We start from the raw sequence: 115,343 nt of genomic DNA, 5'->3' as shown, positions 1-115,343 counted from the left end.
GGCACCAGCCCTACACGCCGGACGAGGTCCGCGAGGCGCTCCAGATCGGCCCCGACGCGCCGATCATCACGACCGACGCCCGCCACCGCAACGAGGCGAAGAGCGCCCTGATCACCCTGGTCGAGCACGCCCTGATGGCGCGCCTGCGGTGAGGCCCCGGCCGCACCGACGCCGGCCCCATCGACGCAGAAAGGTCCCCGCGCTCCTGGTGGAGTGTGCGGGGACCTTCTGCGTTGCGGAGAGCCTCCGCGTTGCGGGGACCTTCTGCGTTGCCGGGGCCGCATGAGGCGGTGCGGGGCGGCGGCATGAGGCCATGCGAGAAGGGCCCGGGGCGATGCCCCGGGCCCTTCTCGCTATGCCGGTTCTCAGCCCTGCCAGCTGTGCGGCGCCCGGAAGCCCGGCGAGCGCTCCAGGCGGCGCCAGGCGGCCGTGGTGCGGCGGGGGCGGGGCGGTGCCGCGTCGTTGCCGGCGGCGGCACGGGCGAGGAGGACGGCGGTGACGGCCGCGACCTCTTCGGCGTCGGCCGTGCCCTTCTCCACGCGGACGAGCGTGTCGGTCATGCGTTTCTCCCTTACTGGGGCGGGTTGCCGTGCTTGCGGGAGGGCAGGTCGGCGTGCTTCGAGGCGAGCATCGCCAGGGCGCGGATCAGCACCTGACGGGTCTCGACCGGGTCGATCACGTCGTCGATCAGCCCGCGCTCCGCGGCGTAGTACGGGTGCATCAGCTCGGCCTTGTACTCCTTGACCATCCGCGCCCGCATGGCCTCGGGGTCGTCGGCCTCGGCGATCTGCTTGCGGAAGATCACGTTGGCCGCGCCCTCGGCGCCCATCACGGCAATCTCGTTCGTCGGCCACGCGTAGGTCAGGTCCGCGCCGATCGACTGGGAGTCCATGACGATGTACGCGCCGCCGTAGGCCTTGCGCAGGATCACCGAGATGCGCGGCACCGTCGCGTTGCAGTACGCGTACAGCAGCTTCGCGCCGTGGCGGATGATCCCGCCGTGCTCCTGGTCGACGCCGGGAAGGAAGCCCGGGACGTCCAGAAGAGTGATGATCGGAATATTGAAAGCGTCGCACATCTGGATGAAGCGCGCAGCCTTTTCGCTCGCCTCGATGTCGAGCACGCCGGCCAGCGACTGCGGCTGGTTGGCGACGATGCCGACGACCTGGCCGTCCAGGCGGCCCAGGGAGCAGATGATGTTGGTGGCCCAGCGCTCGTGGACCTCGAGGTGCTCGCCGTCGTCGACGATCTCCTCGATGACCTTGCGCATGTCGTACGGGCGGTTGCCGTCGGCGGGCACCAGGTCGAGCAGGGCCTCGCCCAGCCGGTCCGCCGGGTCCTCGCTCGCGACGCGCGGCGGGTTCTCCCGGTTGTTCTGCGGCAGGAGCGAGAGGAGGTAGCGCACCTCCTCCAGGCACGTCTCCTCGTCGTCGTAGGCGAAGTGCGCGACGCCCGAGGTCTCCGCGTGCACGTCGGCGCCGCCGAGGCCGTTCTGGGTGATCTCCTCGCCGGTGACGGCGCGGACGACGTCGGGGCCGGTGATGAACATCTGCGAGGTCTCGCGGACCATGAACACGAAGTCCGTCAGCGCCGGCGAGTAGGCCGCGCCGCCCGCGCACGGGCCGAGCATCACGGAGATCTGCGGGATGACACCCGAGGCCTTGGTGTTGCGCTGGAAGATGCCGCCGTAACCGGCCAGCGCCGAGACGCCCTCCTGGATACGGGCACCCGCGCCGTCGTTCAGCGACACCAGCGGCGCACCCGCCGCGATCGCCATGTCCATGATCTTGTGGATCTTCGTGGCGTGGGCCTCGCCCAGCGCACCACCGAAGATACGGAAGTCATGCGCGTACACGAACACCGTCCGCCCGTGCACGGTGCCCCAGCCCGTGATCACACCATCGGTGTACGGCTTCTTGCTCTCCAGGCCGAAGCCGGAGGCGCGGTGCCGGCGGAGCGGCTCCACCTCCGAGAAGGACCCCTCGTCCAGCAGGAGGTCGATTCGCTCGCGGGCCGTCAGCTTCCCCTTGGCCTTCTGGGCCTGGGTCGCCCGCTCGCTCGGACCTCGCCGAACCTGCTCGCGAATGGCGTGCAGCTCGGCGACGCGCCCACGGACGTCACTCGCCTCTACGGGCGCACCTTCGAGATTGCTCATGCATAGACGGTACGTGGCGGGACCGTCCGAAACTCATGTCGTTTCCATACAACGTCATGTGCGTTTTGGTGGGCAGGCGTCACAGAGGGGTGCAGCGGCCCGGAGCGGGGGTCCCCCCGATCGAGGGGTGCTTATGTGGAGGTCCCACAAAACTCTTGCCCTCGGCCCGTAGGCAAGTGAACTTGACGCGCGTCAGGCCCCGAACGGCCTCACGCCCGGTCATGCCAGGGCTACGGAGCAGCGGTGCGGGGCGCAGGCGGTGCCGGGGGCGACGCGGAGCCGGAGGCTGTCGCCTGTCGACAGGATGCGGACGGTGGGGTCGTGGGCGGTGACGCGGCGCACGGGGCGGTTCCAGGTGATCTCGAAGGGGGCACCGGTGCGGGGCGGTTCGGCCATATGGAGGGTAGCGGTGCGGCCGTGGTCGCGGACGAGCACGGCGGCGGGGGCCGTCGAGGTGAGGGGGCCGGCGGTGCCGGGGGTCCAGAAGGCGGCGGCGGTGAGGCCGAGGGAGGGCAGGTGGGCGGCCTGGCAGCGGGCGGTGTTGGCGAGGAGGCGGAGCCAGGTGGCGTCGTCGGCGCGGGCGGCCAGGGCGCGGGGCCCCGCGCCGGGCATGAGGAGGTAGGCGTAGGCGGCGTCCTCGGGGTCGGTGCCGTGGGGGTGCCAGAGGGTGAGGTAGCGCCGCGTGAGGCGGTCGGGGGCGCCGCCGGTGTTGATGTCGCGCCAGGAGCCGGTGCGGGCCTCGCGCAGGGCGTGGAGCGGGGAGGTGCCGCCGGGGACGCCGGGGAGGCATGCGGGAAAGACGTAGCCCCCGTGGCCTTCGAGGTGGATCCAGCGGGCGGCTTCGTAGCGGGCGCTCCAGCCGTCGGTGAGGGGCTGCGGGGCGCCGTCGACGAGGAGGGCGGGGGCCCCGTGCGGGCCGAGGTTGCGGTGGTCGACGGTGGTCACGACGGGGTGTCCGTCGCGCGCGGTGATGCCGGCGCCGAGGCAGACGACGGCGTCCGCGGTGCAGATCCAGGCCTTGCGGGCCTCCAGGGTGGAGGAGAGCCCTTTGAGGTGCTGGCCGACGAGGGCGTACTCGCCGTCGGTCACGCCGCCGGCCCAGCGCGCGGCGGGCCGGGGCTCGCCCCATGCGCCGCCCTCGTTGGCGGCGAGCGGCTTGGCGGAGGCGGTGGTGCCGGGCAGCCGGTAGGGGTCGGCGGTGGGCCAGAAGGCGTCGGTGTAGGGGGCGCCGGCGCCCGCGCGCCACCAGTAGAGCATTCCGGCGCCGGTGTGCCAGCCGCGCGGGTTCTCGCCGTTGCCGTTCTCGTAGTGGGCGATGCGGTCGGAGGCCATGGCGATGTTGGCCGTCCACCCGGGGCGGCGGTGCACGGCGCGGTCCATGGCGGGGAAGAGGCGGTGCCCCACGGGGGCGGGCGCGGGGGCCTCGTGCGCGGCGCAGGCGGCGGCGAGCCGGGCGAGGTCGGCGATGGGGAGGGAGGGGTCGGTGAGCAGCGGGAGGGTGGTGTCGCGGGCGGCCCAGCCCTTGATCATGGCGTGCCAGCGGGTGCGTTCGGCGGGGGTCGCGCTGGTGGCGAGGAGGGCGATGGCGGCGATGAGGGCGTGGCCGCGCTGGTGGTCGCTCTGCGGCGGCGTGCCGGGGTCCGCGGCCTGGAGGCCGCGGCTGACGGCGCGGCCGGAGACGCTGTCCATGACGAGCCCGTCGTGGACGAGCGGCGCGTACGCGTTCTCGACGCTGTCGTAGGCGGTCCGCCGGGCGGGGTCGGTGATCTCCCAGGGGGAGCCGTGGAGCAGGGCGAGGAGCCGGCCGAGCCCGTCGAGCAGCACCTGTCCGTAGGTGCCGGAGTAGGCGACGTGGGTGTGCTGGACGAAGGAGCCGTCGGTGTAGAGGCCGTCGCCGCGGGTGACGTAGGGGAAGACGGGCGAGAGGGCGTCGCGGGCGAGGGCGGTCTTGGCGGCGGAGGCGCCGAGGACGCCGCGGAGGGCGACGACGCGGCACAGGTCGACGCGGTTGGCGCCGGTGCTGGTGCCGGTGTAGTCGCCGAGCGCCGTGTCGGGGACGAAGTGGTCGACGGCGGCGAGGTACGCGGTGCGCCGTGCGGCGCCGGCTTCGCCGTGGAGGAGCACGAGGCTGTCGAGGAGGAGCCTGGGGCTGCCGATCTGCCATTCCCACCAGTTGCCGTAGGGGGTGGTGGCGGGGTGGTAGGCGCGGGCGTGCACGTGGTCGAGGCCGGCGAGGGTGTCGGCGGCGAGGGCGGGGTCGCCGGTGAGCCCCGTGCCGGGCCGGGCCCAGGCCTGGGCCATGGTGTGCAGGCGGGCGTAGCTGCGGGTGATGCCGGAGGGCGGGTCGAAGGGGGCGTCCGGCCAGAGCGAGCCGGGGCCCGGGGCGAGGGCGGCGCGGTAGGCGCGGGCGAGGTCTCCGGTGCGGCGCAGGGCGGTCGCGTACGGCTCGGCGGCGGGGTCGAAGCCGGTGCCGAGCATGAGGCCGCGCCAGCGGTCGCGGAGGGCGGCGAACGCGTCGTCCTCGCCGCTTCCGTCGCCGCTGCCGGGTGGGGCCGTGGTGAAGCCGAGGCTGCCGGCGACGGAGGCGGCGAGGAACCCTCTGCGGGTCCAGGCGGGCGGGCGGGGAGCAGCGGGACCGGACGGCACGGCGGGGCCTCCCCGGGGGCGCGGTGCGGACGGTGCCGGAGGCACACGGTGGCACGGGGCGGGAAGGCGGGGCAATGACACGGGGCGGTGCCGGCCCGGAGTCGGCCGGAAATTCACCCCCGCTAGATGTTGAATGTTTAACGAGTGCGCGCTACGGTACTTCTCAGCATCAAGTTGAATATTCAACGATCTTCAACTCGACACCCCACCCAGCCACAGGGAGCACACCATGGGCCTCTTCAGCCGCAAGCAGAGCACCACCCCGGCCGCCGTCCCCGCCCCGCGCGCCGTCGACCCCGCGCTCGCCGCCCTCACCGGCGACTACACCATCGACCCCGCCCACAGCAGCATCGGCTTCACCGTCCGCCACGCCATGGTGACCAACGTCAAGGGCGCCTTCCTCGAGCACGAGGGCACCCTGCGCCTGGACGGCACCGACCCGTCCCGCTCCACCGCCGCCATCGACGTCCGCATCCCGAGCGTGGACACCGGCATGAAGGACCGCGACGCCCACCTGCGCGGCGAGGACTTCTTCGACGCCGAGCGCTTCCCGCTGATGACCTTCCGCTCCACCGCCGCCGAGCAGCTCGGCGGGGACCGCTACCGCATCACCGGCGACCTCACCATCAAGGACGTCACCCGCCCGCTCGCCATCGACCTGGAGTTCAACGGCTCGGCCACCGACGCCTACGGCATGGAGCGCGTCGGCTTCGAGGGCGGCGCCGAGATCCTGCGCTCCGACTGGGGCCTGACCTGGAACGCCGCCCTGGAGGCCGGCGGGGTCATGGTCAGCGACAAGGTGAAGCTGACCTTCGACATCTCCGCGGTCAAGGCCGCGCCCCAGGCCTGAGCCCCGTGCGGTGTCAGCGGCCGAGGCGCAGGAGACGGTCTGCGATCTCCGCGCCCCGGTCCGCACCCGCGCTCAGCGCGATGTGATTGTCGGGCCGTACGAGCACCAGGGCGTCCTCGCCCTCCCCGATCCCGTAAGCGCGCCGGGCGTGCCCCGTGGGGTCGTCGACGAGGCACGTGCGCAGGCGGTCCGCGCACTTCTCGCCCGCCTCCGCCAGAGCCTGCGCGCTCCCCCGGCCGAAACCCAGCAGCGTGAAGTGCGGCCCGGCGAAGACGTCGAAGAGCCGGCCGTCGCCGCAGGGGCCGTCGGGGGCCCGTTCGCCCGCCTTCGCCCCACCCCATGCGAGCGAGCTCCAGCTGTAGCCCACGCCCAGCGTGGTGACGTCGTCCGTGACCACCGCCTCCGTGCCGACGCCCGCCTGCTTCACGCCCTCGGTCACCGCGCGCAGCCGCTCCTCGGTGAGGCCGAGCGTCCAGGCGGCGACGGGCAGCCGCTCCTCCTCGTAGGTGTCCAGCAGGCCGGGAGAAGCCAGGCCGCGCACCACGTACGCGAGTTTCCAGCCGAGATTGAAGGCGTCCTGGATGCCGGTGTTCATGCCCAGCCCGCCCGCGATGGAGTGGACGTGCGCCGCGTCCCCGGCGAGGAGGACCCGCCCCGTGCGGAAGCGGTCGGCCATCCGGACGTTGATGCGGTAGACGGAGAACCAGGTGGGGTCGGACAGCCTGATGTCCGTCCGCCGGGAGCAGCGGTCGACGAGCCGCTGGAAGGACTCCAGGGACGGCGGCAGGGCGCGCCCGTCCGCGTCACGCTCGGGCATGCCCTGGAGCTGCCAGTGGGTGCTGCCGCGGAACGGGCAGAGCATGACCGCGGCGTCCTCGTCGAACCACTGGTGCCAGTAGGCGGGGTCGAGCCCGTCGACGCGGACGTCGCCGATCACCATGCACTCCTCGGTGTCGGTGCGGCCCTCGAAGGTCACGTCGAGCGCCTTGCGCACGGGGCTGCGGCCGCCGTCGCAGCCCACCAGGTACGCGGCCTTGATGCGCCGCCCGTCGGCGAGCGTCGCGACGACGCCGTCCGCGCCCTGGGTGAACCCGGTGAGTTCGCGGCCGAACTCCGGCTCCACGCCGTACCGGGCGAGCGTGCGGCGCAGGACCTCCTCCGTGCGCCACTGGGGGATGAGCAGCCCGCTGGCGTACGGGGTGTCGGGCGTGGGGGTGCGGTCGCCGAAGGCGACGGTGTCGGCGATGGCGACGCCGTCGCGGTACTTGCGCAGGGTGACGCGCTCAGTGCCCCATGCCGCGGCCTCCGCGCCCGCGCCGAGGTCGTCGAAGAGCTCGCGGCTGCGCTGGTTGAGGCCCTTACCGCGGGAGGCGCGGTGGGGCTCCGGGGACTTGTCGATGATCCGTACGGCCGCTCCGGCGCGGGCGAGGGTGCAGGCGAGCGTGAGTCCGGTGGGGCCGGCGCCCACGATCAGGACGTCGGTGGCGGTCGTCGCTTCGGCAGTGGCGGTGGTCGTCGTCATGGGCTCATGAAAGACCGCCTCGACGTAAAATGCAACCGAGTAACAAAAGTTTCTGAGTAACGCTCATTCTTGCTAGGGTGGCCTTGTGACCGAGGAGACGACCGGGCTGCGGGAGCTCAAGAAGCAGCGCACGCGGCAGACGCTGTCCGAGACCGCCATCGCGCTCTTCCTGGAGCGCGGCTTCGACCAGGTGTCGGTGGCCGAGGTGGCCGCGGCCGCGGAGGTGTCGAAGCCGACGCTGTTCCGCTACTTCCCCGCCAAGGAGGACCTGGTCCTCGATCGCATCGCCGACCACCAGGGGGAGGCGGCGCGCGTCGTGCGCGGGCGGGCCCCGGGCGAGTCGCCCCTGGCCGCGCTCCGCGCCCACTTCCACGCCCGGCTCGACGCCCGCGACCCCGTCACCGGCCTGTGCGATGTGCCCGCCGTGCTGGCCTTCCGGGACATGGTCTACTCGACGCCGAGCCTGCAAGGCCGCCTCATGCGCTACGCCGCCGAGGACGAACGGGCCCTGGCCGAGGCCCTGGCGGAGACGGGCGCGGACGAGGCGGCGGCGCGGCTGGCGGCGGCACAGATCATCGCCGTCCACCACGTCCTCGCGCGGGACAACTGGCAGCGCCTGGCGTCCGGTCCCGTCACCGCCGCCGTCCTGGACGCGGCCCACGCCGGCGCCGAGCTGGCGTACGAGCTGCTCGGCGCCGGACTGGCGGCCCGGGGACTCTGAACCCCGCTCAGACCGCCTCAGGCGCCGCCTCGTGCGAGGGGCCGCGCCCCGGCCCGCGGCTCACTCCCGCGGCTCCACGCCCGCGCGCCGCAGCCCGTACGCGTAGGCGTCGTCGAGCGCCTGCCACGAGGCCGCGATGACGTTCTCGGCGACGCCGACCGTCGACCACTCGCCGCTCTCGTCGCTCGTGGAGACCAGGACCCGCGTGATCGACCCCGTGCCCCTGCTCCCCTCCAGGATGCGCACCTTGTAGTCGGTCAGCTTGAGCGCGGCCAGCTGCGGGTAGATGCGCTCCAGCGCCACGCGCAGCGCCCGGTCGAGCGCGTCGACGGGGCCGTTGCCCTCGGCGGTGGCGACGATGCGCTCCCCCTTGGCCCACAGCTTCACGGTGGCCTCGTTGGCGTGCGTGCCGTCCGGCCGGTCCTCGGCGATCGCCCGCCAGGACTCGATCCGGTAGTAGCGCCGGGCGCGCCCCTCGGCCTCCTCGCGCAGCAGCAGCTCGAAGGAGGCGTCGGCGGCCTCGTAGGTGTAGCCCGCGAGCTCGCGCTCCTTGACGCGCCCGACGACCCGGCCGATCAGCTCGCGGTCGCCGCCGAGGTCGACCCCGAGCTCCTTGCCCTTGAGCTCGATGGAGGCACGGCCGGCCATGTCGGAGACGAGCATGCGCATGGTGTTGCCGACCCGCTCCGGGTCGATGTGCTGGTACAGGTCCGGGTCGACCTTGATCGCGGAGGCGTGCAGCCCGGCCTTGTGCGCGAACGCCGAGACGCCCACGTAGGGCTGGTGCGTGGAGGGCGTGAGGTTGACGACCTCGGCGATGGCGTGCGAGATGCGCGTCATCTCGGCCAGGGCCCCGTGCGGCAGCACACGGCGGTCGTACTTGATCTCCAGGGCCGCCACGACAGGGAACAGGTTGGCGTTGCCGACGCGCTCGCCGTAGCCGTTGGCGGTGCACTGCACGTGCGTCGCGCCGGCGTCCACGGCGGCGAGGGTGTTGGCCACGGCGCAGCCGGTGTCGTCCTGCGCGTGGATGCCCAGGCGGGCGCCGGTCGCCTCGATGACCTCCCGCACCGTCGCGCCGACCTGCGCGGGCAGCATGCCGCCGTTGGTGTCGCACAGGACGACGACGTCGGCGCCCGCCTCGTACGCGGTGCGGACGACCTCGAGGGCGTAGTCCGGGTTGGCCCGGTGGCCGTCGAAGAAGTGCTCGCAGTCGACGAAGACGCGCCGGCCGTGCCCGCACAGGTACGCCACGGTGTCGCGCACCATGGCGAGGTTCTCGTCGAGGGTGGTGCGCAGGGCGAGCTCGACGTGCCGGTCGTGGGACTTGGCGACCAGGGTGATCACCGGGGCGCCGGAGTCGAGCAGGGCGGCGACCTGCGGGTCGTCCTCGGCCCGCACGCCGGCCTTGCGCGTGGCGCCGAAGGCCACGAGCTGCGCGTGGCGGAAGCCGATCTCCTCGCGGGCGCGCTGGAAGAACTCGGTGTCCCGGGGATTGGCGCCCGGCCAGCCGCCCTCGATGAAGCCGACGCCGAAGTCGTCCAGGTGCCGGGCGATGGTCAGCTTGTCCGCGACGGTGAGGCTGATGCCCTCGCGCTGCGCGCCGTCGCGCAGCGTGGTGTCGAAGACGTGGAAGCGGTCGTCGACGTGGGTGCGTTCGTCGGGGCCGTCGGTTGCGTCCGTCATGCTGCTCTGACTCCTGTGAGGATGTCGGTCTACCGGAATTACCCGTTCCACCGTCCCCATGCTTCCCTCGCCCTGCGTCTCCCGGCGCGGGTGGGCCGGAAAACACAAAAACCTCTCGCGGGTGCGAGAGGTCTGCGCGCGGGTCTGGGACGACGGTGTCCGCTCCGTACGGGTGGTACGGGAGCGGTCACTGCGGACCGGCGCGCCTGCTGCCAATAATCATGGCGAACGGGAGCATAGGTGCATCCTGGCACACGCCGGTTCCGCCGTGCGGGCGGGTCTCAGGATGCGGGCACCTTGCCCGCCTCCGCCGGGGCGCCCTCCGACGCGCCGCCGACGCGCTTGAGGTCGATGTCCCGCGTCTCCCGCATCGTCAGGTAGACGACCAGGGACACCGCGGCGCAGCCGGCCACGTACCAGTAGAAGCCCGACTCGATGCCGCCGTTCTTGAACCACAGGGCCACGTACTCGGCCGTGCCGCCGAAGAGCGCGTTGGCGATGGCGTACGGCAGGGCGACGCCCAGCGACCGGATGCCTGTCGGGAAGAGCTCGGCCTTCACGCACGCGTTGATGGAGGTGTAGCCGGTGACGACGACCAGGGCGAGCAGGGACAGGCCGAGCGCCGGCCAGAACGAGCCCGCGTGCCGGAGCAGGGTCATGATCGGCACGGTGAGGAAGGTGGAGCCCACCGCGAAGGTGATCAGCAGGGGGCGGCGGCCGATGCGGTCCGAGAGGGCGCCCGCGAGGGGCTGCAGGCAGGCGAAGACCAGCAGGGCGCAGAAGCTGACCAGGGTCGCGGTCTGCTTGGGCAGGCCCGCGCTGTTGGACAGGTACTTCGTCAGGTAGGTGGTGTACGTGTAGTACGCGAGGGTGCCGCCCATGGTGAGGGCGACGACGAGGAAGGCCTCGCGCTTGTGCCGCATGAGGGCCCGGATGGTGCCGCGCTCGTCGGCCTGCGCGGCGGCCTGCCCGGCGCTCTCCCCGGTGGGCTCCCCCGTGGCCTCCGTGTACGCCTCCGTCTCCAGCATGTTGCGGCGGAGGTAGAAGATGACGGCTGCGCCGAGCGCGCCCACGACGAACGGGATGCGCCAGCCCCAGCTGTGCAGCTCGCCGCTGGAGAGGGTGTGCTGGAGCACGATCTGGAGCCCCAGGCCGAGGATCTGGCCCGCCGTCATCGACACGTACTGGAAGCTGGAGGCGAAGCCGCGGCGGCCCGGCGCGGACGCCTCCGTGAGGTACGTGGCGCTGGCCGCGTACTCGCCGCCGACCGACAGGCCCTGGAGCAGGCGGGCGACGAGGAGGACGGCGACGCCGCCGTAGCCGGAGACCGCGTAGGTGGGCGCTACGGCGATGAGGACGGCCGAGGCGGACATCAGGGAGACGGTCAGCGTGAGGGCCGCCTTGCGGCCCTTGCGGTCACCGACCCGGCCGAGCAGCCAGCCGCCCACGGGGCGCATGAAGAAGCCGACGGCGAAGATGCCGGCGGTGTTCATCAGCTTCGCGGTGTCATTGCCTTCGGGGAAGAAGGAGCCGGCGAAGTACGTCGCGAACGACGCGTAGACGAACCAGTCGAACCACTCGACCATGTTGCCGGCCGAGCCGACCCAGATCTTCTTCCAGTGCTGTCCCATGGTGGATCACGGTGGCGGAACGGCAGGGGACGGACAAGGGTCCGGCCGGCAACGATCATGCGTACTTGCGTGCGTTGCGTTCACGGAAGCACTCATACATACGTATGCCCGCATCCATGGACGCGGGCATACGGACGTACGTCAGTCAGCGCGGGCTTCAGCTGCCCAGGGGGTGCATCCAGCCGTGGGTGTCCTCGGCGACGCCGGTCTGGATGTCGAGGAGCGCCTTGCGGAGCTTCATGGTGACCTCGCCCGGCTGCCCGTCGGCGACGGTCCAGCCGGCGCGCGCGGACTTCACGGAGCCGACCGGGGTGATGACGGCGGCGGTGCCGCAGGCGAAGACCTCGGTGAGGGTGCCGTCGGCGCAGCCGTTCTTCCAGTCGTCCACGGAGATGCGGCCCTCGGCGACCTCGTAGCCGAGGTCGGCGGCGATCGTCATCAGCGAGGCGCGGGTGATGCCCGGGAGGAGCGAGCCGGTCAGCTCGGGGGTGACGATCTTGTCTCCGTACACGAAGTACAGGTTCATGCCGCCCATTTCCTCGATCCAGCGGCGCTCGATGGCGTCCAGCCAGACGACCTGGTCGCAGCCGTGCTCCATGGCCTGGGCCTGGGCGACGAGGGAGGCGGCGTAGTTGCCGCCGGCCTTGGCGGCGCCGGTGCCGCCGGGGCACGCGCGCACGTACTCCTCGCTCAGCCACACCGAGACCGGCTTCACGCCGCCGGGGAAGTAGGCGCCGGCGGGCGAGGCGATGACCACGAACATGTACTCGTTGGCCGGGCGGACGCCGAGGCCGACCTCGGTGGCGAACATGAAGGGGCGCAGGTAGAGGGAGGCCTCGCCGGAGCCGGGCACCCACGCCTTGTCCTGCTTCACCAGCGCGTCGCACGCCTCGATGAAGGTCTCGACGGGCAGTTCGGGCATGGCGAGCCGGCGCGCGGACGCCTGGAGGCGCTTGGCGTTCTCCTCGGGCCGGAAGATCGCGACGGAGCCGTCGGGCTGGCGGTACGCCTTGGCGCCCTCGAAGATCGTCTGCGCGTAGTGCAGCGTCATGTTCGCCGGGTCGATCGACAGCGGCGCGTACGGAACGAGCTGGCCGTCGTGCCAGCCCCGGCCTTCCGTCCACTTGATCGTCACCATGTGGTCGGTGAAGTGGCGGCCGAAGCCGGGGCTGGCCAGGATCTGCTCCCGCTCCGCGTCCGACAGGGGGTGCGAAGAGGGCTTGAGCTCGATCGTGGGCGTCGTCATGAGTGCGTGTCCTTCACCGTTGTGTGTGTCGGACCGCGAGCTCGCCCCGTCCCTGACGGTGTCAGAGCATCCGAGCTTCCCCTCATGCCGCGGCCCCACGTTCGATTATCGCTCGTGGGGCCGTGGACGGAAAACGTGCGCGCGGCCCTGGATCGATGGTCGCATCCGGCCGCGCGCTGAGTCAGCGGCCGGGCGCTAGCCGGTTACCCGTAGGGCGAGGGCGTCGCCGGTCTCGTCCGTGGTGCGGGGCGCGGCCCCGTCCCGGGCGGCCAGGTCCTCGGCGACGGCCGCCTCGATGCGGGCGGCCTCGGCCTCGTAGCCGAGGTGGCGCAGCAGCAGGGCCACGGAGAGCACCGTGGCGGTGGGGTCGGCCTTGCCGGTGCCCGCGATGTCGGGCGCGGAGCCGTGGACCGGCTCGAACATGGAGGGGAACGCGCCGTCGGGGTTGATGTTGCCCGAGGCGGCGAGCCCGATGCCGCCGGTGACGGCCGCGGCGAGGTCCGTGAGGATGTCGCCGAAGAGGTTGTCGGTGACGATCACGTCGAACTGCCCGGGCCGGGTGACCATGAAGATGGTCGCCGCGTCCACGTGCAGGTAGTCGGTGGTGACCTCGGGGTACTCCCGGCCCACCCGGTCGAAGGTGCTCTTCCACAGCTGTCCGGCGTAGACGAGGACGTTGTTCTTGTGGACGAGCGTCAGCTTCTTGCGGGGGCGCGCCTGGGCCCGCTCGTAGGCGTCGCGCACCACGCGCTCCACGCCGAGGGCGGTGTTGACGCTGACCTCGGTGGCGACCTCGGCGGGGGTGCCGGTGCGCAGGGAGCCGCCGTTGCCGGTGTAGGGGCCTTCGGTGCCCTCGCGGACGACGACGAAGTCGATGTCCGGGCGCCCGGCGAGCGGGGTGGCCGTGTTCGGGAAGAGCTTCGAGGGCCGCAGGTTCACGTAGTGGTCGAAGGCGAACCGCAGCTTGAGCAGCAGGCCGCGCTCCAGCACGCCGGCGGGCACGGAGGGGTCGCCGATCGCCCCGAGCAGGATCGCGTCGTGGTTCTTGAGGGACGCGAGCTCGGCGTCGGGCAGGATCTCGCCGGTCGCGTGGTACCGCCGGGCGCCGAGGTCGTACTCCTCGGTCTCCAGCTTCACGTCCGACGGGAGGACCGCCGAGAGCACCTTGAGGCCCTGGGCCACGACTTCCCGGCCGATGCCGTCACCGGGGATCACTGCGAGGCGAATGCTGCGAGACATACCGGGACCGTACTCCCCCGTCCCGTTGGATGACACACCTTGTCCACGATACGGACACATGGTGAACCTGCCAGGTCACGTTCACCCAAAGTCCGCAACGAGGTTGCCGGTTCCTGGCACGTTGGTCGCCATGGACACACCACGCGTAGGCATCCCCGAACACCTCGCCGGCCGCATGACCATGGCGGAGCAGCACGCATACCTGCGGGCCCGGCTCGGCCGGCCGCTCACCCGGCGCGGGATGCTGCGCGCCGGGGCCGCGACGGCCGGGGCCGCCGCCGGCACGGGCCTGCTGGGCGGCCCCGTGCGCGCGTACGCCGACCCGGCGCCCTCCCCCGGGCCCTCGCCGGCGTCGTCCCCGGAGCTCCTCGTCTCCTCCGCCGCCTCTGCGGTCGACGGCAAGCACGTGGCGCCGTTCGGGCGGCACCTGGCCTTCGGCGCCGACCCGCGGACGCAGATGCGGATCTCCTGGCAGGTGCCGTTCGCGGTGAGACGGCCGTACGTCCGGGTGGGCCTCGCGCCGTGGGACCTCGGCCTCAAGCTGGAGGCAGAGGTGCGGACGCTGCACACGCCGCCGCTGTCGAAGAAGCTCCCCGCCGTCGACCAGGTGTACCTGCACGCCGCGCTCGACAACCTGCGCCCCGGGCAGACGTACTACTACGGCGTGGGGCACGACGGGTACGACCCCGCCGACCCGCGCCACTTCTCCGGCACCGGCACCTTCCGCACCGCGCCCGAGCGCCCGGAGAAGGGCGGCAAGGCCGAGAAGTTCACCTTCACCGCCTTCGGCGACCAGGGCGTCAGCTACCAGGCCCTCGCCAACGACCAGCTGATCCTCGGCCAGAACCCGGTGTTCCACCTGCACGCGGGCGACATCTGCTACGCCGACGACAGCGGCGCGGGGAAGCCCACGGACGTCTACGACGCCCGGGTGTGGGACCAGTTCCTCGCCCAGACCGAGTCCGTGGCGGCGTCCGTGCCGTGGATGGTCACCACCGGCAACCACGACATGGAGGCCTGGTACTCCCCCAACGGCTACGGCGGCCAGAGCGCCCGCTGGGCCCTCCCCCGCAACGGCTTCGACCCCGCGCACTCCCCGGGCGTCTACTCGTTCGTCTACGGCAACGTCGGCGTCGTCGCCCTGGACGCCAACGACCTCTCGTACGAGATCACCGCCAACACCGGCTACAGCGGGGGCGCGCAGACCGCGTGGCTCGACCGGCGGCTCGGCGAGCTGCGCCGCACGCGCGGGCTCGACTTCATCGTCGTCTTCTTCCACCACTGCGCGTTCTCCACGACGAAGGCGCACGCGTCGGACGGCGCGGTGCGGGAGACGTGGCTGCCGCTCTTCGAGAAGCACAAGGTCGACCTGGTCATCAACGGCCACAACCACATCTACGAGCGCACCGACGCGCTCCGCGGCACGCAGATAGGCCGGAAGGTCCCGATCGGCGGCACCGCCGACTCCACGCGCGACGGCATCGTCTACGTGACGGCCGGGGGCGCGGGGAAGTCGCTGTACGACTTCCCCGCGCCGGACAGCTACGAGGGCCATGTGAAGGACCTGGAGAGCGTGGAGAGCTACTTCTGGGAGAAGGGGCGCGTGAAGCACCCGGAGCAGGTGGAGTGGTCGCGGGTGCGCTACACCGGCTTCTCGTTCCTCGCGGTGGAGTCCGAGCCCGCCGCACGGGGCGGACGCCCGCGGCTGCGGGTGACCGCTCTCGCGGAGAACGGCGCGCGCATCGACCACTTCGACGTCGTCCGCCCCGCGCGGCGGGACTGAGGGCGGGTCCTGCCGGTCGCTCAGTGACCGTCTCAGTGGCCGGTGCCGCCGCCGTTGTCGCGGCGGTCCAGGGCCCGCTGGAGTGCGGCGGCGGCGTTCATCCGGTCGGTCTGGCGGTCGGTGCGGTCGGCCGTACGGGGCGTGCGGCGGGTCCTGCGGACGGCGGTGTCGGCCATGGGACGTCACTTCTCCTCTGCTGCCTGCGGGAGGGTGTGAAAGGAAGACACAAGGAAGGGTGGGAAGAGCGCCGGGGGAAGGGCGGGGGCCGCGGTGCCGCAGGGGTCGCCTGCGCTCGCGCACGGGGCCGCAACCGCTTGACGCTCGATGGAGCGCGCGTCCGGCTTCTTCCACGCTAAGACAGCTGTACCGCGCTGTCTGCACAAATACTCGGGCTTCCTACTATCTGAGACGGCGCGGCGACGCAGCAGGGCCGGAGCAGGAATGAGCGACAGAGCGGACCAGGAGAAGGCCCGGAGTGAGCCCGGAGCTGGGCTAGAGGGACCCCGCCGGTCCGCGGGCCCGCCCCGTGCGGCGAGAGTGTGCCCCATGAACGACCTGTACACGAGCGATGTCCTGCCGCGCGTCGTCCCGGTGGTCGCCGGCGTCCTCGGCGCGGCGGGCCTGGCGGTGGCCTGCCTCCCCGCGCGCATAGCGATGCGCCGGGAGCTGCGGCGCCGCTGGCTGACGTGGGCCGTGGCGGCCACTGTCTTCGTCGGCGCGCTGGCCCTGCGGGAGCTGGGCGCGACGGTGCTGGCGTGGCTGCTGGGGCTGATCGCGGTCGCCGAGTACGCCAGGCTGGTCCGCCTGGGGCGGGGCGAGCGGGCGGTGCTGGTCCTGGGGGCGCTCCTCCTGCCGCCGCCGGCCCTGCTGAAGGCGGTGGACCTGGCGGACCCGTTCGGCCTGCGGGCCCTCGCGCTGCTCACCGTCGCCTGCGTGCTGCCCGCGCTGCTGTCCGGGGACACCGCACGGGGCGGCGAGCGCGCGGCCCGTACGGCCTTCGGGATGCTGTGGATTCCCGTCGCGCTGACCGGACTTGTGGTACTGGAGGGCATTGCCCTCGCGGTCGTCGTGGCGACGGCCTTCGCCGGCGCGGGCGCGTGGTGCGGCGGCCTGCTCCTGAGCCGCCTCGGCGGCACCCTCGCCCGGCCGCTGTCGCCCCTGTCCCCCGGTAGGACGTGGGGAGGCGTCCTGGGCGCCGGCATGGGCGTGGCGGCGGGCCTGGAGGCGGCGGGCGCCTTCACGGTGACGCTGTGGGCCGCGGTCCTGGCCGGCTGCGTCCTCGGCGACCTCCTCACCGCCATGATCAAGCGGGAGGCGGGCGTCAAGAGCGCCGGCACGTGGCTGCCGGGCTTCGGCGGCCTCCTCGACCTCATCGGCCCCCTGCTCCTCGCCCTGCTGACGGCGATGGCGGTCAGCCTGTGACGACGGCGCCCCCGCCCGGCTGAGGCCGGGCGGGGGCGGAGTCACTGCTACGGGGCCGGGGTCAGCCCATGTGCGGGTAGCGGTAGTCGGTCGGCGGGACCAGGGTCTCCTTGATGGAGCGGGTCGAGACCCACCGCATCAGGTTGGAGGCCGCACCGGCCTTGTCGTTCGTGCCGGAGGCGCGGCCGCCGCCGAACGGCTGCTGGCCGACCACGGCGCCGGTCGACTTGTCGTTGATGTAGAAGTTGCCGGCGGCGAAGCGCAGCTTCTCCATCGCGTCGGCGACGGCGAAGCGGTCCTGGCCGATGACCGAGCCGGTCAGGGCGTACGCCGAGACGGACTCCATCTGGGCCAGCATCGCGTCGAAGTCGGCGTCCTCGTAGACGTGGACGGCGAGGATCGGGCCGAAGTACTCGGTCGTGAAGACCTCGTTCTCCGGGTCGGTGCACTCGATGACGGTCGGGCGGACGAAGTAGCCCACCGAGTCGTCGTACGTGCCGCCGGCGACGATGGTGCAGCTCGGGTCGGCCTTGGCGCGGTCGATGGCCGCCTTGTTCTTGGCGAACGAGCGGTCGTCGATGACGGCGCCGATGAAGTGCGACAGGTCGGTGACGTCACCCATGGTGATGCCGTCGACCTCGGCCGCGAACTCCTCCTTGAAGCCGTCCTCCCAGATGGAGCGGGGGACGTAGGCGCGGGAGGAGGCGGAGCACTTCTGGCCCTGGAACTCGAAGGAGCCGCGGGTCAGGGCGGTCTTCAGGATGGCGCGGTCGGCGCTCGGGTGGGCGACGACGAAGTCCTTGCCGCCGGTCTCGCCGACCAGGCGCGGGTAGGACTTGTACTTCTCGATGTTGTTGCCGACCGTCTTCCACAGGTACTGGAAGGTCTTGGTCGAGCCGGTGAAGTGGATGCCCGCCAGCTCGGGGTGGTTCAGGGCCACCTCGGAGACGGCGATGCCGTCACCGGTCACCAGGTTGATGACGCCCTTGGGCAGACCGGCCTCCTCCAGGAGCTGCATGAGCAGCACGGCGGCGTGGGTCTGGGTGGGGGACGGCTTCCAGACGACCACGTTGCCCATGAGGGCGGGGGCGGTCGGCAGGTTGCCGGCGATGGCGGTGAAGTTGAAGGGCGTGATCGCGTAGACGAAGCCCTCGAGCGGGCGGTGGTCGCTGCGGTTCCACACGCCGGCGGAGTTGGCGACCGGCTGCTCGGCGAGGATCTGGCGCGCGAAGTGCACGTTGAAGCGCCAGAAGTCGACGAGCTCGCAGGGGGTGTCGATCTCGGCCTGCTGGGCGGTCTTGGACTGGCCCAGCATGGTGGAGGCGGCCAGCGTCTCGCGCCAGGGGCCGGCGAGCAGCTCGGCGGCGCGCAGGATGATCGCGGCGCGGTCGTCGAAGGACATGGCGCGCCAGGCCGGGGCGGCGGCGAGCGCGGCGTCGACGGCGTCCTGGGCGTCCTGCGTCGTGGCGTTGTTGAAGGTGCCGAGGACGGCGGCGTGGTTGTGCGGCTGGACGACCTTGAACGGCTCGCCGCCGCCCATGCGCTTCTCGCCGCCGATGGTCATCGGCAGGTCGATCGGGTTCGCCGCCAGCTCCTTGAGCTTGGCCTCCAGGCGGGCGCGCTCGGCGCTGCCGGGGGCGTAGCCGTGGACCGGCTCGTTGACCGGGGCGGGGACCTGGGTCACTGCGTCCATGGGTTCCGTGTCTCCTTGGGGGCTCTGCGGGGGGTGTGGGGGGGGCGGCTCAGCCCTTGGTGAGGATGGAGCGGGCGAAGAAGAGCAGGTTGGCGGGCTTCTCGGCCAGGCGCCGCATGAAGTAGCCGTACCAGTCGGTTCCGTACGCGGTGTACACGCGCATCCGGTGGCCTTCGGCGGCCAGGCGGACGTGCTCCTCGCTGCGGATGCCGTACAGCATCTGGAACTCGTACTCGTCCAGCTTGCGGCCGGCCTGCCGGGCAAGCTCCTGTGTGATGGCGATCAGACGCGGGTCGTGCGAGCCGATCATCGGGTAGCCCTCACCCGCCATGAGGATCTTGACGATGCGGACGAACGCCTTGTCGATCTCTGCCTTGTCCTGATGTGCGACGGAGGCGGGCTCCTTGTACGCACCCTTCACGATACGCACACGGCTTCCGGCCGCGGCCAGGCGGCGGGCGTCGTCCTCGGTGCGGAAGAGGTACGCCTGGATGACGCAGCCGGTCTGCGGGAAGTCCTTCCGCAGCTCCTCGTGGATGGCGAACATCGAGTCGAGGGTCGTGTGGTCCTCCGCGTCCAGCGTAACCGTGGTGCCGATGGCGGCGGCGGCCTCGACGACGGGGCGGACGTTGGCGAGGGCGAGCTCGTGGCCGCCCTCCAGCGCCTGGCCGAACATGGAGAGCTTGACGGACATCTCGGCGCGCTCGCCCAGGCCGAGCTCCTTGAGGCGGCCGACGAGCTCCAGGTAGGCGTCGCGGGCGGCGTGGGACTGCTCGACGGTGGTGATGTCCTCGCCCACCACGTCGAGGGTGACCTCGAGGCCCTTGGCCGCGGCGTCCTTCACGATCGGAATGACCTGGTCGACGGTCTCCCCCGCGATGAAGCGGTCGACGACCTGCTTGGTGCCCGGGGCGGCCGACACGAAACGGCGCATTTTGTCGCTGCGCGAAGCAGCGAGGATCACGGGACCCAGCACGGGGCACCTCCACGATGACGGTCGTCCCCACAGGGGGAAACGGCATAAGTAACTCATCGTGAAAACTAGAGATCACCTCGATCGTGAGCCATCGACAGCTGTCACGCATCCGTGGCCCGGATCTCAGACACATGTATGACAATGGTGACCTGCACATAGAACCTTGGGTCGATTTCGGGACAATTTGCGAACCCAAAGTGTCCGAAGGCCGCGTCCGGCGTGGACCGGGCGGGCCCGCACGGAGCGGGGAAGGAGCGTGGCGGGGCCATGCGCGGTGACTATCAGCACCTCGTCGACGAGATATCGGCGGCGCTCGGCGCCCCGGCGACGCTGGAGGACCGGGACTTCGTCCTGATCGCGTTCGGCGCGCACGGCGGCGACGACGACCTCGACGCGATGATGGACCCGGTGCGGACCCGCTCGATCCTCCAGCGCCGCTCGACGGCGGCCGTCCGGGCGTGGTTCGAGGCGTTCGGCATCGCGCGGGCGCAGTCGCCGCTGCGGATCCCGCCGGACCCGGCGGCGGGGGTGTTCAAGGGCCGCATCTGCCTGCCCGTGCGCCACCGCGGCGTGGTGCACGGCTACGTGTGGCTGCTGGACGACGAGCAGCTGGCGGGCCTGGACCTGGCCGTCCCGTACGCGGATCCGCGGCTGGCCCAGGCCATGGAGACGGCGGCCCGGATCGGCGAGCTGCTGGCCGCCGAGGCGCGGGCCGGCGCGGAGCTGGGCGAGCTGCTGCGGGAGGTCCTGGCGGGGCGGCCCGCGGGGCGCGACGCCGCGGCCGCCGCGCTGCGGGAGGCGATGGGCCAGGCGGCGGACGGACCCCTGGGGCTGGTCGCGGTGGCGCCGTGGGCGCTGGGCGACGGCGAGCACGGGGAGGGCGATCCGGGCGCGCCCGACGGGGTCGGCTCCGCGCTGGCGGGGCAGTCGGGGGTGGCCGCGCTGTGCGCCGTCCCGGACCTTCACCCGGAGGGGCCGGCGGCGCTGGCCGCGCTGGTCCGGCTGCGGACGGCGACGGCGGTCGCCCCGGCCCGTGCGGCGGCGGAGCGGCTGCTGCGCTCCCCGCGCGCGGGGGCGGGCGCGCGGCGCGGCACGGCCGGGCTGGCCGCCCCGCGCCGCGGCCTGGCGGAGCTGCCCGAGGCCTGGCGCGAGGCGCTGGCGGCGGCCCGCGCCGCGGCTGCGGAGCCGCGCCTGGGGCCGGTGGCGGAGTGGGGTGACATCGGCCCGTACCGCGTGCTGGCCGCCCTGCCGGCCGGGGCCGCGGCGGACACCTCCGTGCGCCCCCTGCTGGCCCCGGCCCACGCGGAACTGGCCCGCACGGCGGAGGTGTTCCTCGACTGCGCGGGCCAGGCGGGCCGCACGGCCGCCGCCCTGGGCATCCACCGGCAGACGCTGTACTACCGCCTGGCGCGCGTGGAGCAGCTCACCGGCCTGGACCTGGACGAGGGCGAGGGCCGGCTGCTCCTGCACATGGCCCTGAAGGCGTCCCGCCTGTAGCGGCCCGCCCCGCGCCGCCGCCCTCCTCGACTGCTAGGCCTCCTCCACGGTGATGGCCTGTACGGGGCAGGCCCGGGCGGCCTCCTTGAGCAGCGGGTCGCCCGCGCCGTCCTCGCGGCCGGAGCGCACGACGCCGAAGCCGTCGTCGTCCTGGTCGAAGACGGACGGCGCGGTGAGGGCGCACTGCCCGGAGCCGATGCAGACGTCGGAGTCGATGGAGACGCGGAGGGCACTCATAGCGGGTTCCGTTCTGTCGTCGTCGCCGGTCACCAGGCGACGGGCAGGGCGAAGACGCCTTGCAGGGTGTCACCGGGCTTCACGGGCACCTCGTCGGGAGCAACGGCGAGGTGCAGGTCCGGGATACGGGTGAAGAGCGTGCCGAGGGCGATCTCCATCTCCGCGCGGGCCAGGTTCTGCCCCAGGCACTGGTGGACGCCGTAGCCGAAGGCGACGTGGTGGCGGGCCGAGCGGCTGACGTCGAGGCCGTCGGGTCCGGGGTAGACGGCGGCATCGCGGTTGACGAGCGAAGTGCTGATCATGATGCCGTCGCCCGCGCGCACGGTGTGCCCGGCGATCTCGATGTCCTCCGTGGCGACCCGCACGAGGCCGTCGGCGATGGACAGGAAGCGCATCAGCTCCTCCACGGCGGTGGGCATGAGGGAGGGGTCGGCGCGCAGGGCCGCGAGCTGCTCGGGGTGTTCGAGGAGCGTGTACACGCCGAGCGCGATCATGTTGGACGTGGTCTCGTGGCCGGCGACGAGCAACAGCAGCGCTGTCATGACCAGTTCGTCGCGGTCGATCTGACCGTCGCCGAGGCGCTCCGCGACGAGCTCGTCCAGCAGCCCCTCGCCGGGCTCGGCCTCCTTGCGGGCCACGAGGCGGTGGAGGTACTCGCGCAGTTCGTCGCGCGCGGCGACGGCCTCCGCGGAGGTCGGTGCGCTCACCAGCCGCCGGGAGCACCCCTCGAAGTAGTCGTGGTCGGCGTAGGGGACGCCCAGCAGGTTACAGATCACCATGGACGGTACGGGCAGGGAGTACGCGGAGACGAGTTCGGCGCTGTTGCCCTTGGCGAGCATGGTGTCGATGAGGCCGTCGACGACGAGCTGGATGCGGGGCCGCAGGGCGTTGGCGTGCTTGACGGTGAAACGCGGGATCAGCATGCGGCGCTGGCGGGCGTGTTCGGGGTCGTCCACGCCGAGCAGCGGGAGCACCACGGACGCCTGGTCCTCGGCGCGCGGGGCGATGACGGGGAAGGCCGGATTCCGGCGGTCGGACGAGACGCTGGGGGTCGCGAGCAGAGCGCGGGCCTCGGCGTGGCCGGTCACCAGCCACACCACGTGGCCGTCGTACAGGGTGACGTGCGTCAGCGGGCCGCGGGCGGCCAGGTCCTGGTAGCCCGCGGGCGGCTGGTAGGGGCAGGAGCGGTTGCTGGGGAAGGAGGGGGCCGAAGTGCTGGTGGACTGGGTCCCGGTGTCGGTCATGTGCTTCCTTCCAGGCGTTCGGACTGTTGTCCTCTACATCCGGTTCACCCAGTCCAAGCCCGTTTCACGCTGCGGGCTACGAGCATTCCGGCCATATTCCGCCACAACGCCCGACACCTATCGCACCTTGTACACGGCCGCACCTTGGCCGCGACTTCCCCCGGTCCCCCGGCTCACCCGGCCGGCTCACCCCTCGCGGAACACGTCCAGCAGGCGAGTGAAGCTGTCGCCCCCGTGTCCGCGCTCCACGCCGCGCCGGAAGACCTCCAGGACGGCGGCGGGCAGGACGGTGCCGACCCCCGAGCCCTCGGCCGTGTGGAGGACGTGCTCGACGCTCGCGACGCCCATGGCGAGCTTGTCGACGTCGCCCTCGTGGTTGCCGGCGTCGATGCGCGGGGCGTAGAACGCGAGGAAGCCCGGGAGCGAGGCCATCGTGGACTGCGCGTACGGCAGGAACTCCTGCGCCGTGATGCCGTTCGCGCCGGCGACCGCGGTGGCGTGCACGTAGCTGAGCATCGCGGTCCAGAACATGTCCATCTGGATCTGGTAGTACAGCGCGGCCAGGCCGGGGTCGGTGCCGCGGTAGTCGGCGCCGGTGAGCACCTTCAGCGCGGCCTCGTGCGCCTCGAAGACCTCCTTGGGGCCGCTGTAGAAGGTGGACGACTCCGGCTTGCCGATGCCGGACGGCGGCACCTGCACGCCGCCCGTGAGGTGTTCGGCCCCGTGCCCGGCGGCCCAGGCGGCGGCCTCGCGGGCCCGCTCCGGGGTGTCCGAGCTCAGGTTCACCAGGACCCGGCCGCGCAGAGCGCCCGCGGCGGGCTCCAGGATCGCGTACACCGCGTCGTAGTCGGTCAGGCTGAGGATCACCAGCTCGTTCGCGGCCAGCGCCTCCTCGGCGGACTCCGCGCGGCGCGCGCCCCGTGCGACGAGGGCGGCGGCCTTGGCCGCGGTGCGGTTCCAGACCGTCACCTCGTAGCCGGCGTCGAGGTACGCCCCCGCCATGGCCTGCCCCATGGGGCCGAGGCCGATGACGGTCACCGCCTCCTTGTGCGCCGCCTCGTTCACTGCCTTGTTGTTCGCTGCCTTGTTCGCGGGAACCACGAGATCCACACCCCTCTAGAACGAACGCTCTATCTAGTGACGGGATCAACGTAGCACGCTTCTAGAACGAACGCTCTACCTATATTCTCGGGAAGATGAAGACCACCCCGGAGCAGTCGGAGCAGCGCGACGGAACAGCCACAGGCCCCGGCGCCGGCCTCGGCACGCGCGAGCGGATCGTCCGCGCGACCGCACGGCTGATGCAGCGTCAGGGCTACGAGGGCACGGGGATCAAGCAGATCTCCCGGGAGGCGGAGGCGACGCTCGGGTCGGTCTACCACTTCTTCCCGGGCGGCAAGCAGGAGCTGGCCACCGAGGCGATCCGGCACGGCGACCGGGAGTTCGCCGAGATGCTCCGCAGGGCGCTGGAGAGCCGGCCCGACCCGGCCGAGGCGGTGCTCGCCGTCGCGAAGGACGTCGCCGCCGAACTCCGCGCCTCCGACTGGCTGGACGGCTGTCCCGTCACGGCCACGTCCCTGGGGACCGCCGCGCACGCCCCGGACATCCGGCTGGCGGCGTCCGAGGCGTTCGAGCGCTGGCGGGGCCTCGTGCGCGACAAGCTGCTCGCGTGCGGCTTCGGCGCGCAGGACGCCCTGGAGCTCGCGCACACGGTGATCAACACGCTGGAGGGCGCCGAGTTCACGGCCCAGGTCGCCCGGGACGAGGAGCCCCTGCTGATCGCGGGGCGCCATCTGGCGCGCCTGATCGACTCCTACCGCTGAGCCCGGCGCGGGGCGGGCTCAGCGGGGGCCGCCGTCAGCGGCCCGTCCCCTCCTGCTCGTTCAGCACCGTGCCCGCGAGCGCCCGCCGGGCACCCTCGACGATTTCCTTGCCGGTCGGCGCCGCCGCGGGGTCGATGAGCCACTGCATCCACAGCCCGACGAACAGGGCGTGATAGAAGGCACCCGCCGTGCGGGTCGCCTCGGGGCCGACCTCACTGTCGTCGACGCCCTCGAAGAGCGCCACCATGCCCTCGCGCCCGTGGGACTGCACCGCGGCGAACTTCTCCCTGAGCTCGGCGTTCTTCACCAGCTGGCCGATCACCTCCATCTGCACCGACCAGTACGCGCGGTCGTTCGCGAAGCTCGCGGACACGCGGTCGAGCGTGGCGGCGAGGCGCTCCTCGCGCGGCGCGTCCGGATCCGCGGCGGAGGCGATGACGGGCGCCGCGCCGTCGGCCCACTCCACGGTCAGCTGGAGGAACGCCTCCATCATGAGCGCGTCCTTCGAACCGTAGTGGTAGCCGATGGAGGCGAGGTTGGCCCCCGAGGCCGCCACGATGTCGCGCGCCGTGGTGCGGGTCCAGCCCTTGTCGAGCAGGCAGCGCTTGGCGCCTTCGAGCAGATCTTCGCGATGTCCCATGGTGGCAGCGTAGCCCGTAGCCATACGTATGTCCCAGACGCTCGTCTCATACGCACGTACGTACATGACGCTCGTTTTATACAAGCGTCATAGACAACCGTTTAAGACGCGCGTACAGTCCTGCCCATGACGACCACTCCGGCGACTCCGCCCACCACCCGCGTCCTCGCGGGACGCAAGGAATGGACGGCCTTCGTCGTCCTCCTGCTGCCCCTCCTCCTGGTCTCGATGGACGTCTCCGTCCTCTTCTTCGCCATGCCGGCCATCAGCCGGGACCTGGAGCCGACCGGCACCCAGCAGCTGTGGATCTTCGACAGCTACGCCTTCGCCCTCGCCGGTCTCCTGATCACGATGGGGTCGCTGGGCGACCGGATCGGCCGCCGCAAGCTGCTGCTGGGCGGGGCGCTCGCCTTCGGCGCCGCGTCGGTCGCCGCCGCGTACGCGCAGAGCGCGGAGATGCTGATAGCCGCGCGCGCCGTGCTGGGTCTGGGCGGGGCCACCCTGATGCCCTCGACCATGGCGCTCGTGCGCAACCTGTTCCACGACGAGCAGCAGCGCAGCAAGGCCATCGGCATCTGGTCCGGGGCGATGGCGGGCGGCATCGCGCTCGGCTCGGTCCTCGGCGGGCTGCTGCTGGACCACTTCTGGTGGGGCTCGGCGTTCCTCGTCAACGTGCCCGCGATGGTGCTGCTGCTGGTGCTGGTGCCGCTGCTCGTCCCGGAGTTCAAGGACCCCGCCCCGGGCCGCTTCGACTTCCTGAGCGTGCCGCTGTCCATGGGTTCCGTCGTCCCCGTCATCTACGGGATCAAGGAGATCGCGGCCGACGGGTTCGCACTCGCTCCCGCCGCGTGCGTGGCCGTGGGCCTGCTCCTCGGCGTCGCGTTCGTCCGGCGCCAGCGCACGCGCCGGGACGCGATGATCAGCCGTGAGCTGTTCCGGCACCGTGTGTTCGGGGCGGGCGTCGGCATCAACACCCTCGCCACGTTCGGCATGATGGGCTCCGCGTACTTCAGCACGCAGTACCTCCAGTCGGTGCTCGGCAAGGGCCCGCTCGAGGCGGCGCTGTGGGGCGCGGTCCCCTCGGTCGCGGTCGGCTTCGCGGCGCCGCTCGCCGCCATGGCCGGGCAGAAGTTCCCCAAGGCGTACGTCATGGCCGCCGGTTTCGTCGTCGCCGCCGCCGGCTACGGGCTCCTCACCTGCGCCGGCACGGACTCCCTCGCCCTGACGCTGACGGGGGCGGCGGTCATCGCCTGCGGCATCGTCGCGGTCATGGCCCTGGTCTCCGACATGGCGCTCAGCGCCACCCCGCCCGAGAAGGCCGGCAGCGCGGCCTCCGTGCTGGAGACCGGCCAGGAGCTCGGCGGCGCGCTGGGCATGGCGCTGTTCGGCAGCGTGGGCGTCGCCGTCTACCGCCGCGACATGACCGACGAGCTCCCCGCGAACCTGCCGCACGGGGCGCTGGACGCGGCCCGCGAGACGCTCGGCGGCGCGGCGGAGGTCGCGGCCCGGCTGCCGGGCCGGGCGGGCGAGTACGTCCTCACCGCCTCCCGCGAGGCCTTCACGCACGGCATGAACATCGCCGCGGTGGGCGGCGCGACGGCGCTCCTCCTGTCCGCGGTGATCACGGTGGCGGCGCTACGCCGCCGGTGACGAGCGGACGCGACGCGGCGAAGACCGGCGGTGCCGAACAGCCTCGGGGAGGCTGGGCACCGCCGGTCACCGACGTTGTGGCATCTCGCCGTTGCGGCGGGAAGAGGGGCCGGGGCCCCAGGCCCCACGCAGGCGCCAGCGACGTTTCTCCCGCCCCGGCGGCGGTGCCCAACGGCCTCAGCGAAGCTCGGCACCGCCGGTCACCGACGTTGTGGTGTTTCGCCGTTGCGGCGGGAAGAGGGGGCCAGGACTTCAACGGAGGCGCCGTGACACTTCTTCCGCCGCGACGGCGAGCAACCCGAACGGCGAAGACCGGCGGTGCCCAACAGCCTCAGGGAGGCTCGGCGCCGCCGGTCACCGGCGTTGTGGCGTTTCAGTGGGGACCCGGGCCCCATGCAAGCGCCGGCCGCACCACCGTTACGGTTCCGCGGGGCGCTGTTCTATGTACGTGTGTACGCCGTCCAGCAGGCGGGCCAGGCCGAAGGTGAAGAAGGGGTCGAGGTCGGGGGTGGCGGGGCCGTCGGTCAGGCTTACGGCTACGCCGCGCACGTAGCTCGCGACCGTCGCCGCGATGCGGGGCACCGCTCCCGGCTCCAGGCCCTGCCGGAGGGCCGGGGACACGGCCCATTCCATGAGGCCGGCGGCGGCCGCGGGGAGCACGGTCCTGGCCAGCCAGGGGTGGCGCCGGTAGAGGGACCACTGGTGCCGGGCGACCGCCTCCAGGCGGCCGCGCCAGCCGGCCGGGGCACTGCCGGAGAGGCCGGCCTCGGCGAAGACCGCGTCCGCCATCAGGGCGACGAGGTCGTCCTTGCCCGGCACGTGCCGGTACAACGCCATGGTGGGGACGCGGAGTTCGGCGGCGAGGGCGCGCATGGACAAGGCGGCGCCGCCGCGGGCGTCCGCCAGCGCGACGGCGGTCCGCACGATGCGGTCCCGGGTGAGCGGGCGCGTCCCGTTCACCCGGCCGGGCGGCGGCCCCGTGCGGGCCCCGGGCGCACCACCCGGGGCGGCCGCCACGACGGTGCCGACGCCCGGTACGGCCCGCACGAGGCCCTCCGCGCGGAGCACCGACAGCACCTTCCCGGCCGTGGACGCCGTGATCCCCCACTCCTGTGCGATCTGCCGGACGGAGGGGACCTTCTCGCCCGTACGGATCTCGCCGGAGGCGATACGGGCGCGGAGCTCGGCGGCGATCCGGCGGTACGGGGCGGGCGCCGCGGCCGCGGGCTGTTCCAGTACACCCATAGCCGGAAGGTTAAGAGAGCCACGGGGCACCGCGAAAGCGCATGAGGCCCCGCATGAGGCCCGGCATGAGGCCCGCACGGGGCCCGACCGCATGAGGCCCGGCCACCCCCCGCACGGGGGGCAGCCGGGCCTCATCCGCATCCGCGCGCACCCAACCGGTGCGCACACGCGTCAGTCCGTCAGGTTCACCGCGCGCGCCGACGCCGCGCCGATCTCCTCGGCGATCTCCGCCAGCACGGTCGGCGGGACCGACTCGTCGACCGTGAGGGCGACGAGCGCCTCGCCGCCCTCCGTGGCGCGGGAGACCTGCATGCCGGCGATGTTGATGCCGGCCTCGCCGAGGATGCGGCCGAGCGTGCCGACGACGCCGGGGCGGTCGCCGTAGCGGAAGAACGCCATGTGGTCGGCGAGCGCGAGGTCCACGTCGTGGTCGCCCACGGCGACGATCTTCTGCTGGTTCTTCGGGCCGGCCAGCGTGCCCGAGATGGAGACCTCGTCGCCCCCGGCGAGCGTGCCCCGCACGGTCACCACATTGCGGTGCTCGGTCGACTCGGAGCTCGTGGTCAGCCGCACCTCGACGCCGCGCTCCTGCGCGAACAGCGGGGCGTTGACGTAGGAGACCGTCTCGTCGACGACGTCCTCGAAGACGCCCTTGAGGGCGGACAGCTCCAGGACCTTGACGTCGTACTGGGTGAGCTCGCCGTAGACCTCGACGTCGAGCCGGACGGCGACCTCGCCGGCCAGGGCCGTGAAGATCCGGCCGAGCTTCTCGGCCAGCGGCAGGGCCGGCTTGACGTCCTCGGCGATGACGCCGCCCTGGACGTTGACCGCGTCCGGCACGAGCTCGCCGGCGAGGGCGAGCCGCACGGAGCGGGCGACGGCGATGCCGGCCTTCTCCTGGGCCTCGCCCGTGGAGGCGCCGAGGTGCGGGGTGGCCACCACGTTGTCGAACTCGAAGAGCGGGGAGTCGGTGCACGGCTCCGAGGCGTAGACGTCGAGGCCGGCGCCCGCGACGCGGCCCTCCTTGAGGGCGGAGGCGAGCGCCGCCTCGTCCACGATGCCGCCGCGCGCGGCGTTGACGATGCGGACGCTCGGCTTGACCTTGTGGAGGGCCTCGTCGCCGATGAGGCCGAGCGTCTCGGGCGTCTTGGGCAGGTGGACGGTGATGAAGTCCGCGACCTCCAGCAGCTCGTCGAGCGTGAGGAGCTTGACGCCCATCTGGGCGGCGCGCGCGGGCTGGACGTACGGGTCGTAGGCGACGACCTTCATGCCGAAGGCGGACATCCGCTGGGCGACGAGCACGCCGATCCGGCCGAGGCCGACGACGCCGAGGGTCTTCTCGGAGAGCTCGACGCCGGTGTACTTGGAGCGCTTCCACTCGCCGTTCTTCAGCGCGGAGTTGGCCTGCGGGATGTTGCGCGCGGTGGCGATGAGCAGGCCGCAGGCGAGCTCGGCGGCGGTGACGATGTTGGAGGTCGGGGCGTTGACGACCATCACGCCGGCCTTGGTGGCGGCGGAGACGTCCACGTTGTCCAGGCCGACGCCGGCGCGGGCGACGACGCGCAGCTTGCCGGCGGCGGCGATGGCCTCGGCGTCGACCTTGGTGGCGCTGCGGACCAGGATGGCGTCGACGTCGGCGACGGCGGGCAGGAGCTCCGCCCGGTCGGCGCCGTTGCAGTGGCGGATCTCGAAGTCGGGGCCGAGGGCGTCGACGGTGGCCGGGGAGAGCTCCTCGGCGATCAGGACGACGGGTTTACGGGGCGAAGCAGTGCTCACGGGTTCCTCACTGGTCCTTGGCGGACGGCCGTCCCGACGGCCGAAGGCGGTGAAGGGGGCAGGCAGCCGCGTGGAAGACGCACGACGCTGTGAGCCTGGTACGCGCTTGTTGGTGTGCAGTGTATCGGCGCTCGTCGCGGGCTCGCGCGAGCTTCGCCCGCAATCACCGGGCGGGGCCGGGCGGAACGGGGCGAGGGGGCGCGCGGGCGCCGGGCGGGCCTGGTGACGGCCCGCCCGGCGCCCGGGGACGAAGGAGCCGGCCGTCCTGCCGGCCACTCCTTGGAGGAGGCGGTTACGCCTTGTCGTCCATCCAGCTCATCAGCTTGCGCAGCTTCTTGCCCGTGGTCTCCAGCAGGTGGTCCTCGTCGGCCTTCTTGTACTCGTTGTACTTGGGCAGGCCGGCCTGGTACTCCTTCATCCAGTTGTTGGCGAAGGTGCCGTCCTGGATCTCGCCGAGGACCTTCTTCATCTCGGCCTTGGTGCCGTCGTTGACGATGCGCGGGCCGGTGACGTAGTCGCCCCACTCGGCGGTCTCGGAGATCGACCAGCGCATCTTCTCCAGGCCGCCCTCGTACATGAGGTCCACGATGAGCTTGAGCTCGTGGAGGCACTCGAAGTACGCGATCTCCGGCTGGTAGCCGGCCTCGACCAGCGTCTCGAAGCCGGCCTTCACCAGCGCCGAGGCACCGCCGCACAGGACGGCCTGCTCGCCGAAGAGGTCGGTCTCGGTCTCCTCGGTGAAGGTGGTCTTGATGACGCCGGCGCGGGTGCCGCCGATGGCCTTGGCGTAGGAGAGGGCGAGCTGGAAGGCGCTGCCGGAGGCGTCCTGCTCGACGGCCGCGATGCACGGGACGCCGCGGCCCTCCTCGTACTGGCGGCGCACGAGGTGGCCCGGGCCCTTGGGGGCGACCATGCAGACGTCGACGCCGGCCGGGGGCTTGATGAAGCCGAAGCGGATGTTGAAGCCGTGGCCGAAGAACAGCGCGTCGCCGTCCTTGAGGTGCTCCTTGACGGACTCCTCGTAGACCTTGGCCTGGATCGGGTCCGGGACGAGGATCATGATGAGGTCGGCCTCGGCCGCGGCCTCGGCGGGGGTGACGACGCGCAGCCCCTGCTCCTCGGCCTTCTGCTTGGACTTGGAGCCCTCGTGCAGGCCCACGCGGACGTCGACGCCCGAGTCGCGCAGGGACAGCGCGTGGGCGTGGCCCTGGCTGCCGTAGCCGAGGACCGCGACCTTGCGGCCCTGGATGATGGACAGGTCGGCGTCGTTGTCGTAGAAGAGCTCGGCAGCCACGTTGGGGTATCTCCTTGTTTCCGGTTGTCCGGTGGTGCGTCCCACCGTATGACGGGCGGGCGGGGAAAAGATTTCAGGTCTCGGTATACGGATGAACTGATTCCGGCCGGATCCGGCCGATCGGGACGGAAGGGCCGTCAGGCGGCCGGTCAGGCCGAGCGGTCCAGCGCGCGCAGGCTGCGGTCCGTGATGGACCGCGCGCCGCGCCCTATGGCGATCGTCCCGGACTGCACGAGCTCCTTGATGCCGAACGGCTCCAGCATCTTGAGCATGGCGCCGAGCTTGTCGCTGCCGCCGGTGGCCTCGATGGTGACGGCCTCCGGGGAGACGTCGACGGTCTTGGCGCGGAACAGCTGGACGATCTCGACGATCTGCGAGCGGGTCTCGTTGTCGGCGCGGACCTTCACCAGGACGAGCTCGCGGTGGATCGCCTGGCTGTCCTCCAGCTCGACGATCTTCAGCACGTTGACGAGCTTGTTGAGCTGCTTGGTGACCTGCTCCAGCGGCAGCGACTCGACGTTGACGACGATGGTGATGCGGGAGATGTCCGGGTGCTCGGTCACGCCGACGGCGAGGGAGTCGATGTTGAAGCCGCGGCGGGCGAACAGGGCGGCGATCCGGGTGAGGATGCCGGGGGTGTTCTCCACCAGGACGGAGAGCGTGTGCTTGGTCATCTGCTCGTTCTCTCTCTTCTCGCTTCTCGCGGTCCCTCAGTCGTCCACGCTGTCGCCGAAGTCCGGGCGGACTCCGCGCGCGGCGAGGATCTCGTCGTTGGAGGTGCCGGCGGCGACCATCGGCCAGACCATGGCGTCCTGGTGGACGATGAAGTCGACGACGACCGGCCGGTCGTTGATGGCGTTGGCCTGCTGGATGACGGCGTCCAGGTCCTCCGGGCGCTCGCAGCGCAGGCCCACGCAGCCCATGGCCTCCGACAGCTTGACGAAGTCCGGGACGCGGGTGCCGGCGCAGGCCTCGGTGCCGTCCGCCTCCGGGCCCGAGTGGAGCACGGTGTTGGAGTAGCGCTGGTTGTAGAACAGGGTCTGCCACTGGCGGACCATGCCCAGGGCACCGTTGTTGATGATGGCGATCTTGACGGGGATGTTGTTGAGGGCGCAGGTGACCAGTTCCTGATTGGTCATCTGGAAGCAGCCGTCGCCGTCGATGGCCCAGACGGTGCGGTCGGGCAGGCCGGCCTTGGCGCCCATCGCGGCGGGCACCGCGTAGCCCATCGTCCCGGCGCCGCCGGAGTTGAGCCAGGTGGCGGGCTGCTCGTAGCCGATGAAGTGCGCGGCCCACATCTGGTGCTGGCCGACGCCGGCGGCGTAGATGGTGTCCTTCGGGGCGAGCTGCCCGATGCGCTGGATGACCTGCTGGGGGGCGAGGCTGCCGTCGGCGGGCTGGTCGTAGCCGAGCGGGTAGGTGTCGCGCCAGCGGTCGAGGTCCTGCCACCAGGCGGCGTAGCGCTCGCGGGCGGCCTCGCCGCTGCGGCCCTCGGCGAGCTCGGCCTGGAGGGCGACGATCAGGTCGGCGATGACCTCGCGGGCGTCGCCGACGATCGGCACGTCGGCGGCGCGGTTCTTGCCGATCTCGGCGGGGTCGATGTCGGCGTGGACGACCTTGGCGTACGGGGCGAAGGAGTCCAGCTTGCCGGTGACGCGGTCGTCGAAGCGGGCGCCGAGGGCGACGATCAGGTCGGACTTCTGGAGCGCGGTGACGGCGGCGACCGAGCCGTGCATGCCGGGCATGCCCAGGTGCTGGGGGTGGCTGTCGGGGAAGGCGCCCAGGGCCATCAGGGTGGTGGTGACGGGGGCGCCGGTCAGCTCGGCGAGGACCTTCAGCTCGGCGGTGGCGCGGGCCTTGAGGACGCCGCCGCCGACGTAGAGCACGGGGCGGGCGGCCTGGCTGATCAGCTTGGCGGCCTCGCGGATCTGCTTGGAGTGCGGCTTGGTCACCGGGCGGTAGCCGGGCAGGTCGGTGTGCGGCGGCCAGGTGAAGGTGGTCTGCGCCTGGAGGGCGTCCTTGGCGATGTCCACGAGGACGGGGCCGGGGCGGCCGGTGGAGGCGACGTGAAAGGCCTCGGCGATGGTGCGGGGGATCTCGGCGGGGTCGGTGACCAGCCAGTTGTGCTTGGTGATCGGCATGGTGATGCCGCAGATGTCCGCCTCCTGGAAGGCGTCCGTGCCGATCGACTTGGAGGCGACCTGGCCGGTGATGGCGACGAGCGGGACGGAGTCCATGTGGGCGTCGGCGATGGGCGTGACGAGGTTGGTGGCGCCGGGGCCGGAGGTGGCCATGCAGACCCCGACCTTGCCGGTGGCCTGGGCGTATCCAGTGGCGGCGTGGCCCGCGCCCTGCTCGTGGCGGACGAGGACGTGGCGCACCTTCGAGGAGTCCATCATCGGGTCGTAGGCGGGGAGGATCGCTCCGCCCGGGATCCCGAACACGATCTCCGCCCCGACCTCCTCCAGCGAGCGGATGAGGGACTGCGCGCCCGTGACGTGCTCGACGGTGGCGGGCTGCTGCGCCGCGCTACGGGCCCGCGGCTGCGGATGGTGGGCTCCGGTGGCCTGCTCGGTCATCGACATTCTCTTCTCGAAGGATTCGACGGTGGTTCGCGGAGGTCGGTTTGGGTGGGTCTGTCACGTTCTAGTGCAACAAAAAACCCCTCGTGCCGTGAGGCAAGCGAGGGGAGCGCGCCGGTGTGGTCAGCAGGGCTTGTGGAGGGCCTGCTTCATCCGACGCGCTGTCCAAGTACGAGAATTCGGGTGCGCATGGGACCGACCCTCCACCCGCCACCAGCGGAGTGTCAAGTGGGTGGGACGGGCGTCTCATTATTTGAGCGCAATGGAGCATGGGCCAGCGATCCGGCGCCCCCCGCGGACCCCGATCGCGTACCGGACGGTACTGCCCCTGCGGGCAGAGCGCCGCCACAGGCCCATGCATTTGCGCCATCCACGGACGGGCTCGGCACGGGATACGCCCCGAGGCCCAGCGCGTGCCGCAGCCGGTGCTCGTCGAGCGGGCCGGAGAAGGCGGCGCCCACCGCGTGGGTGCAGCCCATGGCGCGCAGGGCGAGCGCCTGCTCGGGGACGTCGACGCCGTCCGCCACGGACTGCATGCCCAGGTCGGTGGCGATCCTCAGCAGCCCGGCGGTGATCTTGTGCAGCCGGGCGGACTCCACGACGCCGTCGACCAGCCCCCGGTCGAGCTTGAGGGTGTCGATGGGCAGCCGGCGCAGGGCGCTGATCGCGGCATAGCCGCTGCCGAAGCCGTCGAGGGCGATGCGCACGCCCATCCGGCGGAGGGCGGCGAGCCGCCGCTCCAGCTCGTCGAGCGGCACCCGGGGGTCGCTTCCGGACAGCTCCAGGACGAGCGCCCCGGAGGGCAGCCCGTGCCGGATCAGCAGCCCCTCCAGGTTCTTGGCGGGCAGCGACCTGTCCATCAGCCGGGCGGCGGACAGCCGGACGTACACCGGGACGGCGTGGCCCGCGCGGCAGCGCTGGGCGGCCTGCTCGACGGCCTTCTCCACCGTCCAGCGGCCGAGCTCGGCGATGCGGGCGGCCTCGTCCCCCCGGTCGTTCTCGGCCACGCGGAGATACTCCGCAGGGGTGAACAGTATTCCCTGGGCGGAGCGCCAGCGGGGCTGTGCGGCGACCGCGGTGACCATGCCCGTGCCCAGGTCCACGACGGGCTGGTGGAGCAGGGCGAACTCGCCTTCGTGCAAGGCGGTGCGCAGCCGGGTGGCGAGCTCGGCGCGGCGGACCACGTCGGCCTGCATCTGCGGTGCGTAGAGCTCGACGCGGCCCTTGCCGGCCTGCTTGGCGCGGTACATCGCGAGGTCGGCGTTGCGCATCAGCTCGCCCGGGGTGATGCCGGGCTCGGCGAAGGCCACGCCGATGCTGGCGGCGACGCGGACCTCGGTGCCTCCTTCCACGCGGTAGGGCTGGGAGAGGGTGACCCGCAGCCGGTCGGCGATCTCGTGGATGCGGTACTCGCGGGCGGCCGGGTCGCGGGTGCCGTCGCCGATGATGAGCGCCGCGAACTCGTCGCCTCCGAAGCGGGCCGTGGAGTCCCCCGCGCGGACGGAGTCCTGGAGGCGACGGGCCGCCTGGACGAGCAGCTCGTCGCCCGCTTGGTGGCCGACGCTGTCGTTCACCGCCTTGAAGCCGTCGAGATCGATGAAGAGCACGGCGGTGCCCGCGTCGGTCGCTCTGCGGCCGGTGAGGGCCTGCTGGACGCGCTTGGTGAACAGGGCGCGGTTGGGCAGGTCGGTGAGCGGGTCGTGCTCGGCGGTGTGCTGGAGCTGGGCTTGCAGGCGGACGCGCTCGGTGACGTCGCGGCTGTTGAAGATCAGGCCGCCGTGGTGGCGGTTGACGGTGGACTCCACGTTGAGCCACTCGCCGCCGCCCGAGCGGAAGCGGCATTCGATGCGGGTGGTGGGCTCCTCGGCGGGCGGCGCGGCGAGGAAGCGGCGCACCTCGTGGACGACTCTGCCGAGGTCCTCCGGGTGGATCAGCGAGGCCAGTTCGGAGCCGACGAGGTCCTCGGCCTCGCGGCCGTAGACCCCGGCGGCGGCCGGGCTGACGTAGCGCAGTATGCCCGTGGGCGCGGCGATCATGATGACGTCGCTGGAGCCCTGGACGAGGGAGCGGAAGTGGTTCTCCTTCTGGGCCAGTTCCTGGGTGAGGGAGATGTTGTCCAGCAGCATGATGCCCTGGCGGATGACCAGGGCCAGGACGACCGTGCAGCCGGTGAACAGGACGACTTTGTCGACCTGGTGGCCGTCCAGGACGTTGTAGAGGATGCCCAGGGTGCACACCGCGGCGGCCAGGTACGGCGTGAGGGCCGCGAGGGAGCCGGCGATGGGGCGGCTGGGGTGGTGCGGGTGCCGGGCCGGGGCCTCGTCACCCTCCTCGCGGGCGACCCAGGGGGCGTACGCCATGAGCATGTAGCCCGCGAACCAGCCTGCGTCGAGGATCTGGCCCGAGCGGTAGTGCGAGCGCAGGAGCGGTGAGGTGAACAGGGCGTCGCACAGGACCGTCAGGGCGAGGGCCGCGATGGCGGTGTTGATGGCCGAGCGGTTGGCCGTGGAGCGCCGGAAGTGCAGCGCCAGCACCATGGACACCAGGGCGATGTCCAGCAGCGGATAGGCCAGGGAGAGCGCGGCGTGGGCGACGCTCTCGCCCTCGAAGTGGGCGGTGTGCGCGAGCGCCAGGCTCCAGGAGAGCGTGAGCAGCGAGCCGCCGGTGAGCCAGGCGTCGAGGGCCAGGCACACCCAGCCGGCCCGGGTGACGGGGCGGCGGGCGAGGACCAGCAGGCCGATGATGGCCGGCGGCGCGAAGAGCAGGAAGCAGAAGTCGGCGACGGAGGGCGTCGGGACGCGGGCGTCGAGGACGACCTCGTACCAGCCCCAGACAACGTTGCCCAGGCCTGCCATGGCGGAGGACGCCGCGAAGAGGAACCACGCGAGGCGGAACCGCGTGCGGTGCGTGCGCCCGTACCAGAAGCAGGAGACGGCGGCGAGCACGGCGGCCCCGCCGAGGCCGAAGTCGCCCATGGCGGAGGCGAGCTCGCTCGATCCCCAGCCGAAGGCCGCGCCGGTGGCATAGCCGCCGCAGACGACGGCCAGGAGGAGCTGGGAGACCGGGCCCGAGCCGCCGGACGGGCGGGTCAGGGCCGCTCCTGGGGCGCTCACCGCGCCGCCGTCCGCAGCAGCGGGAGCCGTGGACGCCGCAGGAGCAGAGCCGCCGCGCGGTGCGGGCGAGATGCGCGGTGCCGGGCACCGCGCGGTCGTGGTCGGTGCGTGAGCCGCGTCGGGTTGATCGTCCATTGGCCGTGCATCGCCCGTCGCCCCCCTCGAGTTCCGGTCCTCGCTGCGGCAGTTCCCGTGCACGCCGCAGCCCCCGTCCGGACGATACACCAGACTCGTCACTCAGGGACATAGCTCATATACATAGCGTAATCAGCCACGGGGTTATGGACACTGAGTGCAGTCGAACGGTACCTCTACGTGGTAACTAGCGGGCGGCGACTACGACATTTTGCAGTGGGGCGTCCAGAGCGAATCTGGTCAGCTGATCGCGGAGCAGCCGCTCGGCGCGCGGTAGGAAGGCCGAAGAGGGGCCACCCACATGGGGGGTGATGAGCACCCCCGGAGCGCTCCACAGCGGGTGGCCCGGCGGCAGCGGTTCGGGGTCCGTGACGTCCAGGGCGGCACGCAGCCGACCTGCGTCCAGTTCGGCCAGAAGGGCCTTGGTGTCCACGATGGGACCGCGCGCGACGTTCACCAGCAGCGCGCCGTCCTTCATCCTCGCCAGGAAACCGGCGTTGACGAGCCCGCGGGTCTCCTCGGTCAGCGGTGCGGCGAGCACCACCACGTCGGCGTCGGGGAGCAAGCCGGGCAGGGCGGCGATCGGGTGCACGGGACCGCGCGCGGCCTCCCGCGCGGAGCGCGCGACGCGTGTGACCCGCGCGCACTCGAAGGGCGCGAGCCGGTCCTCGATGGCGCTGCCGATCGAACCGTAACCCACAATGAGCACCGACTTGTCGGCCAGCGCCGGCCGGAAGCCCTGCCGCCACTCCCCCGCGTCCTGCGCGCGCACGAAGCCGGGGATGTCGCGCAGCGAGGCCAGCGTGAGGGCCAGGGCCAGCTCGGCGGTGCTCGCGTCGTGCAGCCCGCGGGCGTTGCACAGCACGGCGCCCTTCGGCAGGTGTTCCACGGCGGGCAGCAGGTGGTCCACGCCCGCGGTGAGCGCCTGCACGACCCGTACGCGCGTCATGGCGGCCAGCGGCCGGGTGCACGGCTCGGGGTCGGTGACGTAGGGGACGGCGTAGAAGTCGCAGCGCGCCGGGTCGGTGGGGTAGTCCGGACCGCCGTCCCAGAAGGCGTAGTCGAGGGTGTCCGGCAGCCCCTCGATCCGCTCGGCGGGGAAGGGCAGCCAGACCAGGGGGCGGGCGGAACCGCTGTCATCTGCACTCATGCCTGGAGGCTATGCGATCGGGCCGGGGCGGCAGAGGTTAGCTTTGGGGGCGAGGAACGGGAGGGGTACGGCCGGTGGAGCGCAGGAATATCGGTGCGACGGCGCTCGAAGCGGGCGCGATCGGCCTGGGGTGCATGCCCATGCACTGGGGATACACCGCCTCCCAGCAGAGCGGGGAGACCGCGCTGCGCACGGTGCACGCGGCGCTCGATGCAGGAACGTCCCTGCTGGACACCGCCGACATGTACGGGCCGTTCACCAACGAGTTGCTGGTGGGCCGGGTGCTGCGGGAGAGGCGGTCCGAAGCGTTCGTGTCGACCAAGTGCGGGCTGCTGGTGGGCGACAGCCACGTCGTCGCCAACGGCCGCCCGGGGTACGTCAAGCGCGCGTGCGACGCCTCCCTGCGCCGGCTCCAGACCGACGTCATCGACGTCTACCAGCTGCACCGGCCGGACCCCGAAGTGCCGGTCGAGGAGACCTGGGGGGCGATGGCGGAGCTGGTCTCCGCGGGCAAGGTGCGGGCGCTCGGCTGGTGCGCGATCGGCGCCCGTACGCGCCGCAGGTCGCGCGCCGGGCTGTACGACGCGACGATAGGGCAGCTCGAACGGGTGCAGCAGGTGTTCCCGGTGAGCTGTGTGCAGGCGGAGTTGTCGGTGTGGTCCAGGGACGCGCTCGATGCGCTGGTGCCGTGGTGCGCCTCCCGCGGGGTCGGCCTGCTGGCCGCCATGCCCCTGGGGAACGGTTTCCTCAGCGGCACGCTGACGCCCGGGCAGGGCTTCGAACCGGAGGACCTGCGGGCCCGCCACCCGCGCTTCACCGCGGAGATGATGGCCGCCAACCAGCCGATCGTGGCGGGGCTGCGGCGGGTCGCGCTGCGCCACGACGCGACGGCCGCGCAGGTCGCCCTGGCGTGGGTGCTGGCCCAGGGCCGGCACGTCATACCCGTGCCGGGCACGAAGAAGCCGGTGTGGGCGGTGCAGAACGCCGCAGCCTCGCGGCTGCGGCTCACACCGGAGGACTTCGCGGAAATCGCGGGGCTGCCGCGGGCGCTGGGGTCGTGGTACTGAGGTCCTTCCGGCGGTTCCCTGCGGGCGTACGGGTTGCGCACGGTGCGCGCCGCCGGCCCGGCCGGCCCTTGCGGGCGTACGGGTTGCGCGCGGCGCGCATTCCGCCGGGCTCTCGCCGCGGTGGTTTCCCGCCGTGGCGGCGGCATGAAGTTGCGCGGCCACGGTCTTGGGGCCGCCGCCGCGGCACCCGTATGGCACAGTGCCGATAGCCAAGGCCGCGCCCCGCGAGAGGAACCGCACCGTGCGACGACGTACTGCCCGTACCGGCGCCGCCGCGCTGGTCGCCGCCACGCTCCTGGCGCTCGCCGGCTGTTCCAGCGAGGACGGCTTCCCCGGGGAGGGCCCACGGCAAGGGTCGTCGGCCAAGTCGCCCGGCGCCGGGGCCTCTTCGGGCGCGCCGCAGGCCTCCCCCGCGCCGGCCACGGGTTCGGTCAAGGTCGTCCGGACGCTCACCACGAAACTCGGCACGCCGTGGGGCGTCGCCGCGCTGCCCGGCGGTGATCTGCTGGTCGGCTCCCGCGACACGGGGAAGATCGTCCGGGTGGCCGCCAAGGACGGCGCGCAGGCCGAGGTCGGCGAGGTGCCCGGCGTCGTCAAGGGCGGCGAGGGCGGCCTTCTGGGCCTCGCGGTCTCGCCCGACTTCGCCACGGACCGGCTGGTGTACGCGTACTTCACCACCGACTCGGACAACCGCATCGCGCGCCTGCGCTACGACGAGGGCAAGCCGGCGGGGCAGCGGCTGGGCGCGCCCGACACGGTGCTCCGGGGCATCCCCAAGGGCACGATCCACAACGGCGGGCGCCTCGCCTTCGGCCCGGACCGGATGCTCTACGCCGGCACGGGCGAGGCCGGGCAGCGCGACCCCGCCCAGGACCGGAAGTCGCTCGGGGGGAAGATCCTGCGCATGACGCCGGACGGGCGCCCCGCGTACGGCAACCCCGAGGCGGACTCGGTGGTCTACTCCTCCGGCCACCGCAACGTGCAGGGCCTGGCGTGGGACGCGGGCGGGCGCCTGTGGGCCTCGGAGTTCGGCCAGGACACCTGGGACGAGCTCAACCTGATCCGGCCGGGCGGCAACTACGGCTGGCCCGTCGTCGAGGGCAAGGCGGGCCGGTCCGGCTACACGGACCCCGTCGAGCAGTGGAAGACCTCCGACGCCTCCCCCAGCGGCCTCGCGTACGCCAAGGGCTCGCTGTGGATGGCGGGGCTGCGCGGCGAGCGCCTGTGGCGGATCCCGCTGGACGGCACGAGGCCGGTGGCCGCCCCGCAGGCGTTCCTCAAGGGCGAGTACGGGCGGCTGCGCACGGTGCTCGCCACGGACGACGGCGGGCTGTGGCTGACGACGAGCAACACCGACGGGCGTGGGAAGCCGGGCGCGGAGGACGACCGCATCCTGCGCCTGGAGGTGAGCTGAGGCACCGGGGGCGATCCGGCCGGATTTCCGTGGACCGTACATCCGCCCGCCTATGCTGGACGGACAGCGCGGCGACGGGAGTTGAGATGTTCAACGTGTTCGAGGAAGTGTTCGCACCGGGCCGGAAGCACGCTCACGACGAGGAGAAGCGCCTCGCGCTCACCCGTGAGGACATCGGGGACGCCGACCCCGCCCGCGGCCCGGTCGACCTCGACTCGGGCCGCGTGCTCATACGCCCGCCCCGGCAAGGCTCCGCTGAGGACTGACCGCGACGGGCTCCGGCAGCGGCTCCGGCTCCGCGTCCAGCGGCTCCGGCGGCTCGATGCTGATCCGCGGCAGGCGGCGCTCCAGCCACGCGGGCAGCCACCAGTTGGCGCCGCCCAGCATGTGCATGAGGGCCGGCACCAGCAGCGTGCGCAGCACGAAGGCGTCGAGGGCGACGGCCGCGGCGAGCCCGATGCCGAACATCGCGATGACGCGGTCGCCGCTGAGCACGAAGGCCAGGAAGACCGAGATCATGATCACCGCCGCGGAGTTGATGACGCGGCTGGTCTCGGCGAGGCCGACGCGCACGGCCCGGGTGTTGTCGCGCGTGGCCAGCCACTCCTCGTACATCCGGCTGACCAGGAAGACCTGGTAGTCCATGGACAGCCCGAAGAGCACGGAGACCATGACGACGGGCAGGAAGGGCTCTATCGGCCCGGCGCCGCCGAGGCCGAGGAACCCGGCGCCCCAGCCCCACTGGAACATCGCGACGACCACACCGAAGGACGAGGCGACGGCGGCGATGTTCATGACCGCGGCCTTGAGGGGGATGCCGATGCTGCGGAAGGCCAGGAGGAGCAGCACGCAGCCCAGGCCGACGACGGTGCCGACGAAGAGCGGCAGCTTGCCGAGGATGATCGCGGCGAAGTCGTCGTAGCTCGCGGTCATGCCGCCCACGTGGACGTCCACGCCGGTGCCGGCGGTCGCCTTGGGCAGCACGGTGCCGCGCAGCCGGTCCACGAGGTCGCTGGTGGCGCGCGACTGCGGGGACGTGGTGGGGACGACGCTGATGACGCCCGTGTCGCCGCTGGTGTTCACCTCGGCGGGCGAGGCGGCGGCGACGCCCTCGGTGTGCCGCAGGGCCTCCGGGAGCTTGGTGAAGGCGAGCCGGTCGGCGGCGCTGTCCAGGCCGGCCACGAGCGTCAGGGGCCCGTTGACGCCGGGGCCGAAGCCGCGGCCGAGCATGTCGTACGCCTGCCGGGTCGTGGCCGTGGCCGGGCCGGTGCCCTGGTCGGAGGTGCCCAGGTGCAGGGAGAACGTGGGCAGCGCGAGGACGATCATGACGGCGGCCGCCACGCCGCCCAGCAGCTTCGGGTGGCGCTCGACGAACGCCGACCAGCGGGCGGCCGGCCCGGTGGGCTGCTCGGGGCGGGGACCGCCGGCCGCGAGGCGGCGGCGCTCGCGGCGGCCGAGGGCGCGGTCGCCGATGACGCCGAGGAGCGCGGGCAGCAGGGTGACGGACGCGGCGACGGTGAGGACGACGGTGAGCGAGGCGGCGATGGCGACGCCGTTGAGGAAGCTCAGCCGCAGGATGAGCATGCCGAGCAGCGCGACGCACACGGTGCCGCCCGCGAAGACGACGGCGCGGCCGGTGGTGGCCACGGCCCGTTCGGCCGCGACGGCCACGGGCAGGCCGGCCCGCAGGCCCTTGCGGTGCCGGGTGACGATGAACAGGGCGTAGTCGATGCCCACGCCGAGGCCGATGAGGGTGCCGAGCATGGGCGCGAAGTCGGCGACGTTCATGACGTGGCCGAGCAGCTGGGTGCCCAGGGCGGCGGTGCCGACGCTCACGAGGGCCGTGGCGATCGGCAGCAGGCTCGCGGCCAGCGAGCCGAAGACGACGAAGAGCACGACGGCGGCCACGGCGATGCCGATGAGCTCGCTGAGGTGCCCGCCCTTGCTCTCCGCGCCGGCGATGCCGGTGCCGCCGAGGGCGACCTGGAGGTTGCCGTCCGCCGCGGAGCGCGCCGTGTCGACGACCTTGCGGGCGAGCTCCTTGCCGGGGTCGCCGGCGAAGGTGAGGGAGGCGTACGCGGTGTGCCCGTCGGGGCTGATCCGGGTGGCGCCGTCGGGGCCGCTGTACGGGCCGCTGACCGCCTCGACGCCGGGGAGCGCGGCGACCTCGTGCAGGACTCCGGTCATGCGCTGCTCGACGGCGGCCGCGCGCACGGTGCCGCTGCCGGTGTGCCAGACGATGGTGTCGTCGCCGCCCTGGCCGGGGAAACCGGCGTCGAGGAGGGCGCTCGCGCGGGCCGCCTCGGTGCCGGGCACGGCGTAGTCGTTGGAGTAGGCCGGGCCGCTGAGCAGGGCGGCGGCCGCGGTGCCCGCGAGGGCGACGAGCCACAGCACGATGACGGCGGAGCGGCGGCGCAGGCACCACCGGGCGAGTGAGGTCATACGGGCTGCTTCCCGGGTATCGCGTCGATCCCGCCGGGATGCTGACCCGTGCTGTTCCGAGCGCTGGGGCTATGGGGCTCGGGGCCCCGGGCTGCACCGGGTGCAGACGGTGCGGAGGGGCCCCTTGCCGACCCACTGTGACAGCCGGAAAAGATCGATTGTCCGCTTTGTGGCCCACCCCACACGGGGGTGCGGGCGGCCGCCCGGCCCGGGGCTACCAGCTGTGGGCGACGTCCACGACGATGCGGTTGCGCTCCTGGAAGACGCGGAAGGGCAGCCGCGCGCGGACGCCGACGCCGACGAGGGTCTCGCCCTCGAAGCTGCTGGCGAAGCGGGTGTCCTGGAAGGTCCTGAAGCCGGTGAGGTCCACGCCCGTCAGCGGCTGCCCGGCGTGGCCGGGGTAGCGCGGCTCGGCCGTGTTCGGGTCGTAGCTCGGGGCGGACACGCGGATGGCCAGCACCGCTCCGCCGGCGACCGGGATCGGGTCGCCCGAGCCGTCCTGGCGCAGCTGGTCCACGTACTCCACGCGGTAGCCGATGCGGTGGTCGCCGATGCCCTGGACGTCGAAGACGAGGCGGTCGAAGCACTCGTGCTCGCCGGCCCTGATGTCCAGGAGCGGCTTGTAGGCCGAGGTCGTCGCCGTCTTGAGCAGGCTCCCCCAGCCCGCCTCGCACTTCGCCGCGGCCGCCGGCCCGGGGTGCTCCGTCGCCGCGCCGGCCGGGACCGTCGTCGCCAGCAGGCCGGCGCCCGCCAGGGTGACCGCCGCCAGCGCTCTGCTCAGCCGTCTCATGTGCCAACCCCCATACTCCGGTGGCGGGCACACGGTGGGCCCGCCCGCATGCGGGATCATGCCGGACGGGGGCCACGAAGGCCATAGATCAATGGAAACCAGCCAATGCCGGACTATTCCCGGACAATTACCGGACATTTCCAGGACAGACAATGGCCGCCCCTTCGAAAAGGGACGGCCATGAAGCGTCAGAGAACGCTGTCTGTCCGGGAAAGGTGATCAGCCCTCGACGCCGAGGCGCTCCAGGATGAGCTCCCGGACCCGGGCCGCGTCGGCCTGGCCGCGCGTGGCCTTCATGACCGCGCCGACCAGTGCGCCCGCAGCGGCGACCTTGCCGGCACGGATCTTGTCCGCGATGCCCGCGTTGGCCGCGATGGCCTCGTCCACGGCAGCACCCAGGGCGCTGTCGTCGGAGACGACCTTCAGGCCGCGCTTGTCGACGACCTCGTCCGGGCCGCCCTCGCCCGCGAGCACGCCCTCGATGACCTGGCGGGCCAGCTTGTCGTTGAGCGAGCCCTCGGCGACGAGCGCCGCCACCCGGGCGACCTGCGCCGGGGTGATCGGCAGCGCCGCGAGGTCCGTGCCGGACTCGTTGGCGCTGCGGGCCAGCTCGCCCATCCACCACTTGCGGGCGGCGGCGGAGTCGGCACCGGCCTCGACGGTGGCGGTGATCAGGTCGACCGCGCCCGCGTTGAGGATCGACTGCATGTCGTGCTCGGTGACGCCCCACTCCTCGCGCAGCCGGTTGCGGCGCACGCGCGGCAGCTCGGGCAGGGTCCCCCGCAGCTCCTCGACCCACTCGCGGGAGGGGGCCACCGGCACCAGGTCCGGCTCGGGGAAGTAGCGGTAGTCCTCGGCCTCTTCCTTGATGCGGCCGGACGTGGTCGACCCGTCCTCCTCGTGGAAGTGGCGGGTCTCCTGCACGATCGTGCCGCCGGCCGAGAGGACGGAGGCGTGCCGCTGGACCTCGAAGCGCACCGCGCGCTCGACGGAGCGCAGCGAGTTGACGTTCTTGGTCTCGGAGCGGGTGCCGAACTTCTCCCGGCCGTGCGGGCGCAGCGACAGGTTCACGTCGCAGCGCATCTGGCCCATCTCCATCCGGGCCTCGGAGACGCCCAGCGCCTTGATGAGCTCGCGGAGCTCGGCGACGTACGCCTTGGCGACCTCGGGGGCCCGCTCGCCCGCGCCCTCGATCGGCTTGGTGACGATCTCGATGAGCGGGATGCCGGCGCGGTTGTAGTCCAGCAGGGAGTGCTGGGCGCCGTGGATGCGGCCGGTGGCACCGCCCACGTGCGTGGACTTGCCGGTGTCCTCCTCCATGTGGGCGCGCTCGATCTGCACGCGGAAGACCTCGCCGTCCTCCAGCTGCACGTCGAGGTAGCCGTTGAAGGCGATCGGCTCGTCGTACTGGGAGGTCTGGAAGTTCTTCGGCATGTCCGGATAGAAGTAGTTCTTCCGGGCGAAGCGGCACCACTCGGCGATCTCGCAGTTCAGCGCGAGGCCGATCTTGATGGCGGACTCGACGCCGATGGCGTTGACCACGGGCAGGGCGCCGGGCATGCCGAGGCAGACCGGGCAGGTCTGGGTGTTGGGGTCCGCGCCCAGCTCCGTGGAGCAGCCGCAGAACATCTTCGTCTTGGTGCCGAGCTCGACATGGACCTCCAGGCCCATGACGGGGTCGTAGGAAGCCAGCGCGTCCTCGTACGACACCAGTTCAGTGACGGTCACGGAAAACTAACCTCTCAGGTCCTGGCTCAGTCCGCGAGGACGTCGTCGCTGTTCATCCGGCGCAGTTCGCGCACGAGCAGCGCGACGCCGGTGGCGATGGCTGCGGCGGAGACGATGGCGTCGACCAGCTGGAGCGTGTCCTGCTCGCCGCGCGCCTTCTTCGCCTGCTTGATCACGCTCACGGCGCCGAAGAGCGTCGTGCCGATCGACAGGTACGTGCCGGGCCTGGACTTCTTGAAGCCCTTGGCCTTCTTCAGCGCGCTCGCCTTGCTCACTTCGGTGCTCACTGTGTCTCCTCGTTCGCTTCTCCGCCCACGCGGCGCAGAGGTGCGGCTTTCGCAGTCAGCTGCGGCCCGGCGGCCGCGTGTGCGTCGCTCACAGTGCCGGCGCCTCCTCAAGCAGGTGGTGGCCCCAGCGAGCGGTGAACGCGGCCTCGACCGCGGCACCGACCTTGTAGAGCCGGTCGTCCTTCAGGGCGGGAGCGATGATCTGGAGACCGACCGGCAGGTTGTCCTCGGGCGCGAGGCCGCACGGCAGCGACATGGCGGCGTTGCCCGCCAGGTTGGTCGGGATGGTGCACAGGTCCGCGAGGTACATCGCCATCGGGTCGTCGGCGCGCTCGCCGATCGCGAAGGCGGTGGTCGGGGTGGTCGGCGAGACGATCACGTCGACCTGCTCGAAGGCCTTCTCGAAGTCGCGCGTGATGAGCGTGCGGACCTTCTGCGCCGAGCCGTAGTAGGCGTCGTAGTAGCCCGAGCTGAGCGCGTACGTGCCGAGCATGACGCGGCGCTTGACCTCGGGGCCGAAGCCGGCCTCGCGGGTGAGGGCGGTGACGTCCTCGGCCGAGCGGGTGCCGTCGTCGCCGGCCCGCAGGCCGTAGCGCAGGCCGTCGAAGCGGGCCAGGTTCGAGGAGCACTCGGACGGCGCGATCAGGTAGTACGCGGCCAGGGCCAGGTCGAAGGACGGGCAGTCCAGCTCGACGACCTCGGCGCCCAGCTCCTTCAGCAGCTCGACGGACTCGTCGAAGCGCTGGAGGACGCCGGCCTGGTAGCCCTCGCCGCGGAACTGCTTGACGACGCCGACGCGCATGCCGGCGACGGAGCCGTTGCGGGCCGCCTCGACGACCGGCGGGACCGGGGCGTCGATGGACGTGGAGTCCATCGGGTCGTGGCCGGCGATGACCTCGTGCAGCAGGGCCGCGTCGAGGACCGTACGGGCGCAGGGGCCGCCCTGGTCGAGGGAGGAGGAGAAGGCGACCATGCCGTAGCGGGAGACCGCGCCGTAGGTGGGCTTGACGCCGACCGTGCCGGTGACGGCGGCGGGCTGGCGGATCGAGCCGCCGGTGTCCGTGCCGATGGCGAGCGGGGCCTCGTACGCGGCGAGGGCCGCGCTGGAGCCGCCGCCGGAGCCGCCGGGGATCTTGGTGAGGTCCCAGGGGTTGCCGGTCGGGCCGTAGGCGCTGTTCTCCGTGGAGGAGCCCATCGCGAACTCGTCCATGTTGGTCTTGCCGAGGATGACGACGTCCGCGTCCTTCAGGCGCTTGGTGAGCGTCGCGTCGTACGGCGGGATCCAGCCCTCGAGGATCTTCGAGCCGACGGTGGTCGGGATCCCCTTGGTGGTGAAGATGTCCTTCAGCGCGAGCGGGACGCCGGCCAGCGGGCCGAGCTTCTCGCCGCGGGCGCGCTTGGCGTCGACCTCGCGGGCCTGGGCGAGGGCGCCCTCGCGGTCCACGTGGAGGAAGGCGTGCACCTTCTCGTCCACGGCCTCGATGCGGGCCAGGTGGGCCTCGGTGACCTGCACGGCGGTGAGCTCGCCCGAGGCGATCTTCTCCGCGATCTGGGAGGCCGTGAGCTTGATGATGTTGATGTCCGTCATGACGGTTTAGTCCTCCCCCAGGATCTGCGGCACCTTGAAACGCTGCTGCTCCTGGGCGGGGGCGCCCGACAGCGCCTCCTGCGGGGTCAGCGACGGACGGACCTCGTCCGGGCGCATGACGTTGGTCAGCGGCAGCGGGTGGGACGTCGGCGGTACGTCCTGCTCGGCGACCTCGGAGACGCGGGCGACCGCGCCGATGATGTCGTCGAGCTGGCCGGCGAAGTGCTCGAGCTCTTCGTCCTTGAGCTCCAGACGTGCCAGCCGGGCGAGGTGGGCTACCTCCTCGCGCGTGATGCCAGGCATGCGGCGATCCTCAGGGTTCGTGACGGATTCTGGGCGGGTTGTGCGCCCAATCCTATGGCTCCGGGAGCCGTGCCTGCTAAACGCTTTCCCCGTGGCTGCGGCCCGGGGCGCTCCGGCGCCGCCGGCCTGCCCTGCGGGCAGGGCCCGGTCCTCACCTGCGCGACCGGCGGTACTGGGCCGGCCGCCGTCCCTACGTGACCGCGTCCTCCTCCGCGGGAGCGGACGCCGTGGCGGCGACGCGGTCCGCCTCGCGGTGCCAGCCGGACTCGTTGCGCAGGCGGAGCCAGGCCGTCGTCTCATCCGGCGGCATGGCCGCGGCGACGAGCCAGCCCTGGACCGCGTCGCAGCCCAGGTCCCGCAGGCGCTCCCAGGTCTCGTCGTCCTCGACGCCCTCGGCGACGACGAGCAGGCCCAGCGAATGCGCGAGGTCGAGCGTGCAGCGGACGATCTCCGCGTCCTCGTTGTCGATGGCGAGCCGGGCCACGAACGACCGGTCGATCTTCAGTTCGCTGACCGGGAGCCGGCGCAGGTGGACCAGCGACGAATAGCCCGTGCCGAAGTCGTCCAGGGACATCTTCACGCCGTGCCCCGTGAGCCCGGCGAGCGTGTCCGCGGCCCGCTGCGGGTCCTCCAGCAGGACGTGCTCGGTTATCTCCAGCTGGAGCGCCCCCGCGGGGACCCCGTGCCGGGCGAGCCGTGCCGCGACGGAGCCCGCGAACCCGGGGGTGTGGACGTCGCGCGGCGAGACGTTGACGGCGACCGGCACCTCCAGGCCCATGGCCCGCCACTTCGCCACCTGCGCGAGGGCGGTCTCCAGCACGTACTCGGTCAGCCTGGGCATCAGGCCCGAGGACTCGGCGATGGCGATGAACTCGTCCGGCGAGACCCGGCCCCGCTCGGGGTGGACCCAGCGCACCAGCGCCTCCAGCCCCTCGACGTGCCCGTCGAAGCCGACCTTGGGCTGGTAGTGCAGCTCGACGTCGCCCGCGTCGAGCGCGCGCCGCAGGTCGCCGAGGAGCCCGAGCCGGTCGGGGGTGTTGCCGTCGCGCCGGGCCTCGTAGACCTCGACGCCGCTGCGGTCGCGCTTGGCCTGGTACATGGCGACGTCGGCCCGGCGCAGCAGCCCTTCGGCGTCGAGGGCGTGGTCGGGGTAGACGGCGACGCCGGCGCTGGCCTCCAGGACGAGGGTGAGCCCGTCGAGGTCGAGGGGGGAGCCGAGCGCGGCCACCAGCGAACGGGCCACGCGCTGGGCGCCGGTGAGGGAGTCCGCGGTGGGCAGCAGGACCGCGAACTCGTCGCCGCCGAGGCGCGCCGCCTCCGCGTCCCGCGGCAGGGCGAGGCGCAGCCGCTCGGCTATCTGCAACAGCAGCCGGTCCCCGGCGAGGTGGCCGAGGGTGTCGTTGACGGAGCGGAAGCGGTCGAGGTCGATGAGGACGAGAGCGGAGCGGGTGCCGGCGCGCTCGGCCTCGTCGAGGGCGCTCCAGGTGCGCTCCAGGAGCCACTGGCGGTTGGGCAGGCCGGTGAGCGGGTCGCGCAGCTGCTCCTCGGCGCGGGCGCGGGCGATCCACAGGGTGGAGTCGAGGGCGATGAGGGGGACGGCGAACAGCGGCAGCAGCAGCGGGGCGTGGTCGGCGACGACGGCGATCAGCGGGGCGATGCCGAGGAGGGCGCCGCCGACGAGGGCCTGCCGGACGAGGGCGGTGCGGGCGATGGTGCTGAGGCCTGCGCGGGGCGCCATGGAGTACCAGAGCAGGGCGCGGGTGACGGCGAGGTAGAGGAAGGCGGCGAGGGCCACTTGGGGGATGGCGGTGAGCGGCCACTCGTCGGGCATCCAGGGGTTCTCGACGGTGGAGACGACGCCGCAGACGGCGAGGGCGAGGCCGGCGGCGCCGATGCCGAGGATGTCGACGGCACCGTGGAGTAAGGCCTGGCGCCAGCGGTGGCGGCGGGCGGTGGCGACGAGCAGGACGACGGCGATGCTGATGAGGACGGCGGGCAGCCAGCCGTAGAGCAGCAGGACGGCGAGGGTGAGGGCGGCTCCGGAGCCCGTGCCGCCCCACCAGCGGTCGCGCCCGAGGGCGACGAGGTGGGCGACGATGAGGCCGGTGAGGACGGCCAGGGACCAGCCGACGGCGCGGCCGGGGAACACGGCGTGGCCCGCGCCGATCACCCGGCAGACCCCGGCGGCGAGCGAGACCGCCGCCACGGTGACACAGACCGTCGGCAGCGCGGGCGGAGGGACCCGGCGCAGCCGGGATGCCGGTTCGGCGCTGTCGGTGGGTTTCATGCCCGTCCCTCTCACAGCCGGCGGTGCCCGCGCCACGGCAGGCGCACATCTCAACAGTAGGCCGCAGAAGGCTACGGCGGGCAGCGATCGGCAGCGGTTGCCCGATTGGGATCCGGCCTCTTGTAGCCATCTGGTATGCGCTGTAGGGGTAATGCCCACTGACTATGCGGGCATTACTCCGCTGGGGTGGCGACCGGTGTGCGGACCTGCCTTCCGGTGGCGGTGCCGCTCCGCGTGGGGCGGGTGGCGGCGGAGGTGACGAAGGGGGTACGGAGGGGGTGCGAAGGGGCTACCCGCACCCCCCGTCCGCTACGCCTCGCTATCGGCGCTCTTCTCCTCGCCCGCGCCCCCGGCCGCTTCCGCGCCCTCTTGCGGAACGGCCGCTTCGCGTGCGGCGTCGGGCCCTTCGGCGAGGAGCACGGCGAAGCCGTCCTCTTCCAGGACGGGCACCTTCAGCTGCATGGCCTTGTCGAACTTGGAGCCGGGGTTGTCGCCGACGACGACGAAGTCCGTCTTCTTCGACACCGAGCCGGTGACCTTGGCGCCGCGGCTCTGGAGGGCCTCCTTGGCGCCGTCGCGGGTGTACGCGGAGAGGGTGCCGGTGACGACGACGGTGAGGCCGGCCAGCGGGCGCGGGCCCTCGTCCTCGGCGGCCTCCTCCTCCATGCGGACGCCGGCGGCCCGCCACTTCTCGATGATCTCGCGGTGCCAGTCCTCGGCGAACCATTCCTTGACGGCCGCGGCGACGATCGGGCCGACGCCCTCGACGGCGGCCAGCTCCTCCTCGCTCGCCTCGGCGATGCGGTCGACGGAGCGGAACTCGCGGGCGAGGACGGCGGCCGAGACCGGGCCCACGTGACGGATGGACAGGCCGTTGATGATGCGGGCGAGGGGACGCTGCCTGGCCGCCCGGATGTTCTCCAGCATGGCCAGGGCGTTCTTCTTCGGCTCGCCCTTCTGGTTGGCGAAGAAGGTGACGACCTTCTCCTCCCCCGTCTTCGGGTCGCGCTTGGGCAGGCCGGAGTCCGGGTCCACGACGTAGGACTTGATGGGCAGCAGCTGTTCGATGGTCATGCCGAACAGGTCGCCCTCGTCCCGCAGGGGGGGCTCGGCGGGCTCCAGCGGCTGGGTGAGCGCCGTGGAGGCCACGTATCCGAGGTTCTCGATGTCGAGGCACTGGCGGCCGGCGAGATAGAAGAGGCGCTCGCGGATCTGGGCGGGGCAGGAGCGGGCGTTGGGGCAGCGGAGGTCGATGTCGCCCTCCTTCATGGGCCGCAGCCCCGTGCCGCACTCGGGGCACTCGGCGGGCATGACGAACTCCCGCTCCGTGCCGTCCCGCAGGTCGGCCACCGGGCCGAGGATCTCGGGGATGACGTCGCCCGCCTTGCGCAGCACGACGGTGTCGCCGATGAGGACGCCCTTGGCCTTGACGACGTCCTGGTTGTGCAGGGTGGCGAACTCGACCTCGGAGCCCGCGACGGTGATGGGCTCGACCACGGCGTACGGCGTGACGCGGCCCGTGCGGCCGACGCCCACGCGGATGTCGACCAGCTTGGTGTTGACCTCCTCGGGGGCGTACTTCCAGGCGATGGCCCAGCGGGGGGCGCGGGAGGTGGAGCCGAGGCGGCCCTGGAGGGGGATCTCGTCGAGCTTGACGACGACGCCGTCGATCTCGTGCTCCATGGAGTGGCGCACGTCGGGGTCGCCGTAGTGGGCGATGAACTTCCGCACGGCCGCCAGGTCGTCCACGACCGAGGCGTGCGCGGCCGTCGGCAGCCCCCACTCGCGCAGCAGTTCGTACGCCTGGGACTGGCGGTCGATCTCGAAGCCCTCGCGCGCGCCGATGCCGTGGACGACCATGTGCAGCGGCCGGGTGGCGGTGACGCGCGGGTCCTTCTGGCGCAGCGAGCCGGCGGCGGCGTTGCGCGGGTTGGCGAAGGGGGGCTTGCCGGCCTCCACCAGGCCCGCGTTGAGCTCCTCGAACTTCTCCATGGGGAAGTAGACCTCGCCGCGGACCTCGACGAGGGCCGGGACGCGGTCGCCTTCGAGGCGGTCGGGGATCTCGGCGATCGTGCGGACGTTGGGCGTGATGTCCTCGCCGGTGCGGCCGTCGCCGCGGGTGGCGGCGCGGGTCAGGCGGCCGTGCTCGTAGGTGAGGTTGACGGCGAGGCCGTCGACCTTGAGCTCGCACAGGAAGTGGTACGGGGTGCCGCCGCCGATGTCCTTGGCGATGCGCTCGGCCCAGGCGGTGAGCTCTTCGTCGTCGAAGGCGTTGTCGAGGGAGAGCATGCGCTCGCGGTGCTCGACGGCCGTGAACTCCGTTTCGTACGCCCCGGCGACCTTCTGCGTGGGCGAGTCGGGAGTGCGGAGCTCCGGATGCTCCTCCTCCAGGGCCTCCAGCGAGCGCAGCAGCTTGTCGAACTCGGCGTCGCTGATGACGGGGGCGTCCTTGACGTAATACCGGAAGCGGTGCTCCTCGATCTGCTCGGCGAGCAGCGCGTGCTTCTCCCGTGCCGGGGCGGGCACGGAGGAGCCCGCCGTGAGCTCTTCGCCCTGCTGCCCGCCCTGCCGTCCGCCCTGCTGTTCGACAGCCACCGTCTCGTCCTCCCGTTGATCCATGAGCGCCGTCACTCAGGGTTGTCTGCGAGTGATTTCGCCGCCCGGACGCAGTGGGCGAGGGCCGCGCGGGCATATGCGGGCGAAGCGCCCGCGAGCCCGCACGAGGGCGTGACGACCACGGACTCCGCGAGGGTCCCCGGTGCCAGCCCCAGCCTGCGCCACAGCGTCCTGACACCCATGACGCTACCGGCAGGGTCTGACAACGGGCCGTCCGTGCCGGGCACCACGCCCATGAAGAGTGCCGTGCCCGCCTCGACCGCCTCTCCCACCGCTTCTTCCTCACGCTCGGTGAAGAGCGAGAAATCGAACGAGATGCCTTGGAAGCCGGCCCGGCGCAGCAGCGCGAAGGGCACGCCGGGGGCGCACGTGTGGACGACGGGCGCCTGGCCGGTGGCCTCGCGGGCCACGGTCACGAGGTCGCGCAGGGCGCCCTCGACGACGGCGCGGTCGACGGCCCGGTAGGTGCGGTAGCCGCTGGCGGTGCGCACCCGCCCGGTGAGGACGGCGGTCAGGGACGGCTCGTCCAGCTGGAGCACGATCCGGGCGCCGGGCACCCGCCGCCGCACGTCGGCGAGATGCTCGCGCAGGCCCTCGGCGAGGGAGGCGGCGAGGTCGCGGCATGCGCCGGCGTCGCCGAGGGCGGCCTCGCCGCCGCGCAGCTCCAGGGCCGCCGCGAGGGTCCAGGGGCCGACGGCGGAGACCTTGAGCGCGCCCTCGTAGCCCTGGGTGTACTCCTCCAGGGCGTCCAGGTCCTCGCCCAGCCACGAGCGGGCGCGCTTGGTGTCGCGCCCGGGGCGGTCGCTGATGCGCCATCCGCTGGGCTCGACGTGCGCGTAGACGTCGACCAGCAGGCCGGTGGTGCGCCCGATCATGTCGGCGCCGGGGCCGCGGGCGGGCAGCTCCGGCAGGTACGGCAGGGCCTCCAGGGACCCGGTGACGGTCTTCGCGGCCTCGCGGGCGTCGCCCCCGGGCATCGACCCGACGCCGGTGGCCGCCCCGGTGCCCCAGCTCTTCCCCGCCGCCTGCGGACGGCTGCCGGGCTCCTGCTCGTTGTTGCTCTTGTCGCTCACGCAGGAAGCCTACGGGGCGCGTGGCGGCCGCCGCGCAGGCCGGCGGGGCGGGCGCCGCGGCCGCGCGGCGCCCCCGGGGTTCGCCGCCCCGGGGGCGCCGGGCGGAGGGGACTCAGGCCTGAGCGCCCGGCCGGACCGACAGGTCGTTGATCTCCGCGTCGCGCGGGAGGTCGATCGCCAGCAGGATCGTCGTCGCGACCGACTCGGGGTCGATCCACCGCGACGGGTCGTACGGCTTGCCCTCCTGCTGGTGCACCTTCGCCTGCATCGGGGTCGCGGTGCGGCCCGGGTAGACGCTGGTGACGCGGACGCCGGCCGCGTGCTCCTCGGCGCGCAGCGAGTCCGCGAGCGCCTTCAGGCCGTGCTTGCTCGCGGCGTACGCGCTCCACGTGGCGTGGGTGTTGAGCCCGGCGCCGGAGTTGACGAAGAGGACGTGGCCCTTCGTCACGCGCAGCTGCGGCAGGAACAGCCGGGTCAGCTCCGCCGGGGAGACCAGGTTGGCGGCGAGCGTGCTGTTCCACGTCTTGGGCGTGAGCTCGCCGACGGCGCCGAGTTCGACGACGCCCGCGATGTGCAGGAGCGTGTCGACGCGGTCCGGCAGCGGCTGCTTGTCGAGGGCCCAGGAGAGCCGGTCCGGGTTGGCCAGGTCGGCCACGAGCGTGCGGGCGCCGGGGAACTCCGCGGCCAGCTCCCTGGCCCGGCCCGCGTCGCGCGCGAAGAGGTGGACCTCGTCGCCCCGGTCGAGGAGCCGGCGCGCGACCGCCGCCCCGATGCCGGAGCCGGCCCCGGTGATCAGATGTGTTGCCATGGGAGCCAGCTTGCCCTACGGCGGGGGCCGGTGCGCAGCCGCGGGCTAGCGCAGGCCCGCGGACTCCTCCAGGTACGCCATCGCGCCCAGCCCGTCCTCGGCGAAGAAGACGAGGGCGGTCAGCGGCAGGGGCAGGAAGCCCTCGTCCTCCATGCGCTGGAACTGCGCCTTGAGGCCGTCGTAGAAGCCGGCCGTGTTGAGCAGGACGACGGGCTTGTCGTGGATGCCGTGCTTCTTCAGCTCCAGGATCTCCGTCGCCTCGTCCAGCGTGCCGGTGCCGCCCACCATGATGACGACGGCGTCGGCGCGCGCGAGCAACTGCGCCTTGCGCTCGGCGAGGTCGCGGGTGACGACCATCTCGTCGGCGTTCTTGCGCGCCCGCGCGGCGAGGAACTCGACCGACACGCCGACCAGCCGGCCGCCGTTCTCCTGCACGCCGTCGGCCATGACCTTCATCAGGCCGGACTCGGAACCTCCCCACACCAGTGTGTGCCCGCCGCGGCCGATGAGTTCGGCGAACTCGCGGGCGGGGGCGGTGTAGCGGGCATCGAGGTCGGCGGCGGAGCAGAAGACGGCGATGTTCATGAACGCCACCGTACGTGCCGTCCGTACGGGGTCGTACGGACGGGCCCCCTGTGGGCTGTTTTCGGACCCTTTCCCGGCTCTCCCTGTCCCCGTTACGGCCCCGTTCGGTTGCGGGTTCGTCACAGGGAGCGGCCTGGTTTGGCGCCTTGTAAGCGCGCTGTTAGCGTGACGTGCACTCGTCAGCCGGGCGTCAAACAGGCGCTGTTTCCAGCCAATTCATCGGGGGAATTTTCCAGTGAAGCTTCGTCATGTCCGCGCGGCCGCCGTCTTCGGAATCGCCGTCGTCGCCCTGACCGGAGCCCGCGGGCACCACGGCGGCGGTTGCAGCGGCGGCAGCTCCAGCCACCACAGCAGCAGCTCCACCTCGGGCGGCACCACGACGACGGGCGGCACGAGCGGCGGCAGCACGAGCACGGACGGCGGCCTCACCACGGGTGGCACCACCACCAGCGGCTCCACGAGCGGCGGCACGTCCACCAGCGGGCTCACCTCGGGCGGCACCACCACCGGCGGCAGCAGCGCGAACGCCTCCCGCGACCTCAAGATCGTCAGCTGTGACTACAGCGATGCCCGCGGCATCACCGCGAAGATCAGCGTCACCAACCCCAGCCTGACGGACAGCAACACCTACACGTTCTCGGTGAAGTTCACCGACGCGACCGGCGCCCTCATCGGCACCCGCAACCGCACCATCCCCTTCGTCGGCCCCGGCAAGACCGACACGCAGGACGTCTCCCAGGTGTACGTGCCGAAGGCGGGCGCGAGCGTCAGCGGCAAGTGCGAGGTCAACAACGTGACCCGCACCAAGTCCAACTGAGCCCGGCCGGCCTCTTAGGGCCGCGCGGGTCAGGCGCTGCGCGCCGCCTGCGCGGCCCGCGCGCGTTCGGTCGTGGCGATCGTGGCCGAGCCGACCACGCGCGTGCCGTCGTACAGCACGATCGCCTGGCCCGGGGCCACGCCGCGGACCGGCTCCGCGAAGGACACCCGCAGCTCGTCCCCGACGAGCTCCGCCGTCACCTCGGTCTCGCCGCCGTGGGCGCGCAGCTGGGCCGTGTACGTGCCGGGACCCTGCGGGGCCGCGCCGCACCAGCGGGGGCGGATGGCGGTCAGGGCGGCGACGTCCAGCGCCTCCACCGGGCCCACCGTCACGGTGTTGTTCACCGGCGAGATGTCCAGGACGTAGCGCGGCTTGCCGTCCGGGGCGGGGTGGCCGATGCGCAGGCCCTTGCGCTGGCCGATCGTGAAGCCGTACGCGCCCTCGTGCGTGCCCACCTTCGCGCCCGTCTCGTCGACGATGTCGCCGTCGGCCTTGCCGAGGCGCTTCGCCAGGAAGCCGCGGGTGTCGCCGTCGGCGATGAAGCAGATGTCGTGGCTGTCCGGCTTCTTCGCCACGGCCAGGCCGCGGCGCTCCGCCTCCGCGCGGATCTCGTCCTTCGTGGTGACCGTGTCGCCCAGCGGGAACATCGCGTGGGCGAGCTGCCGGTCGTCCAGCACGCCGAGGACGTACGACTGGTCCTTGGCCATGTCGCTGGCGCGGTGCAGCTCGCGCGTGCCGTCCTCGTTGACGAGGACCGTGGCGTAGTGGCCCGTGCACACCGCGTCGAAGCCGAGCGCGAGCGCCTTGTCGAGCAGCGCCGCGAACTTGATCTTCTCGTTGCAGCGGAGGCAGGGGTTGGGCGTGCGGCCCGCCTCGTACTCGGCGACGAAGTCCTCCACGACGTCCTCGCGGAAGCGTTCCGCCAGGTCCCAGCAGTAGAACGGGATGCCGATCACGTCCGCGGCGCGGCGGGCGTCGCGGGAGTCCTCGATCGTGCAGCAGCCGCGGGCGCCCGTCCGGAACGACTGCGGGTTCGCGGACAGCGCGAGGTGCACGCCGGTCACGTCGTGCCCGGCCTCGGCGGCGCGGGCCGCGGCGACGGCGGAGTCGACGCCACCGGACATGGCGGCGAGCACGCGGAGCCCCTTGCGGGGGGCGTTGAGGTCGGGGGCACCGGGGAAGTCAGTCATAACCCTTCCAGAGTACGGGGGCGCCCGGCGTCGTGGCGTCCGGGTTTCCGGCGCGGGCCGGGACGACGGCGTCGCGCCCCCGCCGCCGCGGCGCTGAGCGGCGGTGCCTGATCCGCATCGGGCGATCATGCGGCGGAACCGGGGACCGGATCGTGGGCGTTGGGTGGGGAGGGAGCGGCACTCGGGGGTGGGGATGGGTTCGGAGCGTATTTCCCGGCGAGGGGTGCTGATCGGCGGCGCCGGTGTCGTCGTGGGCGCCGGCACCGCCGGGTACGCCGGGCGCGACGAGATCCGGCGCTGGTGGTGGCGGGCCTCCGGGCGGGAGAGACCCCGTACGGACGGCGCGGTCGACCACGCCGGTGCCGAGTGGGCCGCCGCGTCGTCCGCGAACTGGCGGCGCGCGTCGCGGCCGGACGACTACGCCGTCGACCGCGTCGTGATCCACGTCGTCCAGGGCAGCTACGGCGACGCCCTCCGCGTCTTCCGCGACCCCCTGCACGAGGCCGCCGCGCACTACGTCGTGCGCAAGGACGGGCACGTCGCCCAGACCGTCCGCGAGCTGGACGTGGCCTTCCACTCGGGGAACCGCGCCTTCAACGAGCGCAGCATCGGCATCGAGCACGAGGGCTACGTGGACCGCCCCGCCGGCTTCACGGACGCCATGTACGCCGCCTCGGCCCGCCTCGCGGCGGACATCTGCGCCCGGTACGGGATCCCCGTGGACCGCACGCACCTCGTCGCCCACTCCGAGGTGCCGGGGACCGATCACACCGACCCCGGCCCCCACTGGAACTGGAACCGCTACCTGCGACTCGTCAAGCTCGCGAAAGAAGCAAGGGAAGCAAAGGAAGCGAAGGAAGCAGCCGCTAGCTGAGGCCCGCCGTGCGGGCCCGTTCCACCACGGGGCCGATGGCGTCCACCACGGCGGCCACGTCGGCCGCCGTGGACGTGTGCCCCAGGGAGAAACGGAGCGTGCCCCGGGCCAGGTCCGCGTCGGTGCCCGTGGCGAGGACGACGTGGCTCGGCTGGGCCACGCCCGCGGTGCACGCGGAGCCCGTGGAGCACTCGATGCCCCGGGCATCGAGGAGGAGCAGCAAGGAGTCACCCTCGCAGCCGGGGAAGGAGAAGTGCGCGTTGGCGGGCAGGCGGCCGGCCGGGTCGGGGTCGCCGCCCAGGACGGCGTCGGGGACGGCGGCCCGCACCCCGGCGATCAGCTCGTCGCGCAGGGCGCCGACCTCGCGGGCGAAGTCCGCGCGCCGGGCGGCGGCGAGCTCGCCGGCGACGGCGAAGGCGGCGACCGCGGGCACGTCGAGCGTGCCGGAGCGCACGTGGCGCTCCTGGCCGCCGCCGTGGAGCAGCGGCACGGGTGCGTACTGGCGGCCCAGGAGCAGCGCGCCGATCCCGTACGGCCCGCCGATCTTGTGCCCGCTGACCGTCATGGCGGCGAGCCCGGAGCCGGCGAAGCCGACGTCCAGCTGGCCGAAGGCCTGGACGGCGTCCGAGTGCAGGGGCACGCCGAACTCGGCGGCCGCCGCGGCGAGTTCGCGCACCGGCATGACGGTGCCGATCTCGTTGTTGGCCCACATCACCGTGGCCAGGGCGACGTCCCCGGGCTCGCGGGCTATGGCCTCGCGCAGCGCGTCGGGGTGGACCCGCCCGTGGGCGTCGACGGGGAGGTACTCGACGGTCGCGCCCTCGTGGGTGGCGAGCCAGTCGACGGCGTCGAGCACGGCGTGGTGCTCGACGGGGCTGGTCAGGACGCGCGTACGGGCGGGGTCGGCGGCCCGGCGGGCCCAGTACAGCCCCTTGACGGCGAGGTTGTCGGCTTCGGTGCCGCCCGCGGTGAACACGACTTCGCTGGGGCGCGCGCCGAGCGCCGCGGCGAGGGACTCGCGCGCCTCCTCGACGGTGCGGCGCGCACGCCGCCCGGCGGCGTGCAGCGAGGAGGCGTTTCCGGTGAGGGCGAGCTGGGCGGTCATCGCCTGCACCGCCTCCGGAAGCATCGGGGTGGTGGCGGCGTGGTCGAGGTAGGCCATGATGGGCACGATTCTACGAGGCCGGGTCCGGAACAGTACCGGGCGTTCCGGACCCGGGCGTCCGTACGGGCCGGGGGCCGCCGCGGCGGCCCCCGCCGGGCCGCCCGGAGCTCCCCGCCCCCCTCACTTCCGCGGGGCGGCCGCCAGCTGCCGGGACTGGGCCACGAGCCGGTCCTCGCTGTCCCAGACCTCGGCGTCCTCCTCCAGGAAGCCGCCCGCGAGGTTGCGCGTGGTGATGGCGATGCGGACGGGGCCGGGGGCGGGCCGGCAGCGGATGTGGGCGGTCAGCTCGACGGTGGGCACCCAGCCGGTCAGGCCCATCTCGAACGTCGTGGGCGGCAGGGCGTCGACGGCGAGCAGCAGGGCGAGCGGGTCCATGGGGCGGCCGTCGGCGAGCCCGAACCAGCCGCGCATCTCGCCGCGGCCGCTGGGCGCGCCGGCCGCCCAGCCGGCGGTCGCGGGGTCGAGGCGGATGTCGAGGCGGCGGGCGATCTCGGAGAGGGGGTGGGAGCCGTCGTCGTGCTCCTTGCCCAGGCAGTGCTCGTACGGGGGAAGGGCCGGGGGCTTGGCCGTGGTGCGGACGTCGTCGCTGAGGGCGCCGAGGTCGCCGTAGGTGGCGAGGACGCGGATCCGCTCGACCTCGGCGCCGTCCGCGTCGTACTGGAGGAGGGAGGCCTGGCCGGTGGAGAGGGCGCGGCCGGTGCGCACGGTCTGCGTGCGGACGACGGCGGGGCCGGGCCGGCTGACCGAGAGGTAGTGCGCGGTGATGGTGAACGGGTCGGAGTGGGGCAGCTCCGCGGCGAGGCCCCGGCCGAGCACGGCCAGGAGGAATCCGCCGTTGACCGCGCCGCCGATGGTCCACCCGGCAGGAAGCTCCGCTTCGTACACGCCGGAGCCGCCGGGGCTGCCGGGGCCGCGCGGGGTCAGCGCGGTGTCACGGTCGAATTCGCTGTCACCGATGGTTGCCTGTGCCATGCCGGTCACGCTACACCCGGGAGTTACTCACCGGTAGGTTCTGTGTGAAGGATCAACGAACCGGCCCCCCGGACGGCGCCGCACCACACCCTCACACCTCTTCCGTGGCCGCGCTCCGCCGGTGCCACGCCCGCGGCGCCCGCCAGTGGAAGCGCATCGCGAGCAGCCGCAGCACGAACGCCGTCACCACGGGCACCGCGTACGCCGGGCCCTCCAGCGCGCCGAAGCGGAGCAGCAGCGCGGCCAGCGCGGCGCCGACCATGGCCGGCACGGCGTACAGGTCGCGGTCCCAGCGCAGCAGCGACGGCACCTCGTGCGCGAGTATGTCGCGCAGCACGCCGCCGCCGACCGCCGTGGCCAGCCCGAGCGTCGCGGCGAAGACGAGGCCGAGCCCGTGCCCGTACGCCTTGACCGTGCCGGTGACGCAGAACAGCCCGAGGCCCGCCGCGTCGAAGACCCCCACCGCCTTGGTGATCCGCTCGACCTCCGGGTGCAGGAAGAAGACGATCACCGTGGCGAGCAGCGGGGTGAGGAAGTAGCCGAGGTCGGTGAAGGCCGCGGGCGGCACGGCACCGATGATCACGTCCCGGATCAGCCCGCCGCCCAGCGCCGTGACCTCCGCCAGGACCGCCATGCCGAAGACGTCGAAGTTCTTCCGCACGGCGAGCAGGGCGCCGGAGATCGCGAAGACGAAGATCCCTGCGATGTCCAGCGAATGCTGGACGGAGGGACTGAACAGGTCGATGAGCACCAGACATTCTTACTCGGCCCGGCGGCACTTCCGGACGCTCATCCTCCGGCGGCCCCCGCCGCTGCCGCCTCCGGCGCGTTCTCCGGGTGGTGGCAGGCCACCTGGTGGCCCGGTTCGAGCGCCAGCAGCGGCGGCTCCTGCGCCTTGCACACGTCGGTCGCCTTCCAGCACCGGGTGTGGAAGCGGCAGCCGGACGGCGGCGAGATCGGCGAGGGCACATCGCCCTTGAGCAGAATGCGCTCCCGCTTCGTGCGCCGCTTGGGGTCCGGCACCGGCACCGCGGACAGCAGCGCCTTGGTGTAGGGGTGCATCGGCTTCGCGTAGAGCGAGGTGCGGTCGGTGAGCTCCACGAGCTTGCCGAGGTACATGACGGCGATGCGGTCCGAGACGTGGCGGATGACCGACAGGTCGTGCGCGATGATCACGTACGTGAGCCCGAGCTCGTCCTGGAGGTCGTCGAGCAGGTTGACCACCTGGGCCTGGATCGAGACGTCCAGCGCGGAGACCGGCTCGTCCGCGACGACGAGCTTCGGCTTGAGCGCGAGCGCCCGCGCGATGCCGATGCGCTGCCGCTGGCCGCCGGAGAACTCGTGCGGGTAGCGGTTGTAGTGCTCCGGGCTGAGCCCCACCAGCTCCAGGAGCCGCTGGACCTCCTTCTTCACCCCGCCCTCGGGCGTGATGCCCTGGAGCTTGAAGGGCGCGCCGACGATGGTGCCGACGGTGTGCCGGGGGTTCAGCGACGAGTACGGGTCCTGGAAGATCATCTGGATGTCGCGGCGCAGCGGGCGCATCCCGGCCACGCCGAGGTGGCTGATGTCCTTGCCGCGGAACGTGACGCGGCCGCCCGTCGGCTCCAGCAGCCGGGTGATCAGCCGCCCCATGGTGGACTTCCCGCAGCCGGACTCCCCCACCACGCCCAGGGTCTCCCCCGTGCGGACGTCGAAGGTGAGGCCGTCCACGGCCTGGACGGCGCCGACCTGCCGGCGCAGCAGTCCCTTGGTGATCGGGAAGTGCTTGACCAGGCCGTCGACCGTGAGGAGGGCCTCGGGCCCGTCGGACGGCGCCTGCTGCCCGGGAATCGTCATCGCGTGGTCCTCATGGTCCTCGTGGTCGTCATGTCTTCGCGGGCCTCACGGTCCTCGTGGGCCTCTTGGTCCTCGTGGGGCCTCACAGCTTCGGTGCAATCTCTTCGGTCCAGATGCGGGTCCGCTCCTCCTCGGCCATGTGGCAGGCGGACCAGTGCTGCCCGCCCCCCGGGCCGCCGGCGGCCCCCGTCACCAGCCGCAGCTCGGGCCGCTCCGTGCGGGTGATCCCGCCCGCGGGCACGTCCGCGTACGGGCAGCGCGGGTTGAAGGCGCAGCCGGAGGGGATGTTGATGAGGCTGGGCGGGGAGCCCTTGACGGGGATCAGCCGCTCGGTCTGCTCGCGGTCGATGCGCGGCATGGAGCCGAGCAGGCCCCAGGTGTACGGGTGCCGGGGTGCGGAGAAGAGCTGCTCGGCGGGCCCGCGCTCCACGCAGCGGCCGCCGTACATGACGAGGATGTCGTCGGCCAGCTCGGCGACGACGCCGAGGTCGTGGGTGATGACGATGACGGCCGAGCCGAACTCCTTCTGCAAGTCGCGGATGAGGTCGAGGATCTGCGCCTGGACGGTGACGTCCAGGGCGGTGGTCGGCTCGTCCGCGATGAGCAGCTCGGGGTTGTTGACCAGCGCCATGGCGATCATGGCGCGCTGGCGCATGCCGCCGGAGAACTGGTGGGGGTAGTCGTCGACGCGGCGGTCGGGCTGCGGGATGCCGACGCGGTCCAGCAGCTCGACGGCCCGTTTGCGGGCGGTCTTCTTGCCGGCGTCGCTGTGGTGCACGCGGTACGCCTCGACGATCTGGTGGCCGATCGTGAAGTACGGGTGCATGGCGGACAGCGGGTCCTGGAAGATCATCGCCATCTCGCGGCCGCGCAGCCTCCGCACCTCGTCGGGGTCGGCGCTCATCAGCTCCTTGCCGTCGAGCCAGATCTCACCGGAGATCCGGGCCTTGCCGCGCCCGTACTGGCCGACGGTGTGCAGGCCCATGATGCCGAGCGAGGTGACCGACTTGCCCGAGCCGGACTCGCCGACGATGCCGAGCGTCCTGCCCTTCTCCAGCTGGAAGGAGAGCCCGTCGACGGACTTGACCAGTCCGTCGTCGGTGGGGAAGTGGATGCGCAGGTCGCGCACGTCGAGAAAGGCGGTGGGGGGCTCCCCCGGGCCGGATGCGGGGCCGGAGGCGGGGCTGGGCGCGGCGGCGGTGGTCACGAGAGCCTCACTCGGGGGTCGATCACGGCGTACAGGAGGTCCACGACCAGGTTGGCGAAGACGACGGCGGAGGCCGTGATGAGCGTGACGCCGAGGATCATCGGCAGGTCGCGTTCGTTGATGGCCGCCACCGCGGCCTGGCCGAGGCCGGGCAGGCTGAAGGCCGTCTCGGTGAGGATGGCGCCGCCGACCAGCGCCCCGAGGTCCATGCCGAGCACGGTGAGGATCGGGGTCATGGTGGAGCGCATCGCGTGCTTGCCGATGACGACGGGCTCGGCGAGCCCCTTGGCGCGGGCGGTGCGGATGTAGTCCTCGCCGAGCACTTCCAGCATGGTGGCGCGGGTCAGCCGCGCGTACATCGCCGCGTAGAGGAAGGCGAGGGTGACCCAGGGCAGGATCAGGCCGCCGAACCAGCTCCCGGGGTCGTCCCCGAAGGAGGTGTACTCGCCGCCGACCCAGCCGAGCTTGTACTTGAAGACCGCGAGCGAGAGCAGGGCGGTGAAGTAGATCGGCAGGGAGACGCCGCTGAGCGCCACGGTCATGGCGGTGCGGTCCCAGACGGTGCCGCGCTTGAGGGCGGAGACGACGCCGGTCAGGACGCCGCCGGTGACCCACAGCACGCAGGCGCCGCCGGCGAGCGAGAGGGTGACGGGCAGCCTGCTCGTCAGCTCGGGCCAGATGGGGCTCTCGTGCCGGAAGGAGTAGCCGAAGCAGGGTGCCGGGCAGTGGACGGAGTCGTTCGCGCTGGCGTAGTCCCGGCCGGCGAAGATCCCCCTGACGAAGTTCCAGAACTGCTCCAGGATCGGCTCGCCGAGCCCCAGCTTCTGCCGGATGCCCTCGATGGCCGCCGGGTCGGCCTGCTTGCCGACGTACATCAGCGCGGGGTCGGACCCGGTGAACTTCGGGATCGCGAAGAAGATGCCGAAGGTCACGAGGATGACCACGAGCAGCATCACGATGACGGCGAACAGCCGCCTGACGATGTAAGCGAACACTGCGGTCGGCCCGGCGGCGGCCCGGCGGCGCCCCCCTGGGGAAGAGGGGGGCGTCCCCGGCCGTCGCGCTCGGCCCTCACCTGCCCTTCGGGCTAGCGGCGGGTGCGCCGGCGGAGCGGACGGACTGTCACTGGCGGGATCACTTGACGCCCAGCGAGGCGTAGTCGTAGCGGCCGTTGTAGATGTCGGCCGTGTAGACGTTGGTCAGCCGGGAGCTGCGCCAGATGATGTTCTTCTCGTAGGTGAAGGGCAGGTACCAGGCGCCGTCCATGACCTTCTTGTTGGCTTCCTGGTAGAGCTTCCCGGCCTTCTCGACGTCGGTCTCCGCGATGGCCTCGTCGAAGGTCTTGTTGACCGCGGGGTCGTTGAGCTCGGGGTAGTTCTGGTTGCCGCTCTGCTGGATGAAGCGGCCGTCGGCGATCGGCTGGAGGAAGCCCTGGCCGCTGGGGAAGTCGGAGCCCCAGCCCATGATGATGATGCCGTAGCCCTTGGCCTTGACGTTCTCCGGCGAGCCGATGATGCCGGTGGACTGCGCGCCGTCGTACTTGTCGATCTGCGCGTCGATGCCGATGGCCTTCAGCGACGCCTGGAGCGACTCGGCGGTGGCGACCTCCTGCATCTTGTTGTTGCGCACGGCGATCGTCGTCTTGAAGCCCTCGGGCTTGCCGCAGGCCTTCAGCTCCTCCTTGGCCTTGGCCACGTCGGGCTTGCCCTGCTTCATGTTGTACGGGTCGTAGCCGGGGTCGAAGCCCTTGACGGCCGGCGGCAGCATGCTGATGCCGATGTCGCCGCCCGCCTGGGGGCCGCCGCGGGCGGTCTGGAGCGAGGTGTGGTCGGCGCCGTAGATGACGGCCTTGCGGCAGTGCTCGTTGTCGAACGGGGCGACGGTCTTGGGGAAGGCCGCGTAGCGGATGAAGCCGGTCTGCGGGTTGTCGACGTTGGCCTTGTGCTCCTTGAGGGCCTTCTGGCGGCCCGCCGAACCCATGCCGGTGGCGTTGATGTCGAGGTCGTAGTCGCCCTTGATCAGCCGGTTGTCCATGTCGTCGGCGTTGGTGATCAGCGTGACCGAGATCTTGTCCGGCAGGGCCTTGCGGATGCTGTCGGAGTCCTTGTTCCACTTGTCGTTGCGGACCAGCTCGAGGCCCTTGTTCGGGCTGTACGAGACGAACTTGTACGGCCCGCTGGAGAACGGCTTCTGGCCGTAGCGCTCCGCGGTGTCCTTGTCCGGGCGGACCGGGGCCGCGGCGGGCATGGCCAGCATCTGGAGGAAGTCGCCGTTGGGTTTGGGGAGTTTGAAGACGATCGTCTTGTCGTCCGGCGTCTCGATCGCCTTCAGCCCGAGCTTGTCCTTGCTCTCGTCCTTGTACGGGCCCTTGTACGTCTTCTCCGGGTCCAGGACCTGCATCAGCCAGGTGGGGCCGCCGGAGATCTTGTCGGTGGCCCAGGTGCGCTCGATGCCGTACTTGATGTGCCGGGCGGTCAGCGGCTGCCCGTCCTCCCAGGTCAGGCCGGGCCGCAGGGTGAAGGTGTAGGTCTTCTTGTCGTCCGAGACCTTGCCGGTGTCGGTGGCCATGTCCGGCACCAGCGTGGTGCTCTCGCCGCCGGCGGCCGGCTTCGAGGTGATCAGCGTGCGCGTGTAGTAGCGGGCGAAGTCCCACATGAATCCGTAGTAACCGCGCTGCGGGTCCCAGGAGTCGGCGTCCTGCGTGCCGATGAACTTCAGCTCGCCGCCCTTCTTCTCGGAGGCGCCCACGACCTTGCCGATCCCGGCGTTGAAGCCCGCGCCCTTGCCCTCCCCGCCGCCGTCCTTGCTGCCGCCACCGCCGCCGCAGGCGGCCGTCGTGACCAGGGCCGCGACCACGAGGGCCGCACCGGCGGCGGACCTGCGCCCAGGGGTTCTCTGTGTACTCAAGGTGTCGCGACCTCCGTGATCGTCGCCGCCCGGGAGCGGGCCGGCGGGTTTGCGGACGTAAGCCTCCTGACGGACCGACAGGGGCGGTGGGACACGAGCGGGACGGCGGATGCGGGCCCCGGGCGGGCGCTAGCGCGACCCCTTGGGGTCCAGCGCGTCCCGGACACCGTCGCCGAAGAGGTTGAACGCGAGGACGGTGACGAAGATGGCGAGACCCGGGATGATCATGAAGATCGGGTCCGCCTCGTAGTGGTCCACGGCCCTGGCGAGCATTTCGCCCCACGATGCCGTGGGGGGCTTGACTCCGGTACCGAGGAAGCTGAGGGCGGCCTCGGTGAGGACGTTGGTGGGGATCATCAGCGTGGTGTACACGGTGATCGGCGCGACCAGGTTGGGCAGCAGCTCGCGGAAGAGGATGTAGCCGCGGCCGGCGCCCAGGCTGCGCGCGGCCTCGACGTACTCCCGCTCTCTGAGCGAGAGGGTCTGGCCGCGCACGATGCGCCCGATGTAGGGCCAGCCGAAGAAGCCGATGACGGCGATCAGCACCCCCATGCGCACGCCCGAACCGGTCAGGCCCCAGAGGGAGTCGGGGACCACGGACACCAGCGCGATGATGAACAGCAGCTGGGGGAAGGCCAGCAGGAGGTCCATGACCCGGCTGATCACGGCGTCGACCCAGCCGCCGAAGAAGCCGGCGACGATGCCGAAGACGGTGCCGATGACGACCGCGACGACGGCGGACAGGAAGGCCACGAGGAGCGAGACCCGGGCCCCGTAGACGATGCGGCTGAAGACGTCGCGCCCGTTCGTGGGTTCGACGCCGAAGAGGAAGTCCGAGTTGATTCCGCCCCAGCTGCCCTTGGGCGTGCTGAAGAGGGGGTCGATCTGGTCCTCGTGGAACTCGTTGGGCGGGTGGCCCAGCGCGCCCACGATCAGCGGCGCGAAGAGCGCCACGAGGATGAGCAGCACCACGACGGTGCCGCCGGCCAGGGCGAACTTGTCGCGCCTCAGCCGGATCCAGGCGATCCGCCAGGGGGACCGGCCCTCGATGGCCTTGACCGGGAGGTCGGCGGCGAGGTCGACGGCAGCGGTCTGCGCCGCGTCCGTGTCGTGCAGTGGTGCCGTCATCGTCTGGTGGACCCCCCTCGGCCGGCACGCGCCGGTCCAACCCCGCCGCGGATGCGGCTGGTTCACATCACTGGTGCGAAAGGTGCGATGGTGCGAGAAGTTGCGGGACGTGCACGCGGAGCAGGTCGTACGCGGGAGCCGGGGTCCTCGTCACGTCGGACCCGGAGTCCTTGTGGCGGGAGTCTTCAACGGCTCCGCGATCACCCGCCAGACCCGGTCGGCAAAGGATGCGCAACCGTGATGTGTGCAGAGGAATTCCGTTATACGGACAACGTGATCGGCCTACGGGGCACGGGGCGGGCGCGCGGGCCCGCCGGGCGTCCGTCAGTAGGCCCCGGTCTGCGGGGGGTAGCCGTAACCGGAGGGCGCGGCGGACGCGCCGTGGGCGTCGCGGTCGTAGAACGGGCGGGCGTTGGCGCGCATCCACATCGCGACCGGGTCGTGCTCGTCCGCCATCGCGACCGTGGACACCGGCAGGCCGTCCGGCACCGCGCCGATCGACTGCTGCATCATCAGCCGCACGGACTCCACGGACCCCGGCGAGGTGTCGTACAGGTCCAGGCCGATCGCCAGGTACGCGCTGCCGAGGGCGGGCTGCACCCAGGCGCGGCGCAGCGAGCGCACCGCGGGGGTGCGGTGGGCGTTCTGCCCGAGGAGGGCGTAGAACTGCGGGATCTCCACGCCGGGCTCGCTCAGGCGCAGCGGCCCGGCCGGCAGCCGGTCCAGGCCGCCGGCGATGCGGCGCAGGTCGAGCCAGGGGATGCCGACGCCGCCGCCGGGCGCGTGCGGGTTGAGCCACAGGCCCCAGCGGCCGGGGTAGAGGGCCTCGGCGACGGCGCGGCCGGAGATCACCTCATGGGCGCGGTTCCAGCCGCTGGCGGCCAGCTCCTGGGCGGACGTCACACACGGGGCGTAGCCGAGGCCTTCAACCTCCATGTTGCCGTACTGGGCGTCGGGCGAACCGGCCTGGCCGTGCCAGAGCAGCATCCAGACCCGGCCCTCGGCCAGCGACCGCAGCAGTTCCTCGTACGCGTCGTACCGCCCGGGCGCCACTTGGCGCAGCATCTGCTCCACGCCGCTCTCCGCGCCCGCGCTCACCTGGGTCCGCCTCTTCTCTCGGCCTTGACTGCTGCTGCGACCCGGGAGCGCCGGTGCGCCCCCGTGGTCGTCCGACCAGCTTACGAGCCCGCCGCGGCGGACAGGGGACGAGTCACAGGTCGCGGTCGTAGAACGGGCGGATCCGCTCCCGCATCCAGTCGCCGACGGGGTCCCGCGCGACGTCGAGGAAGACCAGCTGGACGGGCCAGGGCACGGGCACGGAGCCGAGGGCGCGGCCGAGGGCCTCGTGCGCGGCGGTGCGGCTCTCCGGATCCGGCAGGTCCAGCTCGACGCCGATGAACAGCGCGGGGCCGGCGCCCTCGACGCTGGCGAGGGCGCGGCGCGCCGTGCGGACGGCGCGGGCGGCGGTGAACTCCAGGCCCGCGGCGGCCAGGAAGGCCGTCGGCTCCTCCTGCCAGTCGGGCTCGAAGAGCCGCACCCGGCCGCCGGTGGCGTCGCCGTCGAGGGCGGTGCGGCCGGCCCGGCACAGCTCGGCGACGGCCGGCGGGGGCAGCGGCGCGCCCACGGAGCCCTCGGGGTTGACGACGATGCCCACCTGCGGGGGCAGGCCGCGGGCGAACTCGACGGCCGGGGCGACCGCGTACGGCATGCGCTCGCCCGCGACGCGCAGGAGCTCGCCCTCGGAGCTGAAGACGGGCACGAAGGCGGCGCCGTCGAGCTCCAGCGTGGGCACGTCGAGGTCGGGGCTGTCCTGGCCGCCGCCGGCCGGAAGCGGAATCCAGACGTGGCTGCGGCCGAGCGCCTCCACGATGCGGGGGCCCGCGCCGGGCACGCCCACGGAGGCGGCGAGCACCTCTTCGAGCTCGTTGGCGGGCCAGCCGGGCGCCGTGCCCGCGGGCCCGCCGGGTGCGGGTGCGCCGCTGCCGGCGGGGGCTCGGGTCCAACCGCCGTGCTGCCCGGGGATGCTCATCTCGTCCAACTCGTCCAACGCCGTCCAACCACCGTCTCGACAAGGCCGCACCCGCACCCTAACGGCTGAACCCCCGGGAGCTCCCGCCGGCTGCCGAAATCGGCGGTGATGTCCCAGGTCAGAGGGGGCCGGGGCGGCGGTCACCCACTCCTGTCACGGCACTGACCGTGTCCCCCGGGTTGCGCAGTGCCACCACGCGTCCCACGGTGATCGGGCAGCCTCCCGACAGCCGAAGGGACCTCCAGCATGCGTGTCCACAAGTTCGCCGCACCGGCGATAGCCGTCGCCGCCTGCGGATCCGTCGCCGTGGCCGTCGCGGGCCCCTCCCTCGCCGCGGTCAACGCGCCGGACCCCGACATGTCCGTCGTCGTGACCATCCCGTCCGAGGCGCCGAAGTCGGGGGCGGCGGCCCAGCAGCAACAGCTCGACGCGGTGGGGCAGCTGGGGGAGGTGCTCACCCTCATCTCCCGGATCGGCAAGGAAGCCCGGTCGAAGACGCCCGACGTGGCCGCGCTCAAGGACATGCAGCAGCGGCTGCGGGCGGCGACGGGGCACCTCTCGGACTCCCTGAGGCAGTCCCCGCCCACCAGGGGGCGCACGGCGACGGACCCCGTGGGCGACGTCCAGGACCTGCTGAAGAAGCTGGGGGCGGCGGTACAGAAGCTGATCGCCGCGGCGGAGAAGAACGACACGGCGGGCGTCCAGGCGGCGATCAACGAGGCCCTGACCGTCGTGAAGGACCTCCTGGCCAAACTCCCGCTGACGGGAGCGGGAAGCAACATGCCGCTGCCGGTACCGCTGCCGCTGTAGGCCGGACCCTCCACGCAGGCCTGCCGAACCGGGCGCCTACGTGAAGGAGATCCCCCGCAGCGCGTCCGCCGCCGCGCGGTCCAGGACCACCGCCGACGCCACCCCCTCCGGGACGGACCGGGCCGTGACCTCGGCGATCAGGCGGGCCATCGCCCGCCGGTGCCGTCCGAACGCGTGCGGCGAGACGCCCCGGCCCCGCGCCGCCTGCCCGGCCAGGGCCGTGCCCGGCGGCACGTCGAGGAGCAGGAGGTGGGCCGCGGTGCCCCGGCGGCGGGCGTCGCGGGCGACCCAGCGGCGCACCCACCCCCGCTGCCCGCAGTCGTGCACGACGACGCTCGCGCCGGAGCGCAGGGCGCGCCGCAGCGCCGCGTAGTGGGCGAGGCGGGCGAACGGCCGGTAGGCGCCGTACGGGAGCCAGTCGGGCGCGCGCCGCTCCAGCCGCTCGCGGGCGTCCTGGGAGTCGACGCACCAGACGATCCCGTCGCGCGCGTCCAGTGCGGCCACGGCGCGCCGGATGAGCGTGGACTTCCCGCTCCCGGGCAGCCCGGAGACGATCAGCAGGTCCCCCGCGGGGAAGCGCAGCTCTCCGCGGCCCGCTCCGCCGCGCAGGTCCAGCACCCCGGCGCGGGGCCGCGCCGCCGGTGCCGGGCCGTCCTGGGCCGCGGCGGCCGCCGCTGCCGTACCCGCCGCCGGTGCTGTCGATGCCGGTGGTTCTGTCGGTGCTGTCGGTGCTGATCCCATCGGTTCTGTCCTCCCCCGGCCCGGTCACTGCCCGTCACCAGCCCCTACCCACGGAACGTAAAGGCAAGGTAATCGAATTCGAAGGGCGCCAGGCAGTCCGCATCGCGCTCGTACGTGCAATGATGTGCGCGCCAACTGCGTATCCAACTGCATACCGGCCGCTCGAATCCGCGCGGGAGAGTCCCAGTCAGCACGCCACGCCGTGTTGTCCTGGGCGCCGAAGGAGCAAGTTCCTCCCTTGAATCTCTCAGGCCCCGTACCGCGCGGACGAGGCAGATCTGAAAAGCGGGCCGCGCCCTGTGCGGCCCCACCCAAGGTGCAAGCCGGGCTCCCGCGTGTCGCGGCGGCTTCCGGTGAACCTCTCAGGTTCCGATGACAGATGGGGAGGACGTCCTCACTGCCATGTCCGGGAGCCCACACCATGACAGACACCCCTCGCCGCACATCCCTCGACGCCCTGCACCGCGAGCTCGGCGCGACGATGACCGACTTCGCGGGCTGGGACATGCCGCTGCGCTACGGCAGCGAGCGCGACGAGCACGTCGCGGTCCGCACCCGCGCGGGCCTCTTCGACCTCTCGCACATGGGCGAGATCACCGTGACCGGCCCGCAGGCCGCCGCCCTGCTGGACTACGCCCTGGTGGGCAACATAGGGAGCGTGGCGACCGGCCGCGCCCGCTACACGATGATCTGCCGTGAGGACGGCGGCATCCTCGACGACCTGATCGTCTACCGCCTCGCCGACACCGAGTACATGGTCGTGGCCAACGCCTCCAACGCGCAGACCGTGCTCGACGCGCTGACCGGGCGCGCCGCCGGCTTCGAGGCGGAGGTCCGCGACGACCGCGAGGCGTACGCGCTCCTCGCCGTCCAGGGGCCGGCCTCGCCGGGCATCCTGAAGTCCGTCACGGACGCCGACCTGGACGGCCTGAAGTACTACGCGGGCCTGCCGGGCACCGTCGCGGGCGTGCCGGCCCTCATCGCCCGCACCGGCTACACGGGCGAGGACGGCTTCGAGCTGTTCGTCGCCCCCGGCGACGCCGAGAAGCTGTGGAAGGCCCTCACGGAGGCGGGCGCGGACGCCGGCCTCGTGCCGTGCGGGCTCTCCTGCCGCGACACGCTGCGCCTGGAGGCGGGCATGCCGCTGTACGGGCACGAGCTGACGACCGCGACCACCCCGTTCGACGCGGGCCTGGGGCGGGTCGTGAAGTTCGAGAAGGAGGGCGACTTCGTGGGCCGGGCGGCGCTGCTGGCGGCCGCGGAGCGCGCCGAGGCGCAGCCGCCGCGCAAGCTCGTCGGGCTGGTCGCCGAGGGCCGCCGCGTGCCGCGCGCCGGCTTCGCGGTGGTGGCCGGCGGCGAGGTCGTCGGCGAGGTCACCTCCGGCGCCCCCTCCCCCACGCTCGGCAAGCCGATCGCGATCGCATACGTGGACGCGGCGCACGCCGCGCCCGGCACGGCGGGCGTGGGCGTGGACATCCGCGGCAGCCACGAGCCGTACGAGGTCGTCGCCCTGCCCTTCTACAAGCGGCAGCGCTGATCGTCCGGGGCTGATCCCGGGTCCGCCCGGAGATCATCCGGACCGCTCCGTTCTCACCTGTCAAGACCCGTTGCACAAGCACTCACGCGCATCCAGGAGAATCTAGCCATGAGCAACCCCCAGCAGCTGCGCTACAGCAAGGAGCACGAGTGGCTGTCGGCCGTCGACGCGGACGGCGTGGCCACGGTCGGCATCACCGAGTTCGCCGCGAACGCGCTCGGTGACGTCGTCTACGCCCAGCTCCCGGCCGTCGGTGACACCGTCACCGCGGGCGAGACCTGTGGCGAGCTGGAGTCGACCAAGTCGGTCAGCGACCTGTACTCCCCGGTGACCGGCGAGGTCACCGAGGCCAACCAGGCCGTGGTGGACGACCCCTCGCTGGTGAACTCCGCCCCCTTCGAGGGCGGCTGGCTGTTCAAGGTGAAGATCACGGACGAGCCGGCGGACCTCCTCTCCGCCGACGCGTACGTCGCCCTCACCGCAGGCTGACCCCGCCCCTCGCCCTCCTCCGCCCAGGAAGTCCAGGAAGAACTCATGTCGCTTCTGAACAGCTCCCTCCATGAGCTCGACCCCGACGTCGCCGCCGCTGTCGACGCCGAACTCCACCGCCAGCAGTCCACCCTCGAAATGATCGCGTCGGAGAACTTCGCTCCGGTCGCGGTCATGGAGGCCCAGGGCTCGGTCCTCACCAACAAGTACGCCGAGGGCTACCCCGGCCGCCGCTACTACGGTGGCTGCGAGCACGTCGATGTCATCGAGCAGATCGCCATCGACCGGATCAAGGCGCTCTTCGGTGCCGAGCACGCGAACGTCCAGCCGCACTCCGGTGCGCAGGCCAACGCCGCCGCGATGTTCGCGCTGATCAAGCCGGGCGACACCATCCTGGGTCTGAACCTCGCCCACGGCGGGCACCTGACCCACGGCATGAAGATCAACTTCTCCGGCAAGCTCTACAACGTGGTCGCCTACCACGTCGACGAGCAGACCAACCTGGTCGACATGGAGGAGGTCGAGCGCCTCGCCAAGGAGCACCGCCCGAAGCTGATCGTCGCCGGCTGGTCCGCGTACCCGCGCCAGCTGGACTTCGCGGCCTTCCGCCGGATCGCCGACGAGGTCGGCGCGTACCTGATGGTCGACATGGCCCACTTCGCGGGCCTCGTCGCCGCCGGGCTGCACCCCTCCCCGGTGCCGCACGCGCACGTCGTGACCACCACCACGCACAAGACCCTCGGCGGTCCGCGCGGCGGTGTGATCCTCTCCACGGCCGAGCTGGCCAAGAAGATCAACTCTGCCGTCTTCCCCGGTCAGCAGGGTGGTCCGCTGGAGCACGTGATCGCCGCGAAGGCCGTCTCCTTCAAGGTCGCGGCCAGCGAGGAGTTCAAGGAGCGCCAGCAGCGTACGCTGGAGGGCGCGAAGATCCTGGCCGAGCGCCTGGTGCAGCCTGACGTCGCCGAGGCGGGCGTCTCCGTCCTCTCCGGCGGTACGGACGTGCACCTGGTGCTGGTGGACCTGCGCAACTCCGAGCTGGACGGCCAGCAGGCCGAGGACCGCCTCCACGAGGTCGGGATCACGGTCAACCGGAACGCCATCCCGAACGACCCGCGGCCCCCGATGGTCACCTCGGGTCTGCGGATCGGCACGCCGGCGCTGGCCACCCGCGGCTTCCAGGCGGAGGACTTCCGCGAGGTCGCCGAGATCATCGCGGCGGCGCTGAAGCCGTCCTACGACGCGGAGGCCCTGCGCGGCCGCGTCACGGCGCTCGCGGACAAGCACCCGCTGTACCCCGGCCTGAAGTAACACATAGGCATCCGATTCACCCAAAGGTACGGGGCACCGGGCACACTGAAGAGTGAGCGCCCGGTGCCCCGCGCCACGCGCCCCCGCGCACACCACCGGGTGCGCCCCCCGAGCGGGACCTCCGGGCACCACCCCGTACCACCCCGTACCACCTCCAAGCAGACAGGGAGCAGCCACCGTGGCCATCTCCGTTTTCGATCTCTTCTCGATCGGCATAGGCCCGTCCAGCTCCCACACGGTCGGCCCCATGCGGGCCGCGCTGATGTTCACGCGACGGCTGAAGAACGAGGGCCTGCTGGCCCACACCGCCTCCGTCCGTGCCGAGCTGTTCGGCTCCCTCGGCGCCACCGGCCACGGCCACGGCACCCCCAAGGCCGTCCTGCTGGGCCTGGAGGGATACTCCCCGCGCACGGTCGACGTCGAGCTGGCGGACGCCGAGGTCGAGCGGATCCGCGAGTCGAAGCGGCTGCGGCTGCTCGGCGCGGAGATCGGCAGCACCCACGAGATCGACTTCGACGAGTCGAGCCAGCTGATCCTGCACCGCCGCCGCTCCCTGCCGTACCACGCCAACGGCATGACCCTCTTCGCCTACGACGAGGCCGGCGCCCCCCTGCTGGAGAAGACCTACTACTCGGTCGGCGGCGGCTTCGTCGTGGACGAGGACGCGGTCGGCGAGGACCGCATCAAGCTCGACGACACCGTGCTGAAGTACCCCTTCCGCACCGGTGACGAGCTGCTGCGCATGTCCCGCGAGTCCGGCCTGTCGATCTCCGCGATGATGATGGAGAACGAGAAGGCCTGGCGCACCGAGACGGAGATCCGCGAGGGCCTCCTGGAGATCTGGCGCGTGATGCAGGCGTGCGTCTCGCGCGGCATGTCCCGCGAGGGCATCCTGCCGGGCGGCCTGAAGGTCCGCCGCCGCGCCGCGAACACCGCCCGCCAGCTGCGCGCCGAGGGCGACCCGCAGGCCCGCGCCATGGAGTGGATCACGATCTACGCCATGGCCGTCAACGAGGAGAACGCCGCGGGCGGCCGCGTCGTGACCGCCCCCACCAACGGCGCCGCCGGCATCATCCCGGCCGTCCTGCACTACTACATGAACTTCGTGCCGGGCGCGGACGAGGACGGCATCGTCCGCTTCCTGCTCGCCGCGGGCGCGATCGGCCTGCTCTTCAAGGAGAACGCCTCGATCTCCGGCGCCGAGGTCGGCTGCCAGGGCGAGGTCGGCTCCGCCTGCTCCATGGCCTCCGGCGGCCTCGCCGAGGTCCTCGGCGGCTCCCCCGAGCAGGTGGAGAACGCCGCCGAGATCGGCATGGAGCACAACCTGGGCCTGACCTGCGACCCGGTCGGCGGCCTCGTCCAGATCCCGTGCATCGAGCGCAACGGCATGGCCGCCGCGAAGGCGGTCACCGCGGCCCGCATGGCCCTGCGCGGCGACGGCCGGCACCACGTCTCCCTCGACAAGGTCATCAAGACCATGAAGGAGACGGGCGCGGACATGAGCGTCAAGTACAAGGAGACGGCGCGCGGCGGTCTCGCCGTGAACATCATCGAGTGCTGACGCACTGACGACGACGGGCGGGCGCCGGATTCCGGCGCCCGCCCGTCGTACTGTTCCCGCCGCTTCCGCTCCCGCTACTTCTGCTTCTTCATCTCGGCCTCCATGACCTCCTTCTCGGTCGCCGTCTCGGCGGCCGGCGGAGGCTTGATGCCCGGGTCCGCGCCCCATTCGCGGTACTCGTCGGCCCGGCGGTACTCGCCCTCGGAGCCCTTGCCCGACTCCTCGGTCTTCGCGACCGCCCCGTCCTGGCCGACCCAGACGGTGAGGACGGCCTTCTCCACGCCCTCCTGCTTCCACTGCTTCACCGTGAAGTCGCGGTCCTTGTCCCGCATCGCGTCGCCCTTGTACGCGGCGAGCTCCGAGACGACGACCGTGCCCTGGAAGCGGGCCGCGCGGCGGCCGCCGACCGTCTCGACGCCCGTGTTCTTCACGTCCTTGGACGTGGCGAGGGCCGACGTCAGCCGGACGAAGAGCTCCGTCGAGGGGTCCTTGCTCTTGTCGGCTCCATCGACGCTGAACGTCCACCACTTCTTGCCGGGGACCTTCTCCCCGTTGAAGTACATCTTGTCGCCGACGGTGATCATGTGGGAGACGCCGTCCGGGAGCTCGGCCGTCTTCGGGCCCACGTCCTTCATCTCGGAGGCGTGGGGCTTCACCTGGAACGCGCCCTCGGTGACGTACTCGCCGTCCTTGTCCTTGCGCGTCCCCTTGGTGCGGAAGCTGTTCTGCTCCGCCCCCTTGGCCGCGGCCGCCTTGAGGGCCGTGACCGGGTCGGCCGTCTTGAGCGCCTTGTCGGCGCCGTCCTCGGCCGGCTTCTGCGCGCCGCCGCCCCCGCACGCAGCCAGGCTCAGGGCGAGCGCGATCCCGGTGGCCGCCACGACGCTCTTACGTATCGCCTTCAAGGGTCTTAACTATCCTTTGTCCGCACTTCGTAAAGTTTTGGTCAGGATATCCCGAACGATCACAGGTGGCGAGCGAAAATGACCATGACTGGAAACAGCGTGTCAGCTCACGGATGCCGTCAGTAATGTCAACGCCCTCGTTCTGTTCTGTTCACCCCTGATCGAGGAGCCTTCGCCATGCGCCATCCCCTCCGCGCCACCGCAGCGATCCTCGGCGCCGTCGCCGCCCTCGGGGTCGCGGCACCCACGGCCGGCGCCGACACCGCGTCCACTCCCCCGGCGCCCGCCGGCGCCGTGCTCATCCACAACGGCGCGCTCGGCGGCTGCCTGACCGCCGAAGGATCCGGCTACCGCGACCCGCACGGCACGCCGCGCCCCTGGCTGGTGGCCCTGCAGCCGTGCCGGGAGTCCGGGCGGCTCGCCCAGACCTGGGTCTACAGCTCCGCCACGCACCAGTTCTCGTCACAGGCCCAGCCCTACCGCTGCATCAGCTCCGGCGCCGGCACCGGCAGACCGGGCGCGCTGCTCGTCACCGCGCCGTGCGACGCGGACGCGGCGGGGCAGCGCTTCCGCGCCGAGCGGACCGGCTCGGGCGAGCGGCAGAAGGTCGTCGCGGAGGCGGACGGCCGGATCTGGGAGCAGGCCGCGCACCGCACCGGCACCTCGCGCGACGCGACGGGCGAGGGGGTGCGGACGGTGCGCGACACGGGCTCCGCGGGCGCGGAGCGCAGCTGGCTCCTCAGCCGCGGCTGACGCGCGTCTCCGCCCGGAGCCAGGCCAGGTACGCGTCACTGCCCGCCGTGACGGGGGTGGCGATGATCTCCGGCGTCTCGTAGGTGTGCTCGCTCTTGATGCGGAGTTCGAGCTCGCGGTAGCGGTCCGCGGTGGTCTTGTAGAGGACGCGCCACTCGGTGTCGCTCCGCACCTCGTCCTGCCAGCGGTAGACGCTCGTGACGGGGCCGTCGATCTGGGCGCAGGCGGCGAGCCGCGCCCCGACGGCGGTGGCGGCGAGGTGCCGGGCGCGCTCCTCGCTGTCGGTCGTCGTCATCACGGCGAGGTACTGGGTGTCCTGGGCCTCCGGCATGGCGCCGACCGTACCGCAGGGGGCCGCGGCGACAGGGCGGCCGGGCAGGTCGTGCGGCGGGCGGCGGTGCGGCGTTGTCAGTGGCGGCGGTTACGCTCGCAGGCATGAGTTACGCAGACCTGCGCGAACTCCAGAGCGCGCTCACCACCGCCTCGGACATCGCCTTCTCCCTCGACGCCGCCGCGCCCGCGCCCCATGAGGCCGAGCAGTTGGTGGACGCCCTGCGCAGGGCGCTGACCGCGGCGAGCGCCCTGAGCGGCGGGCTGGGGGCCACGGGCTGCTCGGAGCATCCCAAGGGCCCCGTGGATCCCCTGTACGGGGACAAGAGCGACCCCCTGCCGCAGGGCTGGGGCCGGTGCCTGCTGTGCAACGACCGGCGGCGGCGGGCCGGGGCGCAGCGGCGCGGCTGGCGCTGAGCCGGCCGCGGCCGCGGGACTGCATTTAATCCTTGCTGCTTGCCGGCACCTTTGCCGCTTGCCGGCGGAGCCGCACTCAGCCCTTGTTGACCGACGCCCAGAACTCGTCGAAGGACAGCAGGCGGTCGCCGTTGGTGTCCTTGGAGTCGATGATCGACTGGGCGACGGCCTCGGTGACGAAGTGGTCGCCGAGCTGCGCCATGGCCTTCTTGTACTCGGCGGCCGTGATGAACCCGTCGCCGTCGATGTCGAACTTGGCGAACGTCTCGCGTGCGCTCTCGATGTCGGCCATAAGAGCCTCCCCTTTGGTGTGCTGATGTGACCGGCACAGAGTAGCGGCCCGTTCGAGGAGTTCGATCACGGCCGGATATCACTCTCTGTGATTTCGCATAAAAATAAGTGATCTCCATGATCTATTCGCGAATTTCAAGGCACGTGGCTCACCTCACCTTTGATTTCCGAGAGAAATGGCGCCACTTGCCCGAATTGAACGGATAGCCGTTTTGGCTGGAACGCGCCCCGTCTGCCATAGTCGGAAGCCACGACCCTCATTGACCCGAGCCAGGTCGTCTTGCACGCCGCGGAGCACACCCCATTTCTCCGCGGCGCACGAAGAGGCCCCCGCCCCGTCGCACGCCGACGGATGGGGGCCTCTTCGTTTGCCCGGTCGCTTCCTCCGACCGCTCAGCGAACGCTCAGCGGTCGGCGACGCGCATCTCGAACCACGTCGTCTTGCCGCGCGCCAGCAGGTCCACTCCCCAGCGGTCGGAGAGCTTGTCGACGAGGAACAGGCCCCGGCCGGTGACGTCGAGCTCGCGCACGGGCATGAGGCAGGGCAGCCCCCGGGAGGGGTCGCGGACCTCTATCCGCAGCCAGCCCCTGCGGCGCAGCATCCGCAGGCCGAAGTAGCGCGCGCCGGTGTGCCGGACGGCGTTGCCGACGAGCTCGGAGACCAGCAGAACGGCGTGCTCGGTGAGTTGGCCAGAGAGGCCCCAGTGCCGCAGCACCACGGTCTGGGTGAGCCGCCGCGCGGCGACGGCGGACTCGGGGCGGGAGGGCAGGCGCACCTCGCCCTGTGTGGGGTTGCCGTACAGATCGAGCGCCTTGAGCGCCAGTTCATCCTCTACGGTCGGCGACCACCGGACAGCGGCGGTGGCTCCCCGCTGCCGTGGCTGCTCCGTTCCCTCCAGGCCCGCCATGCCCCCATCATGGCCGCCGCAAGCACGCCCGGGGCCGGAACCCGGGGATTCACCTGACCGGAAGGACAGCCTCCGGGGCGCCGCGGCGACATATGCCAAGGGCAGGCGATCTTCCCGGAAACCCTTGCTGACCTGCGGCGACCACAGTTTCCGGAAAGGCCGCCGAAAGCGGCCGGAAGGGCCGTCGCGGCGGGGCGTGCACAGTGCGTAATTCCCCCACAAGAGGCACCCCGGGGTGGACACCCGCACGACCGCGCGTCCATGCCGGCGGCAGCGGCGGCCCCTCACGGACCACCGCCAACCATCGGGATGTCAGACGAACTTGGCCTTACCCGGTCCGTCCTCGACAAAGCTGCGCATACCGATCTCGCGGTCCTCGGTCGCGAACAGCCCGGCGAACCAGTTCCGTTCGATGGCGAGGCCGGTGTCGATGTCGGTCTCCAGACCGGTGTCCACGGCCTCCTTGGCGGCGCGCAGCGCCGTCGAGGGACCGGCGGCGAGCCGCGCCGCCCACGCGTGCGCCTGCTCGTACACCTCGGCGGCGGGCACGACGCGGTCGACCAGGCCGAGGGAGAGGGCCTCGTCGGCCTTGACCTGACGGCCGGTGAAGATGAGGTCCTTGGCCTTGGACGGGCCGATCAGGCGGGACAGCCGCTGGGTGCCGCCGGCGCCGGGGATCAGGCCGAGCAGGATCTCGGGCTGGCCGAGCTTGGCGTTGTCGGCGGCGATCCGGAAGTCGGCGCAGAGCGCGAGCTCGCAGCCGCCGCCGAGGGCGTAGCCGGTGACGGCGGCGACGACGGGCTTGGGGATGCGGGCGACGGCGGTGAAGGAGTCCTGGAGCCCGCGGGACCGCGCCACCATCGCGGCGTGGTCCATTTTCTGCATCTCCTTGATGTCCGCGCCGGCCGCGAACACCTTCTCGCCGCCCCACAGGACGACGGCCCGGACGTCGTCGCGGCGGGTGGTCTCCTCGGCGAGCTCGCGGAGCCGGTCCTGGGTGGCGATGTCGAGCGCGTTCATCGGCGGGCGGTCCAGGCGGACGGTGCCCACGCCGTCGGCAACCTCAAGATGCACAGTCATGAAGCCCAGGTTAGTGCCGGTTAACCGCATGCGGCCCGGTGCACTCGGTCACAAGCGCACCGGGCCGCAGGCACCGGGTGAAGAGGTGAAGAGGTGAAGAGGTGAAGAGACGTTTCCGTCGGCTCAGTCGGCCTGGGGGCTGCTCTTGCCCCACTCCGACCACGGCAGGTTCCAGCCGTTGAGGCCGTTGTCCGGCTTGATCATCTTGTCGTCGGAGTTCTTGACGATCACGACGTCACCGATGAGCGAGTTGCTGTAGAACCAGGCGGCCGGCGTGTTCGGGTCGCCGCCGCCGCGCTCGTCCTCCAGGCCCACGCAGCCGTGGCTGGCGTTCTCCGAGCCGAAGGTGCCGGAGCCGGACCAGTAGTTGCCGTGCAGGAAGGTGCCCGACGTGGACAGGCGCATCGCGTGCGGCACGTCCGGGATGTCGTACTCGCCCTTGCCGTCGCCCTTGGTGAAGCCGACGGTGGCGCCGTTCATGCGCGTCACGTCGTGCTTCTCGCTGATGACCATCTGGCCGTTGTAGGTGGGGTTGGCGGGGGCGCCGGCGGAGATCGGGATGGTCTTGAAGACCTTGCCGTCGCGCTCGACCACCATCTGGTGGGACTTGGCGTCGACCGTGCTGACCTGGCTGCGGCCGACGGTGAACTTCAGGGTCTTCGTCTGCGAGCCGTACACGCCCTCGCGGCCCTGGACGCCGTCGAGGTTGAGGTCGACCGTCACCTTGGTGCCGGCCGCCCAGTACTTCTCGGGACGGAAGTCGAGGCGGTCGTTGCCGAACCAGTGGGGCTTGACCTCGACCGCCGGCTGGGCGGTCACCTTGATGGCCCGCTCGACGGCCTTGGGGTCGGTGATGCCCCGGCTGAAATTGATCGATACGGGCATGCCCACGCCGACCGTGCTGCCGTCCTCCGGCGTGAAGTAGCCGACGAAGGTGTTCTGCGGCGTGAGTGTCGTGAAGGACGCGTGCTTGGCCGACGGGCGGCCGTCCTTGTCCTTGGCCAGCGCGTCGACCGTGTACTGGGTGGAGGCGCCGAGGTGCGCCGTCGGCTCCCAGGACCTGCCGTCGCCGCTGACCTTGCCCTCGACCGTGCGGCCCTTGGCGTCGGCGACCTTGACCGACGTCAGGGTGCCCTTGTCCGCGGTCACCTTGAGCTTGCCGGACGTCTCGACGTTCTTGGTGCCGTCGTCCGGAGTGATGGCCACGACGGCCTCCGACGGGCCGTCCGGGACCTTCGCGGCCCCGCCCTTCTTCCCGCCGTCGTCACCGCCGCCACAGGCGGTGACCAGCAGCATCAGCGCGCCGAGCAGCAGCGCGAACAGCCCCCGGCGGCGGGCTGCGCGCCTGCCGGGTATCAGCTGTGTGTTCAAAATCGGTTGTCTCCCCTCGCACGGCCCGCGGCCACGCGGCGCCCCCGAAGCGCGGCTCACGCGCTGGCGATAGACAACCACAGGGCTCCGGCGCCGCAGACCCGTGCAATGTCACCGTTCGGTCCCAAATGGGAACGGTGGTACGAGATATGCGGCGGAGGTGATCCCTGTGGCTGAAGGTGAGCATCATAATCCGGCCACCCGGGTGCTCCGTGCCGGGCTGACCGCGGGTACGACCCGGTGAGCGCGCGCTTGCTTCTGGGCAGAACTGGGGGCAAGGACGAGGACCGCCGCCGCCCGGCACGGGACGCCGGGCGCCCGGCGCGCTGCCCGCGAGCCGCCGGAGGCGAAGACGTGTCGAGCGCACCCGAGCAAGAGGCGGAACGGGGAGACGAGTTCGGCGGCGGCCGGGCCCGGCACCCCGCGGCCCGGCCGGGGGCCGCCGCCGCCCCGGTCAACGGCCGGCACCACCCGGAGGCCGCCCCGGCCCTGCGGCCGCTGCCCGGCCCCGCCGTGTGGCCCGGCAGCCCCGAGCCGCTCGGGGCCCGCTTCAAGCCCGCCGCCGGGGGCGCGCCGGCGGGGACGAACTTCGCCCTGTGGGCCGGCGGGGCGGAGGCCGTCGAGCTGTGCCTGTTCGGCGACGGGCCCGGCGACGGCGGCCAGGCCCCGGCGGAGGGCGCGCCGGAGGGCGAGATACGGCTGCCGCTCACCGAGCTGACCCACGAGATATGGCACGGTTTCGTCCCCGGCGTCCTGCCGGGCCGGCGCTACGGCTACCGCGTCCACGGCCGCTGGGACCCCTGGACGGGCGCCCGCTGGAACCCCGCCAAGCTGCTCCTGGACCCCTACGCCCGGGCCGTCGACGGCGACTTCTCGCTGCCTCCCGAGGTGTACGGGCACGTGCGCGACTGGCCCCAGCAGCACGTCGCCGACACCGTCCGCGACGAGCGCGACTCGGCGCCGTACGTCCCCAAGGGCGTGGTGGTGGCGGACGGCGACGACTGGGCGGACGACCACCGGCCCAAGACGCCGTGGCCCGACTCGGTCATCTACGAGCTGCACGTGCGCGGCTTCACCAAGCGCCACCCGGGGGTCCCCGAGGAGCTGCGCGGCACGTACGCCGGGCTCGGGCACCCGGCGGCCGTGGAGCACCTGGTGCGGCTCGGGGTGACGGCCGTGGAGCTGCTGCCGGTGCACCAGTTCGCGCACGAGGACCACCTGCTGCGGCGCGGGCTGCGCAACTACTGGGGCTACAACTCCATCGGCTACTTCGCGCCGCACGCCGGCTACGCGGCGACGGGGACGGACGGCCGGCAGGTGGGCGAGTTCAAGCGCATGGTGCGGGCCCTGCACGCGGCCGGCGTCGAGGTGATCCTGGACGTCGTCTACAACCACACCGCCGAGGGCGGCGAGCTGGGCCCCATGCTGTCCCTGAAGGGCATCGACAACCGCCGCTACTACCGGCTCCAGACGGACCGCCGCCGCTACGCGGACTACACCGGCTGCGGCAACACCCTGCACGTCGTCCAGCCGAACGTCCTGCGGCTGATCACCGACTCGCTGCGCTACTGGGTGACGGAGATGGGCGTCGACGGATTCCGCTTCGACCTGGCGGCGGCCCTCGCCCGCTCCATGCACGACGTCGACATGCTCTCGCCGTTCCTGGCCGTCATCGCCCAGGACCCGGTCCTGCGCCGGGTGAAGCTGATAGCCGAGCCGTGGGACGTGGGCTCGGGCGGCTACCAGGTGGGCTCCTTCCCGCCGCTGTGGACCGAGTGGAACGACCGCTACCGCGACGCCGTGCGGGACTACTGGCGCGGCGCCCTGCCCGACGTGCGCGACCTCGGCTACCGCCTCTCCGGCTCCAGCGACCTCTACGCCTGGGGCGGCCGGCGCCCGTACGCCTCCGTCAACTTCGTCACGGCCCACGACGGCTTCACGCTGCGCGACCTGGTGAGCTACGAGCACAAGCACAACGAGGCCAACGGCGAGGGCAACCGCGACGGCACCGACGGCAACCGGTCCTGGAACTGCGGCGCGGAGGGCCCGGCGGACGACCCGGCGGTGCCGGCCCTGCGGCGGCGGCAGCTGCGGAACCTGCTGACCACGCTGCTGCTGTCCACCGGGGTGCCGATGCTGGTCGCGGGCGACGAGATGGGCCGCACCCAGGGCGGCAACAACAACGCCTACTGCCAGGACAACGAGACCAGCTGGATCGACTGGTCGCTCCTGGCGGACCCCGGCTGGCGGGCGCTGGCCGACCTGTGCGGCCGGCTCCTCGCGCTGCGCCGCGCGCACCCCGTGCTGCGCAGCCGCGCCTTCTTCTCCGGCCGGCCGCAGAGCGCGGACGGGCTGCGCGACCTCGCCTGGTTCACGGCCGCGGGCGCGGAGATGACGGAGGCCGACTGGTACGCGCCGGCGGCGGCGCTCGGGATGTACCTGTCGGGGCGCGACATCCCCCAGCGCGGGCCGCAGGGCGATCCGGTCACGGACGACAGCTTCCTCGCCGTCCTCCACGCGGGGCCCGGGGACGTGGCGTTCACGCTGCCGGGGCCGCCGTGGGCGGACGCGTACGAGCTGCTCGTGGACACGGCGCGGGAGGAGCAGGGGGCGGCGCCGGGCGAGCGCCGGGCGGCGGGGACGCGCGTCACGGTGGAGGCGCGTTCGGTGCTGCTGTGGCGGGTGGCGGCGGGCAGGCCCGAGGGGGCGCGACCGGGATCGGAACCTCCAATTCCGGTTCCGTAAGCGGGCCTTGAGGGCAAAAACCACGTGAGCATTGTCAGTGGTGAACCGTAGTCTCACTCCTGATGACAGAGACCCAGGAACCCCCCGAACCCGCCCGTCCGGACGGCAGCCGCTCCGCCGTCCGCTCGCTGCTGCGCCTGTGGCCCTACGTGCGCCCCGTGCGCGGCAGGCTGGTCACGGCCGCGGCGGTGACGATCGTCGCCTCCTGCGCCGGCCTCGCGATCCCGCTCGCACTCAAGTGGATCGTGGACGGCCCGGTCGCCGGCGGCGACCCGTCCGGCGTGTGGCTGGGCGGCGGGCTGGTGCTCCTGCTCGGCCTGCTGGAGGCGTCGCTGTTCGCGGCGCGCCGGTTCCTCACCGCGCGCCCGCTCGCGCGGGTCGAGGCGGACATGCGGGCGGACCTCTACCGGCACCTCCAGCGGCTGCCGGTCGCCTTCCACGACCGGTGGGCCTCGGGCCAGCTGCTCTCGCGGAGCACCACGGACCTGACGCTGCTGCGCATCTTCTTCGCCTTCCCCCTGACCTTCCTGCTGGTCAACGGAGCGACGATCGTGGCGGGCTTCGTCGTCCTGCTGATACAGCAGTGGGTGCTGGGGCTGGTGCTGCTCGCCCCGGTGGTGCCGCTGGTGATCCTCTGCGCGTATTTCGAGGATCGCTATTCCCGGGCCGCGCGCACCGCCCAGGACCAGTCCGGCGATCTCGCCACGGTCCTCGAAGAGAGCGTGCTCGGCATCCGCATCATCAAGGGCTTCGGCCGGCACCGCGGCCAGGAGAAGGCCTTCGCCGCGCTCGCGGGCCGGCTGCGCGGCACCGAGCTGCGCAAGGCCCACCTGCTGGGGCTGCTCTGGGCGTTCATCATGAGCCTGCCGGAGCTGGCGATCGGCGCGGCGCTGGTGCTCGGCGTGCTCCAGGTCGCCGACGGCGAGCTGTCGGCCGGCACGCTGGTGGCGTTCTTGTCGACGGCCCTGGCGCTGCGCTGGCCGGTGGAGTCGATGGGCTTCCTGATCGCGATCTCCAACGAGGCGGCCACGGCCGCCGATCGCTATTTCGAGGTCATGGACACCCCCGCCCCGCGGCAGGAGGACGCCTCCTCCCGGGACGAGGACGCGCCGTCGCGGAAGACGCCGCCCAAGACGCCGGCGAAGACGCCGCACAAGGCGTCGCGGGAGAGAACCGGCCTGCGCCTGGAGGGCGTCGGCTTCCGCTATCCCGACGCCCCGGCGGACGCCCCGCCCGTCCTGGAGGGCGTCGACCTGCACATCCGGCCCGGCGAGACGATGGCCCTCGTCGGCACCACGGGCAGCGGCAAGACGACCCTGACGGCCCTCATCCCCCGCCTCCACGAGGCGACGTCCGGGCGGATCACCCTGGACGGCCGGGACATCGCGGCCATGCCGCGCGAGCGCCTGCGCGAGCTGGTCTCCGTGGCCTTCGAGGACCCGACGCTGTTCTCCGCGAGCGTCGGGGAGAACGTGCTGATGGGCGCCGACGGCGGCGGCGAGGCCGAGCTGCGGCGCGCGCTGGAGGTCGCCCAGGCCGGCTTCGTGCACTCCCTCCCGGAGGGCACCCGCACCCAGGTCGGCGAGCAGGGCCTGAGCCTGTCCGGCGGCCAGCGGCAGCGGCTCGCGCTCGCCCGCGCCGTCGTCGGCGACCCGCGCTTCCTCATCCTGGACGACCCGCTGTCCGCGCTCGACGTGCACACCGAGGCGCTCGTGGAGGCGGCCCTGCGCGAGGTGCTGGCCGGCACGACCGCCCTCGTCGTCGCCCACCGCCCGTCCACGGTCATGCTCGCCGACCGCGTGGCCCTGCTCTCCGGGGGCCGCATCGCCGCCGTCGGCACCCATCACGAACTGCTGCACACCAGCCGGGAGTACGCCCTCCTCATGGCGGGCGACGAGGACCGGGACGGCCCGGCGGACGCCCCGTACGCACGGCACGAGGGAGGCCGGCGATGACCACCGCCACCGACCAGACCACCACCGGGCCGCAGCAGACGGCCCCCGGGGCCTCCGCCGCACCGGACGACCCCTTCGACAAGGACGTGCTGCCCGCCCCCAAGGGGGCCTCCCGGGCACTGCTGCGCTCGCTGCTCGCCCCCGCCCGCGGCCGCCTCCGGCTCAGCGCCCTCGTGCTGCTGCTCCAGCAGGCCGCCGTCCAGGCGGGCCCGCTCCTCGTGGCCGTCGCCATAGACCGGGGCGTGCCGGCCGTCCGCCGGGGCGACTACGGCCCGCTGATCGCCGTCGGCGTCGCCTACGTGGTGAGCGCCCTGGCCGCGGGCCTGTTGCAGTACGCGTTCATCCGCCTCTCGGCGCGCATCGGCCAGAACGTGCTGCTCGACCTGCGCGGCCGCATCTTCCGCCACGCCCAGTCGCTCAGCGTCGACTTCCACGAGCGCTACACCTCGGGGCGGCTCATCTCCCGGGCGACCACGGACGTCGAGTCGATCCGGGAGCTCATCAACGACGGCCTCCAGGAGCTCATAGGGGTCTGCCTGGCCGTTGTGTACATCTCGGTCACCCTGCTCTATCTGGACTGGGGCATCGGCGCCGTGGCCGTGCTCTCGTTCGTGCCGCTCCGGCTGCTGATGCGCTCGTACGACCGGCGTGCACGGTCGGTCTACCGCGAGCGGTCCACGGCGATCGCCGCGGTGATCGTGAAGTTCACCGAGACCATGAACGGCATCCGGCCGGTCCAGGCGTTCCGCCGCGAGCGCGCCAACGAGAGCCACTTCGCGAAGCTGAACGAGGAGCACAAGCACGCCAACGTCGGGGCGATGCTGGAGATGGCCCGCTACGTCTTCCTCTCCCGCCTCGTGGCCAACGTGGTGCTGGCGGCGATCGTCCTGTGGGGTGCGTACCGGGTGGCCGGCGGCGGCCTGGAGCTGGGCGTGCTCGCGGCGGCGGTGCTCTACCTGCGGCGGCTGTACGACCCGATCGACCAGCTGGGCATGTTCCTCAACTCGTACCAGTCGGCGGCGGCCTCGCTCGACAAGATCGCGGGCCTGCTCGCGCAGCGGCCGGGCGTGCCCGAGCCCGCCGAGCCGAAGGCGCTGCCGGAGCCGCGGTCCGGTATGCCCGGCCGCGAGGTCGTCTTCGACGGGGTGCGCTTCGCCTACCGCACGGGCGGCGAGATCCTCCCCCGCTTCGACCTGACGCTGCGCGCCGGCCAGACGGTCGCGGTCGTGGGCTCGACGGGCGCCGGCAAGTCCACGCTCGCCAAGCTCCTGGCCCGCTTCTACGACCCCACTGAGGGCCGGGTGCTCCTCGACGGCGTGCCGCTGGACGCGCTCGGCGGGCCGGAGCTGCGGCGCGGGGTGGTGATGGTGACGCAGGAGGCGTTCCTGTTCTCCGGCACCGTCGCGGAGAACATCTCCATCGGCCGCCCCGGCGCCTCCCGGGCGGAGATCGAGCAGGCGGCGAAGGCGATCGGCGCGCACGACTTCATCGCGGCCCTGCCGGAGGGCTACGACACGGACGTGCGCAAGCGCGGCGGCCGCATCTCCGCGGGCCAGCGCCAGCTGGTGGCGTTCGCGCGGGCGCTGCTCGCCGACCCGGCGGTGCTCATCCTGGACGAGGCCACGTCCTCGCTCGACATCCCGGGCGAGCAGGCGGTGCAGCGCGCGATGGCCACGGTGCTGCGCGGCCGCACGGCGGTGGTCATCGCGCACCGGCTGTCGACGGTCGAGATCGCGGACCGCGTCCTGGTGATGGCCGGGGGGCGCGTGGTGGAGGACGGCTCCCCGGCGGAGCTGATCGCGGGCACGGGCCGGTTCGCGGATCTGCACCGGGCGTGGCGCGACAGCCTGGCCTGACGGTTCACGGGAATTGCGCACCCGGCGGTACGGGCTCGCCCCCACGGCGGGCCCGTACCGCTATGCGGACGTCGGTCTTTCGTCAACGGACGGATTCCGGCCAACTTGCCTCCGGACTCCTGACACGTACATGCCCGCGATGGCACTCTTCCCTCCACTGATGCGCGGCTTCCCCACGGCACCGCCGCCGCGCGCCGGCCGCGTTCCCCGCTCCATCGGCACGTGCATGCCTGCTGTTCCCCCGAGGCCCCACGCCTCTCGTTCCCGTCCTGCGGCACCGACCGGCAGCACCCGGCGGCCACCGCACACGGGGAAGCGCAGCGCTCCATCACGTTTCACCGCACCCGCCGCTCCACCGCACCCGCCGCACCCGCCGGACCCACCGGATTCATCGGACCCATCGGATTCATCGGCCCGGAACCCCGGCCGGGATCGACCGGCCCCCAGCTCCACCTGTTTCTGTTCTGCCTGATCTGCCTCGCAGAAGGAGTCAGCGTGAGACCCACCCCCCAGACCAGACGCTCCCCCAAGAAGAGAGCCGTCGCCGCCGGCGCGCTGGTAGCCGTCTCGGCGATGCTCGCCGTCGGCACGCAGACCGGCAGCGCCTCGGCCGGCTCGTCCGCCGCGGGCAGCGCCCCGCGCCAGCTCATCGCCAAGGCCGACCCCGGCGCCCTGCCCGCCAAGCTCACCCCCGCACAGCGCGCCGAGCTCATACGGCAGGCCGAGGCGGCGAAGGCGGAGACCGCCCGGGCGCTCGGCCTCGGCCCGCAGGAGAAGCTGGTCGTCAAGGACGTCGTCCGGGACGTCAACGGCACCGTGCACACCCGCTACGAGCGGACGTACGAGGGCCTGCCCGTCCTCGGCGGCGACCTCGTCGTCGACACGGCCAGGAGCGGCAGCCTCAAGAGCGTCGCCAAGGCGACCAAGGCCCGGCTGGCGATCGCGACGACCACGCCGTCGCTCGCCGCCTCCTCCGCCGAGAAGCAGGCCCTGAAGGCCGCCGGCGCGCAGGGCTCGAAGGCCACGAAGGCCGACAAGGCGCCCCGCAAGATCGTCTGGGCGGCGAAGGGCACGCCGGTCCTCGCGTACGAGACCGTCGTGGGCGGCCTCCAGGAGGACGGCACCCCCAACGCGCTGCACGTCATCACGGACGCGCGCACGGGCGAGAAGCTCTTCGAGTTCCAGGGCGTCAAGCAGGGCACCGGCAACAGCCAGTACAGCGGCCGCGTCACCATCGGCACCTCGCAGTCGGGCGGCTCGTACCAGCTCAACGACACCACGCGCGGCGGCCACAAGACGTACAACCTCAACCGCGGCTCCTCCGGCACCGGCACGCTCTTCACCGACGCCGACGACGTCTGGGGCAACGGCACCACCAGCGACGCGGCCACCGCCGGCGTGGACGCGCAGTACGGCGCCCAGCTGACGTGGGACTACTACAAGAACGTGCACGGGCGCACCGGCATCCGCGGTGACGGCGTCGGCGCGTACAGCCGCGTCCACTACGGCAGCAACTACGTCAACGCGTTCTGGTCGGACGACTGCTTCTGCATGACGTACGGCGACGGCTCCGGCAACGCCAAGCCGCTCACCTCGATCGACGTGGCGGCGCACGAGATGACGCACGGCGTCACCGCGGCCACCGCCAACCTCAACTACGCGGGCGAGTCCGGCGGCCTCAACGAGGCCACCTCCGACATCTTCGCCGCCGCGGTCGAGTTCTGGGCCGACAACCCCAGCGACCCGGGCGACTACCTCGTCGGCGAGAAGATCAACATCAACGGCAACGGCACCCCGCTGCGCTACATGGACAAGCCCAGCAAGGACGGCCGCTCCAAGGACGCCTGGTACTCGGGCCTCGGCGGCCTCGACGTGCACTACTCGTCCGGCCCCGCCAACCACTGGTTCTACCTCGCCTCCGAGGGCAGCGGCGCCAAGGTGGTCAACGGCGTCTCGTACGACTCCCCGACCTCCGACGGCCTGCCCGTGACCGGCATCGGCCGCGACAACGCCGCGAAGATCTGGTTCAAGGCGCTCACCGGGCGCATGCAGTCCACGACCGACTACGCCGGGGCGCGCGAGGCGACGCTGTGGGCCGCGGGCGAGCTCTTCGGCGTGGGCAGCGACACGTACAACAACGCGGCCAACGCGTGGGCCGCGATCAACGTCGGCAGCCGGGCCACGCCCGGGACCGGGGTCAACGTCACGGCCCCCGGCGACCAGACGAGCATCGTGAACACCGCCGTCTCCTTGCAGATCAAGGCCACCAGCGGCACCGCCGGCTCCCTGAGCTACGCGGCCACCGGCCTGCCCGCCGGCCTGTCGATCAACGCCTCCACCGGCCTGATCTCCGGCACGCCGACCACCACCGGCACCAGCAACGTGACCGTCACGGTCAAGGACTCCGCCGGCAAGTCCGGCAGCGCGTCCTTCAAGTGGACCGTGAACGCCACGGGCGGCGGCAGCGTCTTCGAGAGCACGGCCCCCGTCGCCATCCCGGACGCGGGCGCCGCGGTGACCTCGCCGATCGTCGTCACGCGCAGCGGCAACGGCTCCGCCGCCCTGAAGGTGGACGTGAACATCACCCACACCTACCGCGGTGACCTGCGGATCGACCTCGTCGCGCCCGACGGCAAGACGTGGCGGCTGAAGGACACGGACTCCTGGGACTCCGCGGAGGACGTGAAGGAGACGTACACGGTCGACGCGTCGGCGGTCTCGGCGCCCGGCACGTGGAAGCTTTCGGTGCAGGACGTGTACGCGTCCGACACCGGCACGATCAACAGCTGGAAGCTGAGCTTCTAGCGCCGCGCGGCAACCGCCGCCTTCGAACCGGGCGCCGTCCGGGGTGAGCCACGACTCCCCCGGACGGCGCCCCACGCACGTGCGGGCCACCGCGCGCCGAAAATCAGCGCGGCGCAGAGCAGCATGAACGCGGCGAAGACGTCCACGGCGAGCCAGCCGAAGAACGCCGCCGGGGTCACCGAGTAGTACGCGCCGCCGCTGCGGGTGACCGCCACCCGCTCGCCCGCGCCGTACTTCGTCTCCATCACCGCCCGGTCATCCGCCCGGCCCCCGCCGTCGGGGCGGAAGGTGCCGTAGCAGACCGTGTGAGTGCCGCGGCCGGTGCCGGTGGTCTCGCACAGCAGGACGGTGAAGGTGCCGGGCGTGCCCACCAGGCCCGTGGAGCGGACGAGACCGGGCACCGCGTAGGCCCCCGGGAGGACGGCCATGAGGAGGCAGAGGAGCCCCGCGGCCCACCGCTTGGCCTTCGTCGTCGTCTTCGCCGTCACGCCGTCCCGCTTCCGCCCCGGTGACATCGGAGGCCCCACAGTACGGAAGGGGACCGCGGCCCCGGCGGCGGCCCCCTCGCGGGATCCGGCCACGGGGCCGCGGCCGGCGTGCCCGGCCCGGCGCGGCTAGCGCAGGAGCACCCCCGCCGCCTCGCCCGTGGCCTCCGACGGCAGGGTCACCAAGCCCATCTCCGCGCCGCTGGACAGCAGCCGGTGCGCGGGCAGGATGCGGACCGTGTAGCCGAAGGGGCCCGTGCGGTCGAGGGTGAGCGGTCCCTCGTAGAGGCGGCGGCCGTCCAGGGCCGGGCCGCCGGCGGGCTTGAGGGGGAAGACGGCGGTCTTGCTGAGCCGGTCGGCGGGGTCGACGCGCCCCGCGACGGCCTGCACCTCGACGTCCGCCGGGTCGAGCGGCCCGAGCGTGACGCTGACCCGCAGGGAGACCGTGGAGCCGAGCGTGGCCGTGCCGTTGAGGGCGGTGTCGGCGACGGCCTCCACGTGGTCGACGGCCACGGCCGGCCAGCCGGCCCGCACCCGGGCCTTCCAGGCGGCCAGCTCGCTCGCCGCGGCGGGCGTGAGGGCCCGCTGGGCCTCGGCCGCGGGGGCGTAGAGCCGCTCCACGTACTCCCGCACCATGCGCCCGGCGAGGACCTTCGGGCCGAGGGTGGTGAGCGTGCGGCGGACCATCTCGATCCAGCGGCCCGGCAGCCCGCCCTGCGCCCGGTCGTAGAAGCGCGGGGCGACCCGCCGCTCCAGCAGCTCGTAGAGGGCGGCCGCCTCCAGGTCGTCGCGGCGGTCCTCGTCCATGGCCGCGCCGTCGGCGGTGGGGATGGCCCAGCCGAAGTCCGGCTCGTACCACTCGTCCCACCAGCCGTCGAGCACCGAGAGGTTGAGACAGCCGTTGAGGGCGGCCTTCATCCCGGAGGTGCCGCAGGCCTCCAGCGGCCGCAGCGGGTTGTTGAGCCAGACGTCGCAGCCGGGGTAGAGCCGCTGGGCCATGGCCATGCCGTAGTCGGGCAGGAAGACCAGGCGGCGGCGCACGCGCGGGTCGTCGGCGAAGCGCACGAGCTCCTGCACGAGGCGCTTGCCGCTGTCGTCGGCGGGGTGGGCCTTGCCGGCGACGACGATCTGCACGGGGCGCTCGGGGTGCAGCAGGAGCTCCATGAGGCGGTCGCGGTCGCGGAGCATCAGGGTGAGGCGCTTGTACGAGGGGACGCGGCGGGCGAAGCCGATGGTGAGGACGCCGGGGTCGAGGACTCCGTCGATCCAGCCGAGCTCGGCGGTGCCGGCGCCGCGCTCGCGCCAGGAGGCGCGCAGCCGCTCGCGCACCTCCTCGACCAGCTGTTCGCGCAGGGTGCGGCGCAGCTCCCAGATGTCGGCGTCGGGGATATCGGCGAGGGCGTCCCAGCGCTGCGAGCCGCCGACGGCCAGGGCGTCCTCGGCGCGGCCGGCGCCGACCCGGCGGGCGCCCAGGCGGAGCACCTCGGGGGCGACCCAGGTGGGTGCGTGGACGCCGTTGGTGACGGAGTCGATGGGCACCTCCTCGGGGTCGAAGCCGGGCCACAGGCCGGCGAACATCTGCCGGCTGACCTGTCCGTGGAGGGTGGAGACGCCGTTGGCGCGCTGGGCGAGGCGCAGGCCCATGACGGCCATGTTGAAGAGGCCGGGCTCGCCGCCGGGGTAGGTCTCCAGGCCCAGTTCGAGGACGCGTTCGACGTCGATGCCGGGCAGTTCGCCGGCGGGGCCGAAGTGGCGGGCGACGAGCTCGCGGTCGAAGCGGTCGATGCCGGCGGGCACGGGGGTGTGGGTGGTGAAGACGGCGCCGGCGCGGGCGCACTCCAGGGCGGCGTCGAAGTCCAGGCCGGTGGTGACGAGCTCGCGGATGCGCTCCAGGCCGAGGAAGCCGGCGTGGCCCTCGTTGGTGTGGAAGACCTCGGGCTCGGGGTGGCCGGTGAGCCGGCAGTAGGTGCGCACGGCGCGCACGCCGCCGATGCCGAGGAGCATCTCTTGCAGCAGCCGGTGCTCGCCGCCGCCGCCGTAGAGCCGGTCGGTGACCTCGCGCTCGCCGGGGCCGTTCTCCTCGACGTCGGAGTCGAGGAGGAGCAGGGGCACGCGGCCGACGCGGGCCTGCCAGATGTGGGCGCGCAGGGAGCGGCCGCCGGGCAGGGCGAGGGAGACGCGGCTCGCGCTGCCGTCGGGCTCGCGGAGCATGGTGAGCGGCAGCTCGTTGGGGTCGAGCAGGGGGTAGTGCTCCTGCTGCCAGCCCTCGCGGGAGAGGGACTGGCGGAAGTAGCCGTGGCGGTAGAGCAGCCCGACGCCGATGAGGGGGACGCCGAGGTCGCTGGCGGACTTCAGGTGGTCGCCGGCGAGGATGCCGAGGCCGCCGCTGTACTGCGGGAGGGCGGCGGTGATGCCGAACTCGGGCGAGAAGTAGGCGATGGCGGCGGGCAGTCCCTCGGGCTGTTCCTGGTACCAGCGCCGGCCGGTGAGGTAGTCCTGGAGGTCGTCGGCGGCCGCGGTGAGCCGGCGCCGGAAGCGGCGGTCGTCGGCGAGGGCGGCGAGCCGGTCGGCGGGCACGGAGCCCAGCAGCCGCATCGGGTCGCCGGCGGCGGCGCGCCAGCCCTCGGGGTCGACGGCCTGGAAGAGCTCACGGGTCTCGGGGTGCCAGGACCAGCGCAGATTGCGCGCCAGCTCGCTGAGCGGTCGTAGGGGCTCCGGAAGAACGGGGCGCACGCTGAATCGACGAATGGCCTTCACCCGCACGACGGTAGCGGGGAGGCCGGGGGGCTTCGTGGCGCTTCGCGGCAACTGCCTGCTCCCGGCAGGTGCAGGCGGGAAGTGCGCCCCCTGCTGCGGCGCGCGGGATGGGGCCGTCCTGCGCAGCCCGGGGTCGCCCGCGTGGCCGGGAAGAGCGTCCGCATGGTGGACGGGGCGTGGAAGCGGACCGCACGCGTCACTTCGGCGGGTACGGCATCCGTACGAGAGGGGAATACGCCGCGCGTACAGCGGGATCGGCGGCGGGCGAGGGCCGCTACGGCCTTCGGCGGCCGTGGCGGCGTCCCGTTACCCCGTCTGGCCGCCGGTTACCCGGTTTTCGCGCATTGCACACGATCGGCCCTACGAGGAGACTTCGTACGGGTGACGGAGTGCCGACCATCCTCCCCAGCCGGTGCCACGGGAACTACGCACCGGTAGGTCCCACGGTGCGGGCATGCCCGCCCGGGACCGGTGGGAAAGCTCAACCGGTATGCAGGCCGTAGCAGTCCGCCGCCGCCCCGAGTACCCGTCCCCGGCACTTCCGCATTTCTTCCGCACCCACCCGAGTGAACGCGGTCAGGAGCAGCCATGCCCGCACCCAGCCGACCGGCGGCGGAGCCGATAGAAAGAGCAGAACCCGCCAGTGCCGCCGCTGTCGTTCCGCCGTTCCCGCCCTCCTCCTCCCCTCAGGTGATCCCATGATCGGTCGTATCCCCGTCCTGGACCTCGGGCCGCTCGTGGACTGCGGCCGCCGGCCGGTCAAGGCGGTCGTCGGCGAGACCTTCCAGGTCACCGCCACCGTCTTCCGCGAGGGCCACGACGCGCTCGGCGCCAATGTGGTGCTGCGCGACCCGGCGGGCCGCTGCGGCCCCTGGACCCCCATGCGCGAGCTCACGCCCGGCACCGACCGCTGGGGCGCGGACGTGACCCCGGACAGCGAGGGGCGCTGGACGTACGCGGTGGAGGCGTGGAGCGATCCGGTGGCGTCGTGGCGCCGGACGGCGTCGGTGAAGATCCCGGCCGGCATGGACGTCCAACTCGTGCTGGAGGAAGGCGCGCTGCTGTACGAGCGGGCCGCCGCCGGAGTGCCGAAGAAAGAGGGCCGCGAGGCGGTGCTGACCGCCGTCGACGCGCTGCGCGACCCGGGCCGGCCGGCCACCGCCCGGCTCGCCGCCGCCCTCGCGCCGCCGGTCACGGCCGCCCTGGCCGAGCACCCGCTGCGCGAGCTGGTGACCGCGAGCCGGCCGGTGCCGGTGCTGGTGGAGCGCGAGCGGGCGCTGTTCGGGTCCTGGTACGAGATGTTCCCGCGCTCCGAGGGGGCCCGGCCCGCGGAGGGCCGCCTTCCCGCCCGCAGCGGCACGTTCCGGACCGCGGCGCGGCGGCTGCCGGCCGTCGCCGCCATGGGCTTCGACGTCGTCTACCTGCCGCCGGTGCACCCCATCGGCACCGCGTACCGCAAGGGCCCCAACAACGCGCTCACCGCGGGCCCGTACGACGTCGGCAGCCCCTGGGCGATCGGCTCGGCCGACGGCGGCCACGACGCCCTCCACCCGGACCTCGGCACCTTCGAGGACTTCGACCACTTCGTCGCGCGCGCCCGCGAGCTGCGCATGGAGGTCGCCCTCGACTTCGCGCTCCAGTGCTCCCCGGACCACCCCTGGGTGGCCAAGCACCCCGAGTGGTTCCACCACCGCGCCGACGGCACGATCGCCTACGCCGAGAACCCGCCCAAGAAGTACCAGGACATCTATCCCCTGGCCTTCGACGAGGACTTCGACGGGCTGCTCCGGGAGAGCCTGCGGGTGCTGCGGTTCTGGATGGAGCGCGGCGTGCGGATCTTCCGGGTCGACAATCCGCACACCAAGCCGGTGGTCTTCTGGGAGAAGGTGATCGCCGAGATCGGCCGCACCGATCCGGACGTGGTCTTCCTCGCCGAGGCCTTCACCCGGCCCGCGATGATGCGCACGCTCGGCGCGATCGGCTTCCAGCAGTCGTACACCTATTTCACCTGGCGCAACACCAAGGAGGAGCTCACCGGCTACCTCACGGAGCTGGCCGGGGAGTCGGCCGCCCTCATGCGCCCCAACCTCTTCGTGAACACCCCGGACATCCTGCACGCCCATCTCCAGCACGGCGGGCGGCCCGCCTTCGAGGCGCGCGCCGTGCTCGCCGCGACGCTCTCCCCGTCCTGGGGCGTCTACGCCGGTTACGAACTGTGCGAGAACACTCCGGTGCACCCCGGGAGCGAGGAATACCTGGACTCGGAGAAATACCAGCTGCGGCCGCGCGACTGGGAGGCGGCCGAGCGCGAGGGGCGCAGCCTGGCCCCGCTGATCACCCTGCTGAACCGGCTGCGACGGCGCCAGCCGGCCCTGCGGCAGCTGCGCAACCTGCGTTTCCATTACGCCGACAACGACGCCGTCATCGCCTATTCCAAGCGTGCGGGCACCTCGTGCGTACTGACCGTTGTCAACCTCGACCCCCACCACACCCACGAGGCCACGGTCTCGTTGGACATGCCGGAACTCGGCCTCGCATGGCATGAGTCCGTCCCGGTGCGCGACGAGCTCACCGGAGAGACCTATCACTGGGGCAGGGACAACTATGTGCGCCTCGAGCCGGGCCGTTCTCTCGCGCCCGCGCACGTGTTCTCGCTGCGACCGTCCTCACCGATCGGAGGGTCACCCACACCATGATCGTCAATGAGCCCGTCCCCGATACCTTCGAGGACACTCCCGCCAAGGACCTGGATCCCGACTGGTTCAAGCGCGCCGTCTTCTACGAGGTGCTCGTACGGTCCTTCCAGGACAGCGACGGCGACGGCATCGGCGACCTCAAGGGTCTGACGGCCAAGCTGGATTATTTGCAGTGGCTGGGCGTCGACTGCCTGTGGCTGCCGCCGTTCTTCCAGTCGCCGCTGCGCGACGGGGGCTACGACGTCTCCGACTACACCGCGGTGCTGCCGGAGTTCGGCGACCTGGCCGACTTCGTGGAGTTCGTGGACGCCGCGCACCAGCGGGGCATGCGCGTCATCATCGACTTTGTCATGAACCATACGAGCGATCAGCACGAGTGGTTCCAGCAGTCGCGCAGCGATCCCGACGGCCCCTACGGCGACTACTACGTCTGGGCGGACGACGACAAGCGCTATCCGGACGCGCGCATCATCTTCGTCGACACGGAGACCTCGAACTGGACCTTCGACCCGGTCCGCAAGCAGTACTACTGGCACCGCTTCTTCTCGCACCAGCCCGATCTCAACTACGAGAACCCGGCGGTGCAGGAGGAGATCCTGGCCGCGCTGCGGTTCTGGCTGGACCTCGGCATCGACGGCTTCCGGCTGGACGCCGTGCCCTATCTCTTCGCCGAGGAGGGCACCAACTGCGAGAACCTGCCGCGCTCGCACCAGTTCCTCAAGCGCGTCCGGGCGGAGATCGACGCCCATTACCCGGACACCGTGCTGCTGGCCGAGGCCAATCAGTGGCCCGAGGACGTCGTCGACTACTTCGGGAACTACGAGTCCGGCGGCGACGAATGCCATATGGCATTCCACTTCCCCGTGATGCCGCGCATCTTCATGGCCGTGCGCCGGGAGTCGCGCTACCCGGTCTCGGAAATCCTGGCGAAGACCCCGGCCATCCCCTCGCGCTGCCAGTGGGGCATCTTCCTGCGCAACCACGACGAGCTGACGCTGGAGATGGTCACCGACGAAGAGCGCGACTACATGTACGCGGAGTACGCCAAGGATCCGCGGATGCGCGCCAACATCGGCATCCGGCGGCGGCTCGCCCCGCTGCTCGACAACGACCGCAATCAGATCGAGCTGTTCACCGCGCTGCTGTTCTCCCTGCCCGGCTCTCCGATCCTCTATTACGGCGACGAGATCGGCATGGGCGACAACATCTGGCTCGGCGACCGCGACGGCGTGCGCACGCCGATGCAGTGGACGCCCGACCGCAACGCGGGCTTCTCCTCCTGCGACCCGGGCCGACTGTACCTGCCGACCATCATGGACCCGGTCTACGGCTATCAGGTCACCAACGTCGAGGCGGCGATGAGCAGCCCCTCGTCGCTGCTGCACTGGACCCGCCGGATGATCGAGATCCGCAAGCAGAACCCGGCGTTCGGGCTCGGCTCGTACACCGAGCTCACCTCCAGCAACCCGGCCGTGCTCGCGTTCCTGCGCGAAGTGCGGCTGCCGGGGCAGGGGGAGGACGACATCGTGCTGTGCGTGAACAACTTCTCCCGCTTCGCACAGCCGACCGAGCTCGATCTGCGGGCGTTCAGCGGCCGGCATCCCGTCGAGCTGATCGGTGGGGTGCGCTTCCCCGCCATCGGTGAACTGCCCTATCTGCTGACCCTGGCCGGTCACGGCTTCTACTGGTTCCGGCTCCGCCGTGGTGCGCCGCCGCAGGCCGGCCACTGAGGGCGCTCCCGTGCGCGCCGGCGCCCGCCGGCCGGCCGCGCACGGGCGGTTTTCCCCCGGCAGCCCTGGGAACTCGTACTACTACGCACGAGCCGGGCCGAACGGATCACTTCCGCTACGAGGACCGCCGCAGGGGCCGCACCCCGGCCGCCGCGCGCGCCGCACCAGGGGCCGCGGGCGCTGACCGCACCGGACGAGCCCGCACGGCACTTCCCCCGGCCCCGGCCGGGGAGCCCAGCACCGCAGCACCGCGTACAGGTCAATGCCGCAATCCGGGACCGCGATCCGGGACACTTTGCCCCATATGCCACGCCCCGGGGAAAGGACGCGACGCCATGTCGGACGCTGCACCGTCCCGCCGGGGCACCGGACGCCGGGGGGCCTCCGCCGCCTCCGGCCCGCTGCTGTCCTCGGTCCGCGCCGCCCCCGCGGCCCACGCGCCCGAGGCGGAGGCCGCCGACGCGGGGCTGCTGGGGTCGCTGGTGCCGCTGCTCTCCGAGTGGCTGCCCCGTCAGCGCTGGTTCGCCGGCAAGGGCCGCCCCATCACCGGCTTCACGCTCGTCGCGGCCACGGAGCTGCTGCCGCACCACGCCGGGGCCACCGCCCCGGGCCTGCTCCACCTGCTCGTGCGGGCCCAGCAGCCCGGCTCGCCCGGGGCGGCCCCGCCCGGGGGCGCTCCCGGCCCCGCCATCCACGCCGGCACCGACGACTGCTACCAACTCCTGCTCGGCGTGCAGGACGTCCTGCCGCCGCACCTCGCGCCCGCCCTCATCGGGCGGCCCGTCGGCGGCCCGCTGCACGGCCGCGCCGTCTACGAGGGCCTGGCCGACCCCCGGCTCGCCACCCTGATCCTGGAGCGGCTGCGGCTGCCCGGCCGGCTCGGCCCCTTGCGCTTCACGCGCGAGGAGGGCGTCGTCATCGGCGCCGGGCTCGCGCCCCGGCTCATCGGCGCCGAGCAGTCCAACTCCTCCGTCGTCTACGGCGAAACGTACATCCTCAAGCTCTTCCGCCGCGTCTGCCCCGGCACCAACCCCGACCTCGAACTCCCCCGCGCCCTCGCCGGCACCGGCTGTGCCCGGGTGCCCGCGCCCGCCGCCTGGTTCGAGGCCGTCGTGCCCGGCGCCGGCGCCGAGGCCATGACGCTCGGCGTCCTCCAGCCCTACCTGCCCGGCTCCGCCGACGGCTGGCAGCTCGCCCTCAGCGCGCTCGCCGTCCGCGCCGACTTCACCGCCTCCGCCCGCGCCCTCGGCCACGCCACCGCCGAGGTCCACGGGGCGCTCGCCGAGGCGCTCCCCACCGTCGTGCTGCGCCGCCCCCAGCTGGAGCACCTCGCCGCCGCCATGACCCGACGCCTCGACGCCGCCGCCGAGGCCGTCCCCGCGCTGCGCCCCTACCGGGCCGCGCTGCGCGGCGCGTACGACGACCTGGCCGCGCTCGGCCGGGCCGGGCGCACGTGGCGCGCCCAGCGCATCCACGGCGACCTCCACCTCGGGCAGGCGCTGCGCACGGCCGAGGACGGGCGCTGGGCCCTCATCGACTTCGAGGGCGAGCCCGCGCGCCCGCTCGCCGAGCGGACCCGGCCGCAGCCGGCCGCCCGCGACGTCGCCGGAATGCTGCGCTCCTTCGACTACGCGGCGGCCGTCGGGCGCGCGGGCGGCACGAGCTGGGCGGAGCGCGCCCGCGCCGCGTTCTGCGAGGGCTACGGGGCGGTGCACGGCGATCCGCGCGAGGAGCCGCAGCTGCTGCGCGCGCACGAAACGGACAAGGCCGTCTACGAGGTCCTCTACGAGGCCCGCCACCGGCCGGACTGGCTGGTGGTCCCGATGGCAGCGATCCGCCGCCTGGCGGACCCGACGGGACCGGCGGCGCCGAACGGGGGCCACACCCTATGAGGACGCGCCCCCCGAACAACCACGGGCCGGTCCGGCACCGCGCCCGTATGGCTTATTCCGCTCCCGGGGCCGGCGGTGTCGTCGGCCGGGAGGTTCTGAGGAGGACCGCACTGTGACCGCTCGACCGCCGTCCCGACGACCGCCTCATGAGCCCGAAGCCGCGGAAGCCGCGCGAGGGGTCCCGGCCACGTTCCTGCCGGGGCGGGGCGGGCAGGCGGGGCGGGCGCCCGAACCGGAGCCCGGCGCGGAGCCCGCAACCGCACAGGGCTCCGGGCGCCCACCCGCGCGGCGTGGAGCGCGGCGGGCGGAGCCGCTGGGGGCGGAGGACCGGGAGCGGCTGCTGCACGGCGCGCACCACGACCCGCACGGCCTGCTGGGAGCGCACCCGGTGCGCGGCGGCGTGCGCTTCCGCACCCTGCGCCCCTTCGCACGCTCCGTGGCGGTCACCGCGAAGGGCCTGCGGGTGGACCTGGACGACGAAGGGGACGGCTTCTTCGCGGCGGTGCTGCCCCTCAGCGAGCTCCCCGACTACCGCCTCCTGGTGAGCTACGAGGACACGGAGCTGGAGACGGAGGACCCGTACCGCTTCCTGCCCGCGCTCGGCGACCTGGACCTGCACCTGATCGGCGAGGGCCGCCACGAGCAGCTGTGGCGGGCGCTCGGCGCGCAGCCGATGGAGCACGAGGGAGTGGCGGGCACCCGCTTCACGGTGTGGGCGCCGAACGCCCGCGGCGTGCGCGTCGTCGGCGACTTCAACTACTGGGACGGCACGGGGCACCCGATGCGCTCGCTGGGCGCGACCGGGGTGTGGGAGCTGTTCCTGCCGGGCATCGGCGAGGGCGCGCTGTACAAGTTCGAGATCACGCGCCCGGACGGCTCGCACACGATGCGCGCGGACCCGATGGCGCGGCGCACGGAGGCCCCTCCGGCGAACGCGTCCGTCGTGCACGCCTCGCACCACGCCTGGCGGGACGCGGAGTGGATGGCGGCGCGCACGGCCCGGCCGGTGCACGAGCACCCGTTCTCGGTGTACGAGGTGCACCTGCCGTCCTGGCGCCCGGGCCTGACGTACCGGCAGCTGGCGGATCAGCTCCCCGCGTACGTCAAGGACCTCGGCTTCACGCACGTGGAGCTGATGCCGATCGCCGAGCACCCCTTCGGCGGTTCGTGGGGTTATCAGATCACCGGTTTCTACGCCCCGACCGCCCGCCTGGGCACCCCGGACGACTTCAAGTACTTGGTGGACGCGCTGCACGCGGCGGGCATCGGCGTCCTCATGGACTGGGTGCCGGCGCACTTCCCGCGCGACGACTGGGCGCTGGCCGAGTTCGACGGGCGGCCGCTGTACGAGCCCGCGGACCCGCTGCGCGCCGCGCACCCCGACTGGGGCACGCTGGAGTTCGACTACGGCCGTACGGAGGTGCGCAACTTCCTGGTGGCCAACGCCGTGTACTGGTGCGAGGAGTTCCACATCGACGGCCTGCGCGTGGACGCCGTCGCCTCCATGCTCTACCTCGACTACTCGCGCGAGGAGGGGCAGTGGACGCCGAACGCCCACGGCGGCCGGGAGAACCTGGACGCGGTGGCGTTCCTCCAGGAGATGAACGCCACCGTCTACCGCCGCTGCCCCGGCGTGGTCACGGTGGCGGAGGAGTCCACGGCGTGGGACGGCGTCACCCGCGCCACGCACCACGTCGGCGCGGGCGGCTTCGGCGGCCTCGGCTTCGGCCTGAAGTGGAACATGGGCTGGATGCACGACTCGCTGGTCTACGTCTCCAAGGAGCCGGTGCACCGCAAGTACCACCACGGCGAGATGACGTTCTCGATGATCTACGCGTACAGCGAGAACTACGTGCTGCCCATCTCGCACGACGAGGTCGTCCACGGCAAGCGGTCGCTGGTGTCGAAGATGCCGGGCGACTGGTGGCAGCAGCGCGCGAACCACCGCGCCTACCTGGGCTTCATGTGGGCGCACCCGGGCAAGCAGCTGCTCTTCATGGGGCAGGAGTTCGCGCAGGGCGCGGAGTGGTCCGAGGCGCACGGCCCGGACTGGTGGCTGCTGGACCCCTCGTACTCGGCGGAGGCGGACCACCGGGGCGTCCGCGACCTGGTCCGCGACCTGAACGCGGCCTACCGCTCGACGCCCGCCCTGTGGCAGCGGGACACGGTGCCCGAGGGCTTCGAGTGGGTGGTGGGCGACGCCTCGGAGGACAACGTCTTCGCGTTCCTGCGCTTCGACGCCCAGGGCGCGCCCCTGCTGGCGGTCAGCAACTTCTCCCCCGTGGTGCGGCACGGGTACGCGCTGGGCGTGCCCGGCCGGTTCACGGCGTGGCAGGAGATCCTCAACACGGACGGCGGCCGCTACGGGGGCAGCGGCGTCACCACGCCCGACCCGGTCAAGACGGAGGCCACGCGCCACCACGGCCGCCCGGCGAGCATCACGGTGACGCTGCCGCCGCTGGCGACGGTGTGGTGGCGGGCGGTGTGAGGACGGCCCCGGCGGCATGACGAAGCCCCGGCCACCCGCCGGGGGTGTCCGGGGCTTCGTAGGGGGCCGGGGCACCCGTTGCCGCCCGGGGTCCGGGGCATCGCCCCGGTTTCGGGAAGGGGTGGGTCAGGGGAATTCCCCCCCGCCGCGACGGCGATCAGCCCCCGGGGCGGAATCCGGCGGTGCCGAACGGCCTCAGACCGCGGCCGTCTCCTTCTCGGCCTCGGCCGCCGCGGACTCCGGCCCGCTCTTCCCGCGGCCCGGCAGCAGGAAGGCGACCAGCACCGTGCCGACGCCGAGCACGACCGCGCCGATGACGCTGGTGTGGGCGACGGCGTCCGCGAAGGACTTGTGCACGGCCTCGACGACGGCCTGCGCCTGCTGCGCGCCCAGGGCGGCGGCCTTCTCCGGCCCGACCTTCGGCGCGGCGCCCGTCGCGACCTGCTTGCCGACCTCCTTGGCCACGGCCAGGCCCGCGCCGACCGAGTCCTGCGCGACGGTCAGCGCCTTCTCGGGCAGCTTCGGGCCGCCGGCGGCGGCGGCCTCGGCAGCCGCGTCGCCGAGGTTGGACGAGTAGGTCTTGGCGAGCACGGTGCCGAGGATGGCGATGCCCAGGGAGCCGCCCATCTCGATGGAGGTGCTGTTGACGGCGCCGCCGACGCCCAGCTGGTCCTCCGGGAAGGAGCCCATGATGGCGTTGGTGCAGGGCGACAGGGACAGGCCGATGGCCAGGCCCAGGATGATCAGCGGCAGGACGAAGTCGTTGTACGTGGACGTCTCGTCGACGCGGGCCAGCAGTGCGATGGCGACCGTGCCGACGGTCATGCCGAACGCCACGGTGACCTTCATGCCGACCTTGGGCGTCAGGATCGCGGTCAGGGCGCCGCCCACGAACACCGCACCGGCCAGCGGCAGCATCCGCACGCCCGTGTCCAGCGGCGAGTAGCCGAGGACGAACTGGAGGTGCTGGGTGAGGTAGTAGAAGGCGCCGAAGACGGCGAGGAAGAACAGCGCGACGGCCATGGTCGAGCCGGCGAACGCGCGCTTGGTGAAGCGGCGGACGTCGAGGACCGGGTGCGGGTGGCGCAGCTCCCACAGGACGAAGAGGACCAGGCCGACGCCCGCGATGACGGCGGCGGCGATGGCCTTCGCGCCCCAGCCGAAGTGCGGGCCCTCGATGATCATGTAGATGAGGGAGCCGACCCAGACGACGGACAGCACGCCGCCGACGTAGTCGATCTTCGCCGCCTGCCCGCCCGGCCGCGCGGCCTTGGACGGCGGGACGAGCGCCAGCGCGCCGATGATGCCGAGGGCCGCGATCGGCACGTTGATGAGGAACGTGGAGGCCCAGCCGTGGTCCTCCAGCAGCGCACCGGCCACGAGCGGGCCGACGGCGATGGCGAGACCGGCGGTGGCCGTCCAGATCGTGATGGCCTTGGCGCGCTCCTCGCGCGGGAACGTCGCGGCGAGCAGCGACAGCGTGGCCGGCATGATCATGGCCGCGCCGACGCCCATGACGGCGCGCGCCGCGATGACCGCGCCCGAGCTGTCCACCATCGAGCCGGCGACGGAGGCCGCGCCGAAGACGAAGAGGCCGAGAACGAGCGCTCCGCGGCGGCTGTACTTGTCGCCGACGGCGCCGAGGATCAGCATCAGCGCGGCGTACGGGACGGTGTAGCCGTCGATGACCCACTGGAGGTCGGAGCTGCCCAGGCCGAGGTCCTTGACCATGTCGGGGGCGGCGACCGTCAGGGACGTGTTCGCCATGACGATGATCAGCAGGCTGATGCAGAGCACGCCCAGTGCCGCCCAGCGCCTCTTGTACGGACCGTCCATCTCGTCGACCGGTGTCGACATCGCGAGGCCCATCGGCCACCCCTTCCAGACTTGCACACGGTTGTGCAATTACACAGCAGTGTGCAAATTACGGGACGGCGCCGCCCAGTGCAAAATGAGGGGCGGGATGTCGGCCACGCCGGCCGCGCCCGCAGCCCCCCCACGTCAGCAGAGTCCCGGTCCGGGACCCGCTCAGTGACCCCACGGACAGAGAAGAGACCAATGGCCGGCAGAGCGGACGCCAATCGCCGCCGCATCATGGACATCGCGCTCGGGGAGCTGCTGCGCGACGCGGACGCGAGCATGGACCAGATCGCCCGGGCCGCGGGCGTCGTGCGGCGCACCGTCTACGGCCACTTCCCGAGCCGCGACGCGCTGATGAGCGCCCTCGTCGACGACGCCGCGAGCGCGGTGGAGGTCGCCCAGGCGGAGGCCCTGCGCGACGTCGCCGACCCCGCCAAGGCGCTCGCCCGCTCCATGCTCGCCGCCTGGGAGATCGCCGACGGCTACCGCCTCCTGATCTCCCTGGCCCAGCGCAGCGTCACGGTCGAGGGCATCCACCGCCGCCTGGAGCCGGTGCGCCGCGAGTGCGCGGCCATGCTGCAACGCGGCCTGGACGAGGGCCGCTTCGTCTCGCCGCTGCCCGCGATCGCCCTCGCGTACGTGCGGGAACAGGTGCTCTTCGGCCTCATGCAGGCGGTCAACGACGGTGTCCTCGCCCCGGCGGACGCCGGCCGCTCGGCCGCCGTGACCACGCTCACCGCGGCGGGAGTTCCCGCGGTGGAGGCTGAGGAGCTGGTGGCCGGCCTGACAGCAGCGCCATAGAGCCGGGCCATGCCGTGTGCGGCTCCGGCGGCTTCCCGCCACCGCGGTCGACGGCGCCGCGGTCGCCGTCGCCGTCGAGGCCGGAACCAGGGCTGCTGCTCCGGCTGGGGCGGCGGATGATGGGGCCCTTGCTACGGCTCGGGCTGGCGCTGACGCTCGGGCTGGTGCTGACGCTGGGACTCCTGCTGACGCTCGGGCTCCTGCTGACGCTGGGGCCCCTGCTGACGCTGGGGCTCCTGCTGACGCTGGGGATGATCACGACGCTGCGGCTGGGGCTGGGGCTGGAACCAGGCTGAGAGCTCGTCACCCTGCTGGGGCTGGAGGTGGCAATGGGGCCGTTGCTGCTGGGGCCGGGACCGGGGCTGAAACTCACCCGAGGGCCGCTCGCCCCGTCCGAAGGGCCGTCGGGGGACGGGCTGCCGCCCGCCACGGGCCCCGAGGAACCCGGCTGCGGCCCCGGGGACGGACCGTCGCCGCCGGCGCCGGCGACTGCCGCCCACACCACGACGACGGCCACCGCCCCGGCGAGGAAGAGCAGCCCGCGCCGGAGCAGGTTCAACCGGGCCGGGCCGGGGCCCTCTCCCCGGCCCGGGCCGGAGGCCTCCACGTAGGCGAGGTTCGCCCGGGTGAGCTCCGCTCCGGCGGCGTCGCCGAGGGCCTCCCGCAGTTGCAGGGCGTACCGCAGCCGGGCGGCGGCGTCCTCGGGCCGGTCCTCGGCGTAGGCGACGGTGCCCAGTTCGTGGGCGAACAGTGCTTCCGACGCCTGGTCGCCTATGCGCCGGGCCGCGTCCTCGCCCTGCTGGAGCACGTCCTTCCACTGCTGCCAGCGGCGCCCGGCGAACAGCGCGGCCTCGGCGAGCTTCGCCAGCCGGATCACGGCCCGCCACTCGGCCCGCTCGGCGGCGAACCCGAGGAGCCCGACGATGCCCTCGACGCCTTCGAGCGCGTCGTCGAGCCCGTGCACTCCTCCGTCGAGGGCGCCCTCCAGCCAGGCGGCGAGCCCGTTGACGGCCGAGCTCAGCGAGATCGCGTCGAGGAGCAGGTCCCGGAGGCTGTCCTCCAGGCACACCGGCAGCCCGAAGCGGTCCTCTTCCGGCCGCTCGACGAGCCCGCGCTCGTGCAGGGAGATCAGGGTCTGTGCCGCGTAGGTGATGTCGCCGACGGCCGACAGCCAGGCGCCCGGCACCAGCGCCCCGGCCACGATCGCCAGGGCCGCGAGGGCCTTGCGCTCCGGCCCCGACAGCCGCCCCGCGCTCATCCGGTCCAGCTCGCGCACGCCCCGCGCGGCGCGGTGCGCCACCGCCTCGACCGGGTGGCCGGCCCGCACCAGCGCCGCGGCCTGCTTGACGGACAGCGGCCGCCCCCGTACGGCCTCCAGCAGCCGCCGTACGACGGGCAGTTCGGCGTCCCACAGGGGGCGGCCCAGCGACTGGGCGAACAGGGCGTACGCCGCGTCCGGCGGCAGCCCCGTCAGCAGGTGCGACGTCACCGCGCCGCCGGGTCCGCCGCCCAGCACCGGCCGCTCCGCGCCCACGAGCAGGACGCAGCCGGGCAGGGCGTCCGCCAGCTGCCGCGGGATCCGCGAGCCGGGCGGCACCTCGTCCAGCACGATCAGCGGCCGGGCGTGCCGCAGGAGCTGCCGGCAGACGGATGCGGAGTACTTCACCGGTTCCGCGCCCGCGGACACGTACAACTCGTCCACGAGCAGCTGGAGAACGTCCTCCAGCGGAGTTCCGGCCACGCGTACGAACGCGCTGCGCCTGCCGCCCGAGGCGATGTTCCGGAGCAGGCTGGTCTTCCCGGACCCGCAGGGTCCGTGGAACTCCACCGAGCGCCCGGCCGGGATCTCCCGCCAGGCGGTGGCCAGCGCTTCCTCGCGGCCGAGGAGTACGGGTGCCGGGGCGGCCCACCGCCGCCGCGGCCCGGGGTCGTGCAGAAGCAGCTCCGAACGCTGGAGCCTGGTGCCGCTGCGAGAGGTGAGAGTGATACGGGAGCTGCCGTAGAGAACGCTGTACACATTTCCCCCTGGGCACGAAGGACGCGCCGTCGAACGGCAGCGTCTGACTCGCACGCCCCCGCGTCCAGCACCGGCACGCCCCATGCACCCGCGCGCCCCCCTGGATGCACTGCGCGCCCTCAAGGAGCGCAGACTCGTACACCCGGCGTACGGCGCCGTGGCCGTCTCCGAGCGCCGGCCACCGCACCGAGCGGCACGGGCATCCGCTGCACGGCGTAGCCGACGCGGCGCTCCGCACCGGACCGTGCGGGCCGGGGCGCCTGCCCGTTACGGCTGTTCGCCCCAGAGGACGGCCTGGGCGACGATGACACGCTCCCCGTTGAACGTCACCGCAGGGCCCCCGTGCAGCCGGTAGCCCAGCGCCAGCGCCTCGCTCACGCGGTGGCAGAACGCGGCGTCGTCCGGGCCGGTCAGGACGCGGTAGACGGGCAGGCCGTCGGGCGGTGTGATCATGCGGCGAGCATGCCACGCATGCTCACGCTCACGCGACGCAGAATTCGTTGCCCTCGGGATCTTGGAGGACGACGGCATAGTGGTCCGTGCCCGGATCGTCCAGCACGCGGATCACCGTCGCACCCGCCGCCGTCAGCCGGTCGACCGCCACCGTGACCCGGACCGTACGCGTCGCCAGCGGGACCTTGCGGCCTCCGCCCACCTTGAGGTCGAGGTGGACGCGGTTCTTGGCGGTCTTCGGCTCCGGGACGCGCTGGAACCAGACCCGCGGCCCGCGGCCCGCCGGGTCGACGATCGACTCGGGGCTCTCCCCGGCGCCGCCCTCCAGCTCCGCCTCCGGCACGCCGATGGCCGACCAGTACTCCCGCCACGTGGCACGGCCTTCCGGCGGGGGCTCGGGGACATATCCCAGCGCCTCCGTCCAGAAGGCCACCATCCTGCGCGGGTCCGCGCAGTCGATCGTCAGCTGCAAAGTCGGCTCCATGCCCCCACCCTGGCAGAGAGCACTGACACTCAGGCCGGCACGCCCGCCGGCTCCTTCGGCGGCTCCGGCAGGGCATCGCCCCCGTGTCCCCCGTCCGCCGCGAGCGTCGTCTCGTCGAACGGCGCCCGCCCGGCGAGGACTTCGGCCACCTGCCGCTTGTCGATCTCCTTGGTCCAGGTGCCCACGAGGACCGTCGCGACCGCGTTGCCCGCGAAGTTCGTCAGCGCCCGCGCCTCGCTCATGAAGCGGTCGATGCCGACGATCAGGCCGACGCCGTCGACGAGTTCGGGGCGGTGGGACTGGAGGCCGCCCGCGAGCGTGGCGAGGCCCGCTCCGGTGACGCCGGCCGCACCCTTGGAGGCGACGATCATGAACAGGAGCAGGGAGACCTGCTGGCCCAGGGCGAGCGGCTCGCCCATCGCCTCCGCGATGAACAGCGACGACATCGTCAGGTAGATCGCCGTGCCGTCGAGGTTGAAGGAGTAGCCGGTGGGCACGGTGATGCCGACGACGGGCTTGCTGACGCCCAGGTGCTCCATCTTGGCGATCAGCCGCGGCAGGGCCGACTCCGACGACGACGTCGAGAGGATCAGCAGGAACTCCCGGCCCAGGTACTTCAGCAGCGCGAAGATGTTCACCCCGGCCACCAGCCGCAGCAGCGTGCCCAGCACCACGATCACGAACAGCAGGCACGTGACGTAGAAGCCGATCATGATGACGGCGAGGGACTTCAGCGCGGTGACGCCCGTCGCGCCGACGACCGCCGCCATGGCGCCGAACGCGCCCACCGGCGCCGCCCACATGATCATGGCAAGGATACGGAAGACCAGCTTCTGGACGTGGCCGATGCCGCGCAGCACCGGCTCGCCCGCCGTGCCCAGCGCCTGGAGCGCGAAGCCCGCGAGGAGGGCGACCAGCAGGGTCTGGAGCACCTGGCCGCCGGTGAAGGCGGAGACCATCGTGGTGGGGATGATGCCGAGCAGGAACTGGGTCGTGGACTCGCTGCCGCCCTTCGCCTGCGCCGCCCCCTCGTGGCGCACCGCGTCGGTCAGGTGCAGCCCGCTGCCGGGCTCCAGGATGTTGCCCACGACGAGGCCGATGGCCAGGGCGACGGTCGACATGACCAGGAAGTAGCCGAGCGCCAGGCCGCCGACCGCGCCGACCTTCGCGGCCTTCCGCACGGAGCCGATGCCGAGCACGATCGTGCAGAAGATGACCGGCGAGATCATCATCTTGATCAGGTTGACGAAGCCGGTGCCGAGCGGCTTGAGCTCGACCGCGACGCCCGGCGCCGCGAGGCCCACCGCGATGCCGGCGAGGACGGCCGCGATCACGGCGAGGTAGAGGTAGTGGGTCCGGTCCGGCCGCCGGGGCGCCCGCCCGGCCGGTGGTGGTGCTGCCTGTGCCGTCACGGGGGTCTCCTCGTCGTCGCGGCTCTGGGTACGGCTGAGTACGCCCTGACGGGCCTGTACGCATGGATGTCTGTACGCATGGATGGTCCATGCACCCGGACCCGTCCTGATGTGTCCGGGTACGTTCCGGGCGCCCCGCTCTTCCGGCGAGTGGGGCTCCGGCGACTATGCACGGCTCTGTGACCGTGGTCACCCTTATGTGCATTACGTTCACGGGCGCGGGCCGGTGCACACTGTCCGCCATGCGCAGACCCCGCATCCGCCGCCCCCGCAGCCTGGCCGGCCAGCTCTTCGCGATGCAGATCGTGCTGGTCACCGTCATGGTGGCCGGCTGCGCCGCCTTCGCGTACGTCGCCGACCGCGGCCAGGCCGGGGAGGCCGCGCGCCACGAGGTGACCGCGGCGGCGGTCGCCGTGGCCGCGTCCTCCTCCGTCCGGGACGCGGTCCGCTCGCCCGACCCGGCCGCCGGCCTCCAGCCGTACGCCGAGCGCGTGCGCCGCGACACCGGCGTCGACTTCGTGACGATCATGAACCCGGACGGCATCCGCTGGACCCACCCGGACCCCGCCCGCATCGGCGAGCGCTTCCTCGGCCACACCGGGCCGGCCCTGCGCGGCGAGACGTTCTCCGAGACGTACACGGGCACGCTCGGCCCGTCGGTGCGCGTGGTCGTGCCGGTCATGGACGGCGACCGGGTCGTCGCCCTCGTCAGCGCGGGCATCACCGTCGACGCGATCAGCGCCGAGATACGCCGGCAGTTGCTCGGCCTGCTGCTCGTCGCCCTGGGGGCGCTCGCCCTCGGCGGCGCGGGCACGTACCTCCTCAACGCCCGGCTGCGCCGCCACACCCACGGCATGAACGCCGGCGAGCTCAGCCGGATGCACGATTACCACGAGGCGACGCTCCATGCCGTGCGCGAGGGCCTGCTGATGCTCGACGGGCAGCACCGTATCGCCCTCATCAACGACGGCGGACGCGAACTCCTCGGCCTCACCGGCGAGGTGATGGGCCGCCGCGTCGACGCCCTGGGCCTGCCGCCCACCCTCACGGACGCTCTCCTGGCCGCCGGGCCGCGCGTCGACGAGGTCCACGCGACCGCCGACCGCATCGTCGTCCTCAACACCTCGCCCGTCTCCGGCGGCGAGCGCCACGGCACCGTCGTCACCTTGCGCGACCACACCGAACTCCAGGCGCTCTCCGGCGAGCTGGACTCCGTGCGCGGCTTCGCCGAGGCGCTGCGCTCCCAGGCGCACGAGGCGGCGAACCGGCTGCACGCCGTGGTGTCCCTGATCGAACTGGGGCGCGCGGACGAGGCCGTCGAGTTCGTCACCGCCGAGCTCGAACTCGCCCAGGCCCTCACCGACGAGGTGGTCGGCGCCGTCGCGGAGCCCGTCCTCGCGGCCCTGCTGCTCGGCAAGGCCGCCCAGGCCAACGAGCGCGGCGTCGAGCTCGTCCTCGCGCCCGACACGCACGTCGACGACGGCCTGCTGCCGCCCCGCCTGCCCTCCCGCGACCTCGTCACCATCCTCGGCAACCTCGTCGACAACGCCGTGGACGCCGCCGCCGAAGAAGCCAACCGCAGCGCTGCGGAGGTCCGGCACGCGCAGGTCACCGTCACCCTGCGGGCGGAGACCCGCGCGATCGCGGGCGGCAGCGAGCTGCTGCTGCGCGTCGCGGACACCGGGGCGGGCGTGGCGCCCGAGGTCATGGAGGAGGTGTTCCGGCGCGGCTGGTCGACCAAGTCGCCCGGCGGCGCGCCCCACGGCCGCGGGCTCGGTCTCGCGCTCGTGCGGCAGGCGGTGCGCCGCAACGGCGGTACGGTCTGCGTCACCGGCTCGCCGGGCGGCGGCGCGGAGTTCACCGTACGGCTCCCCCTGCACGCCGCCCTCCCCGCGGACACGCCGCCGACCCCCGCCGTACGGACCGGAGCGCCCTCATGAGCAGACCCGACACCGCCCCGCGGCCCATCCGCGTCCTCGTCGTCGAGGACGACCCCGTCGCCGCCGACGCGCACGCCCTCTACGCCGGCCGCGTGCCCGGTTTCGCCGTGGCCGGGATCGCGCACTCCCTGGGCGACGCCTCGCACTTCCTCAAGCGCACGCCCGTGGACCTGCTGCTGCTCGACCTGTTCCTCCCCGACGGCCACGGCTTGCAGCTGCTGCGCTCCCTGCGCACCGCGGGGCACACCGCCGACGTCATAGCCGTGACGTCGGCGCGCGACCTGACGGTCGTACGGGAAGGGGTGTCGCTGGGCGTCGTGCAGTACGTCCTGAAGCCGTTCACGTTCGCCACCCTGCGGGACCGCCTCACGCGCTACGCCGAGTTCCGCTCGGTCGCGGGCGAGGCCAGCGGGCAGGAGGAGGTGGACCGCGCGTTCGCCGCCCTGCGCGCGCCCCAGCCGGCCGCGCTCCCCAAGGGGCTGAGCCAGTCCACCCTCGGGTCGATCACCGAGGCGCTGCGGGGCGCCGGGGACGAAGGCCTGTCGTCCGGTTCGGCGGCGGCCGCCGTGGGCATCTCGCGGATCACCGCCCGCCGTTACCTCGAACACCTGGTGACGACGGGGTGCGCGGCCCGCACGCCCCGCTACGGCCAGATCGGCCGCCCCGAACTGCGCTACCACTGGCAGAGCAGGGCCTGACGCGGGCCCGCGCACAGGGCCCCGGGAAGGGGCGCCGGGGATACGGCCGGTGCGAAACGGGAACGTACGACCTCAGGAAGGCGCATCCCGCCGAAGCGCCGCGCCCGGCGCGAAGGCCCGCCCCCAGGAGGTCGCCCGTGCGCCCCACCCTTCTCGCCCTGCTCGCCGTCACAGGTCTCACCGCGGCCTCCCTCACCGCCTGCGGCCAGGGCTCCGGCGGCGGCGACCCGGACACCGTCCGGATCGCCTACCAGCGCAACACCGACAACAAGAACCGGATCGTGGACGACTACCTGGCCGGGATCAAGAGACAGTTCGAGCGCGCGCACGAGGGCAAGAAGCTGGAACTGGTGCCGGTCCAGGCCGCCCAGGCCGACTACTACGCCAAACTCCAGCAGATGATGCGGTCACCGAAGACCGCGCCGGACATCGTCCGCGAGGACACCTTCCTGATCAAGTCCGACATCAAGGCGGGCTACCTGCGGCCGCTGGACGACGAGCTGGCGGGCTGGAAGGACTGGGCCCGCTTCGCGCCGGCCGCGAAGGCGTCGGCGCAGGGCGAGGACGGCAAGACGTACGGGGTGCCGGACGGCACCGACACCCGCGGCCTGTGGTTCAACAAGGAGCTCTTCGCGCGGGCCGGGCTGCCCGCCGACTGGCGCCCGCGCACCTGGAACGACGTCCTGGACGCGGCCCGCACGGTCAGGAAGAAGGTGCCCGGCGTCATTCCCCTCAACGTCTACACCGGCAAGGCGCCGGGCGAGGCCGCCGCCATGCAGGGCTTCGAGATGCTGCTGTACGGGACGGGCAAGGACCCGCTGTACGACCCGGCGGCGGGCAAGTGGGTGACGTCGAGCCGCGGGTTCCGCGATGCGCTGGAGTTCGTGCGGACGGTCTTCGCGGAGAAGCTCGGCCCGGATCCGGCGGACGCCCTCGACCCCAACGTGGACGGCCGCGTCGCCACGGACTGGCTGCCGTCGGGCAGGCTCGCGATCGACCTCGACGGCTCCTGGCTCGGCAAGTACTGGCAGCCGGCCGGCACGAGGCCCTGGCCGCAGTGGACGTCGGTGATGGGCCGGGCGCCCTTCCCCACGCAGAACGGGGCGGCCCCCGGGGCGGTCAGCATGTCCGGCGGCTGGGCGTGGTCGGTGAGCGCGAAGTCCGGCAAGGCGGACCTCGCGTGGCAGGTGATCGAGACGCTGCAAACGACCGAGAACGCCACCACGTGGACGGTGAGCGACGGGCAGATCGCCGTACGGGACGACGTGGCGGCCTCGCGCACGTACTTGTCGTCGATGCCGGGCGTCGACTTCTTCACCGGGCTCGTCCCGTACACCCACTACCGGCCGGCGCTGCCGCTCTACCCGCAGGTCTCCAGCGCCATCAGGGACGCGATGGAGGCGGTGACGACGGGCGACGCGTCCGTGGTGCAGGCGGCGAAGCGCTACGACGAGGAGCTGACGTCGGTGGCCGGCGGGTCGGGTGTGACGGCGCGGGAGCGGTGACGGTGACGGCGGCCGGGGCGGTGGCGGTGACCGTAGCCGTGACGGTGGCCGGAGGGGTGACGTGACCGGCCGGCACCGGGCCCGGCGCCGGCGTCCGCACCGCGGGAAGGCCCTGCGCCTGCTGCCCCTCGCGCCCGCGACCGCCCTCCTGCTGCTCTTCCTCGCGGGCCCGGTCGCGTACTGCGTGGTGATCGCCTTCACCGACACGCAGCTCACCGGCCAGGCGTCCGCGTCCTTCGTCGGCCTCGCCAACTTCCGCCGCGCCTTCGCCGACGACGGCTTCCGCAACGCGGTGGTGCTGACGCTCGTCTTCACCGTGCTGTCGTCGATCGTCGGCCAGAACAGCCTCGGCCTGGCCCTCGCGGGCCTCATGCGGCGCGCCTCCCGGCCCGTACGGACGCTCACGGGCGCGGTCGTGCTGACCGCCTGGGTGCTGCCGGAGATCGTGGCGGGCTTCCTGCTCTACACGTTCTTCAACCGGCGCGGCACGCTCAACGCCGTCCTGGACTGGCTCCACCTGCCCGCCCAGAACTGGCTGTTCACCCTGCCGATCCTGGCCGTCTCCTTCGCCAACGTGTGGCGCGGCACGGCCTTCTCCATGCTCGTCTACTCCGCGGCGCTCGCCGGGATCCCGCAGGAGGTCACCGAGGCGGCGGAGGTGGACGGCGCGAGCGGGCCGCGGCGCCTGTGGCACGTCACGCTGCCCATGATCCGCCGCTCTGTCGCCACCAATCTCATGCTCAACACCTTGCAGACGCTGTCGGTGTTCGGCCTGATCTGGGCGATGACGCGCGGCGGGCCGGGGAACCGGAGCCAGACGCTCCCGGTGTTCATGTACGACCAGGCGTTCCAGAAGTCGCTGATCGGCTACGGGACGGCCGTCGCGCTGCTCCTGCTGCTGGTGGGGGCGCTGTTCTCGGTGGTCTATCTGCGGCTGATGCGGGAGGAGGTGTGAGACCGCCGCCCCCTCCCGCACCGGGGTCCGTCCGGCGTCAGCCGAGCTTCTTCATCTGGGCGTCGACGATCGCCTTCGGCTGCTCGCTCGCACCGGTGAGGCTGATGGCGTAGAAGCCGGCGAGCGTGTCGCCCTTGCGGACGACCACGAGGTGGGTGGGGTTGTCGCTGCCGCCCTCGACCTCCATGGAGAGGGTGAAGGCGACCGCCTCGTCACCCGCGCTGAACGTGGCCGGCGCGACC

At 72.6% G+C, this 115,343-nt stretch carries 92 protein-coding genes and 1 riboswitch (2 of these 93 running past the window's edge); of the genes, 33 read left to right on the top strand and 59 right to left on the bottom strand.

The window, feature by feature from the left end:
* Positions 1–152, top strand: partial view of a GTP-binding protein gene (locus tag D7231_RS06120; RefSeq protein ID WP_049717346.1) — the final stretch only. It extends 430 nt beyond the left edge of the window; only the last 152 of its 582 coding nucleotides appear in the window; its start codon lies beyond the left edge, outside the window; the stop codon is at positions 150–152.
* A 213-nt stretch (positions 153–365) separates the two neighbouring features.
* On the opposite strand, the gene D7231_RS06115 is transcribed toward D7231_RS06120, so the two are convergent.
* The 3 genes from D7231_RS06115 to D7231_RS06105 form a co-directional block, all read right to left on the bottom strand.
* Positions 366–560, bottom strand: a complete 195-nt coding sequence (locus D7231_RS06115) for an acyl-CoA carboxylase subunit epsilon (protein ID WP_120753881.1) — start codon at positions 558–560, stop codon at positions 366–368.
* Between the two features lie 11 nt (positions 561–571).
* Positions 572–2,155 (bottom strand): acyl-CoA carboxylase subunit beta, encoded by a 1,584-nt coding sequence (locus D7231_RS06110; RefSeq protein ID WP_120753880.1) that lies wholly within the window; start codon positions 2,153–2,155, stop codon positions 572–574.
* A 219-nt stretch (positions 2,156–2,374) separates the two neighbouring features.
* On the bottom strand, positions 2,375–4,801 hold the full coding sequence (locus tag D7231_RS06105) for a polysaccharide lyase 8 family protein (RefSeq protein WP_199739308.1): 2,427 nt from the start codon (positions 4,799–4,801) through the stop codon (positions 2,375–2,377).
* A gap of 229 nt (positions 4,802–5,030) precedes the next feature.
* Between D7231_RS06105 and D7231_RS06100 the strand changes: the two genes are divergently transcribed.
* Positions 5,031–5,651 (top strand): YceI family protein, encoded by a 621-nt coding sequence (locus D7231_RS06100; RefSeq protein WP_120753879.1) that lies wholly within the window; start codon positions 5,031–5,033, stop codon positions 5,649–5,651.
* 13 nt (positions 5,652–5,664) lie between these two features.
* On the opposite strand, the gene D7231_RS06095 is transcribed toward D7231_RS06100, so the two are convergent.
* The gene (locus tag D7231_RS06095; RefSeq protein WP_120753878.1) at positions 5,665–7,173 is read right to left on the bottom strand and encodes an FAD-dependent monooxygenase; all 1,509 of its coding nucleotides are present in this window, start codon (positions 7,171–7,173) and stop codon (positions 5,665–5,667) included.
* An 85-nt stretch (positions 7,174–7,258) separates the two neighbouring features.
* Here D7231_RS06095 and D7231_RS06090 point away from each other — a divergent pair, with 85 nt between their 5' ends.
* Complete coding sequence (locus D7231_RS06090) at positions 7,259–7,894, top strand: TetR/AcrR family transcriptional regulator (RefSeq protein WP_120753877.1); 636 nt, start codon at positions 7,259–7,261, stop codon at positions 7,892–7,894.
* Positions 7,895–7,954: 60 nt separating this feature from the next.
* Here D7231_RS06090 and cimA read toward each other — a convergent pair whose 3' ends face one another.
* The 4 genes from cimA to D7231_RS06070 all read right to left on the bottom strand — a co-directional run bounded on the left by cimA (position 7,955) and on the right by D7231_RS06070 (position 13,696).
* Positions 7,955–9,580 (bottom strand): citramalate synthase, encoded by a 1,626-nt coding sequence (cimA, locus tag D7231_RS06085; protein WP_120753876.1) that lies wholly within the window; start codon positions 9,578–9,580, stop codon positions 7,955–7,957.
* A gap of 281 nt (positions 9,581–9,861) precedes the next feature.
* A complete protein-coding gene (locus D7231_RS06080; protein ID WP_120753875.1) occupies positions 9,862–11,211 on the bottom strand; it encodes an MFS transporter in 1,350 nt (449 codons plus the stop codon).
* 157 nt (positions 11,212–11,368) lie between these two features.
* Positions 11,369–12,457, bottom strand: coding sequence for a branched-chain amino acid aminotransferase (locus tag D7231_RS06075; RefSeq protein WP_120753874.1), 1,089 nt, complete (start codon positions 12,455–12,457; stop codon positions 11,369–11,371).
* A gap of 195 nt (positions 12,458–12,652) precedes the next feature.
* Positions 12,653–13,696 carry a 3-isopropylmalate dehydrogenase gene (locus D7231_RS06070; RefSeq protein WP_120753873.1) on the bottom strand — a complete coding sequence of 348 codons (1,044 nt, stop codon included), beginning with the start codon at positions 13,694–13,696 and terminating at the stop codon, positions 12,653–12,655.
* 130 nt (positions 13,697–13,826) lie between these two features.
* On the opposite strand from D7231_RS06070, the gene D7231_RS06065 reads away from it, so the two are divergent.
* Positions 13,827–15,479 carry a purple acid phosphatase family protein gene (locus tag D7231_RS06065; protein WP_120753872.1) on the top strand — a complete coding sequence of 551 codons (1,653 nt, stop codon included), beginning with the start codon at positions 13,827–13,829 and terminating at the stop codon, positions 15,477–15,479.
* A 32-nt stretch (positions 15,480–15,511) separates the two neighbouring features.
* Here D7231_RS06065 and D7231_RS36940 read toward each other — a convergent pair whose 3' ends face one another.
* Positions 15,512–15,655 (bottom strand): hypothetical protein, encoded by a 144-nt coding sequence (locus tag D7231_RS36940; protein ID WP_194960410.1) that lies wholly within the window; start codon positions 15,653–15,655, stop codon positions 15,512–15,514.
* Positions 15,656–16,025: 370 nt separating this feature from the next.
* On the opposite strand from D7231_RS36940, the gene D7231_RS06060 reads away from it, so the two are divergent.
* A complete protein-coding gene (locus D7231_RS06060; protein WP_120753871.1) occupies positions 16,026–16,901 on the top strand; it encodes a phosphatidate cytidylyltransferase in 876 nt (291 codons plus the stop codon).
* A gap of 61 nt (positions 16,902–16,962) precedes the next feature.
* Here the strand turns inward: D7231_RS06060 and pruA are convergent, their stop codons facing one another.
* Together pruA and D7231_RS06050 are read right to left on the bottom strand one after the other, a co-directional pair.
* Positions 16,963–18,594: an L-glutamate gamma-semialdehyde dehydrogenase gene (pruA, locus tag D7231_RS06055; RefSeq protein WP_120753870.1), complete on the bottom strand. Its 1,632-nt coding sequence runs from the start codon at positions 18,592–18,594 to the stop codon at positions 16,963–16,965.
* Positions 18,595–18,643: 49 nt separating this feature from the next.
* Complete coding sequence (locus D7231_RS06050; protein ID WP_120753869.1) at positions 18,644–19,570, bottom strand: proline dehydrogenase family protein; 927 nt, start codon at positions 19,568–19,570, stop codon at positions 18,644–18,646.
* Between the two features lie 267 nt (positions 19,571–19,837).
* Here D7231_RS06050 and D7231_RS06045 point away from each other — a divergent pair, with 267 nt between their 5' ends.
* Positions 19,838–21,067 carry a PucR family transcriptional regulator gene (locus tag D7231_RS06045; RefSeq protein ID WP_120753868.1) on the top strand — a complete coding sequence of 410 codons (1,230 nt, stop codon included), beginning with the start codon at positions 19,838–19,840 and terminating at the stop codon, positions 21,065–21,067.
* Positions 21,068–21,100: 33 nt separating this feature from the next.
* On the opposite strand, the gene D7231_RS06040 is transcribed toward D7231_RS06045, so the two are convergent.
* From D7231_RS06040 to D7231_RS06030, 3 genes are all read right to left on the bottom strand, one after another.
* The gene (locus D7231_RS06040) at positions 21,101–21,304 is read right to left on the bottom strand and encodes a ferredoxin (RefSeq protein WP_120753867.1); all 204 of its coding nucleotides are present in this window, start codon (positions 21,302–21,304) and stop codon (positions 21,101–21,103) included.
* 29 nt (positions 21,305–21,333) lie between these two features.
* Positions 21,334–22,548, bottom strand: a complete 1,215-nt coding sequence (locus tag D7231_RS06035; protein WP_120753866.1) for a cytochrome P450 — start codon at positions 22,546–22,548, stop codon at positions 21,334–21,336.
* 186 nt (positions 22,549–22,734) lie between these two features.
* Positions 22,735–23,613, bottom strand: coding sequence for an NAD(P)-dependent oxidoreductase (locus D7231_RS06030; protein WP_199739319.1), 879 nt, complete (start codon positions 23,611–23,613; stop codon positions 22,735–22,737).
* A 131-nt stretch (positions 23,614–23,744) separates the two neighbouring features.
* Between D7231_RS06030 and D7231_RS06025 the strand changes: the two genes are divergently transcribed.
* Complete coding sequence (locus D7231_RS06025; RefSeq protein WP_120753865.1) at positions 23,745–24,371, top strand: TetR/AcrR family transcriptional regulator; 627 nt, start codon at positions 23,745–23,747, stop codon at positions 24,369–24,371.
* A gap of 34 nt (positions 24,372–24,405) precedes the next feature.
* Here the strand turns inward: D7231_RS06025 and D7231_RS06020 are convergent, their stop codons facing one another.
* Positions 24,406–25,011, bottom strand: coding sequence for a TetR/AcrR family transcriptional regulator (locus D7231_RS06020; protein ID WP_120754019.1), 606 nt, complete (start codon positions 25,009–25,011; stop codon positions 24,406–24,408).
* 126 nt (positions 25,012–25,137) lie between these two features.
* On the opposite strand from D7231_RS06020, the gene D7231_RS06015 reads away from it, so the two are divergent.
* Positions 25,138–26,661 carry an MFS transporter gene (locus D7231_RS06015; protein WP_120753864.1) on the top strand — a complete coding sequence of 508 codons (1,524 nt, stop codon included), beginning with the start codon at positions 25,138–25,140 and terminating at the stop codon, positions 26,659–26,661.
* A 417-nt stretch (positions 26,662–27,078) separates the two neighbouring features.
* Here D7231_RS06015 and D7231_RS06010 read toward each other — a convergent pair whose 3' ends face one another.
* From D7231_RS06010 to D7231_RS05980, 7 genes are all read right to left on the bottom strand, one after another.
* Complete coding sequence (locus D7231_RS06010; RefSeq protein WP_120753863.1) at positions 27,079–27,906, bottom strand: GntR family transcriptional regulator; 828 nt, start codon at positions 27,904–27,906, stop codon at positions 27,079–27,081.
* A 171-nt stretch (positions 27,907–28,077) separates the two neighbouring features.
* Positions 28,078–29,682 carry a phosphoglycerate dehydrogenase gene (gene serA, locus D7231_RS06005; protein ID WP_120753862.1) on the bottom strand — a complete coding sequence of 535 codons (1,605 nt, stop codon included), beginning with the start codon at positions 29,680–29,682 and terminating at the stop codon, positions 28,078–28,080.
* Between the two features lie 292 nt (positions 29,683–29,974).
* On the bottom strand, positions 29,975–30,976 hold the full coding sequence (gene ilvC / locus D7231_RS06000; protein ID WP_120753861.1) for a ketol-acid reductoisomerase: 1,002 nt from the start codon (positions 30,974–30,976) through the stop codon (positions 29,975–29,977).
* Between the two features lie 149 nt (positions 30,977–31,125).
* Positions 31,126–31,650, bottom strand: a complete 525-nt coding sequence (gene ilvN / locus D7231_RS05995) for an acetolactate synthase small subunit (RefSeq protein ID WP_030368133.1) — start codon at positions 31,648–31,650, stop codon at positions 31,126–31,128.
* A 36-nt stretch (positions 31,651–31,686) separates the two neighbouring features.
* Positions 31,687–33,561 (bottom strand): acetolactate synthase large subunit, encoded by a 1,875-nt coding sequence (locus D7231_RS05990; RefSeq protein ID WP_120753860.1) that lies wholly within the window; start codon positions 33,559–33,561, stop codon positions 31,687–31,689.
* Positions 33,562–33,782: 221 nt separating this feature from the next.
* Entirely contained in the window at positions 33,783–36,671 is a 2,889-nt protein-coding gene (locus D7231_RS05985) for a putative bifunctional diguanylate cyclase/phosphodiesterase (protein WP_120753859.1), read from the bottom strand.
* A 322-nt stretch (positions 36,672–36,993) separates the two neighbouring features.
* Positions 36,994–37,956, bottom strand: coding sequence for a 2-hydroxyacid dehydrogenase (locus D7231_RS05980; RefSeq protein WP_120753858.1), 963 nt, complete (start codon positions 37,954–37,956; stop codon positions 36,994–36,996).
* 74 nt (positions 37,957–38,030) lie between these two features.
* On the opposite strand from D7231_RS05980, the gene D7231_RS05975 reads away from it, so the two are divergent.
* The 3 genes from D7231_RS05975 to D7231_RS05965 all read left to right on the top strand — a co-directional run bounded on the left by D7231_RS05975 (position 38,031) and on the right by D7231_RS05965 (position 40,703).
* Entirely contained in the window at positions 38,031–39,023 is a 993-nt protein-coding gene (locus tag D7231_RS05975) for an aldo/keto reductase (protein WP_120753857.1), read from the top strand.
* 241 nt (positions 39,024–39,264) lie between these two features.
* Positions 39,265–40,437: a PQQ-dependent sugar dehydrogenase gene (locus D7231_RS05970; protein WP_120753856.1), complete on the top strand. Its 1,173-nt coding sequence runs from the start codon at positions 39,265–39,267 to the stop codon at positions 40,435–40,437.
* 86 nt (positions 40,438–40,523) lie between these two features.
* A complete protein-coding gene (locus D7231_RS05965; protein WP_120753855.1) occupies positions 40,524–40,703 on the top strand; it encodes a DUF6191 domain-containing protein in 180 nt (59 codons plus the stop codon).
* Here D7231_RS05965 and D7231_RS05960 read toward each other — a convergent pair.
* From D7231_RS05960 to D7231_RS05910, 11 genes are all read right to left on the bottom strand, one after another.
* Positions 40,666–42,879 carry an MMPL family transporter gene (locus tag D7231_RS05960; protein ID WP_120753854.1) on the bottom strand — a complete coding sequence of 738 codons (2,214 nt, stop codon included), beginning with the start codon at positions 42,877–42,879 and terminating at the stop codon, positions 40,666–40,668. The two genes, D7231_RS05965 and D7231_RS05960, sit on opposite strands and share 38 nt — an antisense overlap.
* Before the next feature lie 214 nt (positions 42,880–43,093).
* Positions 43,094–43,669 (bottom strand): AMIN-like domain-containing (lipo)protein, encoded by a 576-nt coding sequence (locus tag D7231_RS05955; protein ID WP_120753853.1) that lies wholly within the window; start codon positions 43,667–43,669, stop codon positions 43,094–43,096.
* A 219-nt stretch (positions 43,670–43,888) separates the two neighbouring features.
* A complete protein-coding gene (gatB, locus tag D7231_RS05950) occupies positions 43,889–45,397 on the bottom strand; it encodes an Asp-tRNA(Asn)/Glu-tRNA(Gln) amidotransferase subunit GatB (protein WP_120753852.1) in 1,509 nt (502 codons plus the stop codon).
* A gap of 26 nt (positions 45,398–45,423) precedes the next feature.
* Positions 45,424–45,684, bottom strand: coding sequence for a hypothetical protein (locus tag D7231_RS05945; protein WP_194960419.1), 261 nt, complete (start codon positions 45,682–45,684; stop codon positions 45,424–45,426).
* A gap of 88 nt (positions 45,685–45,772) precedes the next feature.
* A complete protein-coding gene (gene gatA, locus D7231_RS05940) occupies positions 45,773–47,272 on the bottom strand; it encodes an Asp-tRNA(Asn)/Glu-tRNA(Gln) amidotransferase subunit GatA (protein WP_120753851.1) in 1,500 nt (499 codons plus the stop codon).
* A gap of 6 nt (positions 47,273–47,278) precedes the next feature.
* Positions 47,279–47,575: an Asp-tRNA(Asn)/Glu-tRNA(Gln) amidotransferase subunit GatC gene (gatC, locus tag D7231_RS05935; protein WP_030368121.1), complete on the bottom strand. Its 297-nt coding sequence runs from the start codon at positions 47,573–47,575 to the stop codon at positions 47,279–47,281.
* 190 nt (positions 47,576–47,765) lie between these two features.
* Positions 47,766–49,862, bottom strand: coding sequence for a putative bifunctional diguanylate cyclase/phosphodiesterase (locus D7231_RS05930; protein ID WP_120753850.1), 2,097 nt, complete (start codon positions 49,860–49,862; stop codon positions 47,766–47,768).
* Between the two features lie 309 nt (positions 49,863–50,171).
* The gene (gene ligA / locus D7231_RS05925; RefSeq protein WP_391473982.1) at positions 50,172–52,457 is read right to left on the bottom strand and encodes an NAD-dependent DNA ligase LigA; all 2,286 of its coding nucleotides are present in this window, start codon (positions 52,455–52,457) and stop codon (positions 50,172–50,174) included.
* A 32-nt stretch (positions 52,458–52,489) separates the two neighbouring features.
* Positions 52,490–53,551, bottom strand: coding sequence for a methionine synthase (locus tag D7231_RS05920; RefSeq protein WP_120753848.1), 1,062 nt, complete (start codon positions 53,549–53,551; stop codon positions 52,490–52,492).
* A gap of 112 nt (positions 53,552–53,663) precedes the next feature.
* Entirely contained in the window at positions 53,664–54,359 is a 696-nt protein-coding gene (locus D7231_RS05915) for an SDR family oxidoreductase (protein WP_120753847.1), read from the bottom strand.
* A gap of 45 nt (positions 54,360–54,404) precedes the next feature.
* Positions 54,405–54,944, bottom strand: coding sequence for an LOG family protein (locus D7231_RS05910; RefSeq protein ID WP_120754017.1), 540 nt, complete (start codon positions 54,942–54,944; stop codon positions 54,405–54,407).
* A gap of 235 nt (positions 54,945–55,179) precedes the next feature.
* Between D7231_RS05910 and D7231_RS05905 the strand changes: the two genes are divergently transcribed.
* Positions 55,180–55,761: a hypothetical protein gene (locus tag D7231_RS05905; RefSeq protein ID WP_120753846.1), complete on the top strand. Its 582-nt coding sequence runs from the start codon at positions 55,180–55,182 to the stop codon at positions 55,759–55,761.
* 29 nt (positions 55,762–55,790) lie between these two features.
* On the opposite strand, the gene mnmA is transcribed toward D7231_RS05905, so the two are convergent.
* On the bottom strand, positions 55,791–56,951 hold the full coding sequence (gene mnmA, locus D7231_RS05900) for a tRNA 2-thiouridine(34) synthase MnmA (RefSeq protein ID WP_120753845.1): 1,161 nt from the start codon (positions 56,949–56,951) through the stop codon (positions 55,791–55,793).
* A gap of 193 nt (positions 56,952–57,144) precedes the next feature.
* On the opposite strand from mnmA, the gene D7231_RS05895 reads away from it, so the two are divergent.
* Positions 57,145–57,825, top strand: coding sequence for an N-acetylmuramoyl-L-alanine amidase (locus D7231_RS05895; RefSeq protein WP_241999587.1), 681 nt, complete (start codon positions 57,145–57,147; stop codon positions 57,823–57,825).
* Here the strand turns inward: D7231_RS05895 and D7231_RS05890 are convergent.
* From D7231_RS05890 to D7231_RS05845, 10 genes are all read right to left on the bottom strand, one after another.
* On the bottom strand, positions 57,818–58,987 hold the full coding sequence (locus tag D7231_RS05890) for a cysteine desulfurase family protein (RefSeq protein ID WP_120753843.1): 1,170 nt from the start codon (positions 58,985–58,987) through the stop codon (positions 57,818–57,820). The genes D7231_RS05895 and D7231_RS05890 overlap by 8 nt on opposite strands.
* A 123-nt stretch (positions 58,988–59,110) precedes the next feature.
* Positions 59,111–59,962: a thioesterase family protein gene (locus tag D7231_RS05885; RefSeq protein WP_120753842.1), complete on the bottom strand. Its 852-nt coding sequence runs from the start codon at positions 59,960–59,962 to the stop codon at positions 59,111–59,113.
* 91 nt (positions 59,963–60,053) lie between these two features.
* The gene (locus tag D7231_RS05880) at positions 60,054–60,713 is read right to left on the bottom strand and encodes a trimeric intracellular cation channel family protein (protein WP_120753841.1); all 660 of its coding nucleotides are present in this window, start codon (positions 60,711–60,713) and stop codon (positions 60,054–60,056) included.
* Between the two features lie 38 nt (positions 60,714–60,751).
* Positions 60,752–61,798 (bottom strand): ABC transporter ATP-binding protein, encoded by a 1,047-nt coding sequence (locus D7231_RS05875; RefSeq protein WP_120753840.1) that lies wholly within the window; start codon positions 61,796–61,798, stop codon positions 60,752–60,754.
* An 82-nt stretch (positions 61,799–61,880) separates the two neighbouring features.
* On the bottom strand, positions 61,881–63,005 hold the full coding sequence (locus D7231_RS05870) for an ABC transporter ATP-binding protein (RefSeq protein ID WP_120753839.1): 1,125 nt from the start codon (positions 63,003–63,005) through the stop codon (positions 61,881–61,883).
* A complete protein-coding gene (locus D7231_RS05865) occupies positions 63,002–64,000 on the bottom strand; it encodes an ABC transporter permease (protein ID WP_120753838.1) in 999 nt (332 codons plus the stop codon). The genes D7231_RS05870 and D7231_RS05865 overlap by 4 nt, the downstream gene beginning before the upstream one ends.
* A 139-nt stretch (positions 64,001–64,139) precedes the next feature.
* Complete coding sequence (locus D7231_RS05860) at positions 64,140–65,912, bottom strand: ABC transporter substrate-binding protein (RefSeq protein ID WP_120753837.1); 1,773 nt, start codon at positions 65,910–65,912, stop codon at positions 64,140–64,142.
* A gap of 129 nt (positions 65,913–66,041) precedes the next feature.
* The gene (locus D7231_RS05855; protein ID WP_120753836.1) at positions 66,042–67,040 is read right to left on the bottom strand and encodes an ABC transporter permease; all 999 of its coding nucleotides are present in this window, start codon (positions 67,038–67,040) and stop codon (positions 66,042–66,044) included.
* Positions 67,041–67,364: 324 nt separating this feature from the next.
* Entirely contained in the window at positions 67,365–68,105 is a 741-nt protein-coding gene (locus D7231_RS05850; RefSeq protein WP_120754016.1) for an enhanced serine sensitivity protein SseB C-terminal domain-containing protein, read from the bottom strand.
* Positions 68,106–68,250: 145 nt separating this feature from the next.
* Positions 68,251–69,069, bottom strand: coding sequence for an enhanced serine sensitivity protein SseB (locus D7231_RS05845; protein WP_120753835.1), 819 nt, complete (start codon positions 69,067–69,069; stop codon positions 68,251–68,253).
* A gap of 246 nt (positions 69,070–69,315) precedes the next feature.
* Between D7231_RS05845 and D7231_RS05840 the strand changes: the two genes are divergently transcribed.
* Positions 69,316–69,879, top strand: a complete 564-nt coding sequence (locus tag D7231_RS05840) for a hypothetical protein (protein ID WP_120753834.1) — start codon at positions 69,316–69,318, stop codon at positions 69,877–69,879.
* Between the two features lie 36 nt (positions 69,880–69,915).
* On the opposite strand, the gene D7231_RS05835 is transcribed toward D7231_RS05840, so the two are convergent.
* Positions 69,916–70,620: an AAA family ATPase gene (locus D7231_RS05835; RefSeq protein WP_120753833.1), complete on the bottom strand. Its 705-nt coding sequence runs from the start codon at positions 70,618–70,620 to the stop codon at positions 69,916–69,918.
* 163 nt (positions 70,621–70,783) lie between these two features.
* Positions 70,784–70,892, top strand: a riboswitch (glycine riboswitch).
* Between the two features lie 149 nt (positions 70,893–71,041).
* On the opposite strand from D7231_RS05835, the gene gcvT reads away from it, so the two are divergent.
* From gcvT to D7231_RS05815, 4 genes are all read left to right on the top strand, one after another.
* The gene (gene gcvT, locus D7231_RS05830; protein ID WP_120753832.1) at positions 71,042–72,157 is read left to right on the top strand and encodes a glycine cleavage system aminomethyltransferase GcvT; all 1,116 of its coding nucleotides are present in this window, start codon (positions 71,042–71,044) and stop codon (positions 72,155–72,157) included.
* A 108-nt stretch (positions 72,158–72,265) separates the two neighbouring features.
* Positions 72,266–72,646, top strand: coding sequence for a glycine cleavage system protein GcvH (gene gcvH, locus D7231_RS05825; RefSeq protein ID WP_120753831.1), 381 nt, complete (start codon positions 72,266–72,268; stop codon positions 72,644–72,646).
* A 45-nt stretch (positions 72,647–72,691) separates the two neighbouring features.
* Positions 72,692–73,954: a serine hydroxymethyltransferase gene (gene glyA, locus D7231_RS05820; protein WP_120753830.1), complete on the top strand. Its 1,263-nt coding sequence runs from the start codon at positions 72,692–72,694 to the stop codon at positions 73,952–73,954.
* Between the two features lie 178 nt (positions 73,955–74,132).
* The gene (locus D7231_RS05815; RefSeq protein ID WP_120753829.1) at positions 74,133–75,515 is read left to right on the top strand and encodes an L-serine ammonia-lyase; all 1,383 of its coding nucleotides are present in this window, start codon (positions 74,133–74,135) and stop codon (positions 75,513–75,515) included.
* A 74-nt stretch (positions 75,516–75,589) separates the two neighbouring features.
* Here D7231_RS05815 and D7231_RS05810 read toward each other — a convergent pair whose 3' ends face one another.
* Complete coding sequence (locus D7231_RS05810; protein ID WP_120753828.1) at positions 75,590–76,417, bottom strand: SCO4651 family lipoprotein; 828 nt, start codon at positions 76,415–76,417, stop codon at positions 75,590–75,592.
* A 177-nt stretch (positions 76,418–76,594) separates the two neighbouring features.
* Here D7231_RS05810 and D7231_RS05805 point away from each other — a divergent pair, with 177 nt between their 5' ends.
* Complete coding sequence (locus D7231_RS05805) at positions 76,595–77,170, top strand: RICIN domain-containing protein (RefSeq protein ID WP_120753827.1); 576 nt, start codon at positions 76,595–76,597, stop codon at positions 77,168–77,170.
* On the opposite strand, the gene cutA is transcribed toward D7231_RS05805, so the two are convergent.
* Positions 77,157–77,501, bottom strand: coding sequence for a divalent-cation tolerance protein CutA (cutA, locus tag D7231_RS05800; protein ID WP_120753826.1), 345 nt, complete (start codon positions 77,499–77,501; stop codon positions 77,157–77,159). The two genes, D7231_RS05805 and cutA, sit on opposite strands and share 14 nt — an antisense overlap.
* A 104-nt stretch (positions 77,502–77,605) precedes the next feature.
* Between cutA and D7231_RS05795 the strand changes: the two genes are divergently transcribed.
* Entirely contained in the window at positions 77,606–77,917 is a 312-nt protein-coding gene (locus tag D7231_RS05795; RefSeq protein WP_120754015.1) for a hypothetical protein, read from the top strand.
* A gap of 76 nt (positions 77,918–77,993) precedes the next feature.
* Here D7231_RS05795 and D7231_RS05790 read toward each other — a convergent pair whose 3' ends face one another.
* From D7231_RS05790 to D7231_RS05775, 4 genes are all read right to left on the bottom strand, one after another.
* Positions 77,994–78,209, bottom strand: a complete 216-nt coding sequence (locus tag D7231_RS05790) for an EF-hand domain-containing protein (protein WP_120753825.1) — start codon at positions 78,207–78,209, stop codon at positions 77,994–77,996.
* Positions 78,210–78,612: 403 nt separating this feature from the next.
* Positions 78,613–79,221, bottom strand: coding sequence for an ATP-binding protein (locus D7231_RS05785; RefSeq protein WP_391474065.1), 609 nt, complete (start codon positions 79,219–79,221; stop codon positions 78,613–78,615).
* A 207-nt stretch (positions 79,222–79,428) separates the two neighbouring features.
* Complete coding sequence (locus tag D7231_RS05780; RefSeq protein ID WP_120753823.1) at positions 79,429–80,196, bottom strand: enoyl-CoA hydratase/isomerase family protein; 768 nt, start codon at positions 80,194–80,196, stop codon at positions 79,429–79,431.
* A 123-nt stretch (positions 80,197–80,319) separates the two neighbouring features.
* Positions 80,320–81,567, bottom strand: a complete 1,248-nt coding sequence (locus tag D7231_RS05775) for a L,D-transpeptidase (protein ID WP_391473974.1) — start codon at positions 81,565–81,567, stop codon at positions 80,320–80,322.
* A 354-nt stretch (positions 81,568–81,921) separates the two neighbouring features.
* Between D7231_RS05775 and glgX the strand changes: the two genes are divergently transcribed.
* From glgX to D7231_RS05755, 4 genes are all read left to right on the top strand, one after another.
* Positions 81,922–84,312: a glycogen debranching protein GlgX gene (gene glgX / locus D7231_RS05770; RefSeq protein WP_120753822.1), complete on the top strand. Its 2,391-nt coding sequence runs from the start codon at positions 81,922–81,924 to the stop codon at positions 84,310–84,312.
* A 62-nt stretch (positions 84,313–84,374) separates the two neighbouring features.
* Positions 84,375–86,267 (top strand): ABC transporter ATP-binding protein, encoded by a 1,893-nt coding sequence (locus tag D7231_RS05765; RefSeq protein WP_120753821.1) that lies wholly within the window; start codon positions 84,375–84,377, stop codon positions 86,265–86,267.
* Positions 86,264–88,123 carry an ABC transporter ATP-binding protein gene (locus tag D7231_RS05760; RefSeq protein WP_120753820.1) on the top strand — a complete coding sequence of 620 codons (1,860 nt, stop codon included), beginning with the start codon at positions 86,264–86,266 and terminating at the stop codon, positions 88,121–88,123. Before D7231_RS05765 ends, D7231_RS05760 begins: the two co-directional genes overlap by 4 nt.
* Before the next feature lie 573 nt (positions 88,124–88,696).
* The gene (locus D7231_RS05755) at positions 88,697–90,928 is read left to right on the top strand and encodes a M4 family metallopeptidase (RefSeq protein ID WP_120754013.1); all 2,232 of its coding nucleotides are present in this window, start codon (positions 88,697–88,699) and stop codon (positions 90,926–90,928) included.
* Here the strand turns inward: D7231_RS05755 and D7231_RS05750 are convergent.
* Positions 90,925–91,443 (bottom strand): hypothetical protein, encoded by a 519-nt coding sequence (locus tag D7231_RS05750; protein WP_158673721.1) that lies wholly within the window; start codon positions 91,441–91,443, stop codon positions 90,925–90,927. The two genes, D7231_RS05755 and D7231_RS05750, sit on opposite strands and share 4 nt — an antisense overlap.
* 99 nt (positions 91,444–91,542) lie before the next feature.
* Positions 91,543–94,170: an alpha-glucan family phosphorylase gene (glgP, locus tag D7231_RS05745; RefSeq protein ID WP_120753818.1), complete on the bottom strand. Its 2,628-nt coding sequence runs from the start codon at positions 94,168–94,170 to the stop codon at positions 91,543–91,545.
* 698 nt (positions 94,171–94,868) lie between these two features.
* Between glgP and D7231_RS05740 the strand changes: the two genes are divergently transcribed.
* The 4 genes from D7231_RS05740 (at position 94,869) to glgB (ending at position 102,976) form a co-directional block, all read left to right on the top strand.
* On the top strand, positions 94,869–96,866 hold the full coding sequence (locus D7231_RS05740; protein WP_120753817.1) for an alpha-1,4-glucan--maltose-1-phosphate maltosyltransferase: 1,998 nt from the start codon (positions 94,869–94,871) through the stop codon (positions 96,864–96,866).
* The gene (gene treS / locus D7231_RS05735; RefSeq protein WP_120753816.1) at positions 96,863–98,596 is read left to right on the top strand and encodes a maltose alpha-D-glucosyltransferase; all 1,734 of its coding nucleotides are present in this window, start codon (positions 96,863–96,865) and stop codon (positions 98,594–98,596) included. The genes D7231_RS05740 and treS overlap by 4 nt, the downstream gene beginning before the upstream one ends.
* Positions 98,597–98,931: 335 nt before the next feature.
* Entirely contained in the window at positions 98,932–100,488 is a 1,557-nt protein-coding gene (locus D7231_RS05730; RefSeq protein ID WP_120753815.1) for a maltokinase N-terminal cap-like domain-containing protein, read from the top strand.
* Positions 100,489–100,600: 112 nt separating this feature from the next.
* Positions 100,601–102,976: a 1,4-alpha-glucan branching enzyme gene (gene glgB / locus D7231_RS05725; RefSeq protein WP_391473970.1), complete on the top strand. Its 2,376-nt coding sequence runs from the start codon at positions 100,601–100,603 to the stop codon at positions 102,974–102,976.
* A gap of 195 nt (positions 102,977–103,171) precedes the next feature.
* Here the strand turns inward: glgB and D7231_RS05720 are convergent, their stop codons facing one another.
* Positions 103,172–104,845 (bottom strand): MFS transporter, encoded by a 1,674-nt coding sequence (locus D7231_RS05720; protein ID WP_120753814.1) that lies wholly within the window; start codon positions 104,843–104,845, stop codon positions 103,172–103,174.
* A gap of 189 nt (positions 104,846–105,034) precedes the next feature.
* Between D7231_RS05720 and D7231_RS05715 the strand changes: the two genes are divergently transcribed.
* Entirely contained in the window at positions 105,035–105,637 is a 603-nt protein-coding gene (locus tag D7231_RS05715; RefSeq protein ID WP_120753813.1) for a TetR/AcrR family transcriptional regulator, read from the top strand.
* On the opposite strand, the gene D7231_RS05710 is transcribed toward D7231_RS05715, so the two are convergent.
* The 4 genes from D7231_RS05710 to D7231_RS05695 all read right to left on the bottom strand — a co-directional run bounded on the left by D7231_RS05710 (position 105,570) and on the right by D7231_RS05695 (position 110,003).
* Positions 105,570–107,654, bottom strand: a complete 2,085-nt coding sequence (locus D7231_RS05710; protein ID WP_120753812.1) for an NB-ARC domain-containing protein — start codon at positions 107,652–107,654, stop codon at positions 105,570–105,572. The genes D7231_RS05715 and D7231_RS05710 overlap by 68 nt on opposite strands.
* Positions 107,655–107,921: 267 nt before the next feature.
* Positions 107,922–108,107: a DUF1737 domain-containing protein gene (locus D7231_RS05705; protein WP_120753811.1), complete on the bottom strand. Its 186-nt coding sequence runs from the start codon at positions 108,105–108,107 to the stop codon at positions 107,922–107,924.
* A gap of 28 nt (positions 108,108–108,135) precedes the next feature.
* Positions 108,136–108,591: a VOC family protein gene (locus D7231_RS05700; protein ID WP_120753810.1), complete on the bottom strand. Its 456-nt coding sequence runs from the start codon at positions 108,589–108,591 to the stop codon at positions 108,136–108,138.
* Between the two features lie 29 nt (positions 108,592–108,620).
* The gene (locus D7231_RS05695) at positions 108,621–110,003 is read right to left on the bottom strand and encodes a cation:dicarboxylate symporter family transporter (RefSeq protein ID WP_120753809.1); all 1,383 of its coding nucleotides are present in this window, start codon (positions 110,001–110,003) and stop codon (positions 108,621–108,623) included.
* Between the two features lie 242 nt (positions 110,004–110,245).
* Here D7231_RS05695 and D7231_RS05690 point away from each other — a divergent pair, with 242 nt between their 5' ends.
* From D7231_RS05690 to D7231_RS05675, 4 genes are all read left to right on the top strand, one after another.
* A complete protein-coding gene (locus tag D7231_RS05690; RefSeq protein WP_120753808.1) occupies positions 110,246–111,943 on the top strand; it encodes a sensor histidine kinase in 1,698 nt (565 codons plus the stop codon).
* Positions 111,940–112,641: a response regulator gene (locus D7231_RS05685; protein WP_120753807.1), complete on the top strand. Its 702-nt coding sequence runs from the start codon at positions 111,940–111,942 to the stop codon at positions 112,639–112,641. The genes D7231_RS05690 and D7231_RS05685 overlap by 4 nt, the downstream gene beginning before the upstream one ends.
* Positions 112,642–112,778: 137 nt before the next feature.
* On the top strand, positions 112,779–114,146 hold the full coding sequence (locus D7231_RS05680; protein ID WP_120753806.1) for an extracellular solute-binding protein: 1,368 nt from the start codon (positions 112,779–112,781) through the stop codon (positions 114,144–114,146).
* Between the two features lie 61 nt (positions 114,147–114,207).
* Positions 114,208–115,101: a carbohydrate ABC transporter permease gene (locus tag D7231_RS05675; RefSeq protein ID WP_120753805.1), complete on the top strand. Its 894-nt coding sequence runs from the start codon at positions 114,208–114,210 to the stop codon at positions 115,099–115,101.
* A 37-nt stretch (positions 115,102–115,138) separates the two neighbouring features.
* On the opposite strand, the gene D7231_RS05670 is transcribed toward D7231_RS05675, so the two are convergent.
* A protein-coding gene (locus D7231_RS05670; RefSeq protein ID WP_120753804.1) for a hypothetical protein crosses the window boundary here: on the bottom strand, positions 115,139–115,343 show its final stretch. 584 nt of this gene lie beyond the right edge of the window; 205 of the gene's 789 nt are visible here — the last part of the coding sequence; its start codon lies off the right edge, out of view; it ends in the stop codon at positions 115,139–115,141.

Origin of the sequence: Streptomyces klenkii (genome assembly GCF_003626645.1) — a bacterium.
In the GTDB taxonomy this organism is placed as follows: domain Bacteria; phylum Actinomycetota; class Actinomycetes; order Streptomycetales; family Streptomycetaceae; genus Streptomyces; species Streptomyces klenkii.
Note: the sequence above shows the minus strand (reverse complement) of the source record. Positions and strands in the feature narration are given on the sequence as shown.

Coding starts and splice junctions, on each gene's coding strand:
- D7231_RS06115 (WP_120753881.1), bottom strand. CDS start 560: ATGACCGACACGCTCGTCCGCGTGGAGAAGGGCACGGCCGACGCCGAA.
- D7231_RS06110 (WP_120753880.1), bottom strand. CDS start 2,155: ATGAGCAATCTCGAAGGTGCGCCCGTAGAGGCGAGTGACGTCCGTGGG.
- D7231_RS06100 (WP_120753879.1), top strand. CDS start 5,031: ATGGGCCTCTTCAGCCGCAAGCAGAGCACCACCCCGGCCGCCGTCCCC.
- D7231_RS06095 (WP_120753878.1), bottom strand. CDS start 7,173: ATGACGACGACCACCGCCACTGCCGAAGCGACGACCGCCACCGACGTC.
- cimA (WP_120753876.1), bottom strand. CDS start 9,580: ATGACGGACGCAACCGACGGCCCCGACGAACGCACCCACGTCGACGAC.
- D7231_RS06080 (WP_120753875.1), bottom strand. CDS start 11,211: ATGGGACAGCACTGGAAGAAGATCTGGGTCGGCTCGGCCGGCAACATG.
- D7231_RS06075 (WP_120753874.1), bottom strand. CDS start 12,457: ATGACGACGCCCACGATCGAGCTCAAGCCCTCTTCGCACCCCCTGTCG.
- D7231_RS06070 (WP_120753873.1), bottom strand. CDS start 13,696: ATGTCTCGCAGCATTCGCCTCGCAGTGATCCCCGGTGACGGCATCGGC.
- D7231_RS06065 (WP_120753872.1), top strand. CDS start 13,827: ATGGACACACCACGCGTAGGCATCCCCGAACACCTCGCCGGCCGCATG.
- D7231_RS36940 (WP_194960410.1), bottom strand. CDS start 15,655: ATGGCCGACACCGCCGTCCGCAGGACCCGCCGCACGCCCCGTACGGCC.
- D7231_RS06060 (WP_120753871.1), top strand. CDS start 16,026: ATGAACGACCTGTACACGAGCGATGTCCTGCCGCGCGTCGTCCCGGTG.
- pruA (WP_120753870.1), bottom strand. CDS start 18,594: ATGGACGCAGTGACCCAGGTCCCCGCCCCGGTCAACGAGCCGGTCCAC.
- D7231_RS06045 (WP_120753868.1), top strand. CDS start 19,838: ATGCGCGGTGACTATCAGCACCTCGTCGACGAGATATCGGCGGCGCTC.
- D7231_RS06040 (WP_120753867.1), bottom strand. CDS start 21,304: ATGAGTGCCCTCCGCGTCTCCATCGACTCCGACGTCTGCATCGGCTCC.
- D7231_RS06035 (WP_120753866.1), bottom strand. CDS start 22,548: ATGACCGACACCGGGACCCAGTCCACCAGCACTTCGGCCCCCTCCTTC.
- D7231_RS06025 (WP_120753865.1), top strand. CDS start 23,745: ATGAAGACCACCCCGGAGCAGTCGGAGCAGCGCGACGGAACAGCCACA.
- D7231_RS06020 (WP_120754019.1), bottom strand. CDS start 25,011: ATGGGACATCGCGAAGATCTGCTCGAAGGCGCCAAGCGCTGCCTGCTC.
- D7231_RS06015 (WP_120753864.1), top strand. CDS start 25,138: ATGACGACCACTCCGGCGACTCCGCCCACCACCCGCGTCCTCGCGGGA.
- D7231_RS06010 (WP_120753863.1), bottom strand. CDS start 27,906: ATGGGTGTACTGGAACAGCCCGCGGCCGCGGCGCCCGCCCCGTACCGC.
- ilvN (WP_030368133.1), bottom strand. CDS start 31,650: ATGACCAAGCACACGCTCTCCGTCCTGGTGGAGAACACCCCCGGCATC.
- D7231_RS05990 (WP_120753860.1), bottom strand. CDS start 33,561: ATGTCGATGACCGAGCAGGCCACCGGAGCCCACCATCCGCAGCCGCGG.
- D7231_RS05980 (WP_120753858.1), bottom strand. CDS start 37,956: ATGAGTGCAGATGACAGCGGTTCCGCCCGCCCCCTGGTCTGGCTGCCC.
- D7231_RS05965 (WP_120753855.1), top strand. CDS start 40,524: ATGTTCAACGTGTTCGAGGAAGTGTTCGCACCGGGCCGGAAGCACGCT.
- D7231_RS05960 (WP_120753854.1), bottom strand. CDS start 42,879: ATGACCTCACTCGCCCGGTGGTGCCTGCGCCGCCGCTCCGCCGTCATC.
- D7231_RS05955 (WP_120753853.1), bottom strand. CDS start 43,669: ATGAGACGGCTGAGCAGAGCGCTGGCGGCGGTCACCCTGGCGGGCGCC.
- gatA (WP_120753851.1), bottom strand. CDS start 47,272: ATGACGGACATCAACATCATCAAGCTCACGGCCTCCCAGATCGCGGAG.
- gatC (WP_030368121.1), bottom strand. CDS start 47,575: ATGCCTGGCATCACGCGCGAGGAGGTAGCCCACCTCGCCCGGCTGGCA.
- D7231_RS05930 (WP_120753850.1), bottom strand. CDS start 49,862: ATGAAACCCACCGACAGCGCCGAACCGGCATCCCGGCTGCGCCGGGTC.
- D7231_RS05915 (WP_120753847.1), bottom strand. CDS start 54,359: ATGGCAACACATCTGATCACCGGGGCCGGCTCCGGCATCGGGGCGGCG.
- D7231_RS05910 (WP_120754017.1), bottom strand. CDS start 54,944: ATGAACATCGCCGTCTTCTGCTCCGCCGCCGACCTCGATGCCCGCTAC.
- mnmA (WP_120753845.1), bottom strand. CDS start 56,951: ATGACTGACTTCCCCGGTGCCCCCGACCTCAACGCCCCCCGCAAGGGG.
- D7231_RS05895 (WP_241999587.1), top strand. CDS start 57,145: ATGGGTTCGGAGCGTATTTCCCGGCGAGGGGTGCTGATCGGCGGCGCC.
- D7231_RS05890 (WP_120753843.1), bottom strand. CDS start 58,987: ATGGCCTACCTCGACCACGCCGCCACCACCCCGATGCTTCCGGAGGCG.
- D7231_RS05885 (WP_120753842.1), bottom strand. CDS start 59,962: ATGGCACAGGCAACCATCGGTGACAGCGAATTCGACCGTGACACCGCG.
- D7231_RS05875 (WP_120753840.1), bottom strand. CDS start 61,798: ATGACGATTCCCGGGCAGCAGGCGCCGTCCGACGGGCCCGAGGCCCTC.
- D7231_RS05855 (WP_120753836.1), bottom strand. CDS start 67,040: ATGACGGCACCACTGCACGACACGGACGCGGCGCAGACCGCTGCCGTC.
- D7231_RS05850 (WP_120754016.1), bottom strand. CDS start 68,105: ATGCTGCGCCAAGTGGCGCCCGGGCGGTACGACGCGTACGAGGAACTG.
- D7231_RS05845 (WP_120753835.1), bottom strand. CDS start 69,069: ATGAGCATCCCCGGGCAGCACGGCGGTTGGACCCGAGCCCCCGCCGGC.
- D7231_RS05840 (WP_120753834.1), top strand. CDS start 69,316: ATGCGTGTCCACAAGTTCGCCGCACCGGCGATAGCCGTCGCCGCCTGC.
- D7231_RS05835 (WP_120753833.1), bottom strand. CDS start 70,620: ATGGGATCAGCACCGACAGCACCGACAGAACCACCGGCATCGACAGCA.
- gcvT (WP_120753832.1), top strand. CDS start 71,042: ATGACAGACACCCCTCGCCGCACATCCCTCGACGCCCTGCACCGCGAG.
- gcvH (WP_120753831.1), top strand. CDS start 72,266: ATGAGCAACCCCCAGCAGCTGCGCTACAGCAAGGAGCACGAGTGGCTG.
- glyA (WP_120753830.1), top strand. CDS start 72,692: ATGTCGCTTCTGAACAGCTCCCTCCATGAGCTCGACCCCGACGTCGCC.
- D7231_RS05805 (WP_120753827.1), top strand. CDS start 76,595: ATGCGCCATCCCCTCCGCGCCACCGCAGCGATCCTCGGCGCCGTCGCC.
- cutA (WP_120753826.1), bottom strand. CDS start 77,501: ATGCCGGAGGCCCAGGACACCCAGTACCTCGCCGTGATGACGACGACC.
- D7231_RS05795 (WP_120754015.1), top strand. CDS start 77,606: ATGAGTTACGCAGACCTGCGCGAACTCCAGAGCGCGCTCACCACCGCC.
- D7231_RS05790 (WP_120753825.1), bottom strand. CDS start 78,209: ATGGCCGACATCGAGAGCGCACGCGAGACGTTCGCCAAGTTCGACATC.
- D7231_RS05780 (WP_120753823.1), bottom strand. CDS start 80,196: ATGACTGTGCATCTTGAGGTTGCCGACGGCGTGGGCACCGTCCGCCTG.
- D7231_RS05765 (WP_120753821.1), top strand. CDS start 84,375: ATGACAGAGACCCAGGAACCCCCCGAACCCGCCCGTCCGGACGGCAGC.
- D7231_RS05760 (WP_120753820.1), top strand. CDS start 86,264: ATGACCACCGCCACCGACCAGACCACCACCGGGCCGCAGCAGACGGCC.
- D7231_RS05755 (WP_120754013.1), top strand. CDS start 88,697: ATGCTCGCCGTCGGCACGCAGACCGGCAGCGCCTCGGCCGGCTCGTCC.
- D7231_RS05750 (WP_158673721.1), bottom strand. CDS start 91,443: ATGTCACCGGGGCGGAAGCGGGACGGCGTGACGGCGAAGACGACGACG.
- D7231_RS05740 (WP_120753817.1), top strand. CDS start 94,869: ATGATCGGTCGTATCCCCGTCCTGGACCTCGGGCCGCTCGTGGACTGC.
- treS (WP_120753816.1), top strand. CDS start 96,863: ATGATCGTCAATGAGCCCGTCCCCGATACCTTCGAGGACACTCCCGCC.
- D7231_RS05730 (WP_120753815.1), top strand. CDS start 98,932: ATGTCGGACGCTGCACCGTCCCGCCGGGGCACCGGACGCCGGGGGGCC.
- D7231_RS05720 (WP_120753814.1), bottom strand. CDS start 104,845: ATGGGCCTCGCGATGTCGACACCGGTCGACGAGATGGACGGTCCGTAC.
- D7231_RS05715 (WP_120753813.1), top strand. CDS start 105,035: ATGGCCGGCAGAGCGGACGCCAATCGCCGCCGCATCATGGACATCGCG.
- D7231_RS05705 (WP_120753811.1), bottom strand. CDS start 108,107: ATGATCACACCGCCCGACGGCCTGCCCGTCTACCGCGTCCTGACCGGC.
- D7231_RS05700 (WP_120753810.1), bottom strand. CDS start 108,591: ATGGAGCCGACTTTGCAGCTGACGATCGACTGCGCGGACCCGCGCAGG.
- D7231_RS05690 (WP_120753808.1), top strand. CDS start 110,246: ATGCGCAGACCCCGCATCCGCCGCCCCCGCAGCCTGGCCGGCCAGCTC.
- D7231_RS05685 (WP_120753807.1), top strand. CDS start 111,940: ATGAGCAGACCCGACACCGCCCCGCGGCCCATCCGCGTCCTCGTCGTC.